General features: G+C 44.0%; 107 protein-coding genes, 1 tRNA gene and 1 pseudogene (2 of these 109 cut by a window edge). 64 read left to right on the top strand and 45 right to left on the bottom strand.

Annotation, left to right across the window (positions count from 1 at the left end; all coding sequences use genetic code 11):
- Together L3V27_RS05245 and L3V27_RS05240 are read left to right on the top strand one after the other, a co-directional pair.
- A protein-coding gene (locus L3V27_RS05245) for a porin (RefSeq protein ID WP_046873713.1) crosses the window boundary here: on the top strand, positions 1-904 show its 3' portion. The gene continues 155 nt to the left of window position 1, outside the view; the window shows 904 of its 1,059 coding nt (coding positions 156-1,059); its start codon lies off the left edge, out of view; the stop codon is at positions 902-904.
- A gap of 221 nt (positions 905-1,125) precedes the next feature.
- The gene (locus L3V27_RS05240) at positions 1,126-1,740 is read left to right on the top strand and encodes a fumarylacetoacetate hydrolase family protein (RefSeq protein WP_065645772.1); all 615 of its coding nucleotides are present in this window, start codon (positions 1,126-1,128) and stop codon (positions 1,738-1,740) included.
- On the opposite strand, the gene L3V27_RS05235 is transcribed toward L3V27_RS05240, so the two are convergent.
- The 3 genes from L3V27_RS05235 to L3V27_RS05225 form a co-directional block, all read right to left on the bottom strand.
- Positions 1,737-2,048 (bottom strand): AzlD domain-containing protein, encoded by a 312-nt coding sequence (locus tag L3V27_RS05235; protein WP_006742072.1) that lies wholly within the window; start codon positions 2,046-2,048, stop codon positions 1,737-1,739. The genes L3V27_RS05240 and L3V27_RS05235 overlap by 4 nt on opposite strands.
- Complete coding sequence (locus L3V27_RS05230; RefSeq protein WP_046873712.1) at positions 2,048-2,758, bottom strand: AzlC family ABC transporter permease; 711 nt, start codon at positions 2,756-2,758, stop codon at positions 2,048-2,050. The genes L3V27_RS05235 and L3V27_RS05230 overlap by 1 nt, the downstream gene beginning before the upstream one ends.
- A 79-nt stretch (positions 2,759-2,837) precedes the next feature.
- Positions 2,838-3,665, bottom strand: a complete 828-nt coding sequence (locus L3V27_RS05225) for an AraC family transcriptional regulator (RefSeq protein ID WP_145535484.1) — start codon at positions 3,663-3,665, stop codon at positions 2,838-2,840.
- Between the two features lie 230 nt (positions 3,666-3,895).
- On the opposite strand from L3V27_RS05225, the gene L3V27_RS05220 reads away from it, so the two are divergent.
- A complete protein-coding gene (locus tag L3V27_RS05220) occupies positions 3,896-4,528 on the top strand; it encodes a LysE family translocator (RefSeq protein WP_005375522.1) in 633 nt (210 codons plus the stop codon).
- A gap of 79 nt (positions 4,529-4,607) precedes the next feature.
- Positions 4,608-5,030 (top strand): GNAT family N-acetyltransferase, encoded by a 423-nt coding sequence (locus tag L3V27_RS05215; protein WP_176319654.1) that lies wholly within the window; start codon positions 4,608-4,610, stop codon positions 5,028-5,030.
- Positions 5,031-5,130: 100 nt separating this feature from the next.
- Here L3V27_RS05215 and L3V27_RS05210 read toward each other — a convergent pair whose 3' ends face one another.
- A complete protein-coding gene (locus L3V27_RS05210; protein ID WP_047008374.1) occupies positions 5,131-6,825 on the bottom strand; it encodes a phospho-sugar mutase in 1,695 nt (564 codons plus the stop codon).
- Positions 6,826-7,155: 330 nt separating this feature from the next.
- On the opposite strand from L3V27_RS05210, the gene coxB reads away from it, so the two are divergent.
- From coxB to L3V27_RS05190, 4 genes are read left to right on the top strand one after another with little or no spacing between them, the layout of a single operon-like run.
- Positions 7,156-8,319 (top strand): cytochrome c oxidase subunit II, encoded by a 1,164-nt coding sequence (gene coxB, locus L3V27_RS05205; protein WP_053809564.1) that lies wholly within the window; start codon positions 7,156-7,158, stop codon positions 8,317-8,319.
- On the top strand, positions 8,316-9,938 hold the full coding sequence (ctaD, locus tag L3V27_RS05200) for a cytochrome c oxidase subunit I (RefSeq protein WP_237311212.1): 1,623 nt from the start codon (positions 8,316-8,318) through the stop codon (positions 9,936-9,938). The genes coxB and ctaD overlap by 4 nt, the downstream gene beginning before the upstream one ends.
- A gap of 20 nt (positions 9,939-9,958) precedes the next feature.
- Positions 9,959-10,498 carry a cytochrome c oxidase assembly protein gene (locus L3V27_RS05195; RefSeq protein WP_237311211.1) on the top strand — a complete coding sequence of 180 codons (540 nt, stop codon included), beginning with the start codon at positions 9,959-9,961 and terminating at the stop codon, positions 10,496-10,498.
- A 51-nt stretch (positions 10,499-10,549) separates the two neighbouring features.
- On the top strand, positions 10,550-11,434 hold the full coding sequence (locus tag L3V27_RS05190; RefSeq protein WP_005391171.1) for a cytochrome c oxidase subunit 3: 885 nt from the start codon (positions 10,550-10,552) through the stop codon (positions 11,432-11,434).
- Between the two features lie 13 nt (positions 11,435-11,447).
- Here L3V27_RS05190 and L3V27_RS05185 read toward each other — a convergent pair whose 3' ends face one another.
- The gene (locus tag L3V27_RS05185; protein WP_005391169.1) at positions 11,448-11,684 is read right to left on the bottom strand and encodes a DUF2909 family protein; all 237 of its coding nucleotides are present in this window, start codon (positions 11,682-11,684) and stop codon (positions 11,448-11,450) included.
- Here L3V27_RS05185 and L3V27_RS05180 point away from each other — a divergent pair.
- Genes L3V27_RS05180 through cyoE form a run of 4 tightly spaced genes read left to right on the top strand, consistent with a single transcriptional unit; the run spans position 11,632 to position 14,924 of the window.
- Complete coding sequence (locus tag L3V27_RS05180; protein ID WP_182032962.1) at positions 11,632-12,474, top strand: SURF1 family protein; 843 nt, start codon at positions 11,632-11,634, stop codon at positions 12,472-12,474. The genes L3V27_RS05185 and L3V27_RS05180 overlap by 53 nt on opposite strands.
- Positions 12,464-13,000, top strand: coding sequence for a hypothetical protein (locus L3V27_RS05175; protein ID WP_046873706.1), 537 nt, complete (start codon positions 12,464-12,466; stop codon positions 12,998-13,000). The genes L3V27_RS05180 and L3V27_RS05175 overlap by 11 nt, the downstream gene beginning before the upstream one ends.
- A gap of 12 nt (positions 13,001-13,012) precedes the next feature.
- A complete protein-coding gene (locus L3V27_RS05170) occupies positions 13,013-14,032 on the top strand; it encodes a COX15/CtaA family protein (protein ID WP_046873705.1) in 1,020 nt (339 codons plus the stop codon).
- Positions 14,025-14,924, top strand: a complete 900-nt coding sequence (gene cyoE / locus L3V27_RS05165; RefSeq protein ID WP_237311210.1) for a heme o synthase — start codon at positions 14,025-14,027, stop codon at positions 14,922-14,924. Before L3V27_RS05170 ends, cyoE begins: the two co-directional genes overlap by 8 nt.
- An 81-nt stretch (positions 14,925-15,005) precedes the next feature.
- Here the strand turns inward: cyoE and L3V27_RS05160 are convergent, their stop codons facing one another.
- Together L3V27_RS05160 and L3V27_RS05155 are read right to left on the bottom strand one after the other, a co-directional pair.
- Positions 15,006-15,479 carry an FKBP-type peptidyl-prolyl cis-trans isomerase gene (locus L3V27_RS05160; protein ID WP_005391162.1) on the bottom strand — a complete coding sequence of 158 codons (474 nt, stop codon included), beginning with the start codon at positions 15,477-15,479 and terminating at the stop codon, positions 15,006-15,008.
- A 13-nt stretch (positions 15,480-15,492) separates the two neighbouring features.
- Positions 15,493-16,125, bottom strand: coding sequence for a thiol:disulfide interchange protein DsbA/DsbL (locus L3V27_RS05155; protein ID WP_176319646.1), 633 nt, complete (start codon positions 16,123-16,125; stop codon positions 15,493-15,495).
- A 278-nt stretch (positions 16,126-16,403) separates the two neighbouring features.
- Here L3V27_RS05155 and L3V27_RS05150 point away from each other — a divergent pair, with 278 nt between their 5' ends.
- Complete coding sequence (locus tag L3V27_RS05150) at positions 16,404-17,030, top strand: OmpA family protein (RefSeq protein ID WP_048625248.1); 627 nt, start codon at positions 16,404-16,406, stop codon at positions 17,028-17,030.
- Positions 17,031-17,222: 192 nt separating this feature from the next.
- Here L3V27_RS05150 and L3V27_RS05145 read toward each other — a convergent pair whose 3' ends face one another.
- The 4 genes from L3V27_RS05145 to L3V27_RS05130 all read right to left on the bottom strand — a co-directional run bounded on the left by L3V27_RS05145 (position 17,223) and on the right by L3V27_RS05130 (position 19,084).
- Positions 17,223-17,582 carry a glutaredoxin gene (locus L3V27_RS05145; RefSeq protein WP_053809555.1) on the bottom strand — a complete coding sequence of 120 codons (360 nt, stop codon included), beginning with the start codon at positions 17,580-17,582 and terminating at the stop codon, positions 17,223-17,225.
- A gap of 111 nt (positions 17,583-17,693) precedes the next feature.
- Positions 17,694-18,251, bottom strand: coding sequence for a hypothetical protein (locus tag L3V27_RS05140; RefSeq protein WP_237311209.1), 558 nt, complete (start codon positions 18,249-18,251; stop codon positions 17,694-17,696).
- Positions 18,238-18,783 (bottom strand): YaeQ family protein, encoded by a 546-nt coding sequence (locus L3V27_RS05135; RefSeq protein WP_005391156.1) that lies wholly within the window; start codon positions 18,781-18,783, stop codon positions 18,238-18,240. Before L3V27_RS05135 ends, L3V27_RS05140 begins: the two co-directional genes overlap by 14 nt.
- Positions 18,784-18,874: 91 nt before the next feature.
- Positions 18,875-19,084: a cold-shock protein gene (locus L3V27_RS05130; protein WP_005375625.1), complete on the bottom strand. Its 210-nt coding sequence runs from the start codon at positions 19,082-19,084 to the stop codon at positions 18,875-18,877.
- Positions 19,085-19,449: 365 nt separating this feature from the next.
- On the opposite strand from L3V27_RS05130, the gene L3V27_RS05125 reads away from it, so the two are divergent.
- From L3V27_RS05125 to L3V27_RS05085, 9 genes are all read left to right on the top strand, one after another.
- Positions 19,450-19,791 carry a ribosome alternative rescue factor ArfA gene (locus L3V27_RS05125; protein ID WP_006742054.1) on the top strand — a complete coding sequence of 114 codons (342 nt, stop codon included), beginning with the start codon at positions 19,450-19,452 and terminating at the stop codon, positions 19,789-19,791.
- Between the two features lie 142 nt (positions 19,792-19,933).
- Positions 19,934-21,376 carry a sensor domain-containing diguanylate cyclase gene (locus L3V27_RS05120; RefSeq protein WP_237311208.1) on the top strand — a complete coding sequence of 481 codons (1,443 nt, stop codon included), beginning with the start codon at positions 19,934-19,936 and terminating at the stop codon, positions 21,374-21,376.
- Between the two features lie 117 nt (positions 21,377-21,493).
- Complete coding sequence (locus tag L3V27_RS05115) at positions 21,494-22,240, top strand: outer membrane lipoprotein-sorting protein (RefSeq protein WP_006742052.1); 747 nt, start codon at positions 21,494-21,496, stop codon at positions 22,238-22,240.
- A gap of 35 nt (positions 22,241-22,275) precedes the next feature.
- On the top strand, positions 22,276-23,505 hold the full coding sequence (locus L3V27_RS05110; protein WP_237311207.1) for an ABC transporter permease: 1,230 nt from the start codon (positions 22,276-22,278) through the stop codon (positions 23,503-23,505).
- Positions 23,495-24,730, top strand: a complete 1,236-nt coding sequence (locus L3V27_RS05105) for an FtsX-like permease family protein (RefSeq protein ID WP_237311206.1) — start codon at positions 23,495-23,497, stop codon at positions 24,728-24,730. Before L3V27_RS05110 ends, L3V27_RS05105 begins: the two co-directional genes overlap by 11 nt.
- Positions 24,730-25,446, top strand: a complete 717-nt coding sequence (locus tag L3V27_RS05100; RefSeq protein ID WP_005391145.1) for an ABC transporter ATP-binding protein — start codon at positions 24,730-24,732, stop codon at positions 25,444-25,446. The genes L3V27_RS05105 and L3V27_RS05100 overlap by 1 nt, the downstream gene beginning before the upstream one ends.
- Positions 25,436-26,644 carry a hypothetical protein gene (locus L3V27_RS05095; protein ID WP_237311205.1) on the top strand — a complete coding sequence of 403 codons (1,209 nt, stop codon included), beginning with the start codon at positions 25,436-25,438 and terminating at the stop codon, positions 26,642-26,644. The genes L3V27_RS05100 and L3V27_RS05095 overlap by 11 nt, the downstream gene beginning before the upstream one ends.
- Positions 26,645-26,788: 144 nt before the next feature.
- Positions 26,789-28,789, top strand: a complete 2,001-nt coding sequence (locus tag L3V27_RS05090) for a methyl-accepting chemotaxis protein (protein ID WP_237311204.1) — start codon at positions 26,789-26,791, stop codon at positions 28,787-28,789.
- A gap of 300 nt (positions 28,790-29,089) precedes the next feature.
- Positions 29,090-29,569, top strand: coding sequence for a Dps family protein (locus L3V27_RS05085; protein WP_237311203.1), 480 nt, complete (start codon positions 29,090-29,092; stop codon positions 29,567-29,569).
- 99 nt (positions 29,570-29,668) lie between these two features.
- On the opposite strand, the gene L3V27_RS05080 is transcribed toward L3V27_RS05085, so the two are convergent.
- The 5 genes from L3V27_RS05080 to L3V27_RS05060 form a co-directional block, all read right to left on the bottom strand.
- On the bottom strand, positions 29,669-30,289 hold the full coding sequence (locus tag L3V27_RS05080; RefSeq protein WP_065646930.1) for an HAD-IA family hydrolase: 621 nt from the start codon (positions 30,287-30,289) through the stop codon (positions 29,669-29,671).
- Positions 30,290-30,431: 142 nt separating this feature from the next.
- Positions 30,432-31,508 (bottom strand): PQQ-dependent sugar dehydrogenase, encoded by a 1,077-nt coding sequence (locus L3V27_RS05075; RefSeq protein ID WP_237311202.1) that lies wholly within the window; start codon positions 31,506-31,508, stop codon positions 30,432-30,434.
- A gap of 138 nt (positions 31,509-31,646) precedes the next feature.
- Positions 31,647-32,795, bottom strand: a complete 1,149-nt coding sequence (gene yiaY, locus L3V27_RS05070; RefSeq protein ID WP_005391135.1) for an L-threonine dehydrogenase — start codon at positions 32,793-32,795, stop codon at positions 31,647-31,649.
- A gap of 333 nt (positions 32,796-33,128) precedes the next feature.
- Entirely contained in the window at positions 33,129-33,779 is a 651-nt protein-coding gene (elbB, locus tag L3V27_RS05065; RefSeq protein ID WP_104972772.1) for an isoprenoid biosynthesis glyoxalase ElbB, read from the bottom strand.
- A 12-nt stretch (positions 33,780-33,791) separates the two neighbouring features.
- The gene (locus L3V27_RS05060; protein WP_006742043.1) at positions 33,792-33,941 is read right to left on the bottom strand and encodes a hypothetical protein; all 150 of its coding nucleotides are present in this window, start codon (positions 33,939-33,941) and stop codon (positions 33,792-33,794) included.
- 120 nt (positions 33,942-34,061) lie between these two features.
- On the opposite strand from L3V27_RS05060, the gene yddG reads away from it, so the two are divergent.
- Positions 34,062-34,964: an aromatic amino acid DMT transporter YddG gene (gene yddG / locus L3V27_RS05055; protein ID WP_237311201.1), complete on the top strand. Its 903-nt coding sequence runs from the start codon at positions 34,062-34,064 to the stop codon at positions 34,962-34,964.
- Between the two features lie 90 nt (positions 34,965-35,054).
- Here yddG and L3V27_RS05050 read toward each other — a convergent pair whose 3' ends face one another.
- Positions 35,055-35,951: a cation diffusion facilitator family transporter gene (locus L3V27_RS05050; protein WP_046873689.1), complete on the bottom strand. Its 897-nt coding sequence runs from the start codon at positions 35,949-35,951 to the stop codon at positions 35,055-35,057.
- 176 nt (positions 35,952-36,127) lie between these two features.
- Positions 36,128-37,006 carry a LysR family transcriptional regulator gene (locus L3V27_RS05045; RefSeq protein ID WP_006742040.1) on the bottom strand — a complete coding sequence of 293 codons (879 nt, stop codon included), beginning with the start codon at positions 37,004-37,006 and terminating at the stop codon, positions 36,128-36,130.
- A gap of 171 nt (positions 37,007-37,177) precedes the next feature.
- Between L3V27_RS05045 and L3V27_RS05040 the strand changes: the two genes are divergently transcribed.
- Complete coding sequence (locus tag L3V27_RS05040; RefSeq protein WP_006742039.1) at positions 37,178-37,753, top strand: class I SAM-dependent methyltransferase; 576 nt, start codon at positions 37,178-37,180, stop codon at positions 37,751-37,753.
- A 155-nt stretch (positions 37,754-37,908) separates the two neighbouring features.
- Here L3V27_RS05040 and L3V27_RS05035 read toward each other — a convergent pair whose 3' ends face one another.
- Entirely contained in the window at positions 37,909-39,882 is a 1,974-nt protein-coding gene (locus L3V27_RS05035) for an acetoacetate--CoA ligase (RefSeq protein WP_237311200.1), read from the bottom strand.
- Positions 39,883-40,104: 222 nt separating this feature from the next.
- Here L3V27_RS05035 and phhA point away from each other — a divergent pair, with 222 nt between their 5' ends.
- Together phhA and L3V27_RS05025 are read left to right on the top strand one after the other, a co-directional pair.
- Positions 40,105-40,899 (top strand): phenylalanine 4-monooxygenase, encoded by a 795-nt coding sequence (gene phhA / locus L3V27_RS05030; RefSeq protein ID WP_005391119.1) that lies wholly within the window; start codon positions 40,105-40,107, stop codon positions 40,897-40,899.
- Positions 40,889-41,227 (top strand): 4a-hydroxytetrahydrobiopterin dehydratase, encoded by a 339-nt coding sequence (locus L3V27_RS05025; RefSeq protein WP_005375563.1) that lies wholly within the window; start codon positions 40,889-40,891, stop codon positions 41,225-41,227. Before phhA ends, L3V27_RS05025 begins: the two co-directional genes overlap by 11 nt.
- A 70-nt stretch (positions 41,228-41,297) precedes the next feature.
- On the opposite strand, the gene L3V27_RS05020 is transcribed toward L3V27_RS05025, so the two are convergent.
- Positions 41,298-43,067, bottom strand: coding sequence for a choice-of-anchor I family protein (locus L3V27_RS05020; protein ID WP_237311199.1), 1,770 nt, complete (start codon positions 43,065-43,067; stop codon positions 41,298-41,300).
- 199 nt (positions 43,068-43,266) lie between these two features.
- Between L3V27_RS05020 and L3V27_RS05015 the strand changes: the two genes are divergently transcribed.
- Complete coding sequence (locus L3V27_RS05015; protein ID WP_006742035.1) at positions 43,267-43,611, top strand: HopJ type III effector protein; 345 nt, start codon at positions 43,267-43,269, stop codon at positions 43,609-43,611.
- A gap of 38 nt (positions 43,612-43,649) precedes the next feature.
- Here L3V27_RS05015 and L3V27_RS05010 read toward each other — a convergent pair whose 3' ends face one another.
- Complete coding sequence (locus tag L3V27_RS05010) at positions 43,650-43,958, bottom strand: cysteine-rich CWC family protein (protein WP_080955956.1); 309 nt, start codon at positions 43,956-43,958, stop codon at positions 43,650-43,652.
- Positions 43,959-44,101: 143 nt separating this feature from the next.
- Between L3V27_RS05010 and L3V27_RS05005 the strand changes: the two genes are divergently transcribed.
- Both L3V27_RS05005 and L3V27_RS05000 read left to right on the top strand, forming a co-directional pair.
- Positions 44,102-44,317, top strand: a complete 216-nt coding sequence (locus tag L3V27_RS05005; RefSeq protein ID WP_005375557.1) for a DUF3820 family protein — start codon at positions 44,102-44,104, stop codon at positions 44,315-44,317.
- Between the two features lie 40 nt (positions 44,318-44,357).
- Positions 44,358-44,603 (top strand): hypothetical protein, encoded by a 246-nt coding sequence (locus L3V27_RS05000; protein WP_006742033.1) that lies wholly within the window; start codon positions 44,358-44,360, stop codon positions 44,601-44,603.
- Between the two features lie 138 nt (positions 44,604-44,741).
- On the opposite strand, the gene L3V27_RS04995 is transcribed toward L3V27_RS05000, so the two are convergent.
- Both L3V27_RS04995 and L3V27_RS04990 read right to left on the bottom strand, forming a co-directional pair.
- Positions 44,742-44,990: a hypothetical protein gene (locus L3V27_RS04995; protein WP_012842472.1), complete on the bottom strand. Its 249-nt coding sequence runs from the start codon at positions 44,988-44,990 to the stop codon at positions 44,742-44,744.
- A gap of 768 nt (positions 44,991-45,758) precedes the next feature.
- Positions 45,759-47,363: a S8 family peptidase gene (locus tag L3V27_RS04990; protein ID WP_237311198.1), complete on the bottom strand. Its 1,605-nt coding sequence runs from the start codon at positions 47,361-47,363 to the stop codon at positions 45,759-45,761.
- 403 nt (positions 47,364-47,766) lie between these two features.
- On the opposite strand from L3V27_RS04990, the pseudogene L3V27_RS04985 reads away from it, so the two are divergent.
- The 5 genes and pseudogenes from L3V27_RS04985 to L3V27_RS04965 form a co-directional block, all read left to right on the top strand.
- Positions 47,767-48,034: pseudogene (locus L3V27_RS04985) on the top strand (IS1-like element transposase); the annotation flags it as partial.
- Positions 48,035-48,404: 370 nt separating this feature from the next.
- Positions 48,405-49,511, top strand: a complete 1,107-nt coding sequence (locus L3V27_RS04980) for an SAVED domain-containing protein (RefSeq protein WP_237311197.1) — start codon at positions 48,405-48,407, stop codon at positions 49,509-49,511.
- A 197-nt stretch (positions 49,512-49,708) separates the two neighbouring features.
- Positions 49,709-50,947, top strand: coding sequence for a nucleotidyltransferase (locus tag L3V27_RS04975; protein ID WP_114322908.1), 1,239 nt, complete (start codon positions 49,709-49,711; stop codon positions 50,945-50,947).
- Complete coding sequence (locus L3V27_RS04970) at positions 50,947-52,695, top strand: ThiF family adenylyltransferase (protein ID WP_237311195.1); 1,749 nt, start codon at positions 50,947-50,949, stop codon at positions 52,693-52,695. The genes L3V27_RS04975 and L3V27_RS04970 overlap by 1 nt, the downstream gene beginning before the upstream one ends.
- On the top strand, positions 52,673-53,137 hold the full coding sequence (locus tag L3V27_RS04965) for a Mov34/MPN/PAD-1 family protein (protein WP_114322910.1): 465 nt from the start codon (positions 52,673-52,675) through the stop codon (positions 53,135-53,137). Before L3V27_RS04970 ends, L3V27_RS04965 begins: the two co-directional genes overlap by 23 nt.
- A 303-nt stretch (positions 53,138-53,440) precedes the next feature.
- Here the strand turns inward: L3V27_RS04965 and L3V27_RS04960 are convergent, their stop codons facing one another.
- Entirely contained in the window at positions 53,441-54,751 is a 1,311-nt protein-coding gene (locus L3V27_RS04960) for a hypothetical protein (RefSeq protein WP_237311194.1), read from the bottom strand.
- Between the two features lie 677 nt (positions 54,752-55,428).
- On the opposite strand from L3V27_RS04960, the gene L3V27_RS04955 reads away from it, so the two are divergent.
- On the top strand, positions 55,429-56,430 hold the full coding sequence (locus L3V27_RS04955; protein ID WP_237311192.1) for a hypothetical protein: 1,002 nt from the start codon (positions 55,429-55,431) through the stop codon (positions 56,428-56,430).
- Between the two features lie 123 nt (positions 56,431-56,553).
- Here the strand turns inward: L3V27_RS04955 and L3V27_RS04950 are convergent, their stop codons facing one another.
- Entirely contained in the window at positions 56,554-57,360 is an 807-nt protein-coding gene (locus L3V27_RS04950; RefSeq protein WP_104972747.1) for a sulfite exporter TauE/SafE family protein, read from the bottom strand.
- A gap of 122 nt (positions 57,361-57,482) precedes the next feature.
- Here L3V27_RS04950 and L3V27_RS04945 point away from each other — a divergent pair, with 122 nt between their 5' ends.
- Together L3V27_RS04945 and L3V27_RS04940 are read left to right on the top strand one after the other, a co-directional pair.
- Positions 57,483-58,277: a helix-turn-helix transcriptional regulator gene (locus L3V27_RS04945; RefSeq protein ID WP_005391079.1), complete on the top strand. Its 795-nt coding sequence runs from the start codon at positions 57,483-57,485 to the stop codon at positions 58,275-58,277.
- Positions 58,278-58,458: 181 nt separating this feature from the next.
- Positions 58,459-59,709: a DEAD/DEAH box helicase gene (locus L3V27_RS04940; RefSeq protein WP_237311188.1), complete on the top strand. Its 1,251-nt coding sequence runs from the start codon at positions 58,459-58,461 to the stop codon at positions 59,707-59,709.
- Positions 59,710-59,859: 150 nt separating this feature from the next.
- On the opposite strand, the gene L3V27_RS04935 is transcribed toward L3V27_RS04940, so the two are convergent.
- Entirely contained in the window at positions 59,860-60,273 is a 414-nt protein-coding gene (locus tag L3V27_RS04935) for a VF530 family DNA-binding protein (RefSeq protein WP_005391068.1), read from the bottom strand.
- A 487-nt stretch (positions 60,274-60,760) separates the two neighbouring features.
- Here L3V27_RS04935 and L3V27_RS04930 point away from each other — a divergent pair, with 487 nt between their 5' ends.
- Entirely contained in the window at positions 60,761-62,218 is a 1,458-nt protein-coding gene (locus L3V27_RS04930; protein ID WP_237311186.1) for a DUF3360 domain-containing protein, read from the top strand.
- 196 nt (positions 62,219-62,414) lie between these two features.
- On the opposite strand, the gene trpB is transcribed toward L3V27_RS04930, so the two are convergent.
- The 4 genes from trpB to L3V27_RS04910 form a co-directional block, all read right to left on the bottom strand.
- Complete coding sequence (gene trpB, locus L3V27_RS04925) at positions 62,415-63,638, bottom strand: tryptophan synthase subunit beta (protein ID WP_048625224.1); 1,224 nt, start codon at positions 63,636-63,638, stop codon at positions 62,415-62,417.
- Positions 63,639-64,039: 401 nt separating this feature from the next.
- On the bottom strand, positions 64,040-66,286 hold the full coding sequence (rnr, locus tag L3V27_RS04920; RefSeq protein WP_237311185.1) for a ribonuclease R: 2,247 nt from the start codon (positions 66,284-66,286) through the stop codon (positions 64,040-64,042).
- A 294-nt stretch (positions 66,287-66,580) separates the two neighbouring features.
- On the bottom strand, positions 66,581-66,793 hold the full coding sequence (locus L3V27_RS04915; RefSeq protein WP_005375644.1) for a cold-shock protein: 213 nt from the start codon (positions 66,791-66,793) through the stop codon (positions 66,581-66,583).
- 307 nt (positions 66,794-67,100) lie between these two features.
- Positions 67,101-67,349: a hypothetical protein gene (locus L3V27_RS04910; protein ID WP_005375646.1), complete on the bottom strand. Its 249-nt coding sequence runs from the start codon at positions 67,347-67,349 to the stop codon at positions 67,101-67,103.
- Between the two features lie 288 nt (positions 67,350-67,637).
- Here L3V27_RS04910 and pcp point away from each other — a divergent pair, with 288 nt between their 5' ends.
- The 4 genes from pcp (at position 67,638) to L3V27_RS04890 (ending at position 71,250) form a co-directional block, all read left to right on the top strand.
- Entirely contained in the window at positions 67,638-68,276 is a 639-nt protein-coding gene (gene pcp, locus L3V27_RS04905; protein ID WP_065646950.1) for a pyroglutamyl-peptidase I, read from the top strand.
- Positions 68,277-68,473: 197 nt separating this feature from the next.
- On the top strand, positions 68,474-68,737 hold the full coding sequence (locus L3V27_RS04900) for a hypothetical protein (RefSeq protein WP_237311183.1): 264 nt from the start codon (positions 68,474-68,476) through the stop codon (positions 68,735-68,737).
- A gap of 63 nt (positions 68,738-68,800) precedes the next feature.
- Positions 68,801-69,787 carry a GTP-binding protein gene (locus tag L3V27_RS04895; protein WP_237311181.1) on the top strand — a complete coding sequence of 329 codons (987 nt, stop codon included), beginning with the start codon at positions 68,801-68,803 and terminating at the stop codon, positions 69,785-69,787.
- 170 nt (positions 69,788-69,957) lie between these two features.
- The gene (locus L3V27_RS04890; RefSeq protein ID WP_005386186.1) at positions 69,958-71,250 is read left to right on the top strand and encodes a DEAD/DEAH box helicase; all 1,293 of its coding nucleotides are present in this window, start codon (positions 69,958-69,960) and stop codon (positions 71,248-71,250) included.
- A 63-nt stretch (positions 71,251-71,313) separates the two neighbouring features.
- Here L3V27_RS04890 and L3V27_RS04885 read toward each other — a convergent pair whose 3' ends face one another.
- From L3V27_RS04885 to L3V27_RS04875, 3 genes are all read right to left on the bottom strand, one after another.
- Positions 71,314-74,340, bottom strand: coding sequence for a DUF6701 domain-containing protein (locus L3V27_RS04885; protein WP_237311179.1), 3,027 nt, complete (start codon positions 74,338-74,340; stop codon positions 71,314-71,316).
- Between the two features lie 307 nt (positions 74,341-74,647).
- Positions 74,648-75,487, bottom strand: a complete 840-nt coding sequence (locus L3V27_RS04880) for an arginase (RefSeq protein WP_237311177.1) — start codon at positions 75,485-75,487, stop codon at positions 74,648-74,650.
- Between the two features lie 6 nt (positions 75,488-75,493).
- Positions 75,494-76,228 carry an IclR family transcriptional regulator gene (locus L3V27_RS04875; protein WP_005391048.1) on the bottom strand — a complete coding sequence of 245 codons (735 nt, stop codon included), beginning with the start codon at positions 76,226-76,228 and terminating at the stop codon, positions 75,494-75,496.
- Positions 76,229-76,576: 348 nt separating this feature from the next.
- Here L3V27_RS04875 and L3V27_RS04870 point away from each other — a divergent pair, with 348 nt between their 5' ends.
- Positions 76,577-78,049: an EAL domain-containing protein gene (locus L3V27_RS04870; RefSeq protein ID WP_237311175.1), complete on the top strand. Its 1,473-nt coding sequence runs from the start codon at positions 76,577-76,579 to the stop codon at positions 78,047-78,049.
- On the opposite strand, the gene modF is transcribed toward L3V27_RS04870, so the two are convergent.
- Entirely contained in the window at positions 78,037-79,491 is a 1,455-nt protein-coding gene (gene modF, locus L3V27_RS04865) for a molybdate ABC transporter ATP-binding protein ModF (RefSeq protein ID WP_104973807.1), read from the bottom strand. The genes L3V27_RS04870 and modF overlap by 13 nt on opposite strands.
- A gap of 284 nt (positions 79,492-79,775) precedes the next feature.
- Between modF and L3V27_RS04860 the strand changes: the two genes are divergently transcribed.
- From L3V27_RS04860 to L3V27_RS04840, 5 genes are all read left to right on the top strand, one after another.
- Positions 79,776-81,326 (top strand): PAS domain-containing methyl-accepting chemotaxis protein, encoded by a 1,551-nt coding sequence (locus L3V27_RS04860; protein WP_237311173.1) that lies wholly within the window; start codon positions 79,776-79,778, stop codon positions 81,324-81,326.
- Positions 81,327-81,870: 544 nt separating this feature from the next.
- On the top strand, positions 81,871-82,395 hold the full coding sequence (locus L3V27_RS04855) for a hypothetical protein (protein WP_006742005.1): 525 nt from the start codon (positions 81,871-81,873) through the stop codon (positions 82,393-82,395).
- A 14-nt stretch (positions 82,396-82,409) separates the two neighbouring features.
- On the top strand, positions 82,410-83,048 hold the full coding sequence (locus L3V27_RS04850) for a hypothetical protein (protein ID WP_006742004.1): 639 nt from the start codon (positions 82,410-82,412) through the stop codon (positions 83,046-83,048).
- Positions 83,049-83,199: 151 nt separating this feature from the next.
- On the top strand, positions 83,200-85,110 hold the full coding sequence (locus tag L3V27_RS04845; RefSeq protein WP_237311171.1) for a UvrD-helicase domain-containing protein: 1,911 nt from the start codon (positions 83,200-83,202) through the stop codon (positions 85,108-85,110).
- 40 nt (positions 85,111-85,150) lie between these two features.
- Positions 85,151-86,209, top strand: coding sequence for a hypothetical protein (locus tag L3V27_RS04840; RefSeq protein WP_237311169.1), 1,059 nt, complete (start codon positions 85,151-85,153; stop codon positions 86,207-86,209).
- Between the two features lie 112 nt (positions 86,210-86,321).
- Here the strand turns inward: L3V27_RS04840 and L3V27_RS04835 are convergent, their stop codons facing one another.
- The 4 genes from L3V27_RS04835 to L3V27_RS04820 form a co-directional block, all read right to left on the bottom strand.
- The gene (locus L3V27_RS04835) at positions 86,322-86,576 is read right to left on the bottom strand and encodes a helix-turn-helix transcriptional regulator (protein WP_237311168.1); all 255 of its coding nucleotides are present in this window, start codon (positions 86,574-86,576) and stop codon (positions 86,322-86,324) included.
- A 91-nt stretch (positions 86,577-86,667) separates the two neighbouring features.
- Positions 86,668-87,282, bottom strand: coding sequence for a recombinase family protein (locus L3V27_RS04830; RefSeq protein WP_012842477.1), 615 nt, complete (start codon positions 87,280-87,282; stop codon positions 86,668-86,670).
- A gap of 56 nt (positions 87,283-87,338) precedes the next feature.
- A complete protein-coding gene (locus L3V27_RS04825) occupies positions 87,339-87,908 on the bottom strand; it encodes a DUF6538 domain-containing protein (protein ID WP_237311166.1) in 570 nt (189 codons plus the stop codon).
- Positions 87,909-87,997: 89 nt separating this feature from the next.
- Positions 87,998-88,088: transfer RNA gene (locus tag L3V27_RS04820), tRNA-Ser, on the bottom strand.
- A gap of 329 nt (positions 88,089-88,417) precedes the next feature.
- Here L3V27_RS04820 and L3V27_RS04815 point away from each other — a divergent pair.
- The gene (locus L3V27_RS04815) at positions 88,418-89,098 is read left to right on the top strand and encodes a MaoC family dehydratase (protein WP_005391037.1); all 681 of its coding nucleotides are present in this window, start codon (positions 88,418-88,420) and stop codon (positions 89,096-89,098) included.
- A 59-nt stretch (positions 89,099-89,157) separates the two neighbouring features.
- On the opposite strand, the gene L3V27_RS04810 is transcribed toward L3V27_RS04815, so the two are convergent.
- Positions 89,158-89,982 carry a phosphate ABC transporter substrate-binding protein gene (locus L3V27_RS04810; protein ID WP_005391035.1) on the bottom strand — a complete coding sequence of 275 codons (825 nt, stop codon included), beginning with the start codon at positions 89,980-89,982 and terminating at the stop codon, positions 89,158-89,160.
- 266 nt (positions 89,983-90,248) lie between these two features.
- Here L3V27_RS04810 and L3V27_RS04805 point away from each other — a divergent pair, with 266 nt between their 5' ends.
- Positions 90,249-90,602: a DUF3024 domain-containing protein gene (locus L3V27_RS04805; protein WP_005391033.1), complete on the top strand. Its 354-nt coding sequence runs from the start codon at positions 90,249-90,251 to the stop codon at positions 90,600-90,602.
- Positions 90,603-90,642: 40 nt separating this feature from the next.
- Here L3V27_RS04805 and L3V27_RS04800 read toward each other — a convergent pair whose 3' ends face one another.
- On the bottom strand, positions 90,643-91,452 hold the full coding sequence (locus L3V27_RS04800; protein WP_150917980.1) for an AraC family transcriptional regulator: 810 nt from the start codon (positions 91,450-91,452) through the stop codon (positions 90,643-90,645).
- A gap of 72 nt (positions 91,453-91,524) precedes the next feature.
- The gene (gene rnb / locus L3V27_RS04795; protein ID WP_237311165.1) at positions 91,525-93,528 is read right to left on the bottom strand and encodes an exoribonuclease II; all 2,004 of its coding nucleotides are present in this window, start codon (positions 93,526-93,528) and stop codon (positions 91,525-91,527) included.
- A 413-nt stretch (positions 93,529-93,941) separates the two neighbouring features.
- On the opposite strand from rnb, the gene L3V27_RS04790 reads away from it, so the two are divergent.
- Positions 93,942-95,876 (top strand): DEAD/DEAH box helicase, encoded by a 1,935-nt coding sequence (locus tag L3V27_RS04790; RefSeq protein WP_047009310.1) that lies wholly within the window; start codon positions 93,942-93,944, stop codon positions 95,874-95,876.
- Positions 95,877-95,949: 73 nt separating this feature from the next.
- Here L3V27_RS04790 and L3V27_RS04785 read toward each other — a convergent pair whose 3' ends face one another.
- The gene (locus tag L3V27_RS04785; protein ID WP_031780182.1) at positions 95,950-97,488 is read right to left on the bottom strand and encodes a bifunctional diguanylate cyclase/phosphodiesterase; all 1,539 of its coding nucleotides are present in this window, start codon (positions 97,486-97,488) and stop codon (positions 95,950-95,952) included.
- A gap of 363 nt (positions 97,489-97,851) precedes the next feature.
- Between L3V27_RS04785 and L3V27_RS04780 the strand changes: the two genes are divergently transcribed.
- From L3V27_RS04780 to L3V27_RS04745, 8 genes are all read left to right on the top strand, one after another.
- Positions 97,852-99,045 carry an acetate/propionate family kinase gene (locus L3V27_RS04780; RefSeq protein WP_104970111.1) on the top strand — a complete coding sequence of 398 codons (1,194 nt, stop codon included), beginning with the start codon at positions 97,852-97,854 and terminating at the stop codon, positions 99,043-99,045.
- A 354-nt stretch (positions 99,046-99,399) separates the two neighbouring features.
- Positions 99,400-100,713 carry a PAS domain-containing methyl-accepting chemotaxis protein gene (locus L3V27_RS04775; protein ID WP_237311164.1) on the top strand — a complete coding sequence of 438 codons (1,314 nt, stop codon included), beginning with the start codon at positions 99,400-99,402 and terminating at the stop codon, positions 100,711-100,713.
- Positions 100,714-100,948: 235 nt separating this feature from the next.
- Entirely contained in the window at positions 100,949-101,605 is a 657-nt protein-coding gene (locus L3V27_RS04770; RefSeq protein ID WP_237311163.1) for an ABC transporter permease, read from the top strand.
- 24 nt (positions 101,606-101,629) lie between these two features.
- On the top strand, positions 101,630-102,799 hold the full coding sequence (locus tag L3V27_RS04765; protein ID WP_182033592.1) for an ABC transporter ATP-binding protein: 1,170 nt from the start codon (positions 101,630-101,632) through the stop codon (positions 102,797-102,799).
- A complete protein-coding gene (locus L3V27_RS04760; protein ID WP_237311162.1) occupies positions 102,796-103,530 on the top strand; it encodes an ABC transporter permease in 735 nt (244 codons plus the stop codon). Before L3V27_RS04765 ends, L3V27_RS04760 begins: the two co-directional genes overlap by 4 nt.
- Positions 103,531-103,565: 35 nt before the next feature.
- Positions 103,566-104,447: a glycine betaine ABC transporter substrate-binding protein gene (locus L3V27_RS04755; RefSeq protein WP_104972730.1), complete on the top strand. Its 882-nt coding sequence runs from the start codon at positions 103,566-103,568 to the stop codon at positions 104,445-104,447.
- A 4-nt stretch (positions 104,448-104,451) separates the two neighbouring features.
- Entirely contained in the window at positions 104,452-105,288 is an 837-nt protein-coding gene (locus L3V27_RS04750) for a nitrilase-related carbon-nitrogen hydrolase (RefSeq protein WP_237311161.1), read from the top strand.
- A 14-nt stretch (positions 105,289-105,302) separates the two neighbouring features.
- Complete coding sequence (locus L3V27_RS04745; RefSeq protein WP_237311160.1) at positions 105,303-106,652, top strand: MmgE/PrpD family protein; 1,350 nt, start codon at positions 105,303-105,305, stop codon at positions 106,650-106,652.
- Between the two features lie 37 nt (positions 106,653-106,689).
- On the opposite strand, the gene L3V27_RS04740 is transcribed toward L3V27_RS04745, so the two are convergent.
- Complete coding sequence (locus L3V27_RS04740; RefSeq protein ID WP_047009304.1) at positions 106,690-107,646, bottom strand: GlxA family transcriptional regulator; 957 nt, start codon at positions 107,644-107,646, stop codon at positions 106,690-106,692.
- Between the two features lie 154 nt (positions 107,647-107,800).
- Between L3V27_RS04740 and L3V27_RS04735 the strand changes: the two genes are divergently transcribed.
- From L3V27_RS04735 to L3V27_RS04715, 5 genes are all read left to right on the top strand, one after another.
- Positions 107,801-108,694, top strand: coding sequence for an alpha/beta hydrolase (locus tag L3V27_RS04735; RefSeq protein WP_005391008.1), 894 nt, complete (start codon positions 107,801-107,803; stop codon positions 108,692-108,694).
- A gap of 58 nt (positions 108,695-108,752) precedes the next feature.
- Positions 108,753-109,622 carry an amidohydrolase family protein gene (locus L3V27_RS04730; protein ID WP_237311159.1) on the top strand — a complete coding sequence of 290 codons (870 nt, stop codon included), beginning with the start codon at positions 108,753-108,755 and terminating at the stop codon, positions 109,620-109,622.
- Positions 109,623-109,677: 55 nt separating this feature from the next.
- Positions 109,678-112,725: an FAD-binding and (Fe-S)-binding domain-containing protein gene (locus L3V27_RS04725; RefSeq protein ID WP_237311157.1), complete on the top strand. Its 3,048-nt coding sequence runs from the start codon at positions 109,678-109,680 to the stop codon at positions 112,723-112,725.
- 208 nt (positions 112,726-112,933) lie between these two features.
- A complete protein-coding gene (locus tag L3V27_RS04720) occupies positions 112,934-113,812 on the top strand; it encodes a DMT family transporter (RefSeq protein WP_237311155.1) in 879 nt (292 codons plus the stop codon).
- A gap of 40 nt (positions 113,813-113,852) precedes the next feature.
- Positions 113,853-114,404: a DUF2301 domain-containing membrane protein gene (locus L3V27_RS04715; RefSeq protein WP_237311153.1), complete on the top strand. Its 552-nt coding sequence runs from the start codon at positions 113,853-113,855 to the stop codon at positions 114,402-114,404.
- Positions 114,405-114,412: 8 nt separating this feature from the next.
- Here L3V27_RS04715 and L3V27_RS04710 read toward each other — a convergent pair whose 3' ends face one another.
- Together L3V27_RS04710 and L3V27_RS04705 are read right to left on the bottom strand one after the other, a co-directional pair.
- A complete protein-coding gene (locus L3V27_RS04710; protein WP_237311558.1) occupies positions 114,413-115,321 on the bottom strand; it encodes a hydroxymethylglutaryl-CoA lyase in 909 nt (302 codons plus the stop codon).
- Positions 115,321-115,343, bottom strand: the end of a protein-coding gene (locus L3V27_RS04705; RefSeq protein ID WP_048625205.1) for an enoyl-CoA hydratase-related protein. Its footprint extends 817 nt past the window's final position; 23 of the gene's 840 nt are visible here — the last part of the coding sequence; its start codon lies off the right edge, out of view — the gene reads right to left on this strand; the stop codon is at positions 115,321-115,323. The genes L3V27_RS04710 and L3V27_RS04705 overlap by 1 nt, the downstream gene beginning before the upstream one ends.

The raw sequence follows: 115,343 nt of genomic DNA, 5'->3' as shown, positions 1-115,343 counted from the left end.
TGGTACTAACTCTCCTCGTATCAATATCTCTGCGACACAAGATTTAGGCAATGGCTTCACCGCAGACGCACGTGGTGAATGGGCTCTAAACTACTTAGATGGCGGTGAAGAGTCGTTTAAAACTCGTCTAGGTTACTTAGGTTTAACACATGAGGTTTACGGTCGTGCAGTAGGTGGTACGCAATGGTCACCTTACTATGATGTAGCAGGCATCGCGGATATGCCAATTGCGTTTGCGAATGACTTCATTTACGACGATCACGGAAACCTAGGCACAGGTCGTGCGGATAAAATGCTGTCTTATCGAAATGGCTTTGATTTAGGCGAAGCAGGTGCGATTAACGTTGGTCTTGGATGGCAAGGCGCAAATGATGAATACACGCGTAACGACGCAGGTACTATCACTGGTGGTCTTAAATACGATGACCGCATGCAAGTTGCGCTTTCTTACGCAATCATGGGCGCGAAAATTGGCTACTCATACAACGGTGGTGACTTCCAACACCCTGCTTACACAGGTAAACACACCGCAGAATCACATGTTGTGTCTGCATCTTACGGCGCTTACGGCCAAGGTCTGTTCCTTGCCGCGGTATATGGTTCAAATGAAAATATGAACTTCAGTGTAAATGGCGACCGTTTGGCGGAAAGTGATGCGTACGAAGCGATCATCGCATACGCTCTAGCGAACAGCTTAAACTTGAGCGTTAACTACGAGATGGTTGAAGGTAAAGAGTTCAAAAATTCTAAAACAGAAACCGCTCGTGAAGAAATGGCACTGCAGGCAGAGTACAACTTCACGCCTAAATTTGTTGGTTACGCGGGTTACCAGTTTGACCTAAATGATGACCATGGTCGTGAAACTGATGACAAATGGGCGATAGGTGCTCGTTACTACCTATAATAGGATTTAGCGAGAACAATCATTCACCCTTATTGATTTAAAGCCAGCCTCGTGCTGGCTTTTTTGTCTATTTGTTTTGTAAATACCGTGATGTTTCAATTAGATGATACAAAACTCAAAACGGGGTGAATGTCTTATTTTTCACACTAGAGGATGGGATTTAGTGTCGTTAAGTCAATAGGTTAGATTATGATGAGGTTTTTGTTTTGCAGGGAAGAGCGATGAGCGTTATTCAAGTTGAAGAAAAGAAAGTAGAAGTGGGTAAAGTGCTTTGTGTTGGGCGAAATTACGTTGAACATATTCATGAGCTTGATAATGCGATACCTGAGCAAATGGTGGTATTTAATAAACCCGCGACTTCCGTATCGACGACTCTGCGTTCATTTCATCAAGAGCCTCTTCATTACGAGGCTGAAATCTGTTTTCTGATCAAAGATGGACGCTATTCAGCGGTCGGTTTGGGATTGGATCTGACCAAGCGCGGTTTGCAGTCTTCACTTAAACAACAAGGGTTGCCCTGGGAGCGTGCTAAAGCGTTTGATGGCTCCGCAGTGTTTAGTCGATTTGTCTCTTTGGATAACATTGATATTAATGATCTTAACCTAGAGCTCTTGATTAACTGCGTTCGTGTACAAAAAGGTCACGTTAACCAGATGCTCTATCCGCCGCTAACCATTTTGGATGAATTAACGAGTTACACAACACTTCAAGATGGCGATGTGGTAATGACCGGCACACCAAAAGGAGTTGGTGAGGTGCATAAAGGTGACATCTTCCTTGGACGATTAAAGTGTGGTGATGTCACCTTGTTGGAGATTGAATGGGTGGCGGACTAAAGCCAAATTCGCAGAACGAGAAATACCACCATGCTGATCACCGTCGTTAAAAGAACATTTTTAGTAAAGTACGCGATTAACGCAGCCAGCAAGGCAGCCAATAAAAATGGGTTGTGCACATTCACGCTGAGTGCTCCATCGGGAATGAAAACGATAGGCGCCCAGATCGCAGTGAGTACCGCAGGGCTGGCGTAGTTGAGCACTTTTTGTGTACGTGTCCCTAATCGCAGTGGTAGCTTGGGTTCTAAAAACAAGTAGCGGCTGGTGAAAACAAGTCCCGTCATCAGTAAAATAGACAACATGATCATTAGTGTTTCTCCTGTACTTGTTCCACAAAGTAGCCTGTAAGCATGGCTAAAATGCTCGAAATCATCAAACTTCCTTCCACTTGGTAATAGGTTAGGGCGACCGAGCTCACTAATGCCACGACAACACTCGCGAGCACCGCCATATTTTTAATAGTCGGAACTACAATTGCGATAAAAGTCGCGGCCACAGCAAATTCCAATCCCATTTCGTTCAGTTCAGGGATCAGGCTTCCCGCAATAATGCCCGTCAATGTCGCGATATTCCAAAACAGGTAAAAACTCAAACCAGCCCCAAGCGCATACCAGCGATTAAATTGTTTATCGGAATGATGACCTACAATCGCAAACAGCTCATCAGTGAGTAAGAATCCGAGTGATAACCGCCATTTAAGAGGAAGTGGTGCAATTTTACTGCGCATCGATACACTGTAGAGGAAGTGTCGAGAGGTGATAAAAAACGTTGTTAGTAACATGGTTACTAGGCCTGCCCCCGATTTAATCATCCCCATCGCGACGAGCTGCGCGGAACCTGCGAACAGAATGGCGGATAGTGCTTGTCCTTCCAAAGGGTGAAGCCCAGTATCAATCGCGAATGAGCCTGCGAGCAAACCCCAAGGCAACACCGCGATACTCAGTGGCATCATCGCAAGTGTGCCTTGCCAAAATAGCGTGGCTTTTGATTCTTCTTGTAACGGCAAAGTGTGGTCCATAGTTTCTTCTTAGTTATTCCTAAATCAGGCTACCAAGATAGCTCGGTAGTCGCATAACGCCTTGTACAATATTGCTGCTTTAGCTGTGACGGACGTATTGGCCGGGAGTGACGCCCATGGCTTTTTTAAAGTGTCGATGCAGATGGCTTTGATCATGGAAGCCACATTCTTGTGCCACATCTGAAATTTTTTGTCCCATTTTTAGTAGCTTCTTCGCCATACGTAAACGTTGCTGAATTTGATAAGCATGGGGAGGGAAGCCAAACTGTTTTTGAAACTCTCTTAGCAAATGAAAAGGGCTTAACCCAGCCAGTTTTGCGAGCTCTTCTAGCGAGACGTCCGTTTGCGGGAAGTCTTCCAAAAACTCTTTGACCAACTGTATTTGTCGCTGAGCTCTGGTTGATTCTTTGAGCGGTGCCCGGTGGGTGCTGTGTTTGCTGGCTAGTTTGATCAACGTGCCGTAAATCAAAGTTTCTCGTAGTAGTCGGTTGTCTGATTTTTCTAGCGTTTCAAACACCAATCGCAACTGATTTGCTAGTTCAGGATCATAAACCACAGGTTGAGGGAAATAGGGCAGCGCTACATTTGGTGAACCAAGCTCTTGCCCTAAGGTCTGAAACTGCTGTGGTACGGGGTACATTGCTTTGTATTCCCAACCGCCTTCTGAGGCCGAATGCCCGTTGTGTACTTCATCGGCATTAACAAGGATGATGCTGTCCTGTGGCGCGATATGATTTCCGCCTGTTCGAAAGAACTGCTGTGCTCCCTTCTCGATGACGCCAATAGTGTAACCTTCGTGGCTATGGCGTGAAAAATTCTGCTTCTCATACTTTGCATCGAGAAGTTCTAAACCGCCGAGCTCTTGAGCTATCTTGAAGGTAGCGATTTCCTTATTCTTTTCTTTCATCTTTATCCGGTCTGCTCAAGAAAATCATCTTAGAAGTGTAACGGATCCATCGTGCTTATTTTTGTACAAAATTGCTATTCGATTTTTATAAATAGGCGAATTGATTGTTATTTTTCGTCCTAGCAAACTATGATTTTTATTTTCTGAATTATCTTGGTGATTTTGGGCTGGCTGTTGTCATTTTGTTGGTATAACATTCGCCGCTTTGTTGTAGAAAAAGCGGTTCCATCATGATTGATTTATCTGTACTTCCTGTTTATCTCACCGCAGTAGTGGCTTTGTTGCTGTTACCAGGGCCCGATATGTTGCTTATCGCGAGCTCTAGTATGAGTTACGGTAAGAAGGTCGGTCTGTTTGCTAGCTTAGGCAATGCGACGTCTGGTGTTATTCTTACTTTGCTTGCTGCAATGGGAGTATCTACCCTGATTGCAATGAGCCCAATCGCCCTTAAAGTCCTTCATCTCTTAGGTGGCGCTTACTTGTTAAAAATGGGTTGGGACTGCTTACGAGCTGAGGCATCTTCGGCTCCAGAGCTTGATGGTCAAAACAAAATGGCGTCAACTTATTATCAACGTGCTTTGATGAGTAATTTGCTTAACCCTAAAGCGTTGGTATTTTTTGTGATGTTTTTGCCGCAGTTTGTCTCAAGCAATATTACAGCGTCTTCTGGTGAGCAGATGCTAGCACTAGGGTTATTGTTAAACGTCCTTGGCTTGTCATTCAATTTATTACTTGTTGGGCTGGCAGGCACATTGGGTAAGGGGCTGCTCGAGAACGAAAAATTCCGCACGTATCAACATAAACTAATGGGTTTAGTGTTCGTTATTCTCGCGTTGTGGATGCTGAGCAGTTTCGCCTTATAAAGTTATCATATTCCATCAGAAAGCCAGCAATTGCTGGCTTTTTGTTTTAGGATATTGGTGTTTCCTAAGGAGAGGATGTATGAAGCTTGAATTTTGTTTAAATCCAGATCAAACAGACCTTGATTCTGTTCGTGAAGGTATTCGATCTTATAACCGAATGCACTTGCCTGAAGGGGAGGTGCATGCTGTGGGATGTTTTGCTAAAGATGAGAATGGCAAGATCATGGGTGGTCTGACTGGCGAAATGTTTAAAAACACGGTGTTTGTTGAGTTTTTGTGGGTAGATGCTGAAAGTCGAACCTCCGGTCTCGGTAGCCAGTTAATGGCGATGTTAGAACAAAAAGTAAAGCCTCACGGGGTTACCCATGTTTATTTGGATACTTACAGTTTCCAAGCTCTTGATTTTTATCTTAAATTAGGTTTTGAAAAAGTAGGGCAGTACTCAGGCTATCCTGCAGAGGGCATCCACAAGTACTTTCTGCAAAAAGAAATTGTAGGCTAGAGATAAATCGCATTTAACTTGTATTGCTCTAGTAAAAAATCAAAAAAGAGGCGCGAATTTGCGCCTCTTATTGTATCAGGTGTCTCTACTTCTCTTTGACTTACAAACTTGTCTGATGCGCGTCAATAAGTTCGTTCATCTTCGCCTCTGCCGCTTGCTGTGCTTGTGCGTAGCTCATATCCGCAGGGAAGAGGTTGATGACTTCGTAGTAACATTTTAGTTTTGGCTCAGTACCAGATGGACGAACAATCACGCGAGATTGATCTTCTAGGTGATAAATCAATACGTCACTTGCTGGTAAGTCAATGGATTCTTCAGAGCCGTCGTCAAACATGCGAACCGATGTTTTTAGATCTTCGGTTACTGCAACTTTTTTACCAGCAATCTCTGTTGGTGGATTTGCTCGGAGTTTGTCGCCGATTGGTGGAGAGTTCGGGTCGAGAGCGATGCTGCGCTGCGCGTTAAAGTAGAAACCGTGCTCGCGGTACAGTTCTTCCAGTTTATCCCATAGTGTTTTGCCTTGAGCTTTAAGTTTACCTGTTAGCTGAGCAAATGCGACGATTGCAGATAAACCATCTTTATCCCACACCTTGTTACCCACGGTATAACCGAGCGCTTCTTCATAAGCAAACAAGAATGGATTGGCTTCTGTCTCTTGCTCCATTGCAACGTTCGTGAGCCATTTGAAGCCTGTTAACGTTTGGTAGTATTGGGCGCCATGCGCTTTGGCAATGCTACTCAGCATTCTTGATGATACGATGGTGTTGCCAACCAGAGCGTTAGGTTGCTGTTCTAGCAAGTAATCGCCAAACAGTGACCCCACTTGGTCGCCGGTTAACATTTGGTATTCGCCATCTGGGCGTTTGACCGCCACTGCAAAACGGTCGGCATCTGGATCGTTAGCACAAGCGATATCAGCATCTACGGACTTACCTAACGCCATCACCATATCCATTGCACCGGCTTCTTCAGGGTTTGGGAAGTTGACGGTTGGGAAGCTGCCATCAGGTTCGCGCTGTTCCTTAACACTTGCCACTTTTTTGAAGCCAGCGTCTGCGAGGAGCGTTTCCGCCATATTCGCCCCAACGCCATGCATCGCAGTGTAAGCGATAGAAATATCGGTGTTGTTGTCAGGAGTAAGCAGCGCGTTTTCGTTCATCGTTTTACGGTAAGTTTGGTAGTAGTCGTCTTCCAACCAAACTAACAAACCGTGCTGTTTTGCATCATCGAGAGACATTAAAGGTAATGGCTTCGTTGTTGCGTCATCAATTTTCGCTGCGATTCCAGAGTCGTGTGGAGGAATGATTTGTGCGCCATTCTCCCAATATACTTTAAAGCCATTGTACTCTGGTGGATTGTGGCTAGCGGTAACAACAACAGCGGCTGCAGCATTCAATGTACGGACACCAAATGCAACAATTGGGGTTGCTGCAACGTCATACGTTAGGTAAACCTTGATGCCAAGGGCAGTCAGTACGGAAGCGGTATCATGCGCGAATTGTTTCGAATCAGGACGACCGTCGTAGCCAATAACGACACCACGACTTGCGGCATCTTTGACTTGCTCTAGCAAATAGTTTCCTAGGCCAGTGGCTGTCTCTTGGATCACCAAACGGTTCATTCGGTTTGGACCTGCGCCCACTTTGCCGCGTAACCCTGCTGTACCAAAGGCAAGGCGCGATCCAAAGCGATCAGTAAGCTCTTGTTCATTATTTGTATCGACGAGGTGTTGTAGCTCTTCGCGAGTCTTAGGATCAGGGTCTCGTTCTAGCCATTGAGTAATTAGTGCTGTCATATCAATCATTCCTTAGTAGGGGGCGCCTACTTTCTTGGACACTTCGTTTTGTAAGTATCTCAATGTTTTCTTTTAAATTAATGTAAATGGTTCTCAATTACATTTCAAAGAGGGCAATCGATAAACCGAATTAATTTTTCTTATCCGAACAAAATTTAATCATATTTAATTTCTTGAAGAACCTTGGAACTATAACTAGCCTTTTAACATAAATATAACAAACCGTGTCGAAATCGTAGTTTTTGTGATTTTTCGTAAAGTTGTTCGATATTTGCATCGGGACGCAAGGAAGCTCGCGCAAGCGTAGCGGCTGAGCAGAGGAGAGATCTTTTGAAAAGATTAACGACTACTCTAGCCTTATCACTGAATGTGATTTTAATCACATTCTCCTCTTTCAGTTGGTCAAAGGAAAGTGACTACAACATGACCAAAGGGGTCACAGCGATAAGTGGGCAAGTGTATGAATTACATATGCTGATTTTCTATATCTGCTGCGTAATTGCTTTGATTGTATTTGGTGTCATGTTCTATTCCATCTTTCGTCATCGCAAGTCAAAAGGAGCAGTTGCCGCACATTTCCACGAAAGTACAAAAGTGGAAATTATTTGGACAGTCATACCTATCATCATTCTTGTCGCCATGGCGATTCCCGCAACGAAAACTTTAGTCGCAATGGAAGACACAAGCCAATCAGATATCACGGTCAAGATCACAGGCTCGCAATGGAAATGGCATTACAGCTATTTTGGTGAAGATGTTGAGTTCTTCAGTTTGCTTGCCACCAGCCAAAAGCAAATTGATGGTATCGAAACAAAAGGCGCGCATTATCTATTGGAAGTAGACAACCCTTTGGTGTTGCCTGTGAATCGTAAAGTGCGTTTTTTGATGACTTCTGATGATGTCATTCACTCATGGTGGGTGCCGGATTTTGCTGTCAAGAAAGACACCATCCCTGGTTTTATTAATGAAGCATGGACAAGAATTGATGAGCCAGGCGTATATCGCGGCCAATGTGCGGAGCTATGTGGTCGTGCTCACGGGTTCATGCCGGTGGTGGTGCATGCGATGGAAGAAGAAAAGTTTGATGAATGGTTAGCGAGTAAGAAGGAAGAAATCGCACTTCAAAAAGCCGCGGCACAAGAAGCGCTCTCTCAAGACTTATCCATGGATGAGTTGATGTCGCAGGGCGAATCTATATACACGGCGCGTTGTGCTGTGTGCCATCAGGCAAATGGTGAGGGGATTCCGGGTGCATTTCCCGCGATTAAAGGCAGCCCTATCGCAACAGGCCCAATTTCAGAGCACATTGATGTGATTGTGAATGGCCGTCCGGGCACTGCAATGCAGTCTTTTTCGAACCAGTTAAGTGACAAAGAAATTGCTGCGGTCATTACATATCAGCGAAATGCATGGGGCAACGACACTGGCGATACGGTGCAAGCATCCGATGTGAATGCCTTTAAGGCACAAGGCAGTGCTAAGGAGGAAATATGAGTAAGCCAATAGATAAGGCAGTGAAGTCTGCACCAGCGGAAGCCAGTGCAAACAGTACCATTGCGATTGATGATCACCATGCTCCCCAAGGTATCGCTCGTTGGTTGTATTCCACAAACCATAAAGACATTGGCACCCTGTACCTTTGGTTTAGTTTCGCGATGTTTCTGACTGGTGGGGCGATGGCGATGGTCATTCGTGCCGAACTATTCCAGCCTGGACTTCAGCTGGTTGATCCACAGTTTTTTAATCAAATGACTACGGTACACGGTTTGGTGATGGTGTTTGGTGCTGTGATGCCAGCATTTACGGGCCTTGCTAACTGGATGATTCCAATGATGATCGGTGCTCCAGATATGGCGCTACCTCGTATGAACAACTTGAGCTTTTGGATTCTACCTTTTGCATTTCTTATTTTATTGAGCTCGTTGTTTTTACCTGGCGGCGGCCCCGATTTTGGCTGGACGTTCTATGCTCCGCTGTCCACGACTTATGGTCCAGATAGCACCGCGCTGTTTGTATTCTCTGTTCACATCATGGGTATCAGCTCCATTATGGGCGCGATAAACGTTATCGTGACGATAGTAAATATGCGAGTTCCGGGAATGACTTGGTTCAAGTTACCAATGTTTGTTTGGACTTGGTTAATCACCGCTTTCTTGTTGATCGCGGTTATGCCGGTATTAGCGGGTGCGGTGACGATGGTTCTTACCGACAAATACTTCGGGACTAGCTTCTTTGATGCTGCTGGTGGCGGTGACCCAGTGATGTTCCAACACATCTTTTGGTTCTTTGGTCACCCAGAAGTGTACATCATGATTTTACCGTCGTTTGGCATCATTTCTGCCATCCTTCCTGCTTTCAGTGGCAAGAAGCTGTTTGGTTATCATTCGATGGTTTACGCGACGTGCAGCATTGCGTTGTTGTCTTTCCTTGTGTGGGCGCATCACATGTTTACAACGGGGATGCCAGTTTTTGCAGAGCTTTTCTTTATGTATTGCACCATGCTGATTGCGGTACCAACCGGGGTGAAAGTCTTTAACTGGGTCGCCACCATGTGGCGTGGGGCTCTGACATTTGAAACGCCAATGTTGTTTGCCATTGCCTTTATTGTGCTCTTTACGATTGGCGGTTTCTCAGGGTTGATGCTGGCGATTGTGCCGGCGGATTTCCAATATCATGACACTTACTTCGTGGTTGCGCATTTCCACTATGTGTTGGTATCTGGTGCTGTATTCTCGATTATGGCGGCAGCGTACTATTGGCTACCTAAGTGGACAGGCAATATGTACGACCACAAGCTGAGTTTGTGGCATTTCTGGTGCTCGATTATTTCAGTTAATGTTTTGTTTTTCCCGATGCACTTTCTAGGTTTAGCGGGTATGCCAAGACGTATCCCGGATTACGCTATTCAGTTTGCTGATGTCAATCAAATCGTCTCCATTGGTGGATTTGCGTTTGGGTTGTCACAATTGATCTTTTTATGGGTGGTGATTAAGTGTATTCGTGGCGGTGAAAAGGCCGCTGCAAAACCGTGGGAACGTGCGGAAGGCTTAGAGTGGACAGTGCCAAGCCCAGCGCCCCATCATACGTTTACTACGCCGCCTAAAGTCGATTAGAAACGAATAGGGTGAGTGAGATGAAACCGAATCCATCAAACAAAAAGCTCACAGTGAAGTTGCTTTTAGCGACCCTTTTGATGTTCGGGTTTGGCTACGCACTTGTCCCATTGTATGACGTAATGTGCGACGCACTGGGTATCAATGGAAAAACAAGTGAAGTGGCCGCCATTCAACCAACTGGTATGCAGCCAGATATGAGCCGAACCATTCGCGTGGAGTTTATGGCGCATGTAAGCTCCGATATGCCTTGGGAGTTTAAACCCAAAGTGATTTCGATGGACGTTCATCCCGGAGAAGTCGTGCAAACCGAATACCTTGCATTTAATGAAAGCGGGCAGAAGTTGGTAGGGCAAGCAGTTCCCTCTGTTTCTCCCGGGAATGGTGCCGCTTATTTCAATAAGATTGAGTGCTTTTGTTTTAACCAACAGCCTTTGGATGGCAAACAACAAGCTCAAATGCCGTTGATTTTTTATATCGAACCGGACTTACCGAAGTCGATACACACGTTAACGCTGTCTTACACACTCTATAAACTTCCCCCTCCTACAGGTTCTTAGCCACTCAAGGAGAGAGATACAGACCAAGGCTGGTCAGTAAGGAGAGAAATTATGAGTAACAAGCCAGGAACATATTATGTTCCCGCTCAAAGTAGCTGGCCGATCATCGGTGCATTTGCTCTATTTTTAGTTGCCGTTGGTGCAGGAATGACCGTTCAGGGGACACAAAGTGAAGGGGCTGTGGGAACCATTGGTAGCATTGTGCTAGCGGTAGGTTTTCTGTTCTTGCTTTACATGTTGGCGGGCTGGTTTAGTAATGTGATTACTGAGTCACTGAGTGGAAAGTACAGCTCGCAAATTACTCGTTCTTTTCGCCAAGGGATGAGCTGGTTCATCTTCTCTGAAGTGATGTTTTTTGGTGCCTTTTTTGGTGCGTTATTTTACGCCAGGATGATTTCTGTGCCTTGGTTAGGTGGGGCAGATAACAACTTCATGACCAACGAGGTCTTGTGGCCAACCTTCGAAGCGATGTGGCCACTCACACTGACTCCGGGTGGAGAAACAACACAAGCTATGCCGTGGCAGGGCATTCCCCTTACTAATACTATTTTGCTGTTATTGTCGTCGATTACACTGCATATGGCGCACATAAGCCTTGAAAAAGACAAAAGAACGGCACTGATTGTTTGGTTGGAAATCACCATCGTGCTTGCGGGCTTTTTCCTATATTACCAAGCGGTCGAGTACGCTCATGCTTATCAAGAAATGGGGCTTACGTTGCAATCTGGTATCTACGGAAACACCTTCTTTATGCTGACGGGTTTTCACGGTTTGCACGTTTGTCTTGGGACGATTTTCTTAATCGTATTATTGCTCCGAATCGCTAAAGATCATTTTTCGTCTAAGAACCATTTTGCCTTCCAAGCTGGTAGTTGGTATTGGCATTTTGTGGATGTGGTTTGGTTATGTCTGTTTGTGTTTGTGTACGTGCTGTAGGTGCATTGGGCGATTAGTAAGGACGGGGATTCGGAGCCAACCAGCCTGAACTGAGCGCAATAAGTAGAAGGATAACTACTAAAGCGGAGAACATGACTCGACGACCTAAGTAATGACTCATAGGTTTGTCTCTTTTTTCGGGATTATCTGGGTCTTCACGAACCATTTCGATAAGCGCTTTTGCGAGGTTGAAGATAATGAAAAGCAGCAAAAGGACAAGCGTCAGTTTGAATAGAAATACGGTGGACATAGCACCTCCGGTTTCATCGTTGTTGTTATCGAGACAATTATGTCTATCGAAACGGTTTTGGGTTGCAGTTGGTTTAACTGTGGTTGTGTTTTCTCTTTTGGTCAAACTGGGTTTTTGGCAGCTTGAGAGAGGGCAAGAAAAACAGGCTTTGGAACAAGCCATTCTTGCGCGAGCGGATAGTGCGTACCAAGCATTAGGCGAAGTTCTTGAAGAAAACGATTGGAGAGAAGGCAGCATTCTCGGGAAAAAAGTGGAAGCTAATGTTGTTCCTCAGGCGTTTCCCGTGATTTTACTGGATAACCAAACGCATCAGGGCAATGTGGGCTATTTAGCATTTCAGATTGTCTCTATGAGTGATGAATCAGGAACCTATGCATTATTAGAGCTTGGTTTTGTGGAGGGAATAGCAGATCGTTCAATATTACCAACCGTCACAACACTCGAAGTGTCGACCTTTATCTCGGGACGTCTGTACCGAAAATCTGCTAACCCGTTGAGCTCTGAATTAATGCCAGAAGTTGGCGATGCCATTCGTGTGCAGAACCTTAATATCGTGCATCTGAATCAGCTACTTAATATTGAACTTATGCCCGCAGTCTTGCAGCCAGACAATCTAAAAAATTGGCCTTACGACTTTCCTTGGAACCCATTGCCGCTCAACAGCGCCAAGCATTTCGGTTATTCGATTCAGTGGTTTTCGATGGCGGGCGTTTTCTTGTTATTGACCTTAATTGTTTTTGTTCGTTGGCAAAGAAAGTTGCGTCACATGGAGGTGAAGCATGACATCTAAAGTAACCAAAGGGCGGCTAATGTTGATTGCGTTGGTGTGTACGTTTGCGCTTCCTGCCGTCATCGCTAAGGTCATTCTCACCCAAGGGTGGTATCAAAGCGGTGTGACCAATAGAGGTGTGTTGGTTGAACCATACACAACGTTAGAGCTACTTGGTCAAGAGTCACCACTCAAGGAGCACAGGTGGCAACTCGCTTATGTTTTACCTAATGAGTGCACAGAACAATGCAGGCAGCAGCTTTACCTGCTTCAGCAAAGCCATGTCGCTTTAGGAAAATATCAAGAGCGTGTGGTGCCGGTGCTTTGGCAGACAGAGTTGTCCGGTACCGTAGATATATCGATGACGACAATGCAAATGAATCAATCGGTTACCGCCAAAGTGAAACCCGGACAAATGTTAATCGTTGATCCTCTGGGGCAATTGGTGATGTCTTACTCGCCAAAACCGAATGAAGATTTAGTCTCGTTCAACAAAGGTATGTTGGCGGATTTACGCAAGCTCTTAAAATTGTCACGAGTTGGTTAGAAAGGGGCGTATATGAAGTTAATTCAGTTGGTTAAATTCAGTTTGCTCCTAACTTTCGTGGTGATCATGTTAGGCGCGTATACTCGCCTTTCTGATGCAGGGTTAGGTTGCCCTGATTGGCCCGGCTGCTACGGGCACCTTGGTGTGCCTCATCAAGAAGAAGACGTAATACGTGCCAATCTTAATTTCCCTGAACGGGCAGTCGAGCATGAGAAAGCATGGCTTGAAATGATTCATCGCTATTTTGCAGGAACGTTGGGTTTGGTCATTTTTGCCATGACAGTGATATCAATGAGGTCTGAGCGCGTGAATCCTACTATTCCGATGCTGCTCAGTGTACTGGTGGTCGGGCAAGCACTTTTGGGGATGTGGACCGTGACGCTCAAATTAATGCCAGTCATCGTAATGCTTCATCTGCTTGGTGGATTTACTTTACTGGTTCTGCAGGCGATTTTTTACTGCCAGTTAAAAGCGCAAAATAATCTCTATTTCTCTCCATCTTCCAGCTCGCTGCGAGGCTTCTCATTATTGGTTTTTCTGGTTGTTTTTATGCAGGTGCTGCTAGGAGGGTGGACTTCGTCAAACTATGCCGCGCTCATGTGCACCTCACTGCCGATTTGTGAGGGAGATTGGATGAGTCATCTCTCATGGAAAGAGGCGTTTTCTTTCTGGCAAACCGGATTCGAGAATTACGAGTTTGGTGTATTAGAGTATCCCGCAAGAATGACCATACATGTTACGCATCGCCTCGGTGCGATTGTCACCGCCACTGTCGTATTGGCTTATAGCATTATGCTCATGAGGCAAGATTCCCATCATTCACAGCGCATTGGAGGATGGTTACTACTCACTTTAGCGTGTCAAATTATGTTGGGCGTGAGCAACGTTGTATTCCAACTTCCTATTTATGTCGCCGTAGCACATAACTTGGGTGCCGCCATTATGTTGAGTCTTGTTTGTGTGAGTCAGTTTTATTTGTGGCAGGGCAAAAAAGCTTGGAGTTACACCGCGAAAGGAGTTCGCTATGAGTAAAGAAATCGCACTGTCGTTAAATGAGCGAAAGCGACTAAGTTTCGTTTATTTGAAGTTAACGAAGCCTAAAGTAGTCGCATTAATGCTGGTGACGGCAGTTGTCGGGATGAGTTTAGCGCCTGTTACTGAGTTTCCTTGGTTGCAGGCGGCGGTTGGCCTAACAGGCATTGGTTTGATGGCAGGCTCCGCGGCAGCGTTTAATCACCTGATTGACCGCCGCATTGATGCGAGAATGGCTCGCACACACAAACGTCCGTTGCCATCGGGTGAAGCTAAGCCGTTATCGGTGATAACCTTTGCGACGGCTTTAGGCGTCATAGGATTTGTTCTTTTGTATGCGCTGGTTAACCCACTGACGGCATGGCTGACTTTGATGAGTTTAGTCGGCTATGCGATGGTGTACACCATGTACCTCAAACGCGCTACTCCGCAAAATATCGTAATTGCAGGTATTGCGGGTGCGATGCCACCTCTTCTCGGTTGGACTGCCGTAACAGGGCAGTTGCATGCGAATGCTTGGCTGCTTGTGATGATCATTTTTATCTGGACGCCACCACACTTTTGGGCACTCGCAATTCATCGCGTAGAGGACTATCGTAAGGTGGATATTCCAATGTTGCCAGTGACACATGGTATCGAGTACACCAAAACTTCCATTCTGTTGTATACAGTATTGTTGACGTTGGTTTGTGTGCTGCCGGTGTTGGTTGGAATGGTCGGCGTAGTTTATCTTTTTGCCTCGTTACTACTTAACGCTGGCTTTATGTACCATGCATGGAAGCTAAAATACGCGCCAGAGCCCAATACCGCGATGGAGGCGTTTAAATTTTCTATCTATCACCTTTTTGCGTTGTTCATTGCATTGCTTTCGGATCACTATATTGGTTTGTAGCCTCTCTTTAAACAGAAAACGCCGCGTGGTTCGCGGCGTTTTTGGTTTTGATAGTTGGGCTTTAATGCAAAGTTTCTAGAGTTATTGAATCTCTAACAATTCAACATCAAAGATCAAAACACTTGCTGGTGGAATTGGGCCTGAGCCACTTTTGCCATAACCGAGCGTGCTTGGTACGAAAAGGCGGATTTTTTCACCTTCGACCATGTATTGTAGGCCTTCTTGCCAGCCTTTAATGACTTGGTTAAGACCAAACGAAATTGGCTCACCGCGATTAACGGAGCTATCAAACACAGTGCCATCAATCAACGTGCCGTGGTAGTGCACTTTGACTTTGCTTGTCGCGGTTGGGTGAACCTCACCTTCGCCTTTTTCAAGAACAATATATTGAAGACCACTTTCTGTTGTAATGACGCCTTCTTTCTTCGCATTCTCGAGCAAGAATGCTTGGCCTTTCGCAAAGTTTTCATCCGCTACTTTATGGTTTGTCCAAGTACGGTAAATGAAAAAGCCCGCCAGAATGAAAATAATGAGAGGAAACAAAAATTTAGACACGTAAGCTCCTTGTCTATTTAGGTTGTTTTAGCAAATAGTTAATGGTTTCTGCCATGGCTTCGACGCTGTCATGACCACTAGTAATGACTTGGTATTTTCCATTAACGATAAAGGCTGGAACGGAGTTAATTTGGCCGCGAGTCGTGATCGCTTCTGCCTTAGTGATGTACTCAAACAGCGTTTTTTGCTGTGCTTCATCTAAATGGTAAGGGCTGATAAGGTTGCGAGACTCAAAGGCTTTCTCTACGGCGATTTGACGTTCCTCAGCAGTTGCATCAGGACCCATTTGTACGGCAGCAAAAAGATCCGCCATAAATGCTTTGTCAGGTGTCGACTCTAGTTGCATGACTGCAGTGTAGAAGATGATGGCGCTTACTTGTGCACTCTCATTGAAAGTTACATGCATTTTTTCAACGCTTTGCTCAGTTAGCGATTCGATTTGAGGGACAAACTCTTCCATTGAACGGCAGTGGCCGCAAGTTAGGGCAAAAGCTTCTGTCAATGGCGCCAAATCATATTCTTGAAGAGATACAGGCAAAACTTTGTATTGCTTGCCTTGCTGAGGCTGAGTGTTGCCGCTATCGCATGCCGACAAAGCCATCATGGCGGCAATCACAGCAAAGCCTTTCGATATGGTTTTTAACATAATAATGCTCTAAGTAAGAAATTTGCGTTAGTTTATCGGTTAACGATAGTGACTAAAACCATTAAATAACAATAAAGTGAGACGATTGGTAACAGACTTTTCCTGATGTGTAGGCTGCAGGGAGGTATTTTGGCATCGCTTTTTATTTGAGAGAGACTTGATATTGATTCTAGTGGCATGAACGCTGCATATACAAACCAATCGGTGGATAAAAGCGCTAAAGATTTGGCGTGTTTTGTCGACACAATGGACAAGAGTTTTTCTACGTTGGTAATGGTATGAAGCAGTGGTTTTTAATTGTTTGCGGCATTCTGACTGGGTGCAGTAGCCTTGATCAAGACATGGTTCCTGGCGGGAACATTTTAGATACAGCTCCTAAAACAAACACCGAGCTGAGACATCCTGAGTGGGGCTATCCGAGCGCCTCCAGTGTGGCTTCTTCACCTCGCACGTATCAGACTGAGAGGGCATCAGTAAAAAAGTCGCAAAATGTGACCTCTCTGGAAATGTTTCTGAACAGGCACAATATTCCTCATGAGACACTCAGTGGCGGTCACTTAATGATACGTTTGAAAGAGCAAGTGCATTTTCAAACTGGCTCTGCTCAGTTATCAGCGCAATCTCAAGACTGGATTCGAAACATTGGTCACTATCTAGCAGGAAGAACGGATGTGGATGTCGTGATCGATGGCCATGCCGATAGCACGGGAGCTGCCAGCTTTAATGACACGTTGTCAGAAAAGCGAGCTCGTGAAGTGGAAAAGCAACTGCTGGCGACGAGTATTCCTCGTCAACGCGTATTTTCTAGAGGTTTTGGCGAGTATGTGCCGCAGTGCAGTAATTCGACAGCCAGTGGCAAAGCTTGTAATCGACGCGTAGAGCTAACGCTGATCGTTGATGAGTAAGGCGATGGTTGGTCGATAAACTACGTCGTGTTGTTTTCACTAAGCCCTTATGTGTTTACTGGCGTTTCCGTCTGGGAATGAGCAAGAAGAGTGAACCCAAAGGCTAGGCATAGCAACGAGCAGCTAGACTGAATAGAAAAGAGGCACCTGTATGGTGCCTCTTTTACATCCGCCAATGTTCATAGGGGGAACTTAGGCAAATTCTTTTTCAACGTAAGCGACGATGTCAGATGACTCGTATAGCCACTGTGTTTCGCCATCTTTTTCGATACGCAGGCAAGGGACTTTAATTCGTCCACCACCTTGCTCTAGTTCAGCTCGATGAGTCGGGTTATTTTTTGCATCACGTAGCTCAATGTTCACTGATTGACGCTTCATTGCACGGCGGACTTTTACGCAAAAAGGGCAAGCTTCAAATTGGTAAAGTGCGTATTGCTTTGCTTTTTCATCAATACGTTGTTGTTCTTCTGCACTGCGTTTAATACCACGAGGTGAGAACACGGCGTTCAGCAATAAGATAACCTTGCCTAAAATCCAACGGATAAACTTCATAATGATCCCTTGATGTTCATTGGGTAATTGTCCTTTAAAAATGCAATAATGATGCTTGTTGCATTGAGCGTGAAGTCTATCAGTTGTTTGAAATGGATAAAACCATGTATTTTATGCGGAAAATAAGCGTTTTAACCTGCCCCAAAAACCGCTAGTCGAAGCTGGACTGGCTTCTCTACCTAGATAAAAGCTTTGCATCAGTTCGGTTCTGAATGCATCAACATCCATGCGTTTTACAACAAGCTCGTGTTGCAATGTATTCTGAGTTTGCTCGGCATGATCGTGCGCCAAGCTAAAGTCCATATTCAAATAGCCTTGAGTATAAAGCCAAAGGTGAGTTATCAAGATAAGGTCTTCTGCGGACTGGTTAGTGAACTTATCCGCGTGCTCATCACCCAAGGAGTCAGTCAGCACTTGCTGCATTTGCTGGGCAGAATGCGCATGTTGCTCATAGTTAGCGCTGGCTTCGTTAGCGCTGGCTTCAATATGCGACTTAGTCAAAAGACCAAGCAGGTGAAGAGTAGGCGCCGTGGCGGGTTTGTTCTCACAAACTTTTGTAAACAGTTGTGACTGTTCTTTTAACCAACGTCGCTTTGCCGCTTTATGTTCTTTAACGAAGGGAATTTCTTTGAATCCCATCTCTTGACTCAGTTCATTAAGAGACGTCATGGCTTTTTAGTTCCTTCACCGTTACTTCGACGTGTTGATCGTTGATATCAACAAAAATAGAGCTGCCGGTAATCATAACAGAAAGGCTAGTGCCTCGGTCAAGGTGCTGACAAATCAAGTCGATAGCGTCGTAGTCAAAGCTTTCTACGTTGACGGGAAGCATTGAGAACTTTCCTGACATTTTATCCCACCATACCGTCGCTTTAGTGTTATAAGTGTAGACTTTCACGTGTTTTGCTAGGCGAGAGGCTTTCTTAATTCTTTCTGGTTCTGGTTCGCCAATTTCAATCCAGTGAGTAATGCTTTGATCATCGCCAACATGCCATAAATCAGGCTCTTCAATTGTAGAAAGCCCTTTCGTAAACTCTAAATTACTTTGAGCGTTTAAGCAGTAAGCTAAAACACGAGCCAGCATTCGTTGAGGTTTTTCTGAAGGGTGAAGGGCGATAGTTAGATTTTTAGAATCGTAATAGTCGTTATTCATATCGGAAATGGCGATACGAAATTTATAAATAGTCGGTTTAAGAGCCATGGATTTATATCGTTTTTGTTGGCAAAAATAAGTTATAGACAAAAAAATAGCCAGCTTTAGAAGCTGGCTATCGTATCAAATTCTTTAAGAATTAAAGTACTTTGATTTGCTCTGCTTGAGGGCCTTTTTGACCTTGAGAGATAACAAATTCTACTTTCTGGCCTTCAACTAGAGTACGGAAGCCGTCACCAGTGATTGCAGAGAAGTGAGCAAATACGTCAGGACCGTTTTCTTGTTGAATGAAACCGAAGCCTTTAGTTTCGTTGAACCACTTAACTGTGCCAGTAGCTGTGTTAGACATGTCTATTTCCTAAATATCTAAATAATGTAATCTTTCGCCTCAACGGCGCTTATAGCGTGGAAAAATAAATTGCTATTGCGTACCACAGGACGACGGGTTACAAGTAATCCAACGAAATGTGAAAACAAAGAACTTTCTTTCTAGCCGTGTTTGAGTCTAGGTTAATTCCACGAAGAGTCAACATATATTAGTGCTTTATGGACAAATATTTGTATTTAGTCACTATTTAACCAGCATGTTTTTGATTAAATTTCAAATAAATGACGGTGATGTGAAGTTTTTCAGCATAAAATTCAACTAAATCTATAAATTTGACTTATTTATATAATTATTGTCCAATCTGGTTCGACCATTAAGGAGGATTTATGGCAAAACCTAAAACCAGTCCTCAGCCGAATGAGTTACAACACGAGACCGATTTCGGCAGAGGTGAAATCAAGGACAATGCGTTAAAAGCGGTTGTCACCAGTCAATTGTTCAGAACACGAGTCGTAAAAGCGAAAAAAGGTAAAGGCAGCTTCAGTCGGAAAATGAAGCATAGAGGCAAAGAGCCCTATTCAAAGTTCTCCCCGATGTGGATTTTGAATAGGGCTTTTTTATTGATGCTGCTTTTTATCAACCTATTCAAATTCAATGGTTTAGTGTTAGTTAAATCACTCTTATCTCACCTTATACTGGCTAGCTTTCTTCTTAAAACTAGACGCTGAAAAGTACCAAATAAGTACTAAAACCTACTAAGTTAGATTCATATCAATAGGAGCCACTTCCTGTCCGACACCGCTCTGCTATATCTTTAGATCAGACAAAACAGCCGAGATTATGGTTTAAAAAGACTGGTGAGAAGTAGGTATGTCATCGACGAGTTATGGTACTTATGGTTGCAAGTGTACAAAAGCGTGTGCTTCTTTGTTACTACTATGGCTGTCTATTTGCCCGATGACGTATGCGCACAAGTCAGAGTCTCATTCTTTAATAGTTGCTAACTCCAAAGCTTGGAAGCCATTCTCTTACCTTAGCCCAGACGGTGAACCCAAAGGCATTTTGATCGACTTCTGGAAAGCGTATGCGGCGGACAACCAAATTGATGTTCAGTTTCTGCTTCTTGATTGGGAGGCTTCTTTACAGGCCGTAAAAGAGGGGCGTGCTGACTTTCACGCGGGATTGGTTTACTCATCGGAAAGAGCCGATTACTTGGATTTTGGCGCAGTTATCATGCCCATTCAAACTAAATTATATGTCAATCAAGACGTGCTTTCGATTGATGTCAAAAGTGTTTTAGCTGGTGAAATGACGTTGCCAATTGGTGTCGTTAAAGGAAGTTACGAGTCTGAGTTTATTAAGACGAATTATCCTAATGCGCCTATTGCAGAGTACATTAATAACGACACGATGATACAGGCCGCTGTCGATAAGAAGGTGCTGTATTTCGTCGCGGACCTTCAAGTAGCTAACTTTTATATGGCAACTATGCCGGGAGCAGGCATGTTTGTTCCTGTAATAAATTTATATAGTAAAGACCTTCGGATTGCAGCAGGGTTGCATAGTTCTGCTTCCATTTTGGATGTCTCTCGAGCGTTTGAAAAAGTTATCGATACAGATCGAGAAAGGATCCTCAATCGCTGGAGTGTGGTGAAAACGGTCTATCCTCTTTATCTCCTACCTATTGCGATTTTCGTTATGGCGGTCGCGACGCTGTATCATATCTTCGCACTCAAACGCATGGTTGCGCTGCGCACAAGACAATTGACGATTGCTAACCAGCAATTGCTGGAGATGACGTTAACGGATTCCCTAACAAAACTCTACAACCGTAGACACTTGATTGAACAATTGGCGCTCTTGAATCACTTGCAGCGAAGCTTGACGGTAATGGTATTTGATATTGATGATTTTAAATCAATTAATGACCAATACGGTCATCTTGTCGGAGATAGAGCGATAGTGGCCGTGGCTGAAACAGCAAAATCAATGACTGATGAACGTATGACATTGGCGAGAATTGGCGGAGAAGAGTTCGCACTCGTGACGGCATCGCTCTCTGAGCGAGAAGCGCGCAACTTTGCTCAAATGCTCTGCAAAGCCGTGTACGAACAACCTATTATCCTTGGTGGGCAAGCGATTCATTTGAGCATTAGCTTAGGCTGCGCATACTACCCTGAATTTACTCATATCGTGAATTTACAAGACGCTGATCAACTGATGTATCAAGGTAAGTCTGAAGGTAAAAATCGCGCGGTGTTTCAAGTCATAACAGACAGCCAGTTTCAACCTGAGCTTCGTCAAGTCCCTTAGCATTTTTGAGTCACCAATCGCTATTTCTAAATCCTCACTTGCTATACTCAATTGAATTTAAAATTATTATACCCGTTTCGATTCAAATTCTAGGTCGTGTCGGTACAAAGGGAAGGTATGTATAAAACGTTTTGTGTTCTCGCTTGTGTACTTCTCTCTTCTTTTTCTTACGCTGAGAGCGCTTTCGATATAGTCCAAAAGTCTGATCAAGCGATGCGCGGAAAATCCAGTTATAGCGAAGCCACCATGAAAATTGTTCGCCCTGACTGGTCACGTTCAATGACCATGAAGAGTTGGACGAAAGGTACGGAATTATCTTTGGTCTTGGTGACTGCTCCGGCGAAAGATAAAGGTAGCGCCTCGTTAAAACGTCATAGAGAAATGTGGAATTGGGTGCCGAGTATCGAGCGAGTGATTAAAATTGCGCCATCCATGCTCAGTCAGTCTTGGATGGGATCAGACTTCACGAATGATGATTTAATTAACCAATCTTCTATTGTTGTCGATTATCAACATCAACTGCTTCAAAGTGAAACCTTTGATGGTGACAAAGTTTGGGTAGTTGATGCACTTGCCAAGCCTGACGCCCCAGTGGTTTGGAGCAAAGTCAGACTGTGGATCTCTCAAACGAGCTTTTTACAGCGCAAAGTCGAGTTTTACGATGAATTTGATGAACTGGTAAATGTTTTGACGACTTACGATGTGAAAACGTTGGGTGGGCGAGACGTTGCGACTCGCATGGAGATGCAGCCGATAGATAAACCAGGAAATAAAACGGTTTTGATTACGCACGAAGCGCAATTTGATTTTGATATCGATGATGATTTTTTCTCCCAGCAGCAAATGAAGGCTCTGCGAGATTAGGGTGGATTTTGGTTTAGATAAGAGGTGAGAATCGGATGCTCATCAAGCTCGCATGGCGAAATCTATGGCGGCAAAAACGGCGGACATTGTTAACCGCTTCTGCGTTAGCTCTTGTTCTGTTTCTCTCCTTACTGACTCGAGCGTTCCAAGAAGGAAGTTACTCCTCAAATATTAAAAACGCTGCGAAGTTCTATACGGGATTAATTCAGCTACAACATCCCGATTTTGGGGACTCCTCCAGCATTGATGATGTCCTTCCACAAACGTCAGCGTTCATTGCATCTGCTAAAAACAACCCTGATATCGACATCGTTCTGCCGAGAATTGAGTCATTTGCGCTTGCCGCCAAAGACGAACGATCCAAAGGCGTGATGGTGCTCGGCGTTGAGCCTGACGCTGAAGATAGCTACTCCAGCATTAGTGACAAAATCGTACAAGGGCGCTTTATTGCATCTGGACAAAACTCGGTGCTTGTTGGTGAGGGTTTGGCAAACTACCTTCATTTGAACGTTGGTGATGAACTGGTGTTGTATGGTTCGGGTTATCGTGGTCAAACGGCGGCTGGACTGTATCAGGTGTCCGGTATTTTGCACTTTCCTTTGCAGCAGTTAGATTCTCAGTTGGTCTACATGCCTCTTGATACCGCACAAGCGCTGTATTCGCTTGATAACCAAGTCACCGCATGGGTCCTTAACACTCAAAGTTTACGCGTGTTGCCTGACATTGTTAAACAACTAAAGCGCCACTACGGGAATGGCGTCGCAGTAAAAAGCTGGCAGGAGCTGTCGCCAGAACTTTCCCAACAGATCGCCTTGGACAAAGCGGGTGGGATCTTTTTGATCTATATCTTGTACGGCATTGTTGGTTTTGGCCTGTTTGCCACGATTTTGATGATGACGTTAGAGCGCCAGCGTGAATTTGCGGTGATGCTCGCGACGGGTATGTTGCGCAGCAAGCTTATGGGGCTCGTCGCCATTGAATCGATGTTTATCTCCGTTATTGGTCTTGTGCTCGGTGGCTTGATCAGCGCGCCTGTGCTTGCGTATTTCTATATCAATCCGATTGAGATTACAGGCGATGCTGCACAAGTGATGCTGGAGAGTGGCTTTGAACCAATCGTACCTGTTTCGCTAGACCCGTATTTGTTAATGGATCAAATTCTTGTCGTTCTCGTTATTTTATCGTTATGTCTGATGTATCCGATGGCTAGACTTCTTCGCTTGCCCATTGCTAGTGGGCTAAAAGGGGGCGCGCATGTTGATTAAATTGGCGTGGCGTAATTTATGGCGGAACAAGCTCAGAACTTCCATTATGCTGGGAGCGATGGTGTTCGGCTTAATGGGCGTTGTTGCCATGATTGGATTCATGAACGGTTTGGTCGACAGCATGATCAAAAACGCGATTGCGTGGCAAACCAGTCATCTACAAGTGCATCAGAAATCCTACCTTAATAATCCTGACCTTAGTGACACAATAACGAATTATCAAACGATAACGGCCGCTTTGGCTGCACATCAAGATGTTAAAGCGGTATCGGCGCGATTTCTTGCTGATGGCATGATTGCTTCTGCGCGTAGTACGAGAGGCGTTCGGATCAATGGCATCAATATTGAACAAGAGCAAAGTATCACACCGCTTAAAAGCCATGTGATAGACGGAGAATGGTTAAACGAAGTGGGAAGAAACCCCATTCTTGTTTCGCAAAAAACCGCAAATCGGTTGAAGCTGCGTGTTGGATCGAAAGTGGTTTTAACATTATCTGACATCAAGGGTGATGTATCTGGCGCAGCTTTTCGCATTCGAGGTATTTTTAAAACGCCATCCACCACGTTTGATGACGGTAATGTCTACGTACGTAAAGTCGATCTCGAAACAATCGCAGGCTTGTCGGGTGCGCATGAAATTGGCGTTTTGTTGAACTCCAACGAGACTGAACAGCTAGAAAGTGCTGAGGCATTTACGTTATCAATATTGCCACAAGCCAACCGTGAACAATTGGTCGTGAGAAAATGGCAAGAAATACAGCCTTTACTCGCAACAATGATGAGCTCAATGGATATCTCTAACCAAATTATGTTGGTCGTTTTCGTACTTGCCATGACTCTGGGAATCATCAATATCATGCTGATGTCAGTTTTTGAAAGAACGAAAGAGTTTGGGGTGTTAATGGCGGTTGGCATGCAGCAGCATAAAATTCGCACACTGATTATTTTGGAAACGCTATTCCTTGGTTTGAGTGGTTGCGCGCTAGGGTTATTAGGAAGCGCAGTCATGTTGAAAATACTGAGTATTACTGGCTTATCGCTTGGCGCACTTGCGGATGGATTAGGTGCTTATGGCGTCGATACCTTGCTTTATCCAAGAGTGTCGTTTTATGAATATCAATTGATTATTGTGGCTATTTTTGTCGCAAGCTTATTTGCGGCTTTGTATCCAGCAAGGCAAATTCTCAAACATCGACCTGCGGATGCCATGGCGGAGAAAACGTAATGACGATTAAATTGGAAGGCTTATCCAAGACGTACAACCCAAAGAGTGACTTTCCGGTACATGCGGTTCAGAGCGTAGATTTGGAGATCAAGCAAGGTGAGTTTGTCGCTATTATGGGACCTTCTGGTTCAGGGAAAACGACCCTACTAAACATGTTGGGCGGGATCGATTCCCCTACATCAGGACGAGTGGAAATTGATGGATGCTTAATCTCTGATATGTCAGAAAAAGAGTTGATCGCTTATCGACGCGATAACATTGGCTTTATCTTCCAAGATTATAGTCTGCTCCCCGTACTGACAGCTCTTGAAAACGTCGAGTTTGTTATGCAATTGCAAGGGAAAACAGAAAGGGAATGTCGTGAACGCGCCAGCGCGCTACTGCAACAGGTTGGATTATCACAGCAGATGCATAAACGTCCGAGTAAAATGTCTGGAGGCCAACAACAGAGAGTTGCGGTTGCAAGAGCATTGGCACCAAAACCAAGGTTTGTAATGGCAGATGAGCCTACCGCCAACTTAGATGCAAAAAGTACAGCCGAGCTGCTTGATATCATGGAACAACTCAGTGAAAAAGAAGGCACGACATTTATCTTTTCTACCCATGATCCTAGAGTTATTAAGCGCGCACATCGAATCATAGTATTTGAGGACGGGCGTTTGGCACGAGATTTTGCCAACATTGATAACACCATAGAGAAGAGCCATGCGTGGTAGAGTAGAAGGCGTAAGCTTACTATCCAAGTTATTGCGGCTTTTTTTTGCGTTAAGTCCTGCGGTAATTTGCATTAAAACTAATGCCAGCATACCGGGTTTGGAGCCTGAAAAAGCATGGGATATCAATGGCTATGTGAAATACATGGCGACCTATAGTATGCCTGACGAGCAGGATAATACCCTTGACCATCTACTCCATAACCGGATTAACGTTGAATATCGCTTTTCTCCTGAATGGCGAATAAATCTCGGTATAAGGAATAGAGCATTGTGGGGCGATGCGCTTGAGATCCCTCGATATGCGGAACTCGTGGCGCTTGATAATGGGTATTTTGATCTAAGCAAAAACTGGCGAGAAGATAATGCAATCCTCAATACCCAACTGGATCGACTCTACGTCTCTTGGAGTGACCAAGATTGGAGTGCAAGGTTAGGGCGGTTCCGGGTCAACTGGTCAATGAACACCATTTGGAACCCAAACGACATCTACAACGCCTATTCTATTTACGACTTTGATTACGAAGAGCGGGCGGGCACCGACGCTGTCATGGTGAGTAAAAAACTTGGGTTTGCCGCTGGGTTAGATCTCGTTTTCTCTCCGTCAAAGCAGTCTAAAGAAAACAGCACGTCACTACGATATTTCTCCAACGTTTCTGGTTGGGACTATCAAATCATTGCGGGTCGATCTCGGCAAGACTATGTTCTTGGAGCAGGGTTCGCGACTGATATCTATCAAGCTGGGTTTCGAGGCGAGTTAAGCTGGTTTGATCCTATTGATACAAAGCATCAAGGTCAGCCTACTGAGGATACGACAGTCGCTAGTTTGGAATCAGACTACAGTTTTGGTGGTGTGCGTAACTGGATGGTGAGAGGTGCTTGGTTGTTTATTTCTGAACCAAAGCCAGCGAGCAGCGCATTAACTTACCTAAACCTCCCTCTCTCTGCGAAAACCTTGAGCTTCACGGAGCATACTGTTTATGCCGATGCTAGCTTCGACTTAACGGCGCTCAACCGCGTCACCTTATCGGCTAGTTACTATGATGATGGCTCTTACTTTGCTGGATTATCCAGCAGCTATTCACTCAGTAATAATTGGCAACTGCTAACTGTAGTTCAACATTTTAACGGTACGGACGGCAGCTTATTTGGAGAAACACCTGCAACTTTGGTGTTTGCTAATATCCGGTATAGTTACTAAAGACGCCTTTCATTTAGCTGCTATCCCTAAATAATGCAATCAATCACAAATAATGCCTTGTTCTGAAGTTGTTTTTGATACAAGCGTTTAACATTTTTGTAAACATCGTTATATTTAAGGCTCATCGTTGTCAGGAGTTTATGGATGAACCTTACGATATCAGGGAAGTTGCAGCTCAGTTTTGTGCTGCTAGCCGTACTTTTTATGGCATCAGCGGTATTCACGTATCGCAACGTCACCACTGTAGAGCAATACGCCTCTTCGTTACTTAAATCCGATTTACCGACCGTCGACACCAGTCGCGGTATCCAACAGTCCGTTCAGGCGTCGCTGTCCTCTATTCGAGCCTACATGTTGCTAGGTGGCGATGAAGAGGCGAGCGCACGTTTGAGTGAGGACGTACGCAATATCATGGCGTCAACAGACGAGTCGCTTCCAACGTTGCAGGCTTTGATCTCTGAACAGGATTTTCAAGCGATTCAAAGTCAGTGGGATGCGGTCAAAGTCTCTTTGAACAAGCTGATTGAGCTCAGCCACAGTGATGAGAACTTACCCGCGCACAACCTCTTTATTAACGAAGCGGCACCCATTGCAGAAGTGGCACTTGATCAGCTTCAAAGCTTAATCAATGAAGAGTCAGGAAACCCATTTGGTGGAGACAGAAAACGTCTGTTTAAAGTTTACGCCGACAGCTATACCTCGCTCGCCAATGCTCTGTCCGCCTTGCGAGATTTCCTGTTGTACGGGCAGCAAGATCACCTAGACAAATACCATGACTTGATTAAGTACCACAATCAGTCTGTGGCGGAAATCGACAGCAAACTCGACAGACTTACTGATAACGACCAATCACTGTGGTCACTGTTTAAAGAAATGCAGCAACTGTACTTTCCTTTAGCAGAGCAGGTGATTGCATTGCGTCAGTCGCCAGAGTGGAACGAATCAAACTTGCTGATGGCGAACGAACTGTTGCCAGCAGCGGATGCCCTAGACCAAAGTTTAGAAACGATCGTATTGGCTCAACAAAGTCGTGCAGATCAAAGTGGACAGGGTATTAATCAGTCGATCAAAAACGTACTCACCACCATGCTGATTGCGGCAGCGTTGGTTTTGTTTGCCGCGGTAGCGATTTCAAAATACATGGGTAACACCATTGGTCGCCGAGTGAAAAACTTATCGGAGCGAGCTAAGACGATCGCTTCAGGGGACGTTTCTCAGCCTCCGCTCACTGTTGTTGGGAAAGATGAATTGGCAGACCTTACCGATTCGATTAACCGCATGAACCAATCGTTAGCGAGCATCGTGGCAGGGGTGAGTGAGAAAGCGCACCAAGTGGATACCAGTATGGGGGCTTTGTTGGAATCGGCGCAAGTCACCTCATCGAATGTAGAACAGCAACAAACCAGCATTGTTGAAATGGGAAGCCAATTGGATGAAATCGCTTTAGCCGCGCGTAACACCCTAGATCAAGCCAATCAATCAGTGCAGAAGCTTTCTGATTCAAAAGGTGAGATTGAACAAGGTCGTGATGCTTTAGAGCAAAACAAAGTCACTATGGAAAGCTTACATGGCAGCATTGAAACCGCGAGTACGCAAGTGATGCAGTTAAGCAAAGAGAGCGAAGCCATTGGTCGAGTGACTGAAGTGATTGAAGGCTTGGCAGAGCAAACTAACTTACTGGCATTGAATGCCGCGATAGAAGCGGCGCGTGCGGGCGACCAAGGACGAGGCTTTGCGGTTGTGGCGGACGAAGTGCGTATGTTGGCGACTCGCACTACTCAGTCGACGACAGAAATCAACGGCATCATCAATGCGATTCAACGCTCGACTAATTCGGTAGTTGAGGAAATTGAACACAGCCAATCACTTGCGGAGCAGGGCGCGGAGCACATTGAAAGAGCGGTAACTCGTTTGCTTGTTACTACTGAGCAAATTGGCTCTTTGAATGAACAAATGGCAGAACTTGCGGCAGCGGCAGAGCAGCAATCTCATGCGACCAATTCGATCACTGGATTAATGTCCGATATTACTCAATCAGTGGATGAGGTTTCGAATAACAGCCAACGTGCATCAGAGACGTCATTGCAAGTAAAAGAGCAAGTTACTGAGCTGAATCAACAGATGGCAACTTTCAAAACGGCGTAGATAAGGTTTACATTTGTTCATCGACTTTTGAACGTTAACCAAATAGTAAAAAAGCCCCAATCCTTTTTACACAAAAAGGGTTGGGGCTTTTTGTTGGATGATACGCCGATATTCGTCTACTTGCTCATTGGATTTAGCTATTTAAATCATAGCTAAAACCAAATTCTCTTCACCGAGCCGGAGTCGTAATATGACTCCATCGGCAGCAAATACTGCAAAAGAATTTTTAAATTTTATACCAATCCCGGTAAGAGAATCGTTCGTTACTACGATTGGTATCATCCTTCTAGGAGCAAGATTATGAACAAACAAGTAAGCCTAATTGGTCTAGACAGCGAACAATCAGCACAACTAGCTCAACAGCTAAATCAACTGCTAGCGCATTACCAAGTGTTGTACATGAACTCTCGCGGTTACCACTGGAACATTAAAGGTGCGCAATTCTTCGAACTGCACGTAAAATTTGAAGAGATCTACACTGATCTGCAAACAAAAATCGATGAGCTTGCAGAGCGTATTCTTACCTTGGGTCATACACCAGCGCACGCATTCAGCCACTACTTGGAAGCAAGTGAAATTAAAGAACATCAAAACGCGACTTCTGGTGAGGAGTGTGTACAAGGTCTGGTTCAAGGCTTTAGCGTTCTACTTCTAAAACAGCGTGAGATTCTACAAAACGCGGGTGAAGCAGGCGACGAAGGTACCGCGGCATTGATGGGTGACTACATCCGTGAGCAAGAAAAATTAATGTGGATGCTTAACGCTTACCTACAAGACTAAGCGACGCATCACCCAAGCACTCACTTGGGGACGCATAAATAAATCGGGAATAAGTCAAAGGAGCACGCGAGTGCTCCTTTTGTTTATGAAAGTACCTAGTTAGTCGCGAATGTGCTTAAAAGACTGAAAATGTTCGAGTAAATCGGTCAGTTCTGTTACCGCAAGAGAGGCGGAGTCGCGGAATTGTGCAGTCGTATTGTGGTGAACAAGGCAGGATGGCATTTGGGCGTTGTATGCGGCTTGTAGGTCATAAAGGAAATCGCCCACATAAAGTACTTCATCTGGCATTAATCGCCACTCTTTGGCTAGGACTTGGAGCGATAAAGGATCAGGTTTTGCTGGGTAGCATTCACGAGTGAGGACATGTTCAACATCAATTCGGTTATGTTCCAACTTACGCTGCGTAGCGATCAAACAGTTGCGCGTTACTATCGCGGTTTTAACTTTATGCTGATGTAAGTATGCCAAAAGCTCGTGGCAACCCAGCATCGGAGATGATTGCTCAGCATCAGAAATTTCATGATCAAAGATAACATTATGGGCATGCTCTCTCTGATGTGGATGGTCAAGCTTATCAACAAAATCCAATAAATCTTCGTTTTGTGGACAGCCTAGTTGCTGACGAAGATCTTTGAAGTTCATATCGGAGCTGACGAGCGTATTGTCTAAGTCGAAAATAACGGCTTTGACTCTTTCAAGTTTTAATGGAAAAGGAACCATGATGACCTCGTACGACTTAAACCAAGCTATCTTTCTAAAAACAAAAGGTTATTGTTAATTTTAGATTCAAACGTGTTACTTGTACGAAAATAAATCACTGATACGTCACAAATTAAATAGTCTCAATGATGTTGGTGTTTGATTACTTCTCTTCAAGACGGAAAATTTTGCCTGTATCTGTTGAAAAATAGACATAGCCATCCGGACTGATGGTGATATCCCTGACTCGCTCGCCAAGATTCTCCATCAATCTTTTTGATTCGGTGAGCTTGCCATTCTCAATAGAAACCACGTTGATGTGCGCCAGCTTTAAGGCACCGGCGAGGATTTTTCCATCCAACTCTGGGTACTTATCACCACGATACACCACCATATTGCTTGGCGCGATAGACGGAATATAAACCAACTTTGGGTCTTCCATATTCGGTAAGCTTTTCGCTTCTCCAACGTCTAACGGTCCCCAATACTCTTTACCCTGAGAGACTTTTGCCCAGCCGTAGTTTGCACCTTTCCTAATCAGGTTGATTTCATCACCACCACGAGGGCCATGCTCAATCGACCAAAGCTGTTTTGTTGCTTCGTCGTAAAACATGCCTTGTGGGTTACGGTGCCCGTAACTCCATATTTCAGGGCGAGCCTCAGAAGTCTTGAATGGATTATCTTGTGGTACCGAGCCATCAAGGTTGAGGCGAAGAATAGTGCCTGCATGGGTTTGAGTGTCTTGCCCATTACCACGTTCGCCACGGTCCCCAATTGAGAAGTAAACCTTGTCATCGACAAACGCAATACGGCTGCCGTAATGACGACTGGTGTCCGTGATGGCGTCGGCGACAAAGACGTCTTTCCAACCCACAAGTTGATTGTTTTTCAATTGTGCGGTCGCTAAGGCTACAGTATTTCCTTTATCGGTACGTTTGCTGTAAGTAAAGAAAACCTGTGGATTTTGTGGAGCGGTATTCGGCACTAGAGCTACATCTAATAAACCAGCTTGCCCACTGGTGTTCACATTCGGTACTTTGAAGAGGGTTTGCTGTTTTCCCGAAGCAATATTAAGTAATGAAACGGTGCCGTTTTTTTCATTCACGATCATTTGTTGCTTATCGAGAAATTCAATTCCCCATGGGATTTGAAACCCATTGGCGACCTCATTGGCACGATAGTCCGCAGCATCGATAGAAAAAGCTAGGCAAGCGAGTAGGGTCGCAGTGATAGTTTTCATGGTTCCTTCCAATATGAATCCAAGATACTTAAAAGCTAACACTAAAAGAGGACGTTTGGCAGGGTATGCGAACATAAAAAATCCCCAATACGAGATCGGGGATTGAATTAAGACTAGAGAATTGTTTACTTAGCGAGCCTACATCGCTTCTTCGAAGATCTTCGAGATCTCTTCGTGCGTTGCTTGTTTCGGGTTAGTGAAACCACAAGCGTCTTTTAGCGCGTTGTCCGCTAGGGTTGGGATGTCTTCTAGCTTCGCACCAAGCTCTTTAATGCCTGATGGGATGCCGACATCTTTAGCAAGCTCAACGATAGCATCAATGGCCGCCGCAGCACCTTGCTCTGCTGACATACCTTCAACATCAACACCCATTGCTTTAGCAACGTCACGTAAACGCTCTGGACATACTTGCGCATTGTAACGTTGTACGTGAGGTAGAAGAATCGCGTTACATACACCGTGTGGCAGGTCGTAGAAGCCGCCTAGTTGGTGCGCCATTGCGTGAACGTAACCAAGAGATGCGTTGTTGAATGCCATACCTGCCATGAACTGTGCGTATGCCATTTGCTCGCGAGCTTCAAGGTTTTCACCGTTTTTCACTGCTGTGCGAAGGTGAGCTTGAATCAGTTCAATTGCTTTGATTGCTACCGCGTCAGTGATTGGTGTCGCAGCGATAGATACGTAAGCTTCAATCGCGTGTGTTAGCGCATCCATACCTGTTGCGGCAGTAAGAGACGCAGGTTTAGCAAGCATCAATTCAGGATCATTCACTGACATCAATGGTGTTGTGTGTTTGTCCACAATCGCCATCTTAATGTGGCGCTCTTCATCTGTGATGATGCAGAAACGCGTCATTTCAGAAGCAGTACCAGCCGTTGTGTTGATTGATACGAGAGGCAGCATTGGTTTTGCGGATTGGTCAACGCCTTCGTAATCGCCGATCTTGCCGCCGTTTGACGCCACTAAAGCGATACCTTTTGCACAATCGTGCGGTGAGCCGCCTCCGAGTGAGATAACGAAGTCACATTCGTTTTCTTTTAGTAAAGCTAAGCCATCATTAACGTTGGTGATAGTAGGGTTTGGTTGAGTGCCATCGTACACAACGGTTGCTACGTCGCGTTCAGTGAGAAGGTCTTGAACTTGTTTGACTACACCGATTTGGTTAAGGATCTTATCCGTAACGATCAAACCTTTTTTAAAGCCTTGAGATTGGATGCTGTCTGCTGCGTCTTTTAAACAACCAGCGCCCATTAGGTTTACCGTAGGGATAAAAAATGCACTTGTCATATTGGATAGCTCCGTCGTTATTTTTAATAATCTTTCTTAATTTGCCATTTACTGTCGCACACTCGTTTCCAGATTGAAGTTGATCTGAAGCAAGTTTACCTATTTAGAGGTATTTGCAAGAGAAAAACTGTGACAGTGATCTTGTTGCACAGCGTATAGGTGCAACACAGATATAAAGTAGAACAAATATGAAACCAGTGACGCAATCGATTGGCAAAAATTGATATCTAATACGGATATATCTCTAAATTAGACTAAAGTATAAAAAATCCCCATTAATAACTTAACTATCAATGGGGATGAGAGGTAGGTTTATAAGTTATCTATCAATAATTAGGCAATTTCAATCAGCTTTGATACTAACTTTTCGATACCTGATGCCGCTTGAGAGATATTCTCTGCCAACATATAAGCAGGGGTTGATAGAACGAGGTGTGTTTCATCAAAAACGATATCCTCGACAGAGCAAGTGATGTGCTCACCGCCCATTTGATTAAATGCTATCGAGATCGCTTCATCGTTGCCTACGGTGCCTTTCACGCCATGCTCATAAATCATCGGAATAATGACAGGAGAAATACACAGATAACCTGCTGGCTTTTTCGCATGAGCGAATGCGCGACATGCTTGAGCTACGTGTGTATTAATCGAGCACTCAGCTCCTGATACAGCGAAGTCAGTGAGGTTTTTAGCGGCACCAAAACCGCCAGGTAAGAGTAGGGCATCAAACTCATCTGGGTTTAATCTTGCAACATCATCAATATTGCCACGTGCAAGGCGTGCAGATTCCACCAACACATTTCGTGTTTCGTCCATCTCTTCGCCAGTTAGATGATTAATCACGTGTAATTGATCGATGTTAGGAGCAAAGCAATGCCATGATGCACCTTCTTTTTCAATGGCATGGAGTGCTAATACGGCTTCATGCAGTTCTGTGCCATCGTAAACACCTGAACCACTGAAGATAACTGCGACTTTTTTCATTTGAGAATTCCTTTAGTCTGAGGTTTCCGTTTGTTGCTCTGTTTCTTTTAGATGTTGAGTGCTCGAATCAGTTTCGGCGATTTCGCTATCGTCGTCTTCTTCATCATAGTAGCGCACAACAAAAGGTGTAAGCATAACACTCGAGGGCAGAAAATGTTTCATATCGACTCCAACTGCGTAATGGAGTGATTTTTATACTGATTTTTATAAAACAGTACGTTGAACCTGATCATTTTTGAGTTAAGCTGATGTTTCCTTTGGCATTCGTGAGTGGTAGGTCACATGAAATCAGTGCAATTTCGTTTCACACTTTATGGTTGTATTGCCATCCTCTCTTGGAGTTGCTTACTTGGCATTGCCAGGTTGGTTACCGAGAGCTTAGGTCCCGTGGGCGGGGCGGCCATGTTGTACTCTCTCAGTTCTATTTTCCTTCTTATCGTAGTTGGCATTCCGAAGTTATCGTACTTTTCTTCAAAGTATCTCGTGCTTGGTGGCGCGATGTTCGTTTGTTATGAAATATTTCTCGCTTTATCTCTGGGATATTCCAACTCGCGTGCGCAGGCTATTGAGGTGTCGATTGTCAATTATCTTTGGCCAGCTCTCACCGTTTTGTTTGCGGTCTTAGGCAGTAACAAAAAAACAAACTGGCTGCTTTATCCAGCGGTTGCGCTGGCGTTTATCGGAGTCGCGTGGACGGTGAGTGGTGAGAATGGCTTATCCGTTACTCAGATTATGTCCAATGTCAGTAGTAACCCTTTGGTTTACTTTATGGCTTTCGCAGGAGCAGTTATATGGGCTTTTTATTGTAATTTAACCCAGAGGCAGCAATCCAAACATAACGCGATTACGTTGTTTTTCATTGCTACTGCTGTTTCGTTATGGGTGAAATATGCGTTTGCCGATGAGCCAGAGATGACTTTTTCATGGGAAGCAATGGGCTACCTTTTTGCTTCTGCGGCGTTGATGGCTGGCGGTTATGGTTTGTGGAACATCGCGATTGTTGGCGGAAACATGGTCTTTCTTGCGACACTTTCTTACTTTACACCCATTTTCTCTGCGCTATTTTCTTCCATTATTCTTGGTGTGACGTTGAGCCCGAGCTTTTGGCAGGGGGTTGTGATGGTTACGGTGGGCTCTTTGCTTTGCTGGGTTGTCACCAAGGAGAAGCGTGAAGCAGCAGGTTAAACCAAAATTATCTGGTTTTATCTTTGCGCTGTATGCTCAAATGACAGAAAGAAAAAAGCTCCCTCGGTCGGGAGCTTTTTCTTTCGTGCTCTAACAGTTTGCGACGTTTAAATGGAGTTGCAGTTTGAATCTGTGCTTCGACAGACGTTTCGTTAACTGAGTACGAGTTTGTTCCAACTTATCCAATGCAATGGTGTCGTCATCGACGTGCAAATCGATGTTAATGCGAAGCTCTTGGCCCACTTTAGTGATACCCGCTAACTTTAGCTGGTGGTCAGATGTTTTTTCTATCTCTAGTACATCATTGCCAACGACCTGACATAGCTCTTTGCTTGGTGTCATCATTAGTAGCTCACGTAGTGCACCAACCAACATATCAAAAGGAACTTTCAGAAAGTAGAAGCCCATTAGCACCATCATCATAGGATCGGCATAAACCGCATATTCAGCGAATGGCGTTAGTGATACAGCCCAAGCAGCTACAAATCCTACCGTCACCGCTACACTTAATAGCGTATCCATCTGCCACTGTTTTTTCTCTGCTTCAATCAAGCCTGATGAGAAGCGACGGCTGCGTTTAGCCATAAACCACCAAGCGTAACCACAACCGATGACGTTTACGATGCCGAATAGAGTGGCAATAGAAGCATCGACTTCACGGCCTCCGGACATCAATGCTGAAATTGCAGAGTAAAGAGAAAAGCTTACAACCACTAAAATAACAGCCGCTTTTATCGCAATAACGATTGGCTCTAAGACCGCTTTTCCAAATGGGAATACAGATTTTGAGGGCTTGTTAATATAGTAGGAAGCGGCCAGTGACAATAAAGTTAACAGTAAGCTGACCAAAGAGTAAACACCGTCAAAAACGATGACAATTGATCCTACAAGCAAGCCAAGTACCATACCACCAGCAGCGAACCCAGATGCTAAAAGGGCTGAAATGGTTAGAATACGGTTTTCGTTTTTGCTTGTCCTGTCACACATAAAAGATGCCTTTAAATTTTAATACCTTACTATTCTTCTCGCATAAGGTAATTTAGGCAACCACTAAGTGAGCAGGTTCTAATCTAAAAAGTTGCGTTTTTGTTTATATTCTTATAAAACAATGACTTGCTACACGTTCTCGGTGCCAATAAAATTGGCGCTCACTGATAAAATGTTTAGAAGTCAAATAAATACTCGCTCAATTTATCCGCTAACCATGTCATTGCTGGGTGCTCAGTTTGACCGTTAGGTGAAAACATACAGTAGTCTTCTTGTGTCAATCCGTATGTATGCTTGATAACGGCGAGCTTTTGCTGGCGAAGGTAATGGCGGATTAATGGTTCTGGCAGTACACCCCAAGCGTCTTCTTCTAAGATGGTGTTGAGCATGTAGTCAAAACTCGAAAAGCCAATGTATCGAGTCGAGAAAGGCTGCAGTTCAGGGTTGTCTTTCTCATTTAGGTACACCATCAATGCTTGCATCTGACTGCGTAGATCTTCGTCTGAGACTCGGCGCATCTTACTTAGGCGATGTTCTGCACTGCATACTGACATCATACGTATCTTGCCTAGCGGGTTATACACGATACGAGGGTCGTCGACGCGCTCATAATCAACACCAAAGGCAAAATCCACTTGGTGGGTACTGACTAAGTTGGCTAAGTCGCCACTGGATGCCAAGATTAAGTTGAAGGTTGTGGAAGGGAAGCGGTTATTCAGTGTATGAGAAAGCTCCTGCCAGAGATCATCAGGTAAGGAGTCGTCACGTGCAACCCAAACTTCCGCGTTAAAACCTTCTGAGATTTGAGCGCAGGTTTTTCTTATCCGCTGTGCGATGATAAGTAGGTGTTCGCAATCTTTGTAAATGGCTTTCCCAGCTTCAGAGAGAGTGAGCTGGTTGCCAGTTCGGGTAAATAACTCAACGTTGAGATCTTTCTCTAAAGCCTTAATCGACATACTGAGTTTGGTGCGATTACAATCGAGTTGCCTTGCTGCTTCAGAAACAGAACCACACTCAGCGATGGTGCAGAAGGCTTCTACTTGAGTTAAGTTCATGATTTGACACAACCAATAAATGAATTCAAATAATTTGGGTATTATGCAGATGTGCTCCCAAAGCCGTGAAAGATTATCGAAAAAAACGCGAATCCGCCAGATAAGTCTATGGTCTTTTAACGGTTTTGCGGTAATCTATGTGGGTTACAAAAAGTGAACATGGAGGCCACGATGGCACAAGATTGGGACGGCTTAGCAAAAAACTGGGAATCAAATCCAGCAACAGAGCAATTTGCGCAGTCGGTGTTTGAGCAGTTACAACAGCTAACTCAGCTTGATGGCATTAAAGTACTAGATTTTGGATGCGGAACAGGGCAGTTAAGTCAACGATTGTCACCGATGGTTAAAGACATCGTAGCATTAGACGCATCGGAAGCCATGATTGAAGAACTCGATAAAAAAGAGCTTGCCAATGTAGAACCTGTCGTAGATGCATTGTCTCGCGGCTTGGTCGCTCAGCATCCAGCGTTTCGTGGACAGTTTGACCTAGTAGTTGCATCGTCAGTTTTAGCGTTTGTGGAAGACTTAGACGCGTCATTAAAAATCTCGCATTCTTTACTTAACCACGGCGGTTACTTTGTTCATTTTGATTGGATTGCAGAATCTGAACAAGACGGTTTTACCCTTGCGAAGTCTAAACGTGCTTTGAAAGATGCAGGTTTTACTGAAGTGGAATCGCAACACGTTTTTGACATTACATCTGACGGTAAAACGATGTCGGTATTAATGGGGCTTGGTCGCCGTTAAGACTGAATAAAGAACACCACATGATAAAAGCGAGCTACCTAGCTCGCTTTTTTCTTATCGGTTGAGGGTATGTACCCAAGTTAATCTCACTTGTTCTTCAACCTGTCGCTGCGTGTGTAAGCAAAGTGGTTCCCTAACAACCAAGTGTTCTGAAGTTATTTTGGGGCGATTATCCTGCGTATCTCCTCCAACACTTCAGGATTGGCTATTGCGCCTAAATTTCCTACGCTCCGATTGTTAACGACTTGCTTAACGGCTAACTCAACCAATTTTCCCGAACGGGTCTTAGGTATATCGCTTATTGCGTAAATTGCACTAGGTACATGTCTTGGAGAACATGCAGATTTTAGCTGTGCTTTGATGGAGGCGATCATCTCGTCGTTGAGCTCTATCCCTTTCATTAATTGGACAAATAGCCATATTTGTTCGTTGCGATCGACTTCTTTTCCTACTGCGATGGAATCTAGAATACCGTCTATACTGTTCACTTGCTGATAGATTTCGGCTGTGCCGATTCTTATGCCACCGGGATTCAACGTGGTATCACTTCGACCATAAAACACGTATCCACCAACGCTGGTTTGTTCAACATCGTCGCCGTGGTGCCAAATATTATCGAACTTATCCCAATAAGCACGATGATATCTTTCCCCGGTGTCGTTCCAAAAGCCAGCAGGGAAGTTGGGCAATGAATTGGCACAAACCAACTCACCGCGCTCTCCAATTACGCTATTACCTTGCGGGTTAAAGACTCTGACATCTACCCCTAACCCTGCTGATTGGCACTCTCCTCGATAAACGGGAGAAATAGGGTTACCTAACACAAAGCAGCCACAAATGTCTGTCCCGCCTGAAATAGAGGCGAGGTGTACATCTTCTTTAATGTGCTGATAGACATAATCAAACTGTTCTGGATACAGAACCGAGCCCGTTGAACAAATGGTTTTCAGACTTGGAAATGCATCACTTTTCGGCGGAGAAAAAGAAACTTTTTCCAATGCCTCTAGGTATTTCGCCGAAGTTCCAAACAGCGTCACTTCGGCTTGTTCAGCGAGGTCCCAAAGCACGTTATGAGCGGGATAAACAGGGCTACCATCAAAAATTACTAAACATGCGCCGCTCGCGAGTGAAGAAACGTGCCAGTTCCACATCATCCAACCGCAGGTCGTGTAATAAAACACTCTGTCGTTAGGTTGAATGTCGCAATGCAGTTGGTGCTCTTTTAAATGGTTAAGCACTGTTCCACCGACGGAATGAACGATGCATTTCGGTTTGCCTGTCGTGCCTGAAGAATAGAGCACAAATAGCGGATCGTTAAAATTAACACGAGTAAAAGTCAGCGCTTCGGGTGTGTATTGATTCAGGACGTTTTGCCAATCTTGAGTGCAGACGTCGCATTCAAAAATGTGTGGTTTCAGGTAGCTAATTTGGCAAACCTGTTTAAGACCATCAAGATGATCCGCAATATGCTGGTTTTTCTCAGACATATCGAAAGTTTTGCCATTGAATGTATAGCCATCACAAGTAAACAGGATTTTAGGTTTCACTTGACCAAAGCGCTCCAAAACGCTTTCAACGCCAAAATCAGGTGAGGTAGAAGTCCAGGTTGCCCCTAAACTGGTGGTTGCTAACATGGCTATCACCGTTTGAGGTAGGTGAGGTAAATAACCAGCGACGACATCACCTTGCTTGATTCCACATTCTTTCAACCATTGCTGGACACTCGAAACTTCTTCACACAATTGTTTCCATGTGTAGGTTTGCTTTTCTTCACGTTCATTTTCAAACCAAATCGCGAGATCATCGGGTTGGTGGCACGCGTAGGTTAGCAAGTTTTCTGCGTAGTTAATTTGTGCGTTTGGGAACCATTTCATGTCCCTATTTTCGACGGGTTGCTGCCAGCGACTTTTTGCTTGCTCCTTTACGGTCTCTCCTTGAGTACCAATGACGTCGCAGAATAACCAGACTTCTTGCCAAAATTTTTCCACATGATCGAGCGACCATTGATGCAGATCGGCGAAGTTTTCAATGGTATTTCCTTGTCGATTAATGTGTTCAATAAACTGTGTGATGTTGGCTTCTTCGATACGACTTTCGCTCGGTTGCCATACTTTGCTGCTCTCGCGCATAGGTCCCTCTATAACAAAGTGGTAACAGATTTTAGTTTGAGAGGAATACACGATAAAGTCAAACAAGCTAGATATTATATCGTGTCATAAAAATCATGCAGTTACGATGCGTTGTAAACAATATGTTACATCGAGTCGATACTGAGAAAATCGTGTAGGGATTGGAAGCTCTTAAGACTGAAGATAGGCTTAATGTAAAGGATTTGTTAATGGAGATGTGCCATGACTCAGTATCGCTCTAAACCCGTAAACCAGGAAGGCAGGGTTGAATGGAGCCGTGAAGAAGACGCCATTTGGCGAGATTTGGTAACACGACAAATGGGTGTGATCCAAAACAGAGCTTGTAAGGCTTATTTACACGGTTTAACGCTGCTTGATTTACCTCAAGACCGCGTTCCTCAATTGCCAGAAATTAATCGTGTCCTGATGGAGACAACAGGTTGGCAAGTGGAGCCCGTTCCCGCGCTTATTGACTTCGACCGTTTTTTTAATCTGCTCGGTAATAAGCGCTTTCCCGTCGCCACATTCTTGCGTACCAGAGAAGAGTTCGATTACTTGCAAGAGCCGGATTTCTTCCATGAAATATTTGGTCATTGTGCGATGTTAACCAACCCAGATTTTGCTGCATTTACCGAGCATTATGGTCAACTAGGGCAAGCCGCTACACCAAAACAAAGAGCCTATCTCGCTCGTCTCTACTGGTTTACCGTAGAGTTTGGCTTGGTGAAAGAAGGGGACAAAACCAAAATTTACGGTGGTGGTATTCTCTCATCTCCTGGCGAAACCCTCTACGCATTAGAGAGTGATGTAGCAATTCGCGACCCATTTGAATTACAAACTGTGCTGAGAACGCCTTATCGTATCGACATCATGCAACCGAAGTACTACGTGATTGATGACTTTTCTCAGCTCTTTAAAATCAGTCAGTTAAATTTATTGAAACAAGCCGATCTAGCGATTGAAGCTGGACTGCTTCCTCCACTTTTTGAACCAAAGGAACCTGCTCATGTTGAATGAACAAAAATGCGAAGCTTGTAGTATCGATGCCATTGCACTAAGCAAAGAAGAACAACAATCTCTGCTGCTGCAATTGTCTGATTGGCAGATCATTGAAAGAGAAGACATACCTCAACTAGAAAAGGTGTATAAATTTAAGAACTTCAAACAAGCATGGGCTTTCAGTAACAAAATCGCGGAACTGGCAGAAGATGAGTTCCATCATCCTTCTATTTTGTTGGAGTGGGGTAAGGTCACCGTAACTTGGTGGAGTCACTCGATCAAAGGTCTGCATAAGAACGATTTTATCTGCGCATCAAAATGTGACGCGCTAGCATCGGCAGAGTAGGACATTACCTCATACAAAAAACGCCCGGCTTACGTCGGGCGTTTTGGTTCTAAATGACTTTTACATTACTTTATAGATTGATTCGGAAGACGGAAGTCGTGCCAGATACTTCATTGCCAACGGCGATAAAATGACCACCATTGCGAGTAAAGTAATTAATGGATTCTGGGCCTAAATCGCCTGCTTTTGGATTGTATGTGTCGTTCGTGCATTCGCCATCTTCCACTTGTGTACACACTGGCTGATTGTAATCGCGACGGTTTACGTAATGTAGGAACTGTGCTTTTTTCGGATCGGTAATGTCATAAATCATAATACCGCCTTGGCGCTCTAAACCGATAAACGCGTAATGGTGACCGTTGATTTGTGCTACTTCAATCGCCTCTGGCTCAATGCCTTTATCATCACTTCGGTCATCGCCACTGTCATTGTTGTCGTTGGTGCTGTTGAAGTGCTTGCCTTCATTCAGCAGCGCGATAGTCGCGAAATCGTCACCACTATCGAACACCAACTTGCCGTTTTCATCCCAAATCGAGAATGAACGCGCGCCAAATGCTTGAACCTTATCTTGTGCAGAAAGCGTTTGTTCCGGCTTAATCACTTTTAAACGCGCGAGTTGTTTGTTGTCTTTTAGTGCCTCTGCCAATGGGTGTTCTGCTGCTACTTTCAGCTTCTTACCGCGCACTTCATCAATATGGCTTAAACAGCTCCCTTGCTCAGATGTGTATTCATCTGTACCAAGGTAATCGTCTTCATCCCACATAAAGCCAGCTTTGTCGCACAGTTCTTGAGTGGTTTTGAATCCGTACTCACGCCCGTCGCCTTCATTTGCGGATACGATGTAAGTACTCCCATTCACTGAGTAGCTGTCGATGGTGTCAGGCATAAATAAGCCAACCAGTTTTGGGTAGCTTTTCAAGTTTCCAATAATTTTGTCTTTGTTAGACGCATCGAGTTTAGCGTCCGACCAAGACTTCTCACCTAAGCCAACAATTCGCTCTACTGATTTGCTCTCTGGATTGACGATTGCCATGGCGTTATTTTCTTGTAGCGCGACATAGATTTTACCGTTATCTGCAAAAGTGAGGTATTCCGGCTCTAGATCTTGTGCGATGGTGGCGTTTGGCCCCGAAATACGCACATTCATTGGAAGCTCTGCTTTTCGTGAACCATCAAACTCGTTAAAGCCAATTTGTGTCACTTCTGCTTGAGCAACGCCAAGGTTCAGATCGATCAAAGTGACGCTACCTTCAGGATCGACGCTGTAATCGCTGTTTGGTTCGCCCTCATTAGCGGTTGCGATATATCGGCCATCTTTCGAGAAGCCAACCATGTCTGGCAATGCGCCTGTTGGGAAAGTCATGACTAATGACGAATCGTCGGAGCGGTACAAACCAACAATACCATTCGCTTGTTTATTACTGTTTTCAATCGCAACCGCGACCAAACCATTGAATACAGCGACACTGTTTGCAGCGCCAATTTCAACGCCAGCCGCTTCGCCAGCGCTGTTGAGATCGATGAATGCGCTTTGCATTGGTACGCCGTTGTCATCCATAGACATTACATCGACACGTTTTGCTTCAGCATTGACCACATAGAGCTTATCCGTACAGGCGTCATAACTGACGATTTCAGCTGCCGATGTGTCGAATGGGGCATCAGCAACGGATGTCCCGATAAACGTTAACCCTTGAATTGAAGTTTCCCCAGCAACGGGCGCAGTGGTAGGTTTGCATTGTGTAGCGAATGAAGCCACGGTATCTTCGGGTTGTGATGAACACGCGATGGCAAGTGATGACAATGCGAGTGCACCGATTGCCTTTAAAGGGGTGATCATGATATCTCCTTATCAATCCGATACGTTGTCAATCAGCATGGGGTTTATGCTGCTGTCCATTTCCGCAATTGGAATGATGGAGCGCTGAATGACGTGTGATTTGGTAAGGCTCTGAATATATGTATGATTGATGACTCTTATATTGGCTTTTTATGAAACTAATGTGTCATCAAAATGATGAAGTAGGGATAGAGGAATAATGGAATTAAAATCGTTTTTAGATTTGTTGGCAGCTTCACCAGAGCAGGTCGAATTTGAAGCAACGATGGCGGTGATCGAAGAAAACTATACGTTTGAGCCAACCGCTTTTGTTAATGGTGAGACGCAAAACAACGCGGGTGAGAACAACGGTTCGTGTAAGATCTTCGCTTTCGGCTTGCTACATAACCTAGACAAAGAAGCGACACTAGCCTGCTTTGGCCGTTTTTATCGTGAAGATGTATTGCTGCATCCAGAGAATAGCGATCACCAGAATATTCGTAATTTTATGGTAACAGGGTGGGATGGTATTAGGTTTGAAGCACCCGCTTTAACCGCTAAATAAACACCAGTCTGAAAACGCAGAACAGTAAGCCAGTCGTATTATGCGACTGGCTTTTTTTCTAGACATTTTCGGCACAAACACAGCTGGTTGGCGCTTGGCTTGGGTAAATCACGGGTTTCAATAGTAAAGCACCAACAGGTTTCTTTGCCTGCGGCGATATCACAATGGGCTTGAGTCCCGCACTCAGGACAATTGTGCGTTGAATCTTTCCCTGCGATTTGTTCGATAATCGTATCTCGTTGGAGATCGGTTTTGTCTTTCCATTGGATGATTTCATCCATTGTTCGGTGACAACCAGAGCATATTCCGGCGTTATTTTTACATGCTGCTCGACAAGGTGACTTCATTGCTTTCTCGTTCTCATTTTTTATGCCGCGTACTCTAGCACAAAGCGAGTCAAGGCCGCCAAAATAAACGTGAGTGCGATTTGCTGGTGAGGAGAGGGCGGCAGTGATATTCTTGGACGAGTTACCTCAAATCTTTGTCACTTATGTTAGAAAAAGAAAACCTCATTAAACTCGCTAGAATGCAAATGCCATTTGGGAAATATGCAGGGCGAGTGTTAATCGACCTACCTGAAGAATACTTACTGTGGTTCGATAAAAAGGGCTGGCCAAGCGGCGAACTAGGGGATTTGCTCAAGCTGTGTTTAGCGCTCAAAATTGAAGGCTTAGATAGTGTCGTGAAGCCTTTGAAGCGTATGTAACTAGCCACAGAAACTGCCACTTTTAATGAAAAGACTTATTATGAATTTTGATATCGATGCACTGAAACACCACCAATTGGTCGAAGATGGTAAATTAGAGGGATGTTACATTCATCAGCCAGCTCAAGGTAGCCAGCAAGATGACAAAGCTGTTTTGGCAGAGCGCCAAGCGTTGGAAAAAATGGGGTATAAGGTAATACAGGTGAAAGCTAAAGGCGGGACAACAACGTTTGCCGAGGCGATGCAAAAGCTTGCGAAGGACACTGGTCACCTGCCTAAGGAGTAAGTGAGTGTAACCTGCACAGACTTACAAGTTATTTCACCAGACTATTTTTTTCATTCAAAAGAGCCAGACCGTTAGGCTGACTCTTTTTTGCTCCCAACCCGTTGAGAGCTTAAACATTGATCGTATCAATAAAGTCTGTCAGTAGAGAAACCAGTTAGTTGCATAAATAACGAGAAGGACTAGAAGACCTAGAAGGAATGGGAAGGTTAGCATCATTACGAACTTTTTCTTGAAGCTTGGTTTATCGAATACCACGCCTTCGGCCTCCCTTACTCTTCGCTCTTCATCAAAATGCCATTTAATAGCTAAGTAAGCTCCAATACCTAATACAATAAGCTTAAAAGCTCCAGCAAAGTACGGAAAGAAGTTAGCCCAACTGTCGTTCATTATCTATCTCTCTCAAATTAAATATGGGCTTTACGGTAGCAGAATCCAAGGTTTATGTTTAGTGCTCTCCCAAAGTCAGGTGCCCTGACTGGCACAAGCCTACTGATACTGCTAACTGTCCACAACTCTCTTTGCAATATCCTTGGTTATTAATGATTTAATAGAAAAGGACTAGAGCATTTATATTCAGAGGCGTGTCTGTATGGTTTGTAACGTCTTTGCCCCATTCCAATTTAGCTCGTTTGATCGTCTCTTTGCCTAATAGTTCCCATTTATAATGATCTTGCGTGGTTCAAGGCCCATTTCATCCAATGTTACCGTTGTCAGCCCATCAACATGTGCAGTATAGGGTCTGAGTTTTGAGTGGATACAATCTTCTCGGATTAGCCACCATATCGTTCACGATGACCAACAGCCAAGGTCAGGTCACGCGTTTGTCTCACAGCCCAAAAGTGCAAGTGAGAACCGCGGTCACAGTAAAGAATTTGTTTTGTATCATCTTGGGTTTGCCATCATGCCAAGATTTATGATGGAGAAAGAGTTAGCTCGAGGAGATTAAGTTCGCATCCTATTTGATGTGCACGACTTGGAGAACCCGACTTATGCGGTGTACTAATAGAAAGCTTCGATTCCGCTTCGAGTTGAGTTCTTGAAGAAAAAGGCCGGTGCGTTTGAATAGCATCGAACGCCACCTATTAAACTCAGTATTCCCAAAGCAAAGCCCACCGACAAGTGGGCTTTGTTCTCTTTCAATAACGAAAATAATAACTAGTAGCTCGCTTGAATGCTGACACCGCTATAGTTTGAGTAACCTTGAATCATGACGTGATAACGTCCACTTTGTGTCGCGCTGACCGTACATGTTTCATTGTTACCGTATTTGAAAGGTCGGCAGTCCCATGCATTCAGTGTCGGTTTTGCACCAAAACGGAGATACAAATCCGCATCACCGCTGCCACCATACATTTGTACGGTTAAGCGCTGCCCAGCTTCGACATCAACATAGTAATACGCGACTTGACCGGTTGAGCCACTTAAACCGCTCACTGGCACACCCGAGGTTAACTTACCTTCTGGATCCGGTGTTGGATCTGGGCCACCACAGTCTTGGCCACAATCAGCATCCGTTAAGCTATAAAGTAGCTTGTTCACGCTGCCTCTTGTGTCCGTCACCTTTCCGCTAGTTGCGCGGCTCACGATCAAGGCCTCTACTTGGCTTGGAGATAACGAACTGTTTTCTTGAAGATACAGTGCTGCTACACCCGCTACATGTGGCGTCGCCATCGATGTACCACTAATGGTTTTGTAACCACCGTCATACCACGCAGATTTGATTTGTGAGCCTGGCGCAAACACATCCACACAACTGCCCCAGTTTGAAAAACTCGAACGTGCATCCGTGCTTGTGGTCGAACCGACAGTTACTCCTGTAGCAACGCGTGCAGGAGAGTAGTTACATGCATCGGCATTGGAGTTACCTGCTGCTAGCATAAAGCTGACACCTGACTGAACCGCACTTTGCACTGCGCTATCGAGAGCGACAGATTGACCGCCACCTAAACTCATATTGGCAACTGAAGGTCCGGAAGCGTTCGCAGCCACCCAATCCACACCGGCGATAACACCAGACGTAGACCCCGATCCGCTACAGCTCAATACTCTCACGCCGACAAGGTTGACGTTTTTCGCAACACCATACAAGCTGCCGCCAATGGTGCCCGCCACGTGTGTGCCGTGTCCATTACAGTCACTTGCATCTGCATCATTATCGACAAAGTCATACCCAGAAACCGAGCGCCCACCAAACTCAACGTGTGCATTGTTCACACCAGTATCGATAACATAAGCCGTTACACCAGTTCCATCAAAGTTGGCACTGTAGTTGTTATCGAGTGGCAAGTTACGTTGGTCGATTCGATCTAGTCCCCAAATGGCATTGGTTTGATTTGCGTCTGCCGAGACTATTGGGTCAAGAGATAGGATTCTGTCTTGCTCAATGTAGTCCACACGAGGATCAGAACGCAGATCTTTTAGTTGCTCAGGACTCAAGTTAGCGACAAATCCACTGATCGAGTGGTCAAAAACCGACTCCACTTGTATCGAATATAAACCGGACATGCGGTCTACAGACTGTTGCGTGAATTGCTCGAATTCCGGTGAGCTGCTCGCCATCATTTGCGGTTGTTGAAATACCACTATATATCGATCTGCAATGGCGATGTCGTCCGGTGCAAGCATTAATGTGGCAGGCAATGTGTCGGGAGCTTGTTGCAACTCTGCACTGTCCGCAATCTCATTGGGTTGCGAAAAAGCGAGAGAAGAATGAAAACAGAGCGCGGAGGTGATACAACAACTTAGTAGTTTCTTTAACATAAAATGTTCCTTGAAATCATAGTCTTGTTGAATTTTACCTAGTACCAAACTGTCAACACGAAAACACAGACAATCAGCGAGTACGCTCAATACGTGCTGCAGTGACGTTACACAAATCAAACTAGACAATGAGTAATCATATGCATAATTGATAATAATTCGCATACTCAGAAACATGATCAATAACTAAGCTTTATTGAAATTGAAATGCAAAGATTCATTTAGATTTAGAGCAAAATCCCTAAAATAGAATAATTCTACACACCTGGCTTATTGCCTGTTATATGCACTATTCTTACCGATAATTTACGCAATAAAAACCTAACTATCCTTTCATTGGTCATGACTCAAATTGGTTGATAGATGTTAATATAGCCACCTGGTTTCTGATGTTTTTTAACTCATGGCTACTATCTAAGTTCAATGTCGTTTCTGTAATAAAACAGAGCCCGTCCGTGAACATGGAAAAGGGCATTCTGGCTTTCCTCGTTTCAGGTCTATCGAGTGTCGAAAGGGCTTTCAACTCGATTAAGTTTACGAAGCCTGCAAGTCAGATGTAAAAGAAAAAATTGTCGATATGTCAATGAATAGCTCTGGAGTTAGGGAAACAGCACAAGTGTTGAATGTCGCATACAACACGGTATTGAGCACTTTAAAAAATCTCGCCAAGGTAAGTAACCTCAATCCCTTTAGATAGAGCAAATATAAGACTAATTTGTAAACTTGAAAGGCTAGCTGCATTGGTTGAGGAATATGAGGAAAAACACTTCCCCATTTAAGAACTGCAACACACCTTTGCCCCAAAGTTGCTTGGACCTTTTACACATTCACCCCCTGTTCATGAGCTTTTGCAATACTAAAAGTTATCCCTTCTTCTCATGCTGTTGGCTGTTAATCCCCGAGATGCAATACGGGGTGAAAGTCTGTACAAACGAATAGATAACCAAATATAAATATGCATTTATATACACACATATCAATGCGCAATACGTACCTTATAGGCTAGAATCAATTACTTTCTAGATATAAAGGACTTGAAGTTTGAAGTGGATAGATCAACTACTTGATTTTGGTTATGTAATTTTTCAGCGCCGACTTTCAGGTTCGCGCTATCTTATGGGCTTAGGCATAAAGCTCTTTACTCTTACGGCTATTGGCTCACTTGCATTTCAGTTTAGCAATGGTGAATACTCATTCTTCATTGATACAGCATCTGACTCAACATATGAAATTGCGACGTTGGTAGGTGTTTATGTCTCAATAGTAATGATCGTCGTAGGATTCTTCTTTGAAGTTTACTCAATGCTATTTGGTGAGTCAGCCTCAAAGAACAGAGCAAAGAGTATCGATTTAAGAAGCTTAGATGGGGCTGCCGCTCCAACCCTGTGCAGCAGTTTTAGTTCCACAATCGAACCAGCCGGGTTACATGATGACCTTTTCATGTGGAAATCTAGAAAGCAGACTCTTGAGGACTGGTTAAAAGAATCATGCGCCAAACTTCAGAAGTTTTACGACGAATCACTTCAGAAATTAAATGGCTTTGAACCAAACAAGCCACTCGCTTTAGGAGCTATAGCTCATGTTCCGCATTGCTTTACTTTAGGTTACTTGGTTGGAAATAAGCGTTTGGTAAATTACTACTGCTGGAACCGTGACAACAAGAAGCAACACAAGGAACGATGGTTAGACTGTCGAGATGCTAGAAGTAGAGGTCAAAAATTAGAGTGCTCAGAAATTATGGAAAAGCCAGAGGTCCTAGATTCTCAGGTAACAAAGCTAGGCATTTCGATAGAAGTCTCTTTTGATAATGACTTAAAGACCTTTTTTGAAGATCTAGAGTTAGATCGCGCTATTGCTTATAGAGTTGAAAGTAGAAACGTTGGAAATATGTTCTCAGATGTAGAGCAATCAAACTTTGTTGCCTCTCTTAGAACCGAAATAAATAACACCCTTCTTAAGAAGTACCCCTACGTGACTGAAGTTCATTTGACCCTTATGGCTCAAGCCTCGCTAATCATGCGCATAGGGGCGGAGTTTAATCAAAATCACCTTAGTCAACAGATAAACGTACACCACTTCGATGGTGCTGGTTACCCTTGGTCATTACAAATAAACAAAGACCAAGAAATTAGTTATTTAATTAAGTAACGAAACCATGTGAGACATCAAAAAATATTTACATATTTTAAATATGGCGTTGTCAAAATGGCGGTTGAAAATTGTACATGGTTGACTCTGAGGAGTATTCTAGTTATGCAACTTTTGGCATTTACACAACATCAGCGTTCAAAAGCTGCATTATTGAAGTAACGGAATAATGTTCTTACAAAGCAGGAGAAGGTTGTATGTCTGTATCAGTTACAAAGCAAGCGGATACTTATCTAGAGGCTTTGGCCAAAGCATTAGAGATCCCACAGTCTAGATATGAACAGGCCGAGAAAAGCTATAAGTCTGTAGGGGAATGGCTTCATAGAGAGGAGTCAACGGTAAAAGATTACTCTCCTGACGTGTATGTACAAGGCTCTTTTCGTCTAGGATTAGTCATTAAACCTTTGTCAGCACAGGAAGAATACGATATTGATTGCGCGTGCTCTTTGACTTATCTCGATAAGTCGTCTCTCTCGCAACAAGATTTAAAAGTGCTCATGGGGGATGAACTAGAGTTATATCGCAAAAGCAAGGGTATCAAAAAGCCAGTCGCTGAGCAGAGGCGCTGTTGGAGGCTAGAATATGCTGACGGCGCGCAATTCCACATGGATGTCGTTCCCTGTATACCAAACGCTGAGCAACAACGCCTTTTACTAGAACAGAAGAACTTTGATACTAAATTTGCTGAGACAGCAATAGCTATAACAGACAATGAAGTACTACCTCAGTACTATCAAATTACATCAGACTGGCCGAGATCGAACCCTCGTGGATATGCTGAATGGTTTAAATTTCGAATGGGTGAGAACTTTGAAAGAAAACGCCGCGAAATACTCAAAGAAATGGAAACTAAAGGTATACAAGCCAGTATTGAAGACATCCCGAGTTATCGCGTCAGAACACCCTTGCAATCAGCGATAATGATACTTAAACGTCATCGTGACATGATGTTTGAAGATAATTCAAAAGATAAACCCATATCAATAATTCTTACAACGCTATCTGCTCATGCATATCAAGGTGAAGATAGTATAGGTTCGGCACTGCTCTCCATATTATTCAGGATGGAGGAAGGAATACATTATGATGGACATAAGTATGTAATCAACAATCCGACAGATGCCATGGAGAATTTTGCCGACAAATGGGAAACACATCCTGAACGCGCTGAAGCCTTTTTCTCCTGGCTAAGTCAGGCTCGAGAAGATTTTTATTCAGTAGGACAACAAGCTGAACACCGCCGAATGGCGGGTATCCTGGAAAGCAGAATCGGTCAGAATGTAACGAATCAAGTTCACCAAGATCTATTAAGTTTAACAAAATCTGGAGCCTCTAGTTTGTTGTCCGCTGCGACGGCAGCATCAACCGTAGCAACCCCAAGCATTGCATTTGGTGATGTTGCAAGAAAACCTAAGAAGCCGGATGGATTTGCGTGATGTGGTGGATTTTTCAAAAAGAAAGGTTTTCTTTAGAAAGAGCGGCTGTATCGGAGCTTGAGTCTAAAGTAGGCTGGTTAGAGGTAGGCAAGTGGCAGGCTGATCCAGGTAATGAATTAGCAATGTGTTTGACATTTCAAGTATTGCATCTAAATAGAACTTTTCACTTTAAGATGGTGTACCCAAGCGTATTCCCTGATTCACCACCAATGATCTATACAGAAGATAAAACGAGGGTCTCTTTGCATCAGTACGGGGCGAGCGGTGAACTATGTTTAGAGCATAGACCTGATAATTGGCAATCGTCAATAGGTGGCTCAGATATGATTGAGAGTGTTTACCGACTACTTTTAGAAGAGCAAGGAGAAGAAGGATATATGGCGCATGCACAATCAGCACATATACCTTCCTTAGGACGTGATACGCGCATCAAAACTTTTCGTTTTTTGCTTACTGAAGGAGACCTAAATGCGCTCAACGCCCTCACAGAGAGAAAAATAGCAAGAGCTTGGATCAGAGAGCATAAGGTGGGCGGGGTCTTCATTAGTTCTCTTTTAAAGGTGGGAGACAAAGAGAATCCTATTTGGACAAGCAATCTCAACTTACCTGACGGTAATAGAGAAGAACAAGCCTTCGTAGTACGTTTTTCTGGTGCAGAAATATCAGAACAACCAGAAGTATCTGATTTAAAAAAATTACTTGAAACATCAGAAATGCTAGAGCTGTATCATGAAGTTCTGCAAACAGATTCAATTGCAAACTTGATTATGGGGGATAAAGATAATTGGGTTTTATTGACTCTCTTTGGTTCTATCTATGAACGAAAATTAATACGTTACACGACGATTAAAATACCGGAGCACAAAAATAGATTACCTGATCAGTTTTTATCATTGAGCGATAAAAAAGTAGGACTAGTTGGGTGTGGTTCTGTCGGTTCCAAAGTTGCCGCAAGTTTGTGTAGATCTGGGGTAGGAAATTTTTTGCTCATTGATGAAGACATTTTTTTTCCTGACAACATTGTTAGAAATGACTTAGATCTCAACTATGTTGGAGCTCATAAAGCACCTGCATTACAACAGCGATTACAAAACATTAATCCTAGTGTTGACACACAGATCCTTAGATTATCGTTAGGTGGACAAGAAAGCTCTAGCTCAATGTCTGGGGCGTTAGAATCACTCGGTAATTGCGATCTCATTATAGATGCTACAGCAGAGCCATTAGCATTCAACTTGATTGCGTCTGTTTCAGTGCGCAAGAAAAAACCAATGATCTGGGTAGAAGTTTTTGGTGGTGGGATTGGCGGTCTTGTGGCAAGGTCAAGACCTGAGCTAGACCCTGTCCCGCTATCTGCGAGAGCTCAAATATATAATTGGTGTGAGGGGCAAGGTGTAGAGTTCTTGCACAGCACAAAAGCAAATGACTATAGTGCTCAAGTGGATGACGATACACCGTTAATAGCAAATGATGCTGAAGTCTCCATTATGAGTGCTCATGCTACTCAGTTCGCAACCGATACCCTAGCTCGACCTGAAGCTAGTATATTCCCTTATTCTGCGTATATCGTTGGCATGTCGTCAGAATGGCTTTTTCAACAGCCTTTTGATACTCGCCCTATCGACCTGCTACCAGAAGGCCAGTGGGGAGAAACTGCTGAACATATTGATTCAGAAGAGATTATCCAACTATTACAAGCTTACCTTCCACCTAAGGACCAATTAGATGCAAATAGTTCTTCCGAATAGTGTTTTGAAAAAGCTTCGGCTCCATATGTTAAAGGCTGGCAAGCGTGAAATAGGTGGAATGCTTATGGGGGAAGACTTAGGCGAACAGGCCTTCCGGATCGTTGATTTTTCTGTCGATGTGAAAAGAGGGACGACTTCTAGCTTTTTCAGAGATTCTGATGAACACGATTTGGCATTGCAGAAGTTTTATGAAGAAACAGGCTCTGATTACAAACGCTTCAATTATTTAGGAGAGTGGCACACACACCCAAGTTTCTCAGTTGATCCTAGTATCAATGACATCAATGCTATGCAAGGTATAGTTCATGGCGGTGAAAACGTAGATTTTGCGTTTTTATTTATTTCTAGGTTACGTTGGTTTTGGCAGTTCGAGTGTAGTGCTTACCTGTTTATTCGAGGCCATCAACCAATTCAAGTAGAGATTATTGTTGAGAAAAAATAAAGACCTATTACTTTGGTAGTTGTCGAGCTTTTATGATATTTATCACTATTAGCAATATAGAGTTAATTTTCGGTATGTAGTGAGTAAGGGAATTTGGCCTGACACATGTAGGCTGGTCGCTTGGTTACAATACTAGGAGTAATCCGAAAAATCAGGGCTCTGTAAAGTTCATAACTCAGAAATGTCCAAAAATGAGTCACGATAGTCTGTACAAGTTAGTCGCGACTCATCACAATATATGTAAGATTAGTATGAGTCAGTAAGGCTCAACATCTCGCCCCAGGCCAGTCCGGGGCGACGCAATTAGAGATTTGATAGTGCTTTACTCAATGTGTCATTGCTGGCAATTATGTTGTTTGCACTTTTAATGGACTCAAGTTGTTGTGGGTTGTTTAGGTCAATCTTGCTGAGCGCACTCGTCAGTATACCCACTCTCGATGCCGCCTCCGTATCAGTGAGGCTATGCTGTTGCTTTACCCCATAACTCATCGATATTGCCAGTGCTTTGGCGGTTATAAGCTTACTAGATTGCTCTTGTGCTTTTGTTTCTTCGGCGGCATCTTGAGCAGTCTTAGCACTTTCGTAGGAAGCTATCGCTTGGCTTATATCGTCTATGCCTTTTGACACCTCGTTTTTCGTTTCCTTGTATTCAATTTTGGTAATGGTTCCATGCTCGGAGGACAAGATGTTGAGTTCATTATCCTTGCCTATTCTTGTGCTATAACCAATGAATGAAATATGACCAAGTTCTGGTAGCGATATCATTTCAGATCTCGTCACCTTGCCGTCGCTAGATGTTACAGTTAATAGTCCCGCGCCTGGCATAGCGATAGGTACGCCTTGCGGCATGCTATTTGAGGTCTTTGTGATACTCTTAAGCTGTGCATTATAAGGATAATCTCCGTCTTGGTTCGGCGTCCCTCCTAAAGCCAACAGTTCCACTGTGAAAGCAGCGTCTTTCCGATTAGGCAGGTTTATCCCTTTTATGGCGCTAATATCACCTTCAAACCATTGCTGGAACTGTGAGCTATCCATTGGAGTGAAGTCATGTTTTGCCCCTGCAATCTCCTTGAACTGCAAAATCGTTGTGTCGGTTAGCACTGGCGCCTTGCTGCTATCAGAGTGTTTACACTTGACCTCTGGTGATTTTGAGGGGACGTAACCTTCTGCCTTAGGTATCTCGATTAGGGGGATGCCTTGGGATGCGAGTGCAATGTTGATCGCACCTTTTATTGTGGACGCTGCGATATCAACAGTCTTGTCTTCTCCTTTTACAGAAAAGCTCTTAGTGAGTCCGTTATTATGGTATTCAGCGGTAACAGCCATCATGTTGTTAAACTTTGAGGCTTCTTTGGGGTCAACGTGTACATACTGAGCGGGGAAAAATAATGGAACAACGTCAATCTCCGAGTCAAAGGTTATTTGAGGAGTTTGGTTTGGGGCTTCTTGCTTGCACCCTGTTAGCGTGTACGTTTGTGTCACCTGCAACAGTGAACCTGGTAACGGGATTGGAGTACCAGATGGAATGGCGTCAGTATCAGTTGAAGTGGTCTTTAGAGTGGCACTGCAACCCATCAATTGTGCCACTAGGGTTGTGTAAACCAAGAGTTTCATGATCAGCCACCTATGTAGATTTGATGTCTCAAAATTGTAGATCTTGTGAATATCCATAGAGTGCATATGCATCACAGATTGTAGAAAATGGAAGCAACTCCAAGTTTATGCTGCTCCGTCCTGGTAAAAGTATCAATTTAACGTCACAGAGTTTCTGAGCATACAAAGGTAAGTAAAGACTGATGACTAAGCCGTGAACATACTATTCGAGTACTCTCGTGCAGAGGTGTCCAACATAGTTTTTCATGCTTGCTTCTTCTCTGGATTGATCACGATGTTTGCATACAGGGAAAGGCGGACTTCGTTGTGCAACGACAAAGTAAGTTAGGTATTAATAGTGTACGATGGGACAATCAAATCATCATAGTCATCACTCAACAAAGTATCGTTTCTGTATCGCTAAGTGGTTTGATGAAAAGGATACTGTTCTCACTCCTCTGGCAAGTTTTTCGGGATGTAGTTCTTTCAGACGTAGTGAAGAGCTTTCAAACACATCCATGTCCAAAAGCTTGCTGGCGTAGTTCAAAGCAGACACTTGCTTTGGGTTACTCGACTCCAAGTAACTTTATTGCTATGTTTCGCAAAATATATGGAGAATCTCCTGCACGTTATTTTTCCAGATGCCGTGCAGAATAATGTGTTGACCGGCTGAGGGAAAAATGAAAACCAAAATAATAATGTCGTTTCTACTCGCTACATTGTGTGTCAGTGTCAGCGCCAGTACGAATGAGCCGAAATACCATTCTGCGCTAACAGTCAAAACGGTATTCAGTGAAGACAGAGGTAAGCCAGTAGAAGTCTATTATTGGTATCCCACAACGAACGGAAAAACCAACTTCACGTTTGGTATGGGTAACATTTTTAAATCAGTCGAAACGCAGTTAGATGCCCCGTTAGCAAGTGGAAAATTTCCCGTTGTGCTTTTGTCGCAGGGCGGAACACGGTCAGCATTTTCCCATAGTGGTTGGATAGCTTCGGGCCTAGCGAAACAAGGTTATGTCGTTGTTGTACCAAAGCCTCCTGCACCAAACGAAATCAATGCAGAAATGGCTGTTGATGAAATCACATTCAGAACCAGTGATTTGGTGCTTGGGCTGAACGAATTAAGTTCGGTCGGGATACTGTCCGGAGGCGTAGATACAGATGCAGTGCAGGGTGTCGGCTTTTTTCTGGGCGGGACATCTATGCTGATGCTCTCCGGAGCGCAAATAAGCCCGGAAAAATATCGAACATCGTGTCACAACGTAACCAATGTAGACTGTCATTGGTTACGTGAAAATGACGTTGATATTACCAACACCCCGGATCAAAAATTCCCCCGATTTCAGTCTGAAAACAAACTGAAATCGGTCGTCGTTGTCAACCCTGAGCTAACGAAAACTTTTGTCCCTGAAACTTTGGCCTTGATGAACAATGCTATCACCGTGGTGGCGCTCTCTGATCGGCTACATCCCGCACTGACACCAGCCGAATCACTTGTTGCTCTTCCCAATGTGACATTTCAAGAGATCCCCAGTGCGAGTCAGTTTAGTGCGTTCACAGAATGTACTGAGCGTGGCATTAAAATTCTCGCATCAGAAGGGGAGGAAGCACTTTGCCAGGAGCGTGACGAGGTTTCCAGAAAGGACAATCATCAGCAAATTTTGGATGTAATTCTGGCTAGGTTAACAAAGTCATAAGAGTGCAACAATGCGGAGCTTTCTTACACATTGTGTGCTTGGACCAGCAAAGCGAGGAGTAAGTTTTTGCAGGCTTATCCCTCCACCATACTGCAAGACCTACTAATGACGGTATTATTTGCCCTAATGGAGTACTTGTACCAGCATTTTAAAACTTAGAAGAACACACAAAATACCAACGATTTTCTTAAGAACTTTATTTGGGAAATACTCTGCGCAACGCACGCCGAGGCTAGTAGTTAAGTAGCTACTAATGGAGAAGCTGATCATTGCAGGAAGATATATGTATCCTAATACTAAGTTGTTCCAATCTGTATTTTCCCATCCGTTTAACATGTAACCGAGGCTTCCTGATAGCGCGATAGGGAAACCTATCGCAGCAGAGGTGCCAATAGCTCGTTTTACCTCAAAATTTTGCTGGACAAGATAGGGGATGATCAACCCCGCACCGCTTATAGAGACAAGTGCTGATACAGAGCCAATCACCGAGCCTACAGTGATATTACCGATAGCCCCATGTGGGTTAGGGTTGTACTCATTTTCAGTGTTGAGAAACATCTTATAAGCTACATACAACATGAATACGCTGAAAAAGCCTGCCAGATAGACTCCTTGTAGATACGATGCTACGAATGTGGCGCAAAATGTTCCGACTAGAACTCCGCTCAACATTTTTACTACCATTGTCGAGTCTACATTCTCTTTTTTGTAGTGAGCGCGCATGCTGCCCAATGTTGTAATAATCATTGAAGCCATTGATGTCCCTAACGCAAGATGGACCACTTCTGTATCAGCTATTCCCTGTAGTGAAAACAGAAACGCAAAAATAGGGACGGCCATTCCACCACCACCCACACCAACGAGTCCAGCGAGAAAGCCAATGCCCAAGCCTGCTGTAATGTAATAGATAATAAAGATAGGTTCGTTCATGATGGTTCTGCCTTCGATAAAATGGTCGTTGCTAAAATGTTACTCGAACGCTAACTTGCTATGGTAACGTTAAGAGGACAGAAAATAATGAATAATGGCCAAAATGGAATTGAGTAAATAAAGTGACAAACTCTGATTACAGCGAATGGAAAAATGGCGCCGCACTGATCGCTAAGGAGTGGCAGCATGAAAGGAGCGACTTCAACCATTTGGATCAACGGCCACATAATTGGCACAGCCATCATCGAGGCCAGTTACTGTGTATAGATGAAGGGCTAATTCAGGTCAAAACTGATGAAGGAACGTGGATACTACCACCTCACCGAGCTGGTTGGATCCCCCCGGGTGCGATGCACAGTGTTTATTTTTGTGGTTCTCTGAAAGGTCGTTCATTACTGTTTACTCCAGAGAGTTGTGAGCGGTTTCCAATGAGACCTTGTGTGATCCAAATGAGCGATGTGTTGAAAGCCCTATCGGTTAGAGCATCGATATGGAGCAAAACAGACGATCTATCCATACAGTCTTTACGTATTCTTGCCGTAATATCCGATGAAATCGTCAATAGCCCTCATGAGTCACTCCACATCCCACAGCCCAGAGATCCGAGACTGCAAAAAGTTACTCAAGCAATTTTAATAGACCCAAACAGCAAACATTCTGTGGAGCATTGGGCAAATATCGGGGCTGTCTCATCTCGGACGTTAAGACGATTGATTCGAAGTGAGTTAAACATGAGTTTTAGTGAATGGCGGCAACAAGCACTGCTAATACATTCGTTAGAAATGATGGCTCGCGGAGAATCAGTAGGAGCGGTTGCACATGCTTTGGGTTATTCGACGCCCAGTAACTTTATCGCGATGTTTCGTCGGGTCTATGGCGATTCACCCACGCGTTACTTTTCGAGTCGTGGCATATAGTTGCCAAGAGCTTACCTAAATTAGGTTCGTTTTTATGTACTGAGGTTTTGCATACATTTACTCACCCAACATAAGCAAGTGCTTCTTTCACCAATCTTCTGTTTGGGCCATTATCTCTAACATCCAGACGCGAAATAGCATAAGATACACGGCCTTTACTAGCACTGAGCCACTCATCGTAATGACAGATAAAACACAGCAAGCGACATTTGCCGATCTTGGCCTGATTCCAACCTTAGTCGAGCGACTAGAAGCGTTAGAATACAGCCAACCGACGCCCATTCAATCTCATACCATTCCTTATATCCTTGAAGGGAAAGACATTGTTGGCGGTGCCAATACGGGCTCTGGTAAAACCGCTGCTTTTTCGCTTCCAATTCTGCAAAAAATTGTTCAGCAAGATGAATCAAATAATCGCCGTGGTAACTTCGTTTCTCACCTGATTTTAGTTCCAACTCGTGAGCTGGCATCACAGGTGGCATATAACGTCAAATCTTACTCATACCATCTTAGAGATAAGATCAAAACGGTTGCCGTATTTGGTGGTGTGTCGGTGAACCCACAAATGCTGGCGCTTCGCGGTGGCTGTGACATTATCGTAGCTACGCCAGGTCGATTACTTGATCTGGTATCCAGTAACGCGATTAAGTTGGACCAAGTAAAAACGCTCGTGCTCGATGAAGCTGACCGTATGTTGAGCCTCGGATTTACCGAAGAACTCAATAAGATTCTTGCGTTACTGCCAGAGAAGAAACAGACGCTGCTATTTTCTGCTACTTTCCCTGATAAAGTCACGACGCTGGCTAAGCACTTGCTCCGCGACCCTGTTGAAGTTCAGTTGCAGAGCGCAGAAGCCAGCACTTTGGTGCAACGCGTGTTTAGTGTAAATAAAGGTGAGAAAACGGCGGTACTCGCGCACTTAATCAAACAGCATCAGTGGCGACAGACTTTGATTTTTGTGAATGCTAAGAATGCCTGTAACCATTTAGCTCAAAAGCTGTCAAAACGCGGTATTACTGCTGAAGTTTTCCATGGTGATAAAGGGCAGGGCGCTCGTACTCGTGTCCTTGACGGTTTTAAGTCTGGCGAGATTCAAGTTCTTATTGCTACCGATATCGCAGCACGTGGCCTTGATATTGAAAAGCTGCCAGTGGTGATTAACTTCGATCTTCCACGTAGTCCTGCTGACTATATGCATCGAATCGGTCGTAGTGGTCGTGCTGGTGAAGTGGGTCTAGGGCTATCCCTTATCGATTACGATGACTATCACCATTTCAAAGTGATAGAAAAGAAAAATAAGTTCCAACTTGAACGTGAGCAGGTAGAGGGCTTTGAAGTGGAAGACGACCAGAGTGAAGCCTACTTTTTACCGATGAAGCCGCGTGCAAAGCCGGCAGGTACGGGTAAAAAGAAGAAAAAGCGTAGTCAATAGAAAACGTAAACAACCTGTGAGTTTACTTACGGGAGGCGCTGGAGAAGGGGGCGCACTAGCTTGAGTATTCGCTTCTAGCCATTTCTTTAAAGAACAATAGAGCCTTGCTGGAGCTACCAGTAGGGCTCTATTGCTTTTCAAGGTAATGTGCTATCGACGCGTCGGACGTCCACGAGGTGAACGTTTTTTAAATGCGGATGCAGCTTTAGCTTGTGACTTAAGGATAGAGTCAACGGTTAGCGGCATTGGCTCTTTAGGTTCAAGACCATGAGGGAAAGTACGAGCTCTCGGTGGTAAATCATATTCTTCTTCACTTGCGCGTGGCATGCGCTTAAAGCGATAAAGGTAAAAGTTTTCTAATTTTTCTCTCGCCCATTCGGTCTTCTTTAAATACTTCACACTACTTGCAATCGAAGGCTTAGTGTTAAAGCAATTAAAGCGCATTGCTGTATCTAGAATGTCCCAGCCATAAAAATCCACCAACTCTTGCAACATTGTCTCTAGCTTTAACCCGTGCAGTGGGTTGTTCCGTTGCAGTTCGATTCTTTCTTCGTCAGTCATCATTTTAGGGGCCTTACTCATCAAAGGGTGGAGTTTAGCAAAGTATACATTACAGAGATATCTATAGTTAGGCAGCGATGGTTTGGGTTGCAACTCGATTTGATGTTGTTAGTGCGTACTTGCATGAGCAAAATTAACCAATTACCTGTGTGAATACGGATATGTTTTTTCTACCTTGAAAAGCACAGGTGGAGTTGCGGCTGTTCATCTTGCTGAATTGCTTTTCAAAAACTCTCACTAAAGATCCGCGTACTCTAATGTAATGTTAAATCTTTGTGTAATAAGTGAGATTTTTGTTGCTCTTTTACTAATGTCTAATATTCCTACCGATAGCAATACATGCTTAATAGGTTCAAATCAAAAATTAGCCATACCACTTTCTTGGTGTGGCCTCGATGTTTGATGTGGGTGTTGTCTCGTATTGGTCTGTATACCAAGCGAAACTCTAGTTGGCATAGTTCAACGTTGAAATATAACAAAGGATAGCTCAATGTCTGACTCAAGTAAGACCTTTTACAGGGATGTGCGCAAAAAACCGCATGAATTTGAAAATCGTGAAGACTTTCTAAACCATGATTTAACCATCATGAGCTTTCGTCGCTGGGGTATTCATTTGCCATCACGTGATTACAGTATTGAAATCGAAGACTGGGTGCCTGCATTAGCCGCAACCATTGGTAAAGTGGTGATGGTCACCGCTATGGTTGCTGCCTTTGCTGCTCAGTTCGGTTTATCTCCGGAGTTCGTTGCAGAAAACGTGCGTTACGAATTGCTTATCGCGGGTGCTCTGTTCGTTATTTTGTTTTCCGCCATCCTAAACCCGAATGCAAACTTAGCCGGTACCCACGGCCCAATGATACCGCTGATTCCCATGATTGCTGCCGCAGGAGGGCATCCTCTGGCGCTTGGCTTGATGGTATGTGCTTTTGGCTTAATTCTCGCTTTGACTAAAGGCGGTTCTAAACTCATGACCTTGACTGGCATTGGGGTTCGAGGAGGGTTATTGATCTACCTAGGCGCTGTTGGGTTGCTCGGACAAATTAATAAGACTGAGGCGTGGGCTGCAAGTACAGACCAAGGTTACATCTCGTTTGTGGTCATTGGCCTAACCGTTATGGTTTATGCCTACCTAGCTAAGATCAACAAGCGTTGGTTGGCAATCCCACTGTGCTCTGCACTCGCGGGTATTGTTGCTTATTTGATGGGCGCTGAGTTTGCTTTTACCACAGAACCGGGCCTGCCTAATTTCAGTCCATTCTATTGGTGGGGTGAAGATACAGGCTGGCAACTAGGTTGGCCAACCTTAGAGCACTTTATTGCCGTGACTCCATTTGCGCTACTGGCAGTCGCTATGTGGTCCCCTGATTATCTTGGCCATCGTGTGTTTCAAGAACTTAACTACCCGAAAGAAGCGAAAGGCGTACTCATGGATGTCGACGACACGATGGTCGGAGCGTCTGTTCGTCAGGGAGTTGGCTCACTATTAGGTGGCGGAAACCTAGCTTCTTCTTGGGGAACGTACATGATTCCAGCCGCAATTGCCAAACGTCCTATTCCAGGTGGCGCACTGTTAACGGGTTTCATGTGTATTGCCGCCGCGGTAATTGGTTACCCTATGGATCTAGCGATGTGGGAGCCTGTTCTGCGTGTTGCTTTGATTGTCGGTGTATTCTTACCGCTTTTAGAAGCGGGTATGCAGATGATCCACAAGCATAAAGATTCACTCAGTGCCGGTATCTGTATTTTTGCCTGTGCATTCGTTAATCCAGTCTTTGGCTGGGCAATCACGATGCTGCTGGATAACCTTGGACTTATCGGCGACCATGAGCGTGCCAACGAACTCTCGAGAAAAGATAAATACCTGATTCCTGGTACTGCATTTATCGTCTGTGCAGGCTCGCTTGCTGTCGTTGGTCAACTTCCGGGCATTCCTGCTCTGATCGGTTAATCGAATTATGCTCTAAAGGCATCGTTGGAGTGGTGAGTGAGAGGGCTTTCTCAAGCTATGACTATTTCTCAAAAGTAAAAGGTTTGAACTGTGTAGTTAAGCCTTTAAAGCGCATGTAGGGAAAGTAAGGCGCAAACAAAAAGCTACCTAGTAATAGGTAGCTTTTTGTATAGACAGTTAGCCTACCAAACAGGGACTAAATGATTGATTCAATGCCATATTTTGCGCCGTAGTGTTCAACGACAAAATCAATGTCTTTGTCACCGCGACCGGATAAGTTGATCAGAATTGAGCCAGTTTCTCCTTGCTTCGCGAGTTTAATCGCGTAAGCGACAGCGTGTGAGGATTCAATCGCTGGAATAATCCCCTCTTCGCGAGACAGTTCAAAGAATGCATCAATTGCTTCGTCATCGGTGATTGAGCCGTAATTGACACGGCCAATGTCTTTTAAGTAACTATGCTGAGGACCAACCGATGGGTAATCCAAGCCACTTGCTACAGAGTACACTTCTTGAGGTTCGCCTTGCTCATCTTTGAGCATGTAAGACTTAAATCCGTGCATAATACCTGGCTCACCAAGTGTGAGTGTTGCAGCATGCTCGCCAACCTTTTGCAAAGAGCGGCCCGCGGGCTCGACGCCGTGAATAGCGACTTGTTCATCGTCTAAGAAAGCAGTAAATAGCCCCATCGCATTAGATCCTCCCCCAACACATGCAACGAGATTATTGGGTAGCTTACCAGTCATTTCTTTGAATTGAACACGTGCTTCGTTGCCGATAATTGACTGGAAATCTCGTACCATTTTTGGGAATGGGTGAGGGCCAACGACGGAACCTATCGCGTAAAGTTGTGTGTCAGGATCTTTTAGGTAGGCTTCGAAGGCAGAATCAACCGCTTCTTTGAGAGTCTTGCGCCCGTGAGTAGCAGGGATGACATTGGCACCAAGGATTCTCATACGGACGACATTCGGGTGCTCTTTGGCAATATCAACTTCACCCATGTAAATATCGCACTTTAAGCCGACCAGTGCGGCGGCTGTCGCAAGCGCGACCCCATGTTGCCCTGCGCCAGTTTCAGCAATCAGTTTCTTCTTACCCATCTTTTTAGCGAGAATGGCTTCTCCTAAGCAGTGGTTAATTTTATGTGCGCCTGTATGGTTTAAGTCCTCGCGCTTTAGGTAGATGTCTGCTCCGTATTTCTTAGACAAGTTTTCCGCATGGAAGATTGGGCTAGGTCGTCCAACAAAGTGCTTATACAGGCGAGCAAGTTCCGCTTTAAATTCAGGATCTTTGCTGCATTCCTCATAAGCTGCGTTGATGTCACGCATGATTTGTTCAAGCTCCGGCGGCACGAAGCTACCACCGTATTCACCAAAGTATCCTTCTTCATTGGGCATGGTGAGATCAAACGAGTTTTTCATTATTTACATCCTAGTTAACGAAAGTATTGATACTTTTATACCCAAAATTTGGAAGAGGTTGTGTGATCAGTTGCTTAAATCAGAATTCGCGATCTAGTGAACTAGTTAAAAAGTACAATTTGTGTGGTTGGTAACGGGTTGGATACAGCATAAGATGGGATTTAAGAGACGCAAAAAAGCCCCGAGAGATCCTAGGCTGTCATAAGAACCTCTCGAGGCAAACAGAGTGCTGGAAATACACTCTGCGATGGTGTCTGGAAACAAAAGTTAGATTCGTTTCCTTTGCCAGATATTAGGGTTTTAGAATAAGCTGATGTCAGCGAAATGTCACAAGTTAATCGCGGTATCTAAAGCTTATTTTTTATTTTTGAACAATGGGTTAGAAAATAGACTACAACAGACTAACCAACCGTGTGTTCTGCATCTTTTAAATTGAACATGATCTTTCTTTGTTTCGAATCGACGTCTTTAACTAACACGTGCACTTTAGTCCCTAAAGTAAACGTGGTGCTCTGGCTAGAAATTTTTTGTTTGACTGCATCAAATTCGAACTCACCATTTTGAAAACTTGATAAAGGAATGAGACCTTCGATTCGGTTTTCCTCTAACTCAACAAATACTCCGAAGTGTGTGACTCCAGACACCTTCCCCGTGAAGTGTTGCCCAATAAATGGCTTCATGTAATGACATTTCAGTGCAGACTCAACCTCTCGGCTCACTTCATCTGCCTGACGAGATTGATGTGAACAGTGCACGCTCAGTTGCTCGATTACTTTTGTATCGTAAGGGTAGTTGTTCGCCGCACCTGTCAATTGACGAATAGGTTTTAGTTTCATGAGCAGACTGCGTAGCTTGCCTGTTTTTTGCTCTCGAAGTTTAGCGCGAATGGCGCGGTGAACGAGTAAGTCTGGGTAACGACGAATTGGCGAAGTAAAGTGCGCGTATGCGTCATAGGCTAAACCGAAGTGACCCATATTCTTCGGCGAATACTCGGCTTGACTCTGAGAACGTAGCAGTAGGGTACGAATCACATCACACTCATCCAAATCTTGCACTTGTTCCAGTAATGCGTTGTAGTCATGAGAAGTTGGTTTATCACCACCCGCAAGCGTTAGCCCTTTGTCTGCAAGCATCATTCTTAATGAGGACAGTTTTTTCATCTGAGGACCAGAGTGCACGCGGTATAAGCTCGGTATTTTTTGTTGCTGCAAAAATTGAGCGGTGGCAACGTTGGCACACAGCATGAATTCTTCGATCATTCGGTGGGCATCATTTCGAACTACAGGAACGATGGACGCGATTTTCTTTTTATTGTTTAACGTGAATGAAAGCTCTTGCGTGTCAAAATCAATGGCACCACGGACTTGACGTTGACCTGATAGGTTCAAATACAAGCGATGGAGATTCACCAGATGCTGTTTAATGTTTTGTTTTGGGTTCTTACCTTGGTATTTTTTTGCTTCCGTTGATTGGGAAACAATGCGGTAAGCTTCGTTATAAGTTAAACGAGCATGCGAGTGAATGATCCCTTCAGAAAACTCTGAATCTAGCATGTTACCTTCGTCGTCAAAGGTCATCTCACATACCATAACCAATCGGTCTTCATTCGGGTTAAGCGAGCACAAACCGTTAGATAATGTTTCTGGTAACATTGGTACAACGTATCCGGGGAAGTAAACGGACGTTGCACGAGATTGCGCCTCAAGATCTAAATGGTCGTTTGGCTGAACGTAGTGAGATACGTCTGCAATCGCAACGAATAACTTCCAATGCCCATTGTCCATTTGGTATGCATAAACGGCATCATCAAAGTCTTTCGCGTCGTCCCCGTCGATAGTGACGAACGGTAAATCTCGATAATCCACTCGTGACGTTTTGTCTTTTTCTTCTACGTGATTGCCAAATGCGGAAGCAGCGTGAAGAACTTCATCATCCCAATGGTCATTGATGCCATGTCGACGTAACGCCAATTTAACTTCAATTCCTGCTTCTCCCGGACGCCCTAATACTTCAGCCACTTCAACTGTTGTTGATTGTCTGTGATCTGGATAGGCCGTGACTTTACAATGAATGAGTTTACCGGCACTTTTGGCGATAAGATCATTTGGTGTGACATGAATGGTTTGAGTCAGTTTCGCGCTTTCTGGCACTAGATAGAAGTTCGAACCTTTTCTCTTTAACAAGCCTACGATGTGGGTTGTTTTTCGTTCCACTATTTTGATGAAACGATGATTTGAGCGTCCTTGATGCTGAGCATTGCCTTTCAGAACCAGTACGATATCGCCATCAAACACATGAGTAAGTTGGTGTTTAGGTAAGAAAAGGTCTTTTTCATTACTGTCGTAAGTGACAAAACCAAAGCCGTCTGCGTGAATGCTGACCTTTCCAGAAACCAAAGCGGTTTGATCGACTTTTTTATAACCACGGCGATGCGTGAAAATCAACTGGCCATCGCGCTCCATAGCGCGTAAACGTTTTTTTAAAGCGTCTTTTTGTGGTTTCTCATCTAAGCCAGTAGAGCGAGAAATTTGCTCGTGACTTAAGTGATTTTTAACTTTATCGAATAGGCTAAGGATAGCGTCTCGGCTAGGGATAATGTGCTCGTAATTATTAGAATTTATTGATTGTGCGGATATATTTAATTTCATTTTTTTCTCTTATATTCGCCAATCGCTTTTATTTTATAAACTTTATTTATATGAGCAAAGCATGAGGCGAAGTGATTCAGATATGAATCAGATTAATTTAATTCCAAACTGGAATTGCAAGGTAGGTAGTGTGATTACCTAAAGATGTATACCAAAGTGACTTTATTGAAAGTGATTAATGACGGCGTGGGAGAGGTAAGTGATTTGGGTATATAAACTTAGATAGAGAATATTAAGGGCGGCAATAAGTGGAAGGGGATGGTGGCACCAACAACGTTGATGCCACACAAAGAATTACAGTGCAGTTACTTCAGCAGCTTGTAAACCTTTGTTACCTTGTTCAACAACGAACGATACTTTTTGGCCTTCAGTAAGAGTTTTGAAGCCTTCAGAAACAATAGAACGGAAGTGAACGAATACGTCATCACCGCCATTGTCTTGAGAAATAAAACCAAAACCTTTAGTTTCGTTGAACCATTTTACTGAACCAGTTAATTTATTAGACATAGATACCTCTATATTTGATTGTTTTAAATATTGAATTTTTAGCTAATATCAAGTGCTACTATATGATTTTAGAGATAACTATTTTGTCGCAGGAACGTAAACGAGGAATTCGATGTGGAACTGAGAGAAACTTTGATCTTTAATTACATTAATAGCTCTTTCCGTAAGAGCTGATGTGCAGTATACCGACAAAATTAATAAAGGCTAGCCTTTTCTTTTTTTATTTTTTAAGTATACCAAGCGCATTGCTTTCAAAGCATACGCTTGGTGTATAAGACGGCATGGTGTTATAGATGGTGCGGAGCGCTTAGTGTTTTCTGGTTGGGCCGTTACGAACAATGTCTTTACCATTGTCATATACGTGCTGCGAAACCCAGCGGCCAAGGAGCAATTGGTGCTTTTCTCCTAATACGGCAACAAATGGACGGCCATCGGTATTAGAGGTGGCTAGCGCAACGCCAGTGACACCTTCAAGACCCAGAGCGCCGCTTTCTACTAAATGCAGAAATGCCTCTAACTCTTCAATCGTTTCGATTACATGGTTATCAATATTCATTGTATTCAATCTCTTCGAATTGCATTGCGGTCGCGTACTCTACCTAAGTTAAGCGTGGAAACCAAGTTTCTGCGTGAGTCATGAAATGAGAGAGCCCCGTCCTGCGACTAATCATCAATGTTTAGTCTTGATAGTCCGGAACTTGTCTAGATTCAATAAAGGTGAAAACCCTCGCTGGTTAGACATGAGTCACATAATGTTGTCTGGTTTATGTCAACAATACTTTTGCTATTGGATGGGGTGAAGGGGAGTGCAATAATTTGTGAAACTCTTTTCCTAAAGGCTGTTATGAAGAAAGTCCTGATTACCGGTTTTGAACCTTTTGGTGGTGACGCCATTAACCCCGCTTTAGAAGCGGTGAAGCGATTAGAGGCTGCGGCAATAGAAGATGCCATGATCGTTACTTGCCCAGTTCCTGTGATTCGGCATGAGTCAGTGAATACCGTTATTGATGCAATAGAAGCGCACCAGCCAGATTGTGTGATTACCGTTGGGCAAGCGGCCGGACGTGGCGCGATCACCCCAGAGCGTGTCGCAATTAATGTGGATGATTTTCGTATTCCAGATAACGCTGGTCATCAGCCGATTGATGAACCCGTAGTGGCTGACGGCCCAGATGCTTACTTCTCGACACTGCCGATAAAGCGTATTGTTCAAACGCTGCAAAAGCAGGGGATACCTAGCCAGATTTCCAACAGTGCCGGAACATTTGTATGTAACCACCTTTTTTATGGCATCCAACATTATCTAAAAGACAAACCTATTCGTCATGGGTTTGTTCATATCCCATTATTGCCAGAACAAGCAGTAGATGGCAGTCAGCCTTCCATGTCTCTGGAGATGATAGTCGAAGGGCTAAGGCTGGTGGCTCAAGTTTGTATTGCCAATGAAAACGACATATTGGTCAGCGGCGGGTCGATTTGCTAGCAAGCGTTTTACAGTCCACTAAGTATCTGAAAGCTAGTAATAAGTTCATCGTTTGATGTTGTAATAAATGTTAGCTTTGTCAAATTTCACAAGTAGCGAAAGGAGTAGCATTGAATAGTCAGGTTGGATGTTGTTCAAACTGGCACTCCCCTAGTACAGGAGGTGTTAGGGGCTACCCTTACGAAAGGCGAGTTATCATGAAAAGCAACAAAAGTAAGTCAATCGCACTTATCTCTGTCGTTATTTTCGTATTGGCTATCGCTGCGCTTAAATTCGAAAACACGCTCGGAGTTCTTCCCATCGTAGTCGCTATTATCGCGTTTTTTATCTGCGTCATTTACACCAGTATGTATCTTTCTGATATGAAGCGTTCAGAGTTGATAAGTCACTCTGATCATTCTCAAAAAATGTGTACCCACGCATCACGCAATGAGCTTGATGAGCGCGATAAAAAGCGTTGAAGCGAGTCACATTCTCCGTATACTTTGCTGGAGCATTAATGCACTAACGTGTCGGAGATAAGCATGTCAAATCGAGTACCAACCAACATACTGACCGGATTTTTGGGTGTCGGTAAAACGACCACGATTTTAAATCTACTGAAGAATAAACCGGAAAACGAAAGCTGGGCGGTTTTGGTCAATGAATTTGGTGAGATTGGCATCGACGGTGCATTGATGACCGACCAAGGTGCGCTGATTAAAGAAGTGCCGGGTGGCTGTATGTGTTGCACGGTGGGTGTGCCGATGTCGGTCGGTATTACCGCGTTACTGCGCCAAAAACCGGACCGTTTATTGATTGAGCCGACAGGCCTTGGTCATCCAAAACAGGTTATCGCGACGCTTACCTCCGAACAGTATGAACCTTACGTTGATCTAAAAGCGACGATCGCTCTGGTTGATCCGCGTAATTTAAGTGATGAAAAGTACCTTTCTAACCAAAATTTCGTGGACCAGTTAGACAGCGCAGATGTGGTTATAGGCAGTAAGGTTGACCTTTGTACCAGTCACGACATTGATGTGTTTAATGACTGGGTGACGGACCAATCTCCCTCAAAAGTATTTAGTAAGCTTATTCATGACGGTGAGTTACCGATAGAAGTCTTGGATATCGAACGGGTTTACGGCAGCGCTTCTTCCCATATCGAGTCACATCATCATGACCATGCTCACCAAGAGCCTCAATTCCAGTTGCCGCCAGGTGAAGCCTTTGTGCGCAAAGAGAACAAAGGGCAAGGGTATTTTAGCTGCGGGTGGTTGTTTGGGGCAGAGTACACGTTTGATTTTGATAAACTTTTCTCAATGCTTTCGGACTTAACGGCGGAACGTGTTAAAGCGGTGGTCAACACAGATCAGGGGTGTTACGCGTTTAATGTTGCCAACCGAGTCGTGTCGGTGAATGAAATCAGCTTAGAAGGGTTTGAATCACGATTAGAAGTGATAGATTCTCAGCTGTTGCCATGGGATGAACTTGAGCAAATTCTCCTTCAGTTGTCTGGCATCAAGCGTTAAATCGAACAAATGTTAAACGGAAACGGTGAACCTGCAATCTGTCTGCGTTCGCCGTTTTTGCTTTTGTAGCGTTTCAATGAGAAAAGTGAGATAAATCACTCAAATTCGGGTATAGTGCACGGCTAAATTTTTAAAGCTATTTTTAGTGGTTTGTTTAAGGAATACGCTCAATGTCATTTTCATCTCAAGGTTTTGCGCCAGAAGTGGTTAAAGCACTGGCAGAATGCGGTTATGAAAAGTTAACGCCAATTCAACAGAAGGCGATTCCAATGGCTCGCAAAGGCCATGATATTTTCGCTACAGCACAAACAGGTACTGGTAAAACGGCTGCGTTTTCTCTGCCTATGATTCAGCAGTTGTTAGACAGTAACCGTAGCGCTTCTCGTAAGACTGCTCGTGCACTTATCTTGGCTCCAACTCGCGAGCTTGCTGAACAAATTGCTGACAACATCAAAGCTTACACGAAGTACACCAATCTGTCGGTGGCGGCGATTTTCGGTGGCCGTAAAATGTCTTCTCAGGTTGCGGCACTGGAAAATGGTGTTGATATCCTTGTGGCTACACCTGGTCGATTGGAAGAGCACATCGAACAAGGTAATGTCTCGGTGGCACACTTAGAGTTTTTGGTGTTTGATGAAGCAGACCGTATCTTGGATATGGGCTTTATTCATGCAGTTCGTAAGATCATGCTGGATGTAGATACAGACCCACAAATCATGATGTTTTCGGCAACGACTTCAAGCCAGCTAAATCTGTTAGCGAAAGACATTCTGCGTAAACCAAAACGTATCGAAGTAGAGCGTGCAAATACTACGGCACAAACAGTTGCTCACGTGCTATATCCAGTTGATCAAGAGCGAAAAACGGAACTGCTTTCAGAGCTAATTGGTCGCAAAAACTGGAAACAAGTGTTGGTATTTGTGAACTACAAAGAGACCGCAAACGAAGTGGTAAAAGAGCTGAAACTTGATGGTATCAAAGCGGTGGTTTGTCATGGTGACCGTGCTCAAAGTGCTCGTCGTCGTGCGCTAGAAGAGTTCAAGTCTGGCAAAGCACGTGTCATGGTGGCTACCGATGTCGCTGCTCGAGGTCTAGATATTGAAGACTTACCTCACGTTGTGAACTATGACATGCCTTTCCTAGCGGAAGATTACGTTCACCGAATTGGTCGTACGGGTCGTGCAGGTAAACAAGGTCATGCTGTTTCATTTGTAAACCGAGATGAAGAGCTCACGGTGGTTCAGGTTGAAAATCTAATCCAGCAACGCATTCGCCGTATTGAGCTTGCAGGCTATGAACCAAAACAGCGTGAATCTTACATTGAAAAGCTGCACTCAAAACCAGCATTCAAGAATCGTCAAGGTCGTCGTAATAATCCGAACCAGTCGGCAACAGACCAAGGGTCGGCAGAGCGTCGTCTTGCTATGGTGAAGCGCCTGAAAGCGCGTCGTGGCGCAAAGTAAATTACACAGTTTGTGTGAAAAGAGCCCCTCAATTGAGGGGCTCTTTTTGTTTGCCGTTTCGTGTTAATTTAGGCCAAGCATATTGGGTTCACCACGATAAATAATGCGATCGTTTCCTCGGTGAATACCAAACGTAACAATGACGGGTGGGTTTTCCTCTTCACTTGTAGAGCTATCCCAGTCGTATTTTAGCCAAGGGATGCGATTGCCTGAGCTGTCTAAATCTAGGTGGAATTGTATTTGCTCGCGCGCTGAGTCAATTTGGCTTGCAACGATATCGGTCATTCTGCCAATACTCATCGTTCCAACGCCAGAAAGCAGGGCGTTGTTTGCTGGCGCATGCGACCAAATTGGCGTGCTGAAGTAATATTCACCATTCGCCGTTGTTGAGCTGTCATCGAAGTTAGTCGTAAATCGACCGTTTTGCCAAATTTCCACATCAAGTGGCACTTTGATCATCATGCCTTGGTTGCCACCCACATCTTGAAAGTTCAAACGACCGAATCGAATATCTGGTTGTTGTGTGAGCACTTCGCTGTTATCAAAGAAGTTTACCTCATCAACGGCTTTAGTCGTGACTATACCTATTTTGCTAATATCACTGTTAGTCCCTTTATTAAATGGGCCATCAGGGTATTGTTTATCGGTCGTGTTCTTTTTCCAACATGGGCTATTGTTACAAGTCGCATTGGTTGAGGGCTTCTCGATAACAAACGTTCCGACACTCGCGTTACCCAGTAGTTTCCAGTCTACCTTCTTAGGCTTAGGCGGCAAAAACCGATCGGAGTATGAGCTTAGCTCGCCTAAGTCGAAATGTTGTTGAAGGTTAGATGAAAAGTGGACGTAGTTCTTCACGTTTTCCTTATTCGCATTGAGTGCGACAACATCGTAAGTGACTTTTTCAAAAGGTTGATTCATGTAAGCAAAAGTTTGGCCATGTGGGTAGTGCCATTCTTGGTCTTGCACTTGAAAATATTTTGGGTAAAAACGACCGATGTAACGATAGCCTTCGTTAACAGTCATACCTAGATATTTACTTTCTAGGTTTGCTTTTACTCTCAAGCTCCCGACTTCTTCCCAATATAATCCATTAAAGACGAATTGATCATTCTTGGCTGAATTATGCGCCTGAGCCAGTGAGTCACTACTTTTTAGCAATTTCGAGGTTTGGTTCGCTGTCTCAGATGGCGTATGTTGCTCACTCGACAAGACAACCGATGCTGCTGGAGCATCATCAAGCATAAAATTACGGGTGATAGAGGCATCACAATAACGTGCTGATTCCACAGAGCCACTTACAGAGCCGTCAGGTTGCCAAATGATGGGCTTCACTGTTAGAGAGAAAAGTTCTCCAGCCGCGATAAACCCATCTCCTTGTTCAGAAGTACCAGAACGCAAAGCACGCTGGTTGTCACAAATAGCCAGTGTCCATGGTCGCGAGTACACATTAAATGTTCCTTTCACTTCCACTTTGCCTTCTTCTGGGCACTCTTCAAATCCCTCACATTCAAAATGATCGGATAATGTCACTTCAAATATGCCGGACTCGTTCGTGATAAGACCATGCTCAGACAAGCCGTCTTTAAATTCCGCTGAATAGCTAAAGTTTCCTTCACTTCCTCCTACTGGTTGAACCAATGGATGAAAAACCTTAGGAGTACCATTGTAGTTGCTTGCGACTACAGGTTCGCCGGTGGAGGCACAAGCAAGCAATCGCGTATGCACATTTTCTGGTTTACCTGCAATAACGCGTATTTCATTTAAAGTTGCGCTTTTCGTCTTTGAGTAGGCCTCAAACATAAATGGCGTAAACATAAAGCTAACCGTTTGATGCTTGCTGGTGTCTTCTGCCATAGTGAAAGTCAGCGTGTAGTTCGTATCTAACGCGATGGTATCAATATCGTTCGGGACCACTCGAACAACGAGCTTACCATTGTCGTCAGACATAAATTGGTTTGCTTTTAATGTCTGCTGACCTTTGACCACCTCTAAAGTGAACAAGTCAGGGTGTGATAGGGCAGCACTGACTTCTGCGCTTACAACTTCTCCATTATTGGTTGTTGTTGCTGTAAATTGCGGAAGATCGTCGCCGCACATCAGTGCCATATCGTCCGATGGTGTGACGCTTAGGTCGAAGTCGTTCTCCGATGGAGGTTGCATGCTGCAATTCGGAACATCTTGAGGGGTAATCGGACAGACCTGAGAGGAGTAGTGACAATCAGTGTCGTCTAATCCACAGTATTGCGTGTATTTGTTGTCTTGTGCTTTCGTTTGTGCACTTCCTGGCGTTTGTTGGATTTCACCACAAACTTGACTTGGCTGATTTGGAGCGTTGTTGAAGTTCAATGTTTGGAAGTATTTAATTGCTGTAGTAGAGCCATAGAACGAACCGTTCAATGCGGCAGATGCTCCTTTAGTCTCAGTAGTGCCGTAGATCTCCATGTCATCAATAAGCAGAGAACTGTGCGCCACAATATCACCGACGACGAAATGTCGTTGGAGAGGGTTCGTCGTCTTGAGATGCAATTGATGGCCTTTTGATTCAATGGTGCCACAAACGTTAGCGTTGAATATATCGGTCGTACTGTGAGTCAAAATGTCACCAATAATGGTGTTGTACTCACCATCAATATGAAGGGCCTCACCTGTTAGCTCTATATCCCCATCGATGAGAACGTTATGCAGCTTTGTTGGATAAGCCGATAGAAGATCACCATAGATAACAGTGTGCTTGTTTTGGTAATCGTCAATGCTTGATGCTTTCTCATTGTTAACCGTTAATCCGGTAGCGAGTGCGTGGAGAGAGATACGCTTATTGGGTTCACCAATCGTATTGTCCCCCTCTAACACAATGCCATGAGCTGCTTCTAGCGTTATCTCTTTTTCCGGTAATGAGGAGACAATTTTGTCACCAGCGGGTAGAACTAGTTTCCCTGTACAGTGATAAGTCGTACCATCGCTTCCGATATTAAAACTCTTGTGTGAGCAAAGTTGACCTAGCTCAGATAGATCTTTGACGTCATAAGTGGTGGCGTGTGAGGCTAGCGGTAAAACAAGAACCGCAGCGAAAATACTGCAAAGACGCATCATCAAATGTCCTAAAAAAGTGGAACAAGATGGCATCAAGCGAGCGTGAGCAAATGCTCACAGAAGTTGAAATGTCGGCGGTGTTTTTGGTTTTTAATCCGCTTACTTATTGAACTTTGGCTATTTTTATTTCGTATGTCATACCAAAGCTTAGTGGCGTTATTAGAACGTAAGTATGAGATTAGTTCAATAGCTAAGTGTGACATGAGTCGCTTGATTCATGTAACTATTTGTTGGTAAAAGATAATAATTAACCATGTTGATTCAGAATCAGTAGCTTGAGCGTCCTGATTCTGAACCGAACTTAATCCTAGGCTGCGTGAACAATGAGTGGGGCCATTTGATATAACTCTTCTAGTATGGCTTTCGTTTGTCTCGAATAGACCAGACGATCGCGATCGCCTACGAGTTGAATGGCTCTGACTTTACCTGTAACCAGACATTGCCTAATGGTGCGTAGAACCATTTGGATATCAATTTCTGAGGTACCATCAAGGCTGTTTTTGGTTTTTAGGGAGCCAAGGTCGATACTGAGGATTATTTGGTCGCAATGGTCGAGGTAATTGCCGATCAACTGCTTTACATTATTGCGATGACGAAAAGAAAACTCTTTATCGGTTACCCAGTCACAACCTTGATCCTCCGCGTATTCCCACGTTTCTTGCTTTGTATCTTGTTCGCTAACACCAGCAAAAAATAATCGCACGTTTTGATAGCGAGAAAGAGCAAAATGGAATGCGGAGCCTAAACGTGGTTCAAGTGTTGGCTTCAAGTTCATGTCATGTCCAATATTTACCACACCCACTTCGTCTCGATAGGACACGACCACAGGTAACATGGACAAGATTGCCTCGGTACAGTTGGTCACTAAAACGGGAATAGAATGACGAGAAAGCGAAAGACTTAACGCTTCCTGAAACTCGCCATTTTCCAGCTTGTCGTGGTTGAAGTGACCAAAATTTTCAGCGGTTTCATGATCATGCTGTTGGTATAGCCAATCGCTAGCATTTTCCAAGCTTTGATCAGCTAATTCAAACGCGCCCTTAGACATGGGAGGCAAATACTCACACACTGTCATAAAAGAAAAAGGGTAATGCTGCGGCTGTTTCACGGTGTGGTGGAGTTTATAGCGTTTGAAAAAGCTTAACATGATGAATTACCTTTCTGGTGGTAGTGCCCTTGCCGCTTGCAACACATGCAAAATAATGCGCTGCTTATCCTTTTCGACTCGGTGGGCCGGAGCCATCACCGAGACCGCGCCGATCAGTTTGCTTCCTTTCATCACTGGTGCACTGATGCCAGAAACACCCGGGTCAATTTCTGAAGTACTGACGGCATATCCGTGTTTACGGATGGTTGTGAGCTCTTGTTCCCATTCGTCTCGTCGGTGATCTTGATTAAAGTATCTCAAGATTTTCTCGCATCGACTTTGAGGCATAAAAGCGAGCATCACTTTAGATGAGGCACCACGTAGCAGTGGTTGACTTTGACCCTGGACGAAGCTGCAACGTAGCGCCTGCATACTTTCTTTTTGTCTGACACAAAGCGCGCGATACCCTGCAGGTACCATATAAGCGGCCATTTCCCCTGTTTGTTGTACCAACCGAGCCAGTATGGTTTCGACCATATCTAACCCATGCTGTGCGGTCTCATAGCTATGCATGAGCAGCAATGCAGCCGGGCCAACGACAAATGTCTTGTCGTGTACGCTTTCTTCAATCAAGTTCCACTCTTTGAGTAGCTTCAAGTGTCGGTAGAGACTGCTCAAAGGAACATTCAATTGCTCGCTTAGCGTTTTCGCAGAGACTGGGAATGGACTAACTGCAACTTGCATTAACAACTGCAGTGCTTTTTCGTTTACCTGGTTCGCATTAGCTTTGTTTGTCGTCATGAGAGTGTTGTAACGTGTTATATGAATTACGACAAATATAATTCTTAATCACTGAGAAAAGAAAAATAATTTTAATGGGTAATTCTCGTAGAGTGAGAATTTGACGACTGAGGGCTTACCTCGGTACCGATAGGCTCAAAAATGATGTCGTATTGACGTCTCAGGTTTGAGTCGTTTGATGCTAAATTGGAACAGGAGGGATTAAGGCATTGTTTAGTTTGCGGTATTACCAAGTGTTTCGCATACTGAGTTAATCTAAATAAATAATATTATAAACGAGAGTTGCTAGTGGGTATCAGAATCCAGATACCATCTAAGTAAATCGGTTTTATAAAAGGTTACTTTTATATGCTGAATAAGGCGCTTTTTAAAAAAGCCATCATTTTTTTGTTGCCCATTCCTTTGATTGTTGGCGAGGTCTTGTATTTAGCTCGTGAAAGCGTGCAAAACAACCTCAATCATCTATTAGAAAAAAACGTTCAAATCGCAGACGAAATTTTATTCCAAATAGAGACCGAAAACCGCACGGCTTTGTTGCATCCTAGACGATGTGAAGAGCTTCAGCAAAACTTGATGTTTGAACGAGATATCGAAGAAATGCTGATTGTAAAAGATGGGATCATTACGTGTTCTTCTAAACTGGGCGTAATTTCTAAGCCGTTAGCCGAGCACATTACATTTCCTGAGGGACAAGCGTTAGCACTGGGAAACGTGGATAGCGTATATGACCAATTTTTGCTCGTCGTGACCGAAGGAGAGCGAGGTTATCAAGCGGTGACGATTATTGATCATGACTACTTTAATGCGAAGATAGGATTTAATAACGATTTACGTTTAAAACGCTCTGCCTTATTTATCCATGACCAAGTTGCACCTGAAGAAGCGTTGAGAACGGGAAGTAATCCTATTGGCATCAAATCGTCGCAAATGTTTGAGTATGAAGCTTTGAGTGAAGCTAGCGATCTGTTCGTCAAACAGAGAACACTTTCCTATTTTTTGTATTCAATTCCAATCATTTTTGTTATCTATCTTTGCTTATATGCGTTAAATAGATTTATCGATCCTCATCGAAGCTTGGTCCTGGATTTAAAGAAAGCCATAAAGAAAGGCGAGTTGACTCTGTATTACCAGCCCCAGATTAACGTCGATACTGGTCAACTATTTGGTTTTGAAGCCCTAGTGCGATGGGAACATCAGAATAAAGGGTTCATTTCTCCTGATGAGTTTGTGCCAGCGGCGGAGCAAAGTGGATTGGTCTTTTTGCTCACGGATTACGTTCTCGATAAAGCGGCAGAAGACTTTAGTAAATTAGACTTTAATCAGTCTGTTCACCTTGGTATTAATGTGCCGCCCGGTTACTTAGTTGGGCCAAACGCGATTAGAAAGATTCAACTCATTGATAGGAAGTTAAGTCGAAATAACGTCTCATTAGGCATAGAGATAACAGAACGTCAACTCATTGATGCTGAAGCCAGAAAGTGCATCGCAGCGCTGCGAGTACATGGCATTGATGTGTTAATCGACGATTTTGGTACCGGTCAAACCTCGCTGGCGTTCCTGCAGCACATGCGTATAGATTACCTAAAAATCGATAAATGTTTTGTCGAAACTATTGGTATACCTAGCCTAAGTGCTTCTGTTTTAAAAGCTATTGTTCACTTTGCGGAAGAGCTGAAAGTACAACTCATCGCTGAAGGTGTAGAAACAACGGCGCAAGCCGACCATTTGAAAAAAATGGGAGTGCGATATCATCAAGGATATTTTTACTCCAAGCCTTTACCTTATGATCAACTTGCTCAGCGAAGTCATTATGATTGGTAAACGTTAGCCCGATAACATTGGTTATTGTCATCAAAAATAAACTCTAACTCATTCTTGATACTATCCAAGCGGTCTTCTTGGTAATGAGATACATACAATAGCTGGCTTAAATTCTCTCGGGCGATGAGCTCAAGTGTATTCTTAACTAAACGCCTACCAAGAAAATCTAACCCTTGATATGGCTCGTCCAAAATCAGTAATGTTGGTTGTTTAACGATGGCTCTTGCAATCAACAACAGGCGCTGCTGACCGTACTCTAATTGCTTGAATGAGGTTTTTCGGTATTGGCTCATATGTAGGATGTCGAGCCATTCGTTTGCGATGTCCACTTCTTTACGAGTAGGTTGGTTATACAACCCTATGGAGTCGTAAAAACCGGACAAAATCACGTCTAGCGCACTGCAGTTAACGCGGTATTGAAGGTGTAACGCTGAAGATACCATGCCTATGTGCTGCTTAATTTCCCAGATTGTCTCGCCAGACCCTCGCTTTTTACCAAAGATATCAATGTCATTGCTGTAGCACTGAGGATGATCACCAAAGATTAACCCAAGCAAGGTGCTCTTCCCACAGCCATTTGGACCTTTGACCTGCCAATGCTGACCTTTGTCTATTCGCCAGTTTAAGTCAGTAAAGATCTTCTTATCAGTGTATTCAACAGACCCATTTGTTAGTTCAAATATTGGGTTGTCGAAGTGTGTCGAGTGCTGATGCTGACGTATCAAGTTCATCATTTCTTCACTCTGTTGCTCGGACTGAGATTTAATTTGTCCAATGATTGGATGATTATCCCAACTGGATTTATCCATCGTACTGTCCAGCTTTCCCGCACTGAAAAGCGCAACGCGATCAATCCACTCAGGTATATCAGACTCGCGAGAAAACGTGACCAGCAGCTGTACGGTTTGAGAAAGCGAGTGTAAATAGTGAGCGAGAGCTGCTCGATGGGCGATATCTAAACCAGTAAATGGGTTATCTAGCAGTAACAAATCAGGCTGTGTTGCTAAAGCGCGAGCTAGCATCACTCGTCTTGTTTCCCCTGTAGAGAGAACACGAAAGCCACTGTGTTTAAGGTGAGTTAGGTCGAGATCGGTAATCAGCTGATCTATTAAATTAGCGTCTTGGCTGCGCTCCTGAATGAGTGAGTAAACGGTACTGCCTTGATCGATACGATCAAGAAAGTCTGTATCGTCCTTTTCTAATTCCCTTTCCAGTAATCGCTGTTGCTCTGATAACGACACTTGAGCAACGGACAGCCCATCAAGCTCAAGTTTCCCGCTTATTGGTGAAAGTTCACCACAAATAAGGTCTCCAAGTAGAGCTCCAATATCCCCATCCGCGCTGAATATTCCCCAAGATTGCTGAGTGTCTATTTTCCAATCGTCAATAAATAGGTGAGCCGTGTTCCCTTGAGCGGCAAGCTGACTAAAACGAATAGTCATATGTTTGTCTTCCTTGTTTTCGTTGTAATCGTTTATTTATAACAATTTACGAACTCAGTAAGGAAGCGCTTTTGTGTATTAATTTTAATCAATGCAGCATCTAGTGAGCACTCAAGGGTAGTGCTATTTGAGAGTGAAACCGCCACTATGTTTGCAGGTAATAAATTGACCTATCAGTAATTTTATTGAATTTTACAATGAGCTTATCATTATGCGCATAAATGTTATGCTGCTACACTCATACTTGCCGTTTATTTAATTAATCAATGTAAGGACACATGTTTATGAGTGAAACGGAATATGATTACCCTTCGAGTTACAGCCTAGTTTCTATCACCGATACGTCCAGCTATATCAAATATGCCAGTGAAAACTTTAATGAAGTCGCGGGGTTTGATGATGGTGAACTTATCGGTAAGCCTCACAATGTTGTACGCCACCCAGACATGCCGAAACAGGCTTTTAAAGATTTATGGACGCACCTAAAAGCCGGAAAACACTGGATGGGAATGGTGAAAAACCGACGTAAAAACGGAGGGTATTATTGGGTTGATGCGTTTGCTTCTCCTATCAAATCCAATGGTGAAGTTGTTGAATACCAATCGGTTCGATTTAAACCTGAGCGTATACACGTTCAACGAGCGGAAAAAGCGTATTCAAAGCTTCGGAATAACGGTAAACCATTGCAAATGTATCTTCCTCGTACGCGTTTGTGGATGAGATCAGCCTTCTTTCTTTTCATTTCAAACCTTCTTGGCTTGCTAACTCTACAAATGAACCAATCACCAGCGGTGGCCTTTGGCATTGCTGCATTACTTTCCGTGTTCTCAATTTATGTATTAACCAGGCCAGTTGAGAAGCTTGCTAGACAGGCTAGGCAAGACTTCAACAATCCACTAATGGAGTATATTTATTGCGGAAAAATTAACGATCTGGCTGAAATTGAGCTGGGTATGAAGATGCGTAAGCAATTTGCAGATGCGCTATTAGGGCGAGTCGGGGTGTCTGTAAAAGACTCTTGCGAAGAAACGCGTGCAAGTGCCAACAGTGCTGCGACTAATAGCCAGCAAGTGACGGAAAACTTGAGTGCACAGAAAGTAGAGATCGACTCGGTCGCTACAGCGGTCAACGAGATGCAAGCCTCATCATCTGAGATATCAAATAATGCTCAAGCGACGGCCGATGCTACGCTAGAAGCGCAGAACACGATGACAGATAGCAGTAGCGTTATCGATAATGTTAACCACTCGGTACTAGAGCTGGTGGATGAGCTCGGCGAAATCTCTAAAGTGGTCATGCGTTTGAACCAACAAACCGAGCAAATAGGAACTGTTGTTGAAGTGATCAATGATATTGCTGAACAAACCAACTTATTAGCGTTGAATGCAGCAATTGAAGCGGCGAGGGCAGGCGAACAAGGGAGAGGGTTTGCAGTCGTTGCGGATGAAGTGAGAACCCTTGCTAAAAGAACACAGGAATCGACAACAGAAATTAAAGCGGCCATTGAAGGAATTCAAAAGGGCAGTAAATCAGCGGTTTCTGCGCTAGAGAAAGGTAATGAAATGTCGACCGGAACGGTAACATTATTAGGCACGGCTTTAGAGAGCATCCAACAGCTGCAATCTCTCGTTCAGGATGTAGTCGAGCGAAATCAACAAATTGCGGTAGCGATAGAAGAACAGGTTTACGTAACGGATGAGATTAACGAAAACATCCAGTCGCTTAACTTAAAGTACAGTGAATCGTATGATCTGATGACAGAAACGAATCAGATGAACTCTAAAGTGCAAAGTTGTACCAATGACCTATCTGAAATGATTAAGAAGTTTGCTTAAACACTAGAAAATAGAAATAAAGAGCCCGCTAATTTTTAGCGGGCTCTTTATTGGAATGTGGTGAAGTTCTGGGGCCGTATACGACTAGGGGTTCGAACCTCCGTCATTTTACAAACACTAAAACGACGAAAGCTCGCAATAAATGCGAGCTTTCTAAATAAGTGGCGGAGAGATAGGGATTTGAAAACTATCTACACTGAAACCTATAAAAATCAAAGTCTTTGACTAAATGGAGGTTTTTCCATCAAAATTAGAAAAGTCTAAGTTACAGTAATGTGTCATATTAGATGATACGCTACCAGATATCATTTACAAGCCTGATTGAAATGTTTGTGACATAGCAACTGCCTTTTGGCCATCGAAAGTGTCTCATTATCATAGAACTAACCAGTTATTTAAGGTTGACGCAAAAAACCATCAAACTTTATCTTTACGACAAATAACTCCTATCAATCAAAAGTGTATTATTGATTTATATCAAAATTAGCGTTCATTTAATCCATAGAATGCACTGAATTTTTTACAACTAAACTATTTGGTGCATATGAAAGCTAAATTACTAGCGACACTTGGTCTAATCCTTTCTCTTTCTCTAACGGGATGTGCGAATATTCAGCATTATGAAAATATCAGCGTAAACCAGAACGTAAGTCTACAGACCTCTATCGGTGGTAGCGTGTTCCGCTTACAGAAGACTAAAGATCTCCCTAACGCTTTCGGAGGTGCTGATATCTATGGCGGCAAAGTTAATACAGGTTACTCTGATTTAAGATTCATGGGTATGTCTGACAATAATGAAGTGGTTTTTCGATTCACAGATGTTGTCGTTGAAAGCAATGAGACAACGATGTCTCGCTATGGCTCGGATCGTACTTACATGAGTGCTGATGCTTGGGGGAACGTATCAGCGACTACATACCGTAAGCAAGATGCTCAATCTACTCAATTACCACCAAATACAGTTGAGTTTAAAGTACCTATGACGACGAAGTCCTTCCCAATTGGTGGTTACAATATCGTGATTGAGCAAGCGACAAGTTACAGTCTGCAATACGTAGTAACTAAGTAAGGCTGATTGAATTAATGTTTAAGAAAATCATATTAGCGACTGCATTACTTGTTATTTCTGGCTGTGCAAATGTTGGACAGCCAGAAAAGATGCGTTCTAATGCGACTTTGGAGTGGGCAGACGGTCTCACTGAGCGTGCACTAGTCGCTGGCTCAAAGCGCTCTATTACTGTGCCATTTGGAGATCAAGTATTTGTTTTCCTCATCGATGAGCAAAGTATTGGTAAAGACTGCTTAGTTTACAGCTATAAACACGTTAGTGGTGGTGTAGCACAAGCAGATATCTGCTTTGGTAGTGAAATGACTCTATTTTTAAATGGTCAGGTGCTTAATAGTGGTAACATTTATCTAGACAACGGACAGACTTTTACTGAGGTTGCTCAGACTCGTGAATACGCTGCGAAATTAAAATTTCAAGAACAGTTAAAGCAAGAACAGGATGAGAAGCAAAAGGAACAAGCTGCGAAAGCTCTAGAGCAAGACTTAAAAGCTAAAGAGTTAGAGTTATTCATCATTGAGCAACAAAAAAAGCGTGTAATTGCTGAGACGAAGGCAATTGAAACTCATAGTGATAAAACTGACGAAAAAATTGATGCTACAAATGACCTAATCCGAAGTGTTGGAAAAGGTATTGAAAATCACGGTGTCAAATAGTTAATAAAAGTTAACGAGTAGAGCCTCATCAAAAGATGAGGCTCTACAATTTAAATAGAACCAATTTTTTAGATTAGAATTTTATATTCTATTTCAATAGCACTAATCTAATGCATGTCCCATCTAACCAAGCATTAATGCGGAAATCTGTATGGCTAAGATCTATCCTTCCTGGAGCAATATTGAAAGACTAACTGTTAAACCAACTGAAGGTGAACTGTATCTCCTGAAAAAAATAGATGAAAGTCTTGATGAATCATATGAGGTGTTTTTTAACCCATTTCTTGATGGAGACAGACCTGACATAGTTATCGTAAAAAGAGACTATGGGGCTATTATTATAGAGGTTAAAGATTGGTCAATTAATAACTATGTAGTAACAAAGGACAACAAGTGGTTAATCAAAGATAGCGTCATTCGCTCACCTCAAACACAAGTTTTCAGATACAAACAGAATATGTTTGAATTGCACCTCCCTATTTTAGGCTTAAAGGAGCTAGTAAATAGAAACTTTTATAATGTAATTAGTACGTATGTATATTTTAACTGCGCAAGCAAGTTAGAAATTAGAGAGCTATACCAAACTCCAGAAAATGAAGTAAGAATGGAGTTGAATTTACTAAATGCTTCTATAAAGAATCGAGAGATAGTTCATTTCGAGTATGATAAAAAACAAAAGTATTTGAGTAATAAGATAAAACAAATTTCTCGTGACGCTTACATCTCTTATGGTAAAGATAATATTAATGATCTTGTATCTAAAATAAAGAGAATGAGGAAGAATAATCTTTTTACGAATGACATATATCTTGACTTCATCCGTAGGTTATCTCCTCCTACTCACATTTTAGATCAAGGTTTACCTATAGTATTTGATAGAAAGCAAGAATCTCTAATTAATAGCGTATCTGAAAAACGTAAGGTAAAAGGGGTGGCTGGTTGTGGAAAAACTTCAATTCTCGCAAAACGAGCGATAAGTGCCTTTGAACGGCATGGTAGTGAAGTTTTAATTCTCACATACAACATTACTTTAAGGCATTACATTCGCGATAAGATTTCGCAGATTCAATGCAAAGGAGCAGGTAATCAGTTTGAAATCATGCATTATCATGGTTTTATCAATAATAAACTAAATGAGTATGGTTTAGATGTAGCTCCGTTGTTAGAAAAATACCAAGGCACAGATAAAGAGAAGCTTGAAAAACTGTATAAGGATCGAAACTTATTTGAGTCTTTACCTATAAATGAAAAATATAAGACAATATTTATTGATGAGGTTCAAGATTATGAACCAGATTGGATAAAGATTATTCGAGATTGCTTCCTTGAACCTAATGGTGAAATGATTTTATTTGGTGATCAATCTCAAAATATTTATGAGCGTGATGATAATAAAAGAGAGTCAGCGTTAGTACAAGGCTTCGGACGTTGGTTTAAGTTGAGTAAATCTTATCGATCAGAAATTGATACGCCTTTGATTCAGCTTTTCAAAGGCTTCCAGGAAGAGTTTCTGGTAAGTAAATATAGTGATAGTGATGTATTTGAATCGAATTATATCCAAGGAAGTATGAACTTTGACTTACTAGCATATGAATCTTATGGTTCGATTATTAATACAGAGAAGGTTATTGACTTGATCAACTCTTATGTAAAAGAGAAGAGTATAAATCCAAATGATATAGCAATAATATGTTCTAAGGTTGAACCTCTTATTGCCATCGAAAAGAAAATACGAAGTATTGAAAAAACTAAAATTATGTTTGAGGATGCAGATGATTTAAGGCAGATTGAACATATTACAGGAAAGGAACGTGTCAATAGAATAGAAAAAATCAGAAGAAGGAAGAAATGCTTTTTCATGCAGAACTCTGGCGTTATAAAAATGTCTACTACCCATAGTTTCAAGGGGTTGGAGTCTGATACAGTGTTTTGCATTTTGTTAAATGATGATCACGAAGAAATGGTATATACAGGTATAACTAGAGCAAGGAAAAATTTGGTTATTTTTGATTGCTATGATAGTAAATATAAAGGATTTTTCAGTAGAAATATAAAACCGTGATGACCAATGTTACTAATTACTATTAATTTTGATTATAAACATGAAAAGAAAAAGTATAAATCAATTTAAGAAAGATTTTATTATATTTCCTTTCCCTGGAATGGGAAAAATTGATTTCGCTGATTTTAAGTTTGACATTTGTTATACTGCCATAGGAAAACTTAAAGCTATAATTGTAAATCTTCCAATAATCATTATAAATTATTGGCACGTTACCTTATTAGGTAGGGAATACCTTAAACCAATAAAGGAGTTGGATCTTTCAATTAGTTCAGTTCGAGATTCAATAAGTGAAGCAATAATAAAATCAAACTATATTCGTAACAATAATAAATTTGTTTGGTTAATATTCTTAACCTTCGCATCACTTATGATGCTGTTAGCAATTCCGATTTTATTTGCTCACTTTATTTTCTCAGTTATCAAATTGTTCACTGCAATCATTAAACAGTTGACAAAGGGTATTTTCGTTGAAGAAAATGTGCTTGGTCATGTATCTCCTATCAAGGGAAATCTAATTTTTATAAATAATAAAGGCAGCAGGCGTGAAGAAAGAACAATTTCTCACGAACATATGCACCTAGTCCAATATTTAAGGGGCGATTTGGCTGAAGTTATATATGAAAATAAAACTAATCTTGAGAGATTATTATTGTCGAATAATCCTTCTTCTCATGAATTATATCTCTTCTCGAAGTTAGAATTAGAAGTTAGGCTTCATGAATTTATTAGATTTAATTACCATAATAATGGTAAAGTGCCTATGTCTCGTGATGAATTCTATAATGAGGTTCGTTTTTTCATGAATAATGAACACGACGAAGATGTACTAGGAAGTGATATTATAAAAATGTCTAATGTAATTAGTATTTCTGCATACGAGTTTTGTCGTAATAAAAATGGTCACATAGAATTAGATGAGCGGAAATTTAAAGAGTTTCTTGACATTGAGAATAAACTGTTAGATAAGTTTGTGCTTGAGATACTTTTTGTAAGTTATATAAAGCTAATTCGGTATTATGGTTATGGTGATTTATCCAAAAAACTTGGTAGCGAGGTGATGTTTCCAAACTTATATAACTTTACTTACGGCTCCTAACTTTGAACTGCATTAAGTAATTTATTAGTAAGATTGTTATAGATTACTTACTCTTAGCTATTGTCATCAGGTTAAATAGCAAATTTTTACTGATATTGGTACCACTTATTCACTATTTCAACTTAGAAATTTCGTGCTTGTAGTTCTCTCCCTTAGCCAGCATCGGCAACAGGTGAAGCTCTAATTGATAGACTCTAACCAGGCATAACAAGGTTTCGATGGTGCAAGATGCTGGTTCATTTTCGATTTTAGATATCGTTGCTTGCCGTAGCCCGCTTAACTCTGAAGCCTGCTTTTGTGTCAATCCACTGTTTTGCCTTGCTTCTCGCATCCAGTTTGCCAACGCTAATGGATCACTCACGTACATCTTCTATCTTCCTTTTACCCAGTAATTCAAATCCTCATATACTCTATGGCGTATATTTTCTATTTATACGCTAAAGAGTATATTTGAGCCGTCAGCCTCGGGCGGATAGGTACTTGTAATAAGTTGCTCTACCTACACCCTGTGCTTTACATGCAGCACTGACGGTTTCACCGTCAGAAACTAGCAAATTAACAGTTCGGCACTTTTGTGCTGTCTCTGCGTTCACAGGTCGTCCTTTGTAGCGTCCTTCTACCTTTGCTTTTGCGATACCTTGCTGAGCACGTTTCTGGCGCGTTTCGTAATCATCACGAGCCATCGCTGCGCCCAGATCCAACATGAAGTTTGTTAACGCCTGCTGAATTGCCGAGACTGACACATCTGCATCAGATAAAGACTGGTGGGTCATAGGTTGATCTACAACTACGATTGATATCCCTTTAGCTTTGATTCGCGCTTTGAGGGTTTCCCAGATTTGGAACGGCAAGCGCGTCAATCTATCCATTTTTTCAATCAATAGGACATCGCCATCTTCAGAGTCTTCAATGAGCCGATCTAGCTCAGGACGCTCGGCTGCTGTACCTGATATATTCTCCTGATAGAAAGATGCAATCTGTAGATTATTGGATTTAACGAATTCTCGTAATTCCTGCTTAGCACGAGAAGAGTCTTGCTCATCAGTTGAGGCTCTTAAATAAGCTCTTATCATTTTCTATGTCCCTAGAATGGCATTTTGTCTGCGTTAAACTGTCTACAAAATAGTGTCTATTTTAAACTGTTTTTTAAATGAAGATTTGTGAGGAGTGACCTGTCTCTTTTGGGTATGGCTGTTTTAGGCGTTACTGGAAGTTTCCGCTTCTTCACAAAGAAGATGAAGTCTGTACAACGTTGCTTAAGCTGAACAGGAGATAGATGAGTAATGTTTTCAAGGCTTTTAGAGCGAATAAAATCATCTAATTCCGTTGCGAAGAACTTCGAGTCCTTAGATTGTTGTTCAGGTAAGGCTTCCACAGGAGTTGGTGGCGGAGTTTCGACGGTAACTGGCGCATGATGAGGCTCCATCTTCGAACTCGTCTTAAACTCCTCGCGTACACGCTTTATCAACACCAGGAGAATGGCTTTGAACGTTTTGTATGGCATGTACTGATTGAATGCTCTGTCAAAGAGAGAGCAGATAGCACTAGCTAACCGAGTATTGCGTTTAATCGCTTCACGACGCGTTTTAGTAAGCAAAGAGAAGCGAACTTCCTTCGGATAGTCATGGGAGTTTTGTAGAAAAGCAGGGGTGGCAATACGTGTGTAGTACACGCCAGAAGCCAGTTTTATCAAATACATATGTATCACCTATCTGTGTTAGGTGACTTTTCTATGCTTCAGATACGAAAAAAGCCTTTGATAATCAAAGGCTTTTTTCTAAGAATAAGTGGCGGAGAGATAGGGATTTGAACCCTAGATACGCTATTAACGTATGCCGGTTTTCAAGACCGGTGCTTTCAACCACTCAGCCATCTCTCCATTGCGGAACGTATAATAGGGAGCATAGTCCGACTTGTAAAGTGCTGAATTATAATAGAAGTACTGTTTGCTCGTTTTATAGTCGCTGATGTAATGTTAAACAGTTTGAAAATGGGGTAAAAAAGAGACAAATAGTAGCAATTTATAGAGTTTTTACTTTATCTTGGCGCAAGTCAATAAAATGGTGTTTTATTGTTATCTTTATGATATTTAAGAAATAACTTGCTTTTAGGGTACAGGTGTTCGCCCGAAAGTATTTGCAAGACTTTGTGAACTAATTCAAAATTAACTGGTATAGCCAGTTGTGCTTAAATTTTTTAAGGGTGTTTATGAAGGTCACAAATCTATTTAAAGACAAAGTTGATGCGATTTCTGCTCATCAATCCGAGTTTATGAATTGGATGTCTCCAACGTTACGCGATTATTGGAGTGACTTTTTGGGAAAAGCTCAGAATAGCTTTCTTTTCTCAAAAGTTCGTGATCACCAACAGCCAGCTGTTAACGAAGAGGTTGCGCCTCAACCTGCACCAATCGTAATGGCACCTGAGGCTCAAAAGCTGTATGACGAGTTAAGTGAAAAAATTGGTGAAGTGATTCACACTGGTGACTGGGTGCATGTATCTCAAGAACGTATCAATCAATTTGGTGCGGTAACGGAAGACATGCAGTGGATTCACACAGATCCAGAACGCGCGTCAGTTGAATCTCCATTTAAGACAACCATCGCTCATGGCTTTTTAACATTAGCATTGTTGCCTAAATTGACTGACTCAGTGGACCCTGATAAGCCAATGTTCCCAACAGCCAAAATGGTCGTTAACTTAGGCTTAAACCAAGTTCGTTTCCCTTACCCTGTTAAAGCAGGAAACAACGTTCGTGCTGTCAGCACGTTAACAAAAGTAACGCCGATCAAAAAAGGTTTGGAGATCGAGCGTGAAATTAAAGTGGAAATAGAAGGCATTCGTCGACCTGGTGCTGTTGTCGTTTCTGTTATTCAACTGCATTTCTAATTCCAGAGCCAGATAGAAAACATATGAAAAGAGAGCATCAATATGCTCTCTTTTTGGTTTTATTGATTAAAGCTTTTTACTGGAGTGTAACCGTAATCAGCAATCGCTTTTTGTCCTTGTTCTGAACGAAGGAAGGTGACGAATCCTTTACCTGGTTCGCTAATCTTATTGACTTTGTAGAGCACTAGGAATGGCCGCGCCAATTTATACTTGTGATTGCTAATGTTTGCCGAAGTTGGGTCAATACCATCTAATTGAATCGCTTTTATTGAGCGATCTACTGATCCCACAGAAATAAACCCAATTGCACGAGTATTATGGTTCACGATGGTTTTTACCATGCTGTTGCTATTTACAACCAAGTTGTTCGGGCTGATATCTGAGACGAGGCGATCATTTACGATTTTGGTTAGTCCTAGCAGACTTTCAAAACTGTAGCGCGAGCCTGAAGATGCCTCTCTAGTGACAACAGCGATAGGTTGATCTGCACCACCAACCTCTTTCCAATTCTTGATTTTACCTTTGTAGATATCAAACAGTTGTTGTTGAGAAAGGTTTTTTACAGAGTTTGTACGGTTTACAACAACAGCTAGGCCATCATAAGCGATAGGATATACGTTGAGATCTTCACCTTTTTCGCTTTCTGTCAGATAGCGAGAGCTCATCCCAATCTCGGCTACACCTTTATTAACCATTGTAATACCCGCACTAGAACCAATACCTTGAACTGCAATGTAATCGTCCGGGTGTGTTTTGTTGTATTCCTCTGCAAGTACATCCATTACGCGAGCAACCGAGGTTGACCCAGAGATATTAATTTCTTTTGCAATGGCGGGGAGGGAGACTGCTATGGCCAATAACGTCGCCACAGTAAAACGTAACATATTAAACTCCATATACGGTATAAAGCAGCGTTTATGATATTGCGTTCAGGTTACACTTTTGTGAACTGTCAGGTCTAAACAAGGGAATTCTTTCTAACCAAGAGGTGATGTAGGTAGCGTTTCCAAGCAAAGTGAGATGATAATCTGAGTAAATGAGAATATAGCCACCCTTTGTTTGAGGTAGGCAGATAATCACCATCGATGGTGGTGTAAAGGTTATATACTAGGATCGACAGCTCTAACTATCATCCATCGGGAGAACGTTGATGTCAGTGTCCCAAATGGCGACAAGTCGTTTATACAAATCAGTTCAATCGCTCTGCTCTGCGCGTAATGCTAACCTGCCTGTCGAGCAGGGTAAGTGCCTATATGAGCCAGTGGAGAATGGCGTCGAGCTTCATAGGGCGCACTTTCTACTTGATTCACAGCACAGCGAATATACCTCTCCCGTCGCGAAGATTGTGTTTGATGAGGGCAATCAACTTTGGTATTTCTACGTCCCAACTTACCGCAACGAATTATTAAGGTGGGTGCCTTATAAGCCACTTCCATACAGTCAAACGCTTGAAAACCTACTCACCGAATTGGAAAGCGATCCTCAAGCGTGTTTTTGGGAATAGGGAGCGCTCCAACTCTAACAGCTGCCAATGTCACCATGATTTATGCTTTAGATTTAACGACTTGGTTTCTAAAGTCTTTCGGTGTCATGTTGTAAACGGATTTAAATGCGGTACTGAAATGCGCTGCACTTTTAAATCCAGATTCAAACGCTATTTCTGTTATAGATTTTTCTGACATGCGCAGCTGGGTTGCGGCGAAGTTGATCCGCTTCACTTTTAATATCTGTGAAAATGAAAGATCCTCTGCGGCGAGGCGGCGTTTTAAGGTCGCAATAGACATGCTCATATGAGCCGCTAAGCCTTCCAGAGTGATATCTTTCTCGATATTGTTCTCAATATACTTGATGGCCTTTTGAGAGTCGCTTAGGCTGCTTGCATCATCTATGATTGATAGGATGTTTGGTTCTACCTCCACCATTAACGACAGCAGTGCCATTGCGATATGACCTTGTGTGTAGTCTGGAGCATTGCGACTCGCTAAGTTGACCAATGTGTCTTTTAGTTGTGCTACTTCGCAGCTGGTTTGCGCTGAAAAAGGATAGAAGCGCCTTTCTTCCGTCTTGGAGCGTAGCATTGGGTGTGCTTTTTTAAAGTCACAGAATAGATTTGGGTTGAAGACTAGAGCCAGTGCTTTAAAGCCATCTTCACTAGGAATGGCTTCTGCGCTGCTCAAATCAGCGGAGTTGTAGAGAGTAAAATCTCCAGCTTTAAGTTCAAACTGTTCACCATTTGGTTGATGAACTAATAGGGCACCTTCTTCAACAACATATAAGCCATTATGTGTTGCTGTGTAACGCTCACTTTTGCGCGCAGTGAAGTGATTAAAGCGAATGATCTCAATGTTCGGCATATTCGTTCTTATCATTTTTACATAACAAATAAAAAAGGCGCTCAATAGAGCGCCTTTTAACTTCATTCGGTATTATTCACTTACAGTCTGTTCTGCTTGTGCTGCTGGTTGTTCAGCAAATACCTGGGTTGGCTTTGCAACTAAACTGCGGTTCTCTTGGTTTACGTCCGCAAGGACAATTTCCAATGTATCACCAAGTTTGTATACGACCTCTTTATCGATAGAGATGGTACCGTTGTCGCCATTGCACTCAATTCTTTCTTTATTATCAAGAATTAGTGCACCAGGAATAAAGGCTGCTGCGCCATTTTCGAGAAGTCGGACACGTGCACCAGCACGATTAATATCGAAAATCTCACCTGTGAAACAAGTTTTCTTGTTCGGCTCATCAGCAAGCGTACGTGCATATAACCAATCTGAGACATTTCGCTCAGCAATTTTATGATGTTTACGGTGCAGAGCTAGTTCTTCACCGACTTGATCATCAGGTTTTTGCACTGGCTCTTTGCCTAGGATGACGGCCTTCAACATGCGATGGTTGATCATATCGCCGTACTTACGAATTGGTGATGTCCAAGTCGCATAGATATCCAGCCCCATAGCGTAATGAGGAAGAGGCTGATTACCTACTTCACTGTAGGCTTGGAACTTACGAATACGATTATCAAGGTAAGAGGTTTCCTGCGCAGCCAACCAGCGACGCAATGCAGCAAAGCCTTCTAGAGTGGTAATTGACTCCGCTGTGAATTCCAGTGCACCTTCTGGATTGACAAGTTGAACCACTTCTTCAATCTTCTCAGTCTTAATGCCAGCGTGAGTATTGAAAACACCTGTTTCAAATTTATCGCGCAGTGTACGACCAGCACAGATGTTTGCGGTAATCATTGACTCTTCAACCAAGCGATTTGCACTGCGGCGCATATCTGCATGGATAGCAACCACATCGTTGTCTTCACTCAGCTCAAAACGGTAGTCAGGGCGGTCTGGGAAGACCACTGCGTTTTTCTCGCGCCATTCTGCGCGAGCAAGGGAAAAGTCGTAAAGGTCACGAACGATCGTCGCGATCTCTTCAGATGGTTGCCATGCTTCTGAGCTGCCGTTTTCTAGCCAATCAGACACGTGATCGTATGCTAGACGTGCGTGTGATTTGATGTTTGCTGCAAAGAACTTGATATCGTTGCCAATTACGCCGTCTTTATTTACGGTTACGGTACAGCAAATAGCAGGGCGGATTTCGCCTTCAATCAGAGAGCATAAGTTGTCTGCTAGATCGCGAGGCAGCATTGGAATATTGCGGCCCGGAAGATAAATAGTATAGCCACGCTCACGTGCTACTTTATCCATTTCATCTTCTGGTGTGATGTAGGCGGTTGGATCTGCGATAGCGATAGTCAGTTCGAAATCGCCAGATTCGGTTTTCTTTGCGTACAGCGCATCGTCCATATCTTTGGTTGATTCACCATCGATAGTCACGAAAGGAACGTGTGTCATGTCTACGCGTTCTAGATCGGCGTCGTCTTTCAGTTCCCAGTTCTCGATGCCTGCTGGCTCAGAGTTTGGTAGATCGTTTTGAGCAAGCGTTACCCACCAAGGTGCAATTTTGTCGTTCGCGTCTGTGATTTTTTCAGAAATTTCTACGAAGAAAGAGTTATCGCCTTTTAGAGGGTGGCGAATAAGATGTGCGACAACCCAATCTCCCTCTGAGAACTCGTCAGGTTTTAGACCTTTCTTTAGTTTCGCTTTAAGAGAAAGCTTTTTAAGCTGCGGGTGATCAGGTGCTACGTTTAGCTTGCCTTTGAACATTTTGACTCGACCAATAAAGCGAGTCACGGCTTGTTCTAACAGCTCTTGTGGCTCTGCAACTTCGCGTTCATTTTCTGTGCGGATAATGGCGACGACTTTGTCACCGTGCATGCACTTTTTCATGTACGCAGGTGGGATGAAGAAGCTAGTCTTGCTGTCCACTTCCAAAAAGCCAAAGCCTTTATCTGTGGCTTTTATTGAGCCTTCTTTTTTCGGCAGGTTTTCTTGGATTTGCTGCTTAAGCTGAGCGAGTAGTGGGTTATCTTGAAACATCTTTTCTTAAATTACCTATGGAGTTGGGCACACTATAATCATTGCGAGCTATTATTACTACCTGTGGAGCGCAATTTCGCCGTGAATTTTGCTGATCGAATTGCAGGAAATCGGCTTAAATATTGATAAAAAACTCATCTGCGAGCTGCGCAAATCTACGGGGAATGGTGGGGCTGGTGGAAAAATATGCTAAAAATGCCATTATTGAGAATAAATTGTGATGTAATTCAATTTTTTCTGGCTTTTTTTATGCTTTTAAGGAATAATCCGCCTCCCTTAGTCGTCCCTAATGGCTTATCGCGGTTGTGTACTGTGCTGTGTTCCTGTCTGAATGGAATCAGTAACTGGATGAATCAGTATCGAATTGGAAGAGCATATGGGACTGTTTTTTTGTTTAATTAAGTAGGATCCCAATGCAAGATTCTGTTATTCAATTCAGCGATTTATCTCTGAATGATTCTATCCTTTCTGCTCTAGACGGAATGGGTTTCGTGTCACCAACTCCAATTCAGGCTGCGGCAATCCCACACCTGTTGGAAGGTGCTGACGCGCTGGGTAAAGCTCAAACAGGTACAGGTAAAACGGCAGCGTTCTCTCTGCCTCTTCTAAATAAGATCGATCTCAACCAACGTAAACCACAAGCTATCGTTCTTGCGCCAACGCGTGAGTTAGCGATCCAGGTTGCGGCTGAAATGAAAAACCTTGGTAAGAACATCAAGGGTCTTAAAGTTTTAGAGATTTACGGTGGTGCTTCTATCGTAGATCAGATGCGTGCTCTTAAGAGCGGTGCTCAAGTTATCGTTGGTACTCCAGGTCGTGTTCAAGACCTTATCAACCGTGAACGTCTACACCTAGATGAAGTAAACACGTTTGTACTAGACGAAGCTGACGAAATGCTAAACATGGGTTTCGTTGATGACGTTACTGCGATCATGGAACACGCACCAGAGTCTGCTCAACGCGTTCTATTCTCTGCAACAATGCCTCCGATGCTTAAGAAAATCGTTGAGCGTTTCCTACGTGAGCCTGTAATGGTTGACGTTGCTGGTAAGAACCACACTGTAGACAAAGTTCAACAGCAGTTCTGGGTAGTGAAGGGTGTAGAGAAAGATGAAGCGATGTCTCGTCTTCTTGAAACGGAAGAAACTGACGCGTCAATCGTCTTCGTACGTACTCGTCAAGACACTGAGCGTCTAGCTGATTGGCTATCTGCACGTGGCTTTAAAGCGGCTGCTCTGCACGGTGACATTCCTCAGTCTCTACGTGAGCGTACTGTTGATCACATCAAACAAGGTGTTATCGACATCCTAGTTGCAACTGATGTTGTTGCACGTGGTCTTGACGTTCCACGTATTACGCACGTATTCAACTACGACATCCCATTCGATGTTGAGTCTTACATCCACCGTATCGGTCGTACTGGCCGTGCTGGACGTAAAGGTAAAGCGATCCTTCTAGTTCGCACTAACCAAATTCGTATGCTTCGCACTATCGAGCGTGTAACTAAGTCATCTATGGAAGAGATTCAACTTCCTCTACGTGACCAAGTTGCTGAAGCTCGTCTAGCTAAGCTAGGCGCTGAACTTGAAGCAGAGAAAGAGCACAAAGCTCTAGACAAATTTGCTGAGCTAGTAGAGAAACTACAAACTTCTCTAGAAATCGACCCAGCAACGCTTGCTGCTATGCTTCTTAAGCGCCAGCAAGGTAAACGTCCTCTGTTCTACATTGGCGAAGACCCAATGGTTGAAGCGATTGAGCGTGATAAGCAACGTCGTAAAGAGCGCCGTGAAGGTGGTCGTGACGGCGGTCGTAACTTCAACAACCAAGATTGGGATACTTACCAGCTTCAAGTTGGTCGCGAGCAAGGTGTTCAAGTTAAAGACATCGTTGGTGCTCTAGCGAACGAACTAGGTCTAGGTAAAGGCTCTATCGGTGCGATCAAGCTAGCACAAGGCCATACATTCGTTCAGCTACCAAAAGCAATGACTTCTGAAGCTGCGGGCAAGCTAAGCAAACTACGCATCCGTCAACAAGATGTTGGTGCTGTAGTATGTGACTTCGATGACTTCCGAGAGTCTCGTGGTGGTCGCCGTGACGGTGGTCGTCGCGATGGTGGTCGTCGTGATGGCGGCGGTTACCGTGGCAACCGCGAAGGCGGCAACCGTGGTGGTGATCGTCGTGAAGGCGGTCGTCGCGAAGGTGGCTTCCGTGGTAACCGTGACGGCAACCGCGATGGTAACCGTGAAGGTGGCGAACGTCGCTTCGATCGTAACCGTGGTGGTGATCACCGTGGTAACCACCGTGGTGAGCGTGGTCACGGCCGTGGTCGTCGCACTCAAGAAGCATAATCACGAATCAGTGATTAGAGCAATTGATTAAATTGCCGCAAGAATTGAAAGCCGAGCGAAATGCTCGGCTTTTCTATGCGCGTCGAATACGGCTTTGTTTTTCATCGTGCTCATTTACCCAGGTTATTACTTCGTTTAAGGGTAGGGCTGGGCAGAACAAGTAGCCCTGAATGATGTCGCAGCCACGACTGCGCAAAAAATGCAGTGTATCCATGTCTTGAACGCCTTCTGCGACGACTGAATACCCTAGGCCATGCGCTAACGCTATTGTGTTCTCAACGATAGAGCGGGTGCCTTCTGTCCGGCTTGCGGTACAAAGAAATGATCGGTCGATTTTAATTTGATCAACCGGGAGATCTCTCAAAAGCGACAGAGATGAATACCCGGTGCCAAAGTCGTCCAAGCTGATCTTAATACCCAATCCTTTGATTTGGTGAATTAGGGGGTTGAGCTCAACAACTCTATCAATCGCCATCGTTTCAGTAATCTCTAAGCTTATAAGGTCAGCAAATTGAGGGTTTACCTTGAGCAGTGTTTCCAAGCGGTTGAACAATAAATTAGACGAGAGATCTTTTGCAGATAAGTTAACGTGGACAGGAAGCTTGATGTCTTTTTCTATAAAGGTCTGGAGATCTTTTTCAACTTGGTTGAGGACCCACATGGTGATGTTGTGCACTTGATTACTTCGCTCCGCGATGGGGATGAAGTCGTTAGGCGAAATCGTTTTACCATTTTCGTCATGCCAACGGATCACGGCTTCAAAGCCGACAGCTAAGTTAGTATGTGCGTCAATCAACGGTTGGTAGTATAGCTGGAACTCCTCTTTTTCCAGCGCACATTGAATACGAGAAGAGATTTCGAGCTGGTATTTGGCCCCGACGTTCATGTCCTCATTATAAAATGCAAAGAGATTGCCATTTCGTTTGGCGTGATACATGGCAATGTCTGCGTGTTTTATCAATAGATCATTGGACAGAGCGTCATAAGGGTAGGTACTGACACCGAAAACAACGCGGGAAGAGACTTGAAACTCATCTAAATGGAAGCGATTAGACAGTGCCGAATCTAACTCTTCGATGAGACTTTTGCCTGTTTCCTCGCATGCTGACGAGGTGAGGATGACAAATTCATCGCCACCAACGCGGAAAATTTTGTCACTGCCTTTAAGTTTCTCTTGGAGACGTTGCCCAATTTGAATCAGTAGTTGGTCTCCACAAAAGTGTCCCATAGCATCGTTGACTTGTTTAAAGTTAACGACATCGAAAAGGATCACTGAGAAAGGGTCTCCAGACTGTATTCTATCTTCGATTAACTCAAAGCAGTATTTACGGTTAGGGAGTCCAGTAAGTGCGTCGTGAACGGCATTACGCTTCTCTTTTTCAGCAACGGTATGAAGTTCTAGTATGGAGTCGTTGCTCCATTTGATAACCAGCACCACAAAAATGCTGCCACCGAATAAAATGAGAGAAACTCCGGTTTCCAAGAGGGAAGCGATAGGTTTTTGCATTATAGCGTGTAAAAAAGCGGCATACGCAAAAATGAAACAGCTGATTAACAACAATAGGAAAGTCCACCCGGGTACATCAGTTCTCGAGCAGATGTTTTTTGTCATCTGCCATCCCCAGCAGAGCAAAATCAAACCTAAGATCACTAATAGAAATGCAATAGTGGGCACATTATTACCCCGATTTATTGATTGGTTTGTTATTTTTGTTCACCCAATAAACAACGTAGCTCATATCTCTGAATTTGTACAAATTGACCTATTCATAAATTATGTTTAACAAGTCATATTTTTTAGTCTTCAAATAAAATCAAAACTTGCTACAGATCAACAAAACTTGTTCAATCAAATCGCTTTTACTAAAAGATTGTTGAAAGATTAAAAAATTATTGAATAATAGAGGGGCAAACAAGAAGTACGCAGCGCACAAGCGCTATTACAACCTCTGCTCTACAACAGGATAACTATTTCATGTCTAATTCGTTTGTACTGGTGATCAACTCTGGTAGCTCTTCATTAAAATTTGCTGTTATTGATTCTGAAACCGGTGAAGCTTTGGTATCAGGTATTGGTGAGTGTTTTGGCCTACCTGAAGCTGAAATCAGTTGGAAATATCAGGGAGAAAAAACCGTTGAAGCAATTCCTGCTGGCGGTAACCATCATCAGTACGCTGTTGAGCGAGTGGTAAAACTACTCGAGACTTTGGGTTTGAGCTCAAAATTTGTAGCAGTAGGTCACCGCATTGTTGCTGGTGGCGAAACCTTTAAAGGCACAGTGAAAGTCGATGAAAAAGTTATTCAAGAAGTTGAGCGTCTTGCTGAACTAGCGCCGCTTCATAACAAAGCGAATGCAGAAGGCATGCGAGCAGCAATGGCAGCATTCCCTTCACTGCCTCAATTCGCTGTGTTTGATACTGCTTTCCACCAAACAATGCCTGCCAAAGCGTTTATGTACGCGCTTCCTTACGAGCTTTACGAAGAGCATAAAGTGCGTCGTTACGGTGCTCACGGCACAAGCCACTACTACGTAAGCCGTGAAGCAGCGAAAATGCTAGATAAACCGGTTGAAGAAAGCAGCTTTATCACCGTGCACTTAGGTAACGGTGCATCAGTGAGTGCGGTTAAAAATGGCGAATGTGTTGATACAAGTATGGGTTTGACGCCGTTAGCTGGCCTAATGATGGGTACTCGTTGTGGTGACCTCGACCCAAGTGTTATCGAGTTCCTTTTCCGTAAAGGTTGGGAAAAAGACGAAGTGTTCGAGATGATGAACAAGAAGTCAGGCTTCTTAGGTGTATCCGGTGTAACAAGTGACGCACGTGGTGTACTAGAAGCCATGGAAGCGGGTAACACACGTGCGAAGTTGGCATTTGAAATCTTCACTTACCGTGTTGCGAAATACATTACTTCTTACCTAGCTGCTCTGGATTCATTAGACGGCATCATCTTCACTGGTGGTATTGGTGAAAACTCACTACCAATTCGTCGTGAAATCTTGAAAAACCTAAAACTGCTAGGTTTTGTTGAAGATGAGAAAGGCAACGAAGATGCAAGATTTGGCAACGCAGGTGTTATTGCAACATCTGAGTTGCTCGGTGCGAAAGCACTAGTTATTCCTACCAATGAAGAGTGGGTAATCGCTCAACAGTCGGTGGAACTGCTGTAAAACGGCAAAAATTTTGGGAACTAAGTCAAAGCCCTTTCCTTTATGGAAAGGGCTTTTTTTGATCCAAATACATCCTTTCTCCATACAACTATCCGCATTAATACGGATCTCTAATAGCTGCCAATTGCCTTAATATTGATAAATATATAAACAACTTGGGCGGTGAAGAAATTTCAGTATACTGCGCTTAAGTCATAACAAAGAAAAATAGCCTTATGTCATGTAGGTGTCTCAGCTCGGAGACAGGAATTGCGTTTGAAGAACGATCAAACGAAATCGGATCTTTGCAGGCTATTGGGCATATAAATAATAAACCGTTGACTAGTTCGAAGATTAGTCAAATGAGAGAAAGTCATGTTTTTTAATAAGTCGCTTCAGCAAGAAAACCAACGATTAAAGCAGGATCTGCAACGCTTGCAGCAAATCCAACACAGTTTAGATGAAGAAATGCTTCGCTTAACGCTGGATAAGAAAGGCTGCATTACCTCTGCAAATACAAAACTTCAGCAACAACTCTTTTTCACTGATGCGGATATTTTAGCGAAACCGATTACCGAGTTGGTTCCATCAAATTCGCGTAATACAGAGCACTTTCATCGAATGAAGAGAGCCGTTCAAGACAAAGTATTTTGGAATGGCGCGATGCAAGTACTTAAAGGCAACGGCGAAGAAGCGTGGTTACGAACGGTTATCCAGCCTGTTTTGAACGAACATCAAGAAGTTGAAAGCTTTTTTGTGTTTGCTTCTGAGCTTACGCGAACGATCAAAACATCGCGTGAGCAAGAGGACATGCTGAATGCGTTGAGCCGTTCTATGGCGGTTATTGAGTTCACGTTAGATGGTAATGTATTAAAAGCCAATGATAATTTCCTTAGTACGATGGGTTATACACTGGATCAAATTAAAGGAAAGCATCATCGTATGTTCTGCGATCAGGAAGAGGCTGGTTCTGAAGCTTATCGCGAGTTCTGGCAACGTTTGGCAAAAGGACAGTTTGCTTCAGACCGATTTAAGCGAGTTAACCGTTACGGTGAAGAGGTATGGTTAGAAGCCTCCTATAACCCTATCCGTAACGATAGAGGAGAGCTCTACAAGGTAGTCAAGTTCGCGACCGACATCACCCAGCAGGTGATGCAAGAGCAGCAAATGGCTCAGGCTGCGCAATTGGCTAATGAAGTTTCTCAAGAGACCGGAACACAAACACTGCAAGGTCAGCAAGTGATAGGTTCGACGCTAGAAAAGGTGCAAACACTGTCTGACCAGATGCAGCAAGCGAATACGGCCATTGACGAGCTCAAAGCGCACTCATCACGCATTAGTGAACTGGTTAATAGCATCAGTGGTATTGCAGACCAAACTAACTTACTAGCGTTAAATGCGGCGATAGAAGCAGCTCGCGCGGGTGAGCATGGTAGAGGCTTTGCCGTTGTTGCTGACGAGGTCAGACAGCTTGCCACAACAACCAATGCGACCACTGATGAAATTGTCACAATGGTAACTGAAAACTTAGAGCGAACCGATAATGCTGTCCAACTGATCGCCAAATGCCAAAAAGAAGCACTAGATACGCTAGAGCTTTCAGAAAAAGCGGGGAATGTGATGAACGAAATACAAGATGGCGCTAGCCGTGTCGTAGAGGCTGTGGAGCAATTTAACCGCTCATTGTAGTGGGTTCTTCATGCTATCAATGGCTGTTTTCAGTTCCGATATAATCAACTTGTTTACTACTGCGGCTCATCGCCAATAAAGCGCTTTTTTGGTGATGAGAAAGCTAATTATTTCCCTCCTTAATATTTCGTATTTCTATCTTAACGTGTCGCTATTTTACAACACTGTTAATAAAAAGTAGCGTAATTTAATCCCCTGTTAACTTGGTTGCGAATCACAGTTGGGGGAGACCTACTTGGACTTACTAAATTTCACCATAGATAACTTAGCGCTGCTAGGTACGCTTACCATGGAGCACATCTCTTTGGTCGCTCTGGCTGTTGGGCTTGCCATCCTAACTGGCGTACCTATCGGCATTCTTATCACACAAAATGAGCGCGTTGCGAAAGTGGTGCTTTACGTAGCGTCCATCATTATCACCATTCCTTCAATCGCACTGTTTGGTTTGATGATTCCTCTCTTATCGACCATTGGTCATGGGATTGGCTACGTGCCCGCCGTGATTACCGTACTGCTTTATTCTCAGCTACCTATTATTCGCAACACTTATACCGCCATTCACAACGTAGAACCGTCACTCCGAGAGGCAGCTCGCGGCATCGGGATGACGCCTTTTCAGCGTTTGAAAATGGTGGAAATTCCATTGGCGATTCCGGTGATTATGGCGGGTGTGAGAACGGCAGTAGTAATGAATATTGGCGTTATGGCGATCGCCGCGTATATCGGAGCAGGAGGGCTAGGCGTGTTTATCAGTCGTGGCATCTCGCAAAGTGATCCTCGACAACTGATCGTTGGTGCCATCGCCGTCAGCCTTCTGGCTATCATCGCGGATTATGGATTGATTCGAATACAAAAAAGATTAACGCCACCGGGCCTGACTGCAGCTCGATAAAGGATAAATAATAGGGACATTCAAATGATCAAAATTGACAAGCTAACCAAAATTTTTGAAACGCCTAATGGCCCGGTGACTGCCGCAGATCACATTGAGATGGAAGTTCCCAGTGGTGAAATATGTGTGTTACTTGGCCCATCCGGTTGTGGCAAAACCACCACGCTGAAAATGGTCAACCGAATTATTCCCGCGACATCGGGCAAGATCTACCTTGGTGGTGAAGATACTTCTGGGATGGATACGGTCACTCTGCGCCGCAACATTGGCTATGTTATTCAGCAAATTGGCTTATTTCCCAACATGACGATCGGCGAAAACATCGCGGTGGTTCCCAAGTTATTAGGATGGGATAAGGCAAGGTACATGACGCGTGCAAAAGAGCTATTGGAGATGGTGGCTCTTGATCCTAGTGTCTTCCTAAATCGTTATCCAAATGAGTTGTCTGGCGGACAGCAGCAACGAATTGGTGTTGCCCGAGCGCTAGCGGCGGATCCTCCCGTTATGCTGATGGATGAACCTTTTGGCGCGATTGACCCGATCAACCGTGAAGTAATCCAGGATGAGTTCCTTAAAATGCAGCAAGAGCTCAACAAGACCATCATGTTTGTCAGTCATGACATTGATGAAGCGGTCAAAATGGCCGATAGAATTGCGATTTTCCGTGATGGTCACCTGGTTCAGTACGATACGCCTGACGATTTGCTCGCACACCCGAAAGATGATTTCGTGAAAAACTTTGTTGGAGATGATCGTGCACTTAAACGTCTTCGCTTAGTGACGGCTGAATCCGTCATGCAGACCACCTTTGCGCACGTGAAACCTAACGAGACGCTTGCCGACGCCCTAACCAAAATTGACGCGTATGGGTATCGCGACGCCGTGATATTAGTGAATGACCAACACCAACCTATCGGTTATGTGCCAAAAGCTACCGCAATCAATATGAAGGGGTACTGCGGCGAACATTATGTCGGCCTGAAAACAATCGCCCGAACCACGGATGATCTGCGTAAAGTCGCGTCGAAGATGTTCACGCACGACATTGTTTGGATGCCGTGTGTTGACGAGAATGGCCGCTTAGTGGGCGAAGTCACACAGCGCGGCATTACCCATTATCTAGGCGCAACTTATCAGCGCGATATCTCTCCTAGTCAGCCACAGCCATTGCATCAGGCTAAGGAGGCATCGTGACCAACCAGCTCAAACAAATCTACTATTTCGTTTTATTGGCGTGTGTCTTTGCGCTGGGTATTTATTTACAAGGCGCGGGTACGATCGATGATTTTCTTTACTACCAAGAAGACATTGTTTATTTGACGGTTCAGCACATTGAACTGGTGCTGCTGTCTGGTGGATTGGCGATCCTAATCGCGATTCCCGTCGGCGTATTGCTCAGCCGTCCCCGTTTTCAGAAAGTCGCAGAATCGGCGATGCAGGTTTTGAATGTGGGGACCACGATTCCTACTTTAGCCATTCTCGCGCTGGCAATGAGCTTTCTTGGCATTGGCACCGTGCCTGCGGTATTTGGGCTGACGATTGCCTCGTTGTTGCCGATTGTCAGAAACACCTACATTGGACTGAAAGAAGTGCCCGCTTATTTAAAAGAAGCGGCGTCAGGCATTGGTATGACCGAGTTACAAATGTTGTTTCAGGTTGAAATTCCTAATGCGCTGTTCGTCATTTTTGCCGGTATCCGCACGGCGTTAGCTGTCAACGTGGGCACCGTTCCACTGGCCTTCTTAATTGGTGGCGGTGGGTTAGGGGAGCTCATTTTTACTGGTATTGATCTGGATGAACCCATCATGATGCTGGCAGGCGCTATTCCTACAGCGATGCTGGCTATCGCTATCGACAGTGTGGTAGGAGCCGTTTCCTATGTCACTGTACCTAAAGGCTGTAACCCTATTAGAGCTAGACAATAACAATCCTAAAAATTGAACACAGACAGGAGTCAAACATGTTGAAGCAAATTACTCGCCGCTTGCTGGCCGTTGGTGTACTGCTTTCAAGTTTTCACGCATCTGCGGAAATCGTCGTAGGTGGTAAAAACTTTACAGAACAACAGCTTTTAACGGAAATTACGTCTCAATATTTAACCAAAAAAGGCTACGACGTTGATAAACGTTCGGGCATGGGCAGTGCGGTTTTGCGTAAAGCGCAAGAAAACGGCCAGATTGATCTTTATTGGGAATACACGGGCACATCACTGATCATTTACAACAAAGTCAAAGACAAGCTCCCAGCAGATCAAGTGTATCAACGCGTTAAGGAACTCGATGCGAAGAAAGGCCTAGTTTGGCTTAACCCTTCAAAAGCGAACAACACCTACGCGCTCGCTATGCGCAGTGATGATGCGAAACAACGTGGCATTTCAACCTTATCCGACTTCGCCGAGCAAATGCGCCAAGACCCGCCAATGACCATTGCTTTGAATGCGGAATTCTATGCACGAAAAGATGGCTTCCGACCTTTACAGAAAACCTACAAATTCAAAGCTTCACGAGACCAAGTGAAACGCATGGATACTGGGTTAACTTATGATGCGCTAAAAGGGAAAGAAGTCGATGCTGCGCTCGTATTTGCAACAGATGGTCGTATCAAAGCATTTGGTTTTACCGTTTTAACGGATGACAAACAGTTCTTCCCTGATTACGCGATCACTCCTGTGGTTCGCCAAGAAACGCTAGATGCGAACCCAGAGCTTGCCGAGCAAATGAACGCGCTTTCTGCGGCGATCGATGGCGATACGATGTCGACTTTGAATCAACAAGTTGATGTGGAGCGACGTTCGATCTCAGAAGTCGCAAGCCAGTTCCTATCTGAGCATAACTTGGGGTAATACCATGACTATCCTGCAAGTCAGTGTGGCCCAAATCAACGCCCAGTTAGGCGATGTGAATGCCAATCTGAATACTCATCAGGATTACATAAAGCAAGCAGCGGCCTTGGGGTCGCAGCTATTGCTGTTTCCTGAACTCTCCTTGACCGGATACCAGCTCCAATCCTCTGTGCGTGAAGTCGCCATGAAGCGTGATGATGCTCGGCTTAAAGAGCTGGCGCAACTTGCACCGCACATGTCCGTGATTGTCGGCTTTGTTGAACAGGCCGCTCCGGGAGAGTACTACAACGCGATGGCTTGGTTGCTCGGTGGTACGGTGGTTGCTGTGCATCGCAAAATCAATTTACCAACCTATGGTGGGCTTGAAGAGGGCAAGTGGTTTCATTCGGGAGACGCAACCACCAGCGTGTCTCTTGATGATAATTGGCGAGGCTCGGTTTTAATTTGCGCCGATTTATGGAATCCACCTTTGGTTCATTGCGCGCTACTCGATAAGCCTGAAATCTTGCTCGCGCCGATCAACTCGGCCAGCAGTATTGTCAGTAAAGATTTTTCCAATGAAGACAACTGGTTGGTTAACGTTAAATTTTATGCGGTGCTCTACGGAACTCCAGTTTTGATGGCCAACCGTTACGGGCCAGAGGGCGAAGCGTGGTTTTGGGGAGGAAGCTGTATTTTGTCTGCAACGGGCGAGCTCTTAGCGCAGGCAGAAGACGGTGAAACCTTGATAACTGCGACCTTGTCATTGGACGATATTGATAAAGCCAGATTCGAGCTGCCTACCATGCGAGACAGCAATACACCATTGATCACAACGCTATTGTCGAAGGCAAAACGCTAAAACTGGAGCAGTAGATGATGCAATCTATTCATCGATTTATTCACGAATTAACCTTTGAACAGCTTCCTGCTGACGTTATTGAACAAGCGAAATATTGCGTCTTGGATTTGTTAGGTGTCGCCGCAGCTGGTAAAGCGACGCAGCTGCAAAATATGGTAGCCAAACTCGCGCAGAAGCAGTTTGCCGGCGATACGCCGATGCTGTTTTCTGATCACACGGCCAGTGGTTGTGGGGCGACTCTATATGGCGGCATGTTGATTGACAGTATGGACGCGCACGACGGCCAAGTCCTGACGAAAGGCCATGTAGGCGTTGCTGTTTTGCCGGGGCTGCTCGCCAGTATGCATGAGTCAGCAGTTACGGGAGAAGAGTTATTAACGTCCCTCGTCATTGGCTACGAAATAGCAACTCGCGCCGGAATCGCGCTGCATCAAACCGCTTGTGACTACCATACTTCTGGTGCTTGGAATGCGCTGGGCGTCGCCGCAGTATCTGCAAGAAGAAAAGAATTAACGGAGGCACAAACAGGGCATGCGCTCGGCATTGCTGAGTTTTATGGTCCACGCAGCCAAATGATGCGTTGTATTGAACATCCAACCATGCTCAAAGACGGCTCTGGCTGGGGAGCAATGGCGGGCTTTGCCAGTGCAGAGCTGGCAGAAGAAGGATTTACTGGCGCGCCAGCCGTGACTCTGCTGGACCAACAAACTCACGCTTTGTGGGCAGATTTAGGGCAGCGCTGGTATATTCTGGAGCAATACTTTAAACCGTATCCGGTTTGTCGTTGGGCTCAACCTGCGGTTGAAGCGGTGAGAGCACTGCAACAAGAAAATAAACTAAAACCTGATGAGATTGAACTTATCGAAGTTCACAGCTTTCACCAGGCGGTGTGCCTGCATACCAAGCGCCCTGAGACAACCGAGCAGGCTCAGTACAGTTTGCCATTTTCAGTCGCGAGTGCGGTCATGGATAATACGGTCACGGTAGAAGCCGTTACCAAAGGACTGAAAGATCCTGCTCGCTTGGCAATTACGGAGCGGATGAAGTTAATTGAAGAGCCTGCTTACAATGATAAGTTTCCAGCCGAACGCTGGGCGCATGTCGTGGTGACGTTGAAAAATGGCGACAAACTGACTTCGCCTCCCTGTATTGCGCGAGGTAATCCTGAAAATCCTCTCAGTCGAGACGAGATGCAAGGTAAGTTTCGCACTTTGGCAGAGAAAGAATTGTCCGCTTCGCGCGTGTCAGCGATAGAAGAGGGCTGTTTGCAACTTGATAAAGCCAGTAAAGAGCAGGTACTTGCTTGGCTATCACTGCTTTACCAAGGCACTTTGTCTGATAAGCCGTCTGACACATCACGATGAGATCGAAGAGATCGAACTTCTTTTCTCTTACTCAATCTTAAGCTAAACGTCGCTCTTCACGCGGCGTTTTTTCATAGCGTTTTTTGTAGCAGCGCGCAAAATACGATGTAGAACTGAACCCACAAGCGGTGCTGATTTGAGTGATGGACAGCATGGTTTGCAACAACAAATGTTGAGCGCGTTCTAAGCGCAATTGAAGGTAGTAATTGCCTGGTTTGTCTTGCAAGTATTGCAAAAATAACCTTTCCATCTGCCTGACCGATAACCCTACTTGTTCGCCAATTTCATAGCACTTTAGCGGCTCTTCCATGTTGGCTTCCATGATCTCTACAGCGTCGAGCAGGCGCGGGTGGCGTATGTTGTGTTTACGGATTAACGACATCCGCTGTTTATCATGCGCTGGTCGAATCGCTGGGTGAATGCATTGCTCAGCCACTTGATTCGCCAAGTCGCTCCCATGTTGGTTTGTAATTAAATGAAGCATCATATCCAAACCGGCTAAGCCGCCCGAACAAGTTGGTGTGCGTGGGTCGAATTCGTACAACTCACTGGTCACGTTAATGTTTGGAAACTCCTCTGCCAGGCTGTTGGCGGACTCCCAATGCACGGTACACGTTTTGTTTTTTAACAGGCCAGCTTTTGCTAACAACACGCTGCCTGTCGAAGTCGAGCCCACGGCGATGCCTTGACGAAGCGCCTGTTTTAACCACTGATTCACCGAGCCACTCGCAGCAGCAACATGGGCGCCAATACCTGCCACAACCAGCAGCAAGTCTAAATGAGCAATGTTGTTGATTGACTGTGTTGGCGAGAATGAAACGCCATTACTGGCCGATACTTCTTTATCTTCGAATCCATAAATATCCCACTGATACAAATCGCAACCAGCGAGGCGGTTGGCCATTCGAAGAGGTTCGATAACCGCCGAAAAAGAGAGCATCGAAAAATCAGGAATAAGGAAAAAACCAATGCGATACGTGTGTGTCGTTTTCATTCTCTGTGGTCACCAAGTGGGCAGTTCGTCTATGTCGTATTTCTGGATAAGAATGTCGCAATTGTTAAATTATTGCTATCAAAATTCGAACATGATGTGACTTAAGACAAGGACTTCTTTGTCGAGCATACACATTCATTTAGACGAGATAATTATGATTGAACAAAAAGCCCCAGTAATTAGTGATGGTCTACGCCTTGATGGCGCTTTCTTTACTGACGAGAACGTTAACAACCCAGACTTACCGATCGTTATTGTCTGCTCAGGCTTTACTGGGCAAAAAAATATTCACCCAGAGCGTTACGCGAGAGCCTTAACTGCGAAGGGTTTTACGGTATTCGGATTTGACTACCGTGGCTTTGGTGAATCTGAGGGTATTCGTGAGCGAGTTATCCTAGATGAACAAGTACGTGACATCGCGAACGCGGTTGCGGTTGTGAAAAAGCGCGCTGACGAGGAAGGCCGCAAAGTCGTACTGGCTGGCTGGGGCATGGCGGGTGGATTAATTCTTGATGCTTACCGAGTTTGTCAAGATGCGATTGATGGCCTTATCTCCATGAACGGCTTTTATGATGCGGTACGTGTTCAGGTTGCTCAACGTGGCGAGCACGGCTGGAAAGCGTTCCGTCAATTTATGTTAGAAGAGCGTACACGTCTTGCTCTTGGTGGAGAAAAGCAGGGGATTGATCCATTTGAAATCTACCCGCTTGATCCAGTAAGCCGCGAATATGTATTCACTGAACTGGTCAAAGCGCCGGGCTACGGCGTGACATCTGATCTGGATTTTGCGGATTCTCTCATCAATTTCAAACCGGAAGCTCTACTGGATGAGCGATTTGCAGACGCGCCAATCTTGATTGCGCACGGTGCAGAAAACGACCTTCACCCAGTGACCGAAGCAAAGTCGCTGTACGCGAAATACCCTGGGCCGAAATCTCTATTCTTACTGCCGGAAGGTGGTCACACCGAGTGGATGTTGGACGACGATCCTAAGTTTATTCAGTTCTCTGGCGTGATCGCGAACTGGTTGAGTGAGAACTTCAGTTAAGTCTTCAAGAGGTGCTTTCGTTGATGGCACCTCTACCTTTCTGACAGGATGATTTTCGATGAGCATAATTCCATTTTGTGAAGCGGCTGACCCATTTGTAAATAAACCAACAATCGCGATTCCTGAAGGCGCGGTTGATTGTCACGCCCACGTTTTTTCTTCACGTTATCCGTACTGTGAAACGCGAACCTACACACCACCTGATGCCAGCGTCGGCGCGTACCTGCATTTGCACCAGCAATTAGGCATCCGTCATGGCGTGCTGGTTCAGCCGAGTGTGTATGGCAATGACAACCAGTTGCATCTTGATACATTACGGTATTTACGCCAGCAAGGTTACGACTACAAAGGCGTCGCGGTCGTGGATGCGGATGTGTCCGAGCAAACGCTGGATGAGCTACAAGATGCGGGATTTTGTGGGGTGCGGATGAATCTACTGTTTAAAGGTGGTATTGAGTGGCGTGATGTTGAACGTTTAGCGGCTCGCCTTGCAGAGCGACACTGGCACCTTCAATGCTTAATTGATGTTTCGCAGTTTGATGACTTATATCAGCGATTAAGGGCTTTACCCGTGCCCGTAGTGATTGATCATCTTGGGCATATGCCAACAAACAAGCTTATTTCTCATCCTGGTTTTCAAACCTTATTGAAGCTTAAGGACGAAGGGAAAGTGTGGACAAAATTGTCGGCGCCGTATCGTTTGTCGCTTCAATCACCGCCTTATGATGACGTTTCTTCGTTTGCTCAAGCTTTGTTAGAAGCGAATGAAGAGCAATGCGTCTGGGGCTCGGATTGGCCTCATCCATGTTTTGCTGCTGAGATGCCAAATGATGGCCAGCTATTAGATACCTTGTGGCACTGGACGCAAGATACGACACTGTTTGGCAAGATTCTGGTCGATAACCCCAAGCGCCTCTACCACTTTTAACTCCGCATTCATGTTACGAACCTAAAAAGACAACCGTAAGGCACCGATTCAAATTATGCTTCCTGCACTTCCGCTACAGGTTTCCTCTGATCCTGTGGTTATCAAGTTCTTTAACACCCTTAAACAGCTTGGTTTCAAGGGGGATACTGATGCTCGCTATACCACTCGATTGAGTATGGCGACTGACAACAGCGTCTACCAGCAACTTCCGTTGTCGGTCGTCTTTCCTGCCAACCATCATGATGTGGTAATACTTGGCAAGGTCAGTGCTCGTGATGAATTTAAACACCTGACCTTTTCGCCCAGAGGAGGCGGAACGGGCACCAACGGACAATCATTGAACTCGGGGATCGTGGTTGATCTGTCTCGCTATATGAATCGAGTGTTAGAGATCAACGAGCAGGAAGGTTGGGTGAGAGTGGAAACTGGGATAGTCAAAGATCAACTCAACGACATCGTTCGCCCTTATGGTTATTTCTTCTCGCCAGATCTGTCGACCAGCAACCGCGCAACATTAGGTGGGATGATTAATACCGATGCATCAGGCCAAGGCTCTTTGCAATATGGTAAAACCTCGGATCATGTGTTGGCGCTCAAAGCCGTATTGGCGGATGGTTCGGTGCTCGATACCGAAGCAATTCAACAAAACAAATGGTTAAACAGTGATGTAGTATCGCGAGCGTTAAAAATTACGGAGGAAGTTTGTCGAGACAAGCGTCAACAGATTCTGGATAAGTTTCCTCCTCTGAATCGCTTTCTTACTGGTTATGACCTAAAAAATGCCATCAACGACAAGAGTGAAGAGTTTGACGTCACGAGAATATTATGTGGCTCTGAAGGTACGTTAGCTTTTATCACTGAAGCCAAGCTCAATCTTACGCGAATACCTACCACGCGACGGTTAGTGAACGTTAAATACGATAGCTTTGATTCTGCATTGCGAAATGCTCCCTTGATGGTCGAAGCAGAGGCGCTATCGGTAGAGACGGTTGATGCAAAGGTGCTCAATCTTGCAAAAGAAGACATTGTCTGGCACTCGGTAAAACACGCGATCTCAGATGTGCGGGGCAAAGAGATGCAAGGGATTAACTTTGTCGAGTTCGCAGGCAGTCACGACGATGATATTGAGGATAAAGTTGAACGTTTACTTTCAATTCTCGATAAAGAAATAGCTCACCGACGCAGTGGTATCATAGGTTATCAAGTCTGTCGTGAACCCCAAGACATCGAGGCTATTTATGGCATGCGCAAGAAAGCGGTTGGGCTGCTTGGCGCGACCAAAGGTCAGGCAAAGCCGATTGCATTCGCGGAAGATACTTGTGTGCCGCCTGAAAATTTGGCGGACTTTATCGCGGAATTTCGTACGTTGCTAGACAGCAATAGCCTGCATTATGGCATGTTTGGGCATGTGGATGCTGGCGTCCTTCACGTGCGTCCGGCGCTCGATATGTGTGACCTTGGGCAAGAAGCGTTGATGCATCAACTGTCCGATGATGTGGTCGCGCTGGTGGCAAAATACAATGGTTTAATGTGGGGAGAGCACGGTAAAGGATATCGTTCAGAATATGGACCTGCCTTCTTTGGTGATGAGCTCTTTACTGAATTAAGGCGCATTAAAGCGGCGTTTGACCCCGACAATAAAATGAACCCGGGCAAGATTTGCACGCCACTGAATAGCGACGCTGAAATGGTAAAAGTCACAGCGACCAAGCGTGGCTACTATGATCGTCAGATCCCCGTAGAAGTCCGAGAGTCGCTTAAGCCCGTGCTGTCTTGCAATGGCAATGGGCTGTGTTTTAATTACGATTCTGATAGCCCAATGTGTCCATCATTTAAAGTGACAGCCGATCGTCGCCACTCTCCGAAAGGGAGGGCTGGGATAATGCGTGAATGGCTGCGTCGCCTTAATGACAGTGGCTTCGATTTTCTCGCTAACGAACAACAGCTTCTCAATCAAACATTATCGGTTAAGCTTTTGACTCAGAAGCTGAGTAAGTTGATATCTCGCCCCGCATCTGATGATTTATCGCATGAAGTTTATGAGGTGATGAACGGTTGTCTAGCGTGCAAAGCGTGTGCGAGTCAGTGTCCTGTTAAAGTTGATGTGCCTGATTTTAGAGCGCGTTTTTTACACCTCTATCACTCACGTTATCGCAGACCTCTGCGCGACTATCTGGTGTCGAATATTGAGCAACTGCTGCCGATTATGGCAAAAGCTCCTAAGTTGATTAATCAAATTGCATCTACTCGGCCCGTTACGCAAGTATTAGAAAAATCCATCGGTTTTGTTGATTCGCCAGTGCTATCTATCCCTACGTTGCAAAGTCGATGTCACGCACTTGGCGTGAGCCCGTTTGACTTTGCGTATCTAGAATCGCTTTCCCCAGAAGTGAAGCAAAATTACGTCTTGATTGTTCAAGACCCATTTACCAGCTTTTATGAAGCAGAGTTGGTTGCGGACTTTATTCATTTATTGCAGCAGTTAGGGAAACACCCTGTTGTTCTGCCTTTCAAACCCAATGGGAAAGCTCAACATGTAAAAGGTTTCCTTAAGGCATTCGCCAGAAATGCACAAAACACCTCGGATTTTCTCAACCAAGTTGCTGAGCTTGAAATTCCTATGATCGGTATCGATGCAGCCTTAGTGCTTTGTTATCGTGATGAATACCATCAGGTTCTAAAAGAAAAGCGGGACGAGTTTACAGTTTATACGGCTCATGAATGGCTGGTGGATACACTCAATGAATGGCCAGCTGTACGCGCATCAGATGAAGAGCCTTGGTATTTGATGGCGCATTGCACAGAAAAGACAAAAATACCGCAGACTGAGAAATCTTGGCAGTCTATTTTTCATCACTTTGGCTTAAAACTGCATGTGATACCTGCGGGATGTTGCGGTATGGCAGGGACATTCGGCCATGAAGTGGATAAGAAAAGTACGTCTGAAGCTATTTATCAACTGAGTTGGAAACCGAATATAAAGAACCTGCCCACTGAGCGTGTGTTAGCAACGGGGTATTCCTGTCGCAGTCAAGTTAAGCGTTTTGAAGGAGAGGTAGTTCGACATCCGGTCCAAGTTTTAGCCAGTTTGTTTAGTGCATAAGATGCTTAGGCAATTTAGTATACGAAAACGCTTGCCTTAAGACTTTGCCTGCCTTTAATGTATCCGACCGCAGAACTTCAATCTGCTTAACAACATAGGAGAGAATCGGGCTTTCACTTCCGCTCGACAGAAACTCCTTTCAAATTGATACAACAGCGCAGCAAACTTCCCTTGCTGCGATACTGTGTTCCATATTTTGTGAGTACTTATGTTTAACTCAGAACGCAAAGCGACGGTTATTCTGGTTGCGACAACGATGATCGCGGCACTTGGTTGGATCTTTTCTAAGGAAACAATACAGGGTTTACCACCTTTCGGCTTTATCGGGGCGCGATTTACTATTGCATCGCTCTGTCTGCTGCCGTTGTGCTATCGACCTTTGTTGAAAGCGAATTTGAGAGATGTGCTTTCTGCTGGTGGTGTCGGGCTACTGTTAGGTAGTGCCGTTATGACATGGATTTACGCCATCTCCATCAGCGACACGCTCGGGGAAGGCGCATTTATCATGAGTCTCTCCATGCTATTTGTGCCGATTGTTGCGTGGGTTATGTTTCGTCAACGACCACAACGAATTTTCTGGCTTTCTTTGCCTATCGCGGTATTAGGTCTCGCCTGTCTCTCTTTAGTTGGCGGTTGGAAGCAATCGGCCAGTCAATTGTGGTTTCTTGGGGCGGCACTGGTTCTGGCGCTTCATTTTAATGTGAACAGTAAATACTCTCAAAAATTATCTGTGTTACTGCTTACTTGCGTGCAGCTTTTTTCTGCAGGTTGTTTAGGTTTGTTGGTTTCTTTCTTTATGGAGTCTTTTCCGGCAGAGGTTGACTCCTCCATTTGGTGGTGGTTCGCGTTGAGCACTTTGCTAGCGACGAGCTTGCGTTACGTAATGCAAACCATGGGGCAAAAATTTGTTCAGGCAGGTAATGCTGCCTTGATCATGATATTAGAGCCAGTTTGGACCGTCATTCTGAGCGTGCTGTGGTATGGCGAAGTGCTAACGGCAAATAAGCTAGTAGGCTGTGTGCTTATCTTATTTTCTCTTATTATTTACCGTACTGGTGGGCGATTTCGTTTGTCTATCCCTAGGTAGCTTCAAGAGGTTTGGGTAGGGAACAATTTAGGAGTGAAGCATGGCCAATACTGAGCATCAGGAATCACTAGACTTTTTAGATATTTTAAGTGTCTGTTTATACCGTTTAGGAATTAGCGTATTTGCCTTTGGACTTATCGCGATGACGATATCGGGTTTGCACCTTATTGAAAGTTCAGCATTTTATGATCGAAATGTGTTGCTGCTCATCGCCATTGCAGGTGTATTAACTGCAGCCAATATCCATGTCTACAGTAAAACTGTGCGTACTGTCATCAGCTGGTCAACTTGGGTGGGACTGCTCTTCATGGTGAGCGATCCAGACTTATCCCGCGTGTGGCTTTCTCTCGGTTTTGTCTTTGTCACTTTTTCCGGTGTGGCGCTGAAAGAGTCCTTTTGTTTTAAAGTTCCAGGCTTGAAAGCGGTGCCAGTGCTACTTGCCATCGCAACCTTTGCGTTTTGTTTCGAAATACTGACGGTAGCGAATATTGCAACAGGGTTGTCTGGCTTAATTATGGGTTTCCTGTCTATATCAAAGTGGCGGATGCCACTTCATTTTGATATTGGTATTAAAGCAAACTACGAGGTTTAATAAACGTCTTATGTTAGAGATGTCATACGGTTACGCAAAGCTAGCGATACTTTTGACGTGGGTTCTCGATTAAGCTCTTCGCTGATCATCCAGCCAGCTTTTGCTAACAGCTCCAAGTCGATCCCCGTTTCGATCCCTAATCCTTGGCATAAATACAGTACATCCTCCGTCGCGACATTCCCCGAGGCCCCATGAGCGTATGGGCATCCACCTAGCCCAGCTACACTACTGTCGATGGTATTGATGCCCATACTTAATGCTTGATGAATATTGGCGAGCGCTTGTCCCCATGTATCGTGGAAATGGACAGCAAGTTGGGGGAGAGGTGTAACCAACATGACGGCTTCCAGCATGGCTGCAATTCGATTTGGCGTGCCTGTGCCGATGGTGTCACCTAGAGACACCTCATAGCACCCTAAATCGATGAGCGATTTGGTCACGCTCGCCACCTGTTTAGGGGCTGTTGGACCGTCGTAAGGGCAATCGGCAACGCAGGATAGATAACCTCGAACAGGGATGCCGTGTTTGGTGGCTAATCGCATTACAGGCTCGAAGCGAGTTAAACTTTCTGCAATCGAGCAATTGATATTGTGTTGGCAGAATCCTTCTGATGATGAAGTGAAAATTGCGACCTGATTGACACCAGCCTCCAAGGCTTGTTCGAAGCCTTTTAGGTTTGGTGTCAGGGCAGAATAAGTAACATTATTTCGCCTTGTTATTGCTTTCATGACCTCTGTTGAGTCCGCCATTTGTGGCACCCATTTGGGCGAAACAAAAGAGCCCGCCTCAATATGCGTTAGCCCAGTATCAGAGAGTAAGTTGATCAACCGGATTTTAGTCTGGGTCGCAACAGGAGATTCATTTTGCAACCCATCTCGTGGACCTACTTCGACAATATTTACTTTGGAAGGCAGCATTACTTGTCCTGTGATTTGGTTA

Origin of the sequence: Vibrio sp. J2-3(2022) (assembly GCF_021725735.1) — a bacterium.
In the GTDB taxonomy this organism is placed as follows: domain Bacteria; phylum Pseudomonadota; class Gammaproteobacteria; order Enterobacterales; family Vibrionaceae; genus Vibrio; species Vibrio diabolicus.
The sequence above is the reverse complement of the archived record's forward strand: the minus strand, read 5'-3'. Positions and strand labels throughout refer to the sequence as shown.

Bases quoted from the DNA above. Each gene is read 5' to 3' on its own strand.
- L3V27_RS04790 (WP_047009310.1), top strand. From the start codon at position 93,942: ATGCAAGATTCTGTTATTCAATTCAGCGATTTATCTCTGAATGATTCT.
- L3V27_RS05230 (WP_046873712.1), bottom strand. From the start codon at position 2,758: ATGGACCACACTTTGCCGTTACAAGAAGAATCAAAAGCCACGCTATTT.
- L3V27_RS05220 (WP_005375522.1), top strand. From the start codon at position 3,896: ATGATTGATTTATCTGTACTTCCTGTTTATCTCACCGCAGTAGTGGCT.
- L3V27_RS05235 (WP_006742072.1), bottom strand. From the start codon at position 2,048: ATGATCATGTTGTCTATTTTACTGATGACGGGACTTGTTTTCACCAGC.
- phhA (WP_005391119.1), top strand. From the start codon at position 40,105: ATGACTCAGTATCGCTCTAAACCCGTAAACCAGGAAGGCAGGGTTGAA.
- L3V27_RS05085 (WP_237311203.1), top strand. From the start codon at position 29,090: ATGAACAAACAAGTAAGCCTAATTGGTCTAGACAGCGAACAATCAGCA.
- L3V27_RS05050 (WP_046873689.1), bottom strand. From the start codon at position 35,951: ATGTGTGACAGGACAAGCAAAAACGAAAACCGTATTCTAACCATTTCA.
- L3V27_RS04720 (WP_237311155.1), top strand. From the start codon at position 112,934: ATGTTTAACTCAGAACGCAAAGCGACGGTTATTCTGGTTGCGACAACG.
- L3V27_RS05095 (WP_237311205.1), top strand. From the start codon at position 25,436: ATGCGTGGTAGAGTAGAAGGCGTAAGCTTACTATCCAAGTTATTGCGG.
- L3V27_RS04725 (WP_237311157.1), top strand. From the start codon at position 109,678: ATGCTTCCTGCACTTCCGCTACAGGTTTCCTCTGATCCTGTGGTTATC.
- L3V27_RS04750 (WP_237311161.1), top strand. From the start codon at position 104,452: ATGACTATCCTGCAAGTCAGTGTGGCCCAAATCAACGCCCAGTTAGGC.
- L3V27_RS05075 (WP_237311202.1), bottom strand. From the start codon at position 31,508: ATGAAAACTATCACTGCGACCCTACTCGCTTGCCTAGCTTTTTCTATC.
- L3V27_RS05120 (WP_237311208.1), top strand. From the start codon at position 19,934: ATGTCATCGACGAGTTATGGTACTTATGGTTGCAAGTGTACAAAAGCG.
- trpB (WP_048625224.1), bottom strand. From the start codon at position 63,638: ATGAAAAACTCGTTTGATCTCACCATGCCCAATGAAGAAGGATACTTT.
- L3V27_RS05140 (WP_237311209.1), bottom strand. From the start codon at position 18,251: ATGACGTCTCTTAATGAACTGAGTCAAGAGATGGGATTCAAAGAAATT.
- L3V27_RS05210 (WP_047008374.1), bottom strand. From the start codon at position 6,825: ATGACAGCACTAATTACTCAATGGCTAGAACGAGACCCTGATCCTAAG.
- L3V27_RS05100 (WP_005391145.1), top strand. From the start codon at position 24,730: ATGACGATTAAATTGGAAGGCTTATCCAAGACGTACAACCCAAAGAGT.
- L3V27_RS05105 (WP_237311206.1), top strand. From the start codon at position 23,495: ATGTTGATTAAATTGGCGTGGCGTAATTTATGGCGGAACAAGCTCAGA.
- L3V27_RS04885 (WP_237311179.1), bottom strand. From the start codon at position 74,340: ATGATGCGTCTTTGCAGTATTTTCGCTGCGGTTCTTGTTTTACCGCTA.
- L3V27_RS05170 (WP_046873705.1), top strand. From the start codon at position 13,013: ATGAAGTTAATTCAGTTGGTTAAATTCAGTTTGCTCCTAACTTTCGTG.
- L3V27_RS04840 (WP_237311169.1), top strand. From the start codon at position 85,151: ATGAAAAGAAAAAGTATAAATCAATTTAAGAAAGATTTTATTATATTT.
- L3V27_RS04930 (WP_237311186.1), top strand. From the start codon at position 60,761: ATGTCTGACTCAAGTAAGACCTTTTACAGGGATGTGCGCAAAAAACCG.
- pcp (WP_065646950.1), top strand. From the start codon at position 67,638: ATGAAGAAAGTCCTGATTACCGGTTTTGAACCTTTTGGTGGTGACGCC.
- L3V27_RS05215 (WP_176319654.1), top strand. From the start codon at position 4,608: ATGAAGCTTGAATTTTGTTTAAATCCAGATCAAACAGACCTTGATTCT.
- L3V27_RS04775 (WP_237311164.1), top strand. From the start codon at position 99,400: ATGTTTTTTAATAAGTCGCTTCAGCAAGAAAACCAACGATTAAAGCAG.
- L3V27_RS05080 (WP_065646930.1), bottom strand. From the start codon at position 30,289: ATGGTTCCTTTTCCATTAAAACTTGAAAGAGTCAAAGCCGTTATTTTC.
- L3V27_RS04875 (WP_005391048.1), bottom strand. From the start codon at position 76,228: ATGACGACAAACAAAGCTAATGCGAACCAGGTAAACGAAAAAGCACTG.
- L3V27_RS05040 (WP_006742039.1), top strand. From the start codon at position 37,178: ATGGCACAAGATTGGGACGGCTTAGCAAAAAACTGGGAATCAAATCCA.
- L3V27_RS04745 (WP_237311160.1), top strand. From the start codon at position 105,303: ATGATGCAATCTATTCATCGATTTATTCACGAATTAACCTTTGAACAG.
- L3V27_RS04730 (WP_237311159.1), top strand. From the start codon at position 108,753: ATGAGCATAATTCCATTTTGTGAAGCGGCTGACCCATTTGTAAATAAA.
- L3V27_RS04860 (WP_237311173.1), top strand. From the start codon at position 79,776: ATGAGTGAAACGGAATATGATTACCCTTCGAGTTACAGCCTAGTTTCT.
- L3V27_RS04890 (WP_005386186.1), top strand. From the start codon at position 69,958: ATGTCATTTTCATCTCAAGGTTTTGCGCCAGAAGTGGTTAAAGCACTG.
- L3V27_RS05115 (WP_006742052.1), top strand. From the start codon at position 21,494: ATGTATAAAACGTTTTGTGTTCTCGCTTGTGTACTTCTCTCTTCTTTT.
- L3V27_RS05180 (WP_182032962.1), top strand. From the start codon at position 11,632: ATGAAAAGCAGCAAAAGGACAAGCGTCAGTTTGAATAGAAATACGGTG.
- L3V27_RS04735 (WP_005391008.1), top strand. From the start codon at position 107,801: ATGATTGAACAAAAAGCCCCAGTAATTAGTGATGGTCTACGCCTTGAT.
- rnb (WP_237311165.1), bottom strand. From the start codon at position 93,528: ATGTTTCAAGATAACCCACTACTCGCTCAGCTTAAGCAGCAAATCCAA.
- L3V27_RS04910 (WP_005375646.1), bottom strand. From the start codon at position 67,349: ATGAATATTGATAACCATGTAATCGAAACGATTGAAGAGTTAGAGGCA.
- L3V27_RS04935 (WP_005391068.1), bottom strand. From the start codon at position 60,273: ATGATGACTGACGAAGAAAGAATCGAACTGCAACGGAACAACCCACTG.
- cyoE (WP_237311210.1), top strand. From the start codon at position 14,025: ATGAGTAAAGAAATCGCACTGTCGTTAAATGAGCGAAAGCGACTAAGT.
- elbB (WP_104972772.1), bottom strand. From the start codon at position 33,779: ATGAAAAAAGTCGCAGTTATCTTCAGTGGTTCAGGTGTTTACGATGGC.
- L3V27_RS04990 (WP_237311198.1), bottom strand. From the start codon at position 47,363: ATGTTAAAGAAACTACTAAGTTGTTGTATCACCTCCGCGCTCTGTTTT.
- L3V27_RS05135 (WP_005391156.1), bottom strand. From the start codon at position 18,783: ATGGCTCTTAAACCGACTATTTATAAATTTCGTATCGCCATTTCCGAT.
- L3V27_RS05015 (WP_006742035.1), top strand. From the start codon at position 43,267: ATGGAATTAAAATCGTTTTTAGATTTGTTGGCAGCTTCACCAGAGCAG.
- L3V27_RS04765 (WP_182033592.1), top strand. From the start codon at position 101,630: ATGATCAAAATTGACAAGCTAACCAAAATTTTTGAAACGCCTAATGGC.
- L3V27_RS04995 (WP_012842472.1), bottom strand. From the start codon at position 44,990: ATGAACGACAGTTGGGCTAACTTCTTTCCGTACTTTGCTGGAGCTTTT.
- L3V27_RS04800 (WP_150917980.1), bottom strand. From the start codon at position 91,452: ATGCCGAACATTGAGATCATTCGCTTTAATCACTTCACTGCGCGCAAA.
- L3V27_RS04950 (WP_104972747.1), bottom strand. From the start codon at position 57,360: ATGAACGAACCTATCTTTATTATCTATTACATTACAGCAGGCTTGGGC.
- L3V27_RS04805 (WP_005391033.1), top strand. From the start codon at position 90,249: ATGTCAGTGTCCCAAATGGCGACAAGTCGTTTATACAAATCAGTTCAA.
- L3V27_RS05150 (WP_048625248.1), top strand. From the start codon at position 16,404: ATGAAGCAGTGGTTTTTAATTGTTTGCGGCATTCTGACTGGGTGCAGT.
- L3V27_RS04900 (WP_237311183.1), top strand. From the start codon at position 68,474: ATGAAAAGCAACAAAAGTAAGTCAATCGCACTTATCTCTGTCGTTATT.
- L3V27_RS05020 (WP_237311199.1), bottom strand. From the start codon at position 43,067: ATGATCACCCCTTTAAAGGCAATCGGTGCACTCGCATTGTCATCACTT.
- L3V27_RS05130 (WP_005375625.1), bottom strand. From the start codon at position 19,084: ATGTCTAACACAGCTACTGGCACAGTTAAGTGGTTCAACGAAACTAAA.
- L3V27_RS04740 (WP_047009304.1), bottom strand. From the start codon at position 107,646: ATGAAAACGACACACACGTATCGCATTGGTTTTTTCCTTATTCCTGAT.
- L3V27_RS05225 (WP_145535484.1), bottom strand. From the start codon at position 3,665: ATGAAAGAAAAGAATAAGGAAATCGCTACCTTCAAGATAGCTCAAGAG.
- L3V27_RS04780 (WP_104970111.1), top strand. From the start codon at position 97,852: ATGTCTAATTCGTTTGTACTGGTGATCAACTCTGGTAGCTCTTCATTA.
- L3V27_RS05000 (WP_006742033.1), top strand. From the start codon at position 44,358: ATGAATTTTGATATCGATGCACTGAAACACCACCAATTGGTCGAAGAT.
- L3V27_RS05240 (WP_065645772.1), top strand. From the start codon at position 1,126: ATGAGCGTTATTCAAGTTGAAGAAAAGAAAGTAGAAGTGGGTAAAGTG.
- L3V27_RS05190 (WP_005391171.1), top strand. From the start codon at position 10,550: ATGAGTAACAAGCCAGGAACATATTATGTTCCCGCTCAAAGTAGCTGG.
- L3V27_RS04915 (WP_005375644.1), bottom strand. From the start codon at position 66,793: ATGTCTAATAAATTAACTGGTTCAGTAAAATGGTTCAACGAAACTAAA.
- L3V27_RS05010 (WP_080955956.1), bottom strand. From the start codon at position 43,958: ATGAAGTCACCTTGTCGAGCAGCATGTAAAAATAACGCCGGAATATGC.
- L3V27_RS04835 (WP_237311168.1), bottom strand. From the start codon at position 86,576: ATGTACGTGAGTGATCCATTAGCGTTGGCAAACTGGATGCGAGAAGCA.
- L3V27_RS05175 (WP_046873706.1), top strand. From the start codon at position 12,464: ATGACATCTAAAGTAACCAAAGGGCGGCTAATGTTGATTGCGTTGGTG.
- yddG (WP_237311201.1), top strand. From the start codon at position 34,062: ATGAAATCAGTGCAATTTCGTTTCACACTTTATGGTTGTATTGCCATC.
- L3V27_RS04810 (WP_005391035.1), bottom strand. From the start codon at position 89,982: ATGTTACGTTTTACTGTGGCGACGTTATTGGCCATAGCAGTCTCCCTC.
- L3V27_RS05045 (WP_006742040.1), bottom strand. From the start codon at position 37,006: ATGAACTTAACTCAAGTAGAAGCCTTCTGCACCATCGCTGAGTGTGGT.
- L3V27_RS05155 (WP_176319646.1), bottom strand. From the start codon at position 16,125: ATGTTAAAAACCATATCGAAAGGCTTTGCTGTGATTGCCGCCATGATG.
- L3V27_RS05185 (WP_005391169.1), bottom strand. From the start codon at position 11,684: ATGTCCACCGTATTTCTATTCAAACTGACGCTTGTCCTTTTGCTGCTT.
- L3V27_RS04870 (WP_237311175.1), top strand. From the start codon at position 76,577: ATGCTGAATAAGGCGCTTTTTAAAAAAGCCATCATTTTTTTGTTGCCC.
- ctaD (WP_237311212.1), top strand. From the start codon at position 8,316: ATGAGTAAGCCAATAGATAAGGCAGTGAAGTCTGCACCAGCGGAAGCC.
- L3V27_RS05195 (WP_237311211.1), top strand. From the start codon at position 9,959: ATGAAACCGAATCCATCAAACAAAAAGCTCACAGTGAAGTTGCTTTTA.
- L3V27_RS04825 (WP_237311166.1), bottom strand. From the start codon at position 87,908: ATGTATTTGATAAAACTGGCTTCTGGCGTGTACTACACACGTATTGCC.
- L3V27_RS04960 (WP_237311194.1), bottom strand. From the start codon at position 54,751: ATGAAACTCTTGGTTTACACAACCCTAGTGGCACAATTGATGGGTTGC.
- L3V27_RS05025 (WP_005375563.1), top strand. From the start codon at position 40,889: ATGTTGAATGAACAAAAATGCGAAGCTTGTAGTATCGATGCCATTGCA.
- L3V27_RS04970 (WP_237311195.1), top strand. From the start codon at position 50,947: ATGTGGTGGATTTTTCAAAAAGAAAGGTTTTCTTTAGAAAGAGCGGCT.
- L3V27_RS05005 (WP_005375557.1), top strand. From the start codon at position 44,102: ATGTTAGAAAAAGAAAACCTCATTAAACTCGCTAGAATGCAAATGCCA.
- L3V27_RS05090 (WP_237311204.1), top strand. From the start codon at position 26,789: ATGAACCTTACGATATCAGGGAAGTTGCAGCTCAGTTTTGTGCTGCTA.
- L3V27_RS04880 (WP_237311177.1), bottom strand. From the start codon at position 75,487: ATGTTAAGCTTTTTCAAACGCTATAAACTCCACCACACCGTGAAACAG.
- L3V27_RS04755 (WP_104972730.1), top strand. From the start codon at position 103,566: ATGTTGAAGCAAATTACTCGCCGCTTGCTGGCCGTTGGTGTACTGCTT.
- L3V27_RS04855 (WP_006742005.1), top strand. From the start codon at position 81,871: ATGAAAGCTAAATTACTAGCGACACTTGGTCTAATCCTTTCTCTTTCT.
- L3V27_RS04715 (WP_237311153.1), top strand. From the start codon at position 113,853: ATGGCCAATACTGAGCATCAGGAATCACTAGACTTTTTAGATATTTTA.
- L3V27_RS04830 (WP_012842477.1), bottom strand. From the start codon at position 87,282: ATGATAAGAGCTTATTTAAGAGCCTCAACTGATGAGCAAGACTCTTCT.
- L3V27_RS04940 (WP_237311188.1), top strand. From the start codon at position 58,459: ATGACAGATAAAACACAGCAAGCGACATTTGCCGATCTTGGCCTGATT.
- L3V27_RS05145 (WP_053809555.1), bottom strand. From the start codon at position 17,582: ATGAAGTTTATCCGTTGGATTTTAGGCAAGGTTATCTTATTGCTGAAC.
- L3V27_RS04845 (WP_237311171.1), top strand. From the start codon at position 83,200: ATGGCTAAGATCTATCCTTCCTGGAGCAATATTGAAAGACTAACTGTT.
- L3V27_RS04965 (WP_114322910.1), top strand. From the start codon at position 52,673: ATGCAAATAGTTCTTCCGAATAGTGTTTTGAAAAAGCTTCGGCTCCAT.
- L3V27_RS04815 (WP_005391037.1), top strand. From the start codon at position 88,418: ATGAAGGTCACAAATCTATTTAAAGACAAAGTTGATGCGATTTCTGCT.
- yiaY (WP_005391135.1), bottom strand. From the start codon at position 32,795: ATGACAAGTGCATTTTTTATCCCTACGGTAAACCTAATGGGCGCTGGT.
- L3V27_RS04895 (WP_237311181.1), top strand. From the start codon at position 68,801: ATGTCAAATCGAGTACCAACCAACATACTGACCGGATTTTTGGGTGTC.
- L3V27_RS05110 (WP_237311207.1), top strand. From the start codon at position 22,276: ATGCTCATCAAGCTCGCATGGCGAAATCTATGGCGGCAAAAACGGCGG.
- modF (WP_104973807.1), bottom strand. From the start codon at position 79,491: ATGACTATTCGTTTTAGTCAGCTTGCCGCTCAAGGGAACACGGCTCAC.
- L3V27_RS04850 (WP_006742004.1), top strand. From the start codon at position 82,410: ATGTTTAAGAAAATCATATTAGCGACTGCATTACTTGTTATTTCTGGC.
- L3V27_RS04955 (WP_237311192.1), top strand. From the start codon at position 55,429: ATGTCGTTTCTACTCGCTACATTGTGTGTCAGTGTCAGCGCCAGTACG.
- rnr (WP_237311185.1), bottom strand. From the start codon at position 66,286: ATGAAATTAAATATATCCGCACAATCAATAAATTCTAATAATTACGAG.
- L3V27_RS04710 (WP_237311558.1), bottom strand. From the start codon at position 115,321: ATGCTGCCTTCCAAAGTAAATATTGTCGAAGTAGGTCCACGAGATGGG.
- L3V27_RS05035 (WP_237311200.1), bottom strand. From the start codon at position 39,882: ATGCGCGAGAGCAGCAAAGTATGGCAACCGAGCGAAAGTCGTATCGAA.
- L3V27_RS04975 (WP_114322908.1), top strand. From the start codon at position 49,709: ATGTCTGTATCAGTTACAAAGCAAGCGGATACTTATCTAGAGGCTTTG.
- L3V27_RS05125 (WP_006742054.1), top strand. From the start codon at position 19,450: ATGGCAAAACCTAAAACCAGTCCTCAGCCGAATGAGTTACAACACGAG.
- L3V27_RS04785 (WP_031780182.1), bottom strand. From the start codon at position 97,488: ATGACAAAAAACATCTGCTCGAGAACTGATGTACCCGGGTGGACTTTC.
- L3V27_RS05060 (WP_006742043.1), bottom strand. From the start codon at position 33,941: ATGAAACATTTTCTGCCCTCGAGTGTTATGCTTACACCTTTTGTTGTG.